At 41.0% G+C, this 115,343-nt stretch carries 104 protein-coding genes and 2 pseudogenes (2 of these 106 cut by a window edge); 27 read left to right on the plus strand and 79 right to left on the minus strand.

Translation table 11 applies throughout. From position 1 onward, the window contains the following. From RZO55_RS18955 to RZO55_RS18995, 9 genes are all read right to left on the minus strand, one after another. Positions 1–527, minus strand: partial view of a sensor histidine kinase gene (locus RZO55_RS18955; protein WP_318065823.1) — the 5' end (the start) only. Its footprint begins 1,330 nt before the window's first position; the window shows 527 of its 1,857 coding nt (coding positions 1–527); the start codon lies at positions 525–527; its stop codon lies beyond the left edge, outside the window. Positions 528–699: 172 nt separating this feature from the next. Then, entirely contained in the window at positions 700–4,023 is a 3,324-nt protein-coding gene (locus tag RZO55_RS18960) for a bacterial Ig-like domain-containing protein (RefSeq protein ID WP_318065824.1), read from the minus strand. Between the two features lie 88 nt (positions 4,024–4,111). After that, positions 4,112–5,128 (minus strand): cadherin-like beta sandwich domain-containing protein, encoded by a 1,017-nt coding sequence (locus RZO55_RS18965; protein WP_318065825.1) that lies wholly within the window; start codon positions 5,126–5,128, stop codon positions 4,112–4,114. Between the two features lie 63 nt (positions 5,129–5,191). Then, the gene (locus tag RZO55_RS18970) at positions 5,192–5,437 is read right to left on the minus strand and encodes a phage tail protein (protein ID WP_318065826.1); all 246 of its coding nucleotides are present in this window, start codon (positions 5,435–5,437) and stop codon (positions 5,192–5,194) included. A gap of 45 nt (positions 5,438–5,482) precedes the next feature. Continuing rightward, on the minus strand, positions 5,483–5,734 hold the full coding sequence (locus RZO55_RS18975; protein WP_318065827.1) for a phage tail protein: 252 nt from the start codon (positions 5,732–5,734) through the stop codon (positions 5,483–5,485). Between the two features lie 228 nt (positions 5,735–5,962). Further along, positions 5,963–7,249: a TIGR02679 domain-containing protein gene (locus RZO55_RS18980; protein WP_318065828.1), complete on the minus strand. Its 1,287-nt coding sequence runs from the start codon at positions 7,247–7,249 to the stop codon at positions 5,963–5,965. Next, a complete protein-coding gene (locus RZO55_RS18985; RefSeq protein WP_318065829.1) occupies positions 7,227–11,327 on the minus strand; it encodes a TIGR02680 family protein in 4,101 nt (1,366 codons plus the stop codon). The genes RZO55_RS18980 and RZO55_RS18985 overlap by 23 nt, the downstream gene beginning before the upstream one ends. Continuing rightward, positions 11,314–12,477, minus strand: a complete 1,164-nt coding sequence (locus RZO55_RS18990) for a TIGR02678 family protein (protein ID WP_318065830.1) — start codon at positions 12,475–12,477, stop codon at positions 11,314–11,316. The genes RZO55_RS18985 and RZO55_RS18990 overlap by 14 nt, the downstream gene beginning before the upstream one ends. Continuing rightward, positions 12,474–13,961 carry a TIGR02677 family protein gene (locus RZO55_RS18995; protein WP_318065831.1) on the minus strand — a complete coding sequence of 496 codons (1,488 nt, stop codon included), beginning with the start codon at positions 13,959–13,961 and terminating at the stop codon, positions 12,474–12,476. The genes RZO55_RS18990 and RZO55_RS18995 overlap by 4 nt, the downstream gene beginning before the upstream one ends. Before the next feature lie 314 nt (positions 13,962–14,275). On the opposite strand from RZO55_RS18995, the gene RZO55_RS25935 reads away from it, so the two are divergent. Beyond that, on the plus strand, positions 14,276–14,743 hold the full coding sequence (locus RZO55_RS25935; protein ID WP_369293235.1) for a DUF6431 domain-containing protein: 468 nt from the start codon (positions 14,276–14,278) through the stop codon (positions 14,741–14,743). On the opposite strand, the gene RZO55_RS19000 is transcribed toward RZO55_RS25935, so the two are convergent. After that, complete coding sequence (locus RZO55_RS19000; RefSeq protein WP_318065832.1) at positions 14,649–15,059, minus strand: hypothetical protein; 411 nt, start codon at positions 15,057–15,059, stop codon at positions 14,649–14,651. The genes RZO55_RS25935 and RZO55_RS19000 overlap by 95 nt on opposite strands. A 209-nt stretch (positions 15,060–15,268) precedes the next feature. Between RZO55_RS19000 and RZO55_RS19005 the strand changes: the two genes are divergently transcribed. The 13 genes from RZO55_RS19005 to RZO55_RS19065 all read left to right on the plus strand — a co-directional run bounded on the left by RZO55_RS19005 (position 15,269) and on the right by RZO55_RS19065 (position 26,108). Next, positions 15,269–16,015, plus strand: coding sequence for a Mu transposase domain-containing protein (locus RZO55_RS19005; protein ID WP_318065833.1), 747 nt, complete (start codon positions 15,269–15,271; stop codon positions 16,013–16,015). Further along, positions 16,012–16,320 carry an ATP-binding protein gene (locus tag RZO55_RS19010; RefSeq protein WP_318065834.1) on the plus strand — a complete coding sequence of 103 codons (309 nt, stop codon included), beginning with the start codon at positions 16,012–16,014 and terminating at the stop codon, positions 16,318–16,320. Before RZO55_RS19005 ends, RZO55_RS19010 begins: the two co-directional genes overlap by 4 nt. Before the next feature lie 808 nt (positions 16,321–17,128). Next, positions 17,129–17,572: a hypothetical protein gene (locus RZO55_RS19015; protein WP_500683314.1), complete on the plus strand. Its 444-nt coding sequence runs from the start codon at positions 17,129–17,131 to the stop codon at positions 17,570–17,572. Between the two features lie 446 nt (positions 17,573–18,018). Further along, on the plus strand, positions 18,019–18,222 hold the full coding sequence (locus tag RZO55_RS19020; protein WP_318065836.1) for an AAA family ATPase: 204 nt from the start codon (positions 18,019–18,021) through the stop codon (positions 18,220–18,222). A 307-nt stretch (positions 18,223–18,529) separates the two neighbouring features. Then, positions 18,530–19,051 (plus strand): DUF6431 domain-containing protein, encoded by a 522-nt coding sequence (locus RZO55_RS19025; RefSeq protein WP_318065837.1) that lies wholly within the window; start codon positions 18,530–18,532, stop codon positions 19,049–19,051. A 61-nt stretch (positions 19,052–19,112) separates the two neighbouring features. Then, entirely contained in the window at positions 19,113–20,360 is a 1,248-nt protein-coding gene (locus RZO55_RS19030; protein WP_318065838.1) for a DDE-type integrase/transposase/recombinase, read from the plus strand. Then, complete coding sequence (locus RZO55_RS19035) at positions 20,357–21,163, plus strand: ExeA family protein (RefSeq protein WP_318065839.1); 807 nt, start codon at positions 20,357–20,359, stop codon at positions 21,161–21,163. Before RZO55_RS19030 ends, RZO55_RS19035 begins: the two co-directional genes overlap by 4 nt. Before the next feature lie 13 nt (positions 21,164–21,176). Next, positions 21,177–21,398, plus strand: a complete 222-nt coding sequence (locus RZO55_RS19040) for a DUF6618 family protein (RefSeq protein WP_318065840.1) — start codon at positions 21,177–21,179, stop codon at positions 21,396–21,398. A gap of 596 nt (positions 21,399–21,994) precedes the next feature. Further along, positions 21,995–23,167, plus strand: coding sequence for a glycosyltransferase family 4 protein (locus RZO55_RS19045; protein WP_318065841.1), 1,173 nt, complete (start codon positions 21,995–21,997; stop codon positions 23,165–23,167). Positions 23,168–23,734: 567 nt separating this feature from the next. Further along, positions 23,735–24,061: an IS66 family insertion sequence element accessory protein TnpA gene (gene tnpA, locus RZO55_RS19050; RefSeq protein WP_318065842.1), complete on the plus strand. Its 327-nt coding sequence runs from the start codon at positions 23,735–23,737 to the stop codon at positions 24,059–24,061. Continuing rightward, positions 24,055–24,429 carry an IS66 family insertion sequence element accessory protein TnpB gene (gene tnpB, locus RZO55_RS19055; protein WP_318065843.1) on the plus strand — a complete coding sequence of 125 codons (375 nt, stop codon included), beginning with the start codon at positions 24,055–24,057 and terminating at the stop codon, positions 24,427–24,429. Before tnpA (RZO55_RS19050) ends, tnpB begins: the two co-directional genes overlap by 7 nt. Positions 24,430–24,567: 138 nt before the next feature. After that, positions 24,568–25,620 carry an IS66 family transposase gene (locus RZO55_RS19060; protein ID WP_318065844.1) on the plus strand — a complete coding sequence of 351 codons (1,053 nt, stop codon included), beginning with the start codon at positions 24,568–24,570 and terminating at the stop codon, positions 25,618–25,620. Beyond that, a complete protein-coding gene (locus RZO55_RS19065) occupies positions 25,563–26,108 on the plus strand; it encodes an IS66 family transposase (protein WP_318065845.1) in 546 nt (181 codons plus the stop codon). Before RZO55_RS19060 ends, RZO55_RS19065 begins: the two co-directional genes overlap by 58 nt. A 5-nt stretch (positions 26,109–26,113) precedes the next feature. Here RZO55_RS19065 and RZO55_RS19070 read toward each other — a convergent pair whose 3' ends face one another. The 5 genes from RZO55_RS19070 to RZO55_RS19090 form a co-directional block, all read right to left on the minus strand. Next, positions 26,114–26,386, minus strand: a complete 273-nt coding sequence (locus RZO55_RS19070; RefSeq protein ID WP_318065846.1) for an IS66 family transposase — start codon at positions 26,384–26,386, stop codon at positions 26,114–26,116. Between the two features lie 222 nt (positions 26,387–26,608). Then, positions 26,609–26,926 (minus strand): DUF6618 family protein, encoded by a 318-nt coding sequence (locus RZO55_RS19075; protein WP_318065847.1) that lies wholly within the window; start codon positions 26,924–26,926, stop codon positions 26,609–26,611. After that, a complete protein-coding gene (locus tag RZO55_RS19080; RefSeq protein ID WP_318065848.1) occupies positions 26,923–27,741 on the minus strand; it encodes an ExeA family protein in 819 nt (272 codons plus the stop codon). Before RZO55_RS19080 ends, RZO55_RS19075 begins: the two co-directional genes overlap by 4 nt. Further along, positions 27,734–29,149: a DDE-type integrase/transposase/recombinase gene (locus RZO55_RS19085; protein ID WP_318065849.1), complete on the minus strand. Its 1,416-nt coding sequence runs from the start codon at positions 29,147–29,149 to the stop codon at positions 27,734–27,736. Before RZO55_RS19085 ends, RZO55_RS19080 begins: the two co-directional genes overlap by 8 nt. A 69-nt stretch (positions 29,150–29,218) precedes the next feature. Continuing rightward, positions 29,219–29,821 (minus strand): DUF6431 domain-containing protein, encoded by a 603-nt coding sequence (locus tag RZO55_RS19090; RefSeq protein WP_318065850.1) that lies wholly within the window; start codon positions 29,819–29,821, stop codon positions 29,219–29,221. A gap of 161 nt (positions 29,822–29,982) precedes the next feature. Here RZO55_RS19090 and RZO55_RS25940 point away from each other — a divergent pair, with 161 nt between their 5' ends. Continuing rightward, positions 29,983–30,111 (plus strand): transposase family protein, encoded by a 129-nt coding sequence (locus tag RZO55_RS25940; RefSeq protein WP_369293238.1) that lies wholly within the window; start codon positions 29,983–29,985, stop codon positions 30,109–30,111. A gap of 87 nt (positions 30,112–30,198) precedes the next feature. Beyond that, a complete protein-coding gene (tnpA, locus tag RZO55_RS19095; RefSeq protein ID WP_318065851.1) occupies positions 30,199–30,624 on the plus strand; it encodes an IS66 family insertion sequence element accessory protein TnpA in 426 nt (141 codons plus the stop codon). A gap of 126 nt (positions 30,625–30,750) precedes the next feature. Here the strand turns inward: tnpA (RZO55_RS19095) and RZO55_RS19100 are convergent, their stop codons facing one another. The 16 genes from RZO55_RS19100 to RZO55_RS19175 form a co-directional block, all read right to left on the minus strand. Next, positions 30,751–31,773 (minus strand): tyrosine-type recombinase/integrase, encoded by a 1,023-nt coding sequence (locus tag RZO55_RS19100; RefSeq protein ID WP_318065852.1) that lies wholly within the window; start codon positions 31,771–31,773, stop codon positions 30,751–30,753. Further along, complete coding sequence (locus RZO55_RS19105) at positions 31,763–32,749, minus strand: tyrosine-type recombinase/integrase (RefSeq protein WP_318065853.1); 987 nt, start codon at positions 32,747–32,749, stop codon at positions 31,763–31,765. The genes RZO55_RS19100 and RZO55_RS19105 overlap by 11 nt, the downstream gene beginning before the upstream one ends. Further along, positions 32,749–34,662, minus strand: coding sequence for a tyrosine-type recombinase/integrase (locus RZO55_RS19110; protein ID WP_318065854.1), 1,914 nt, complete (start codon positions 34,660–34,662; stop codon positions 32,749–32,751). Before RZO55_RS19110 ends, RZO55_RS19105 begins: the two co-directional genes overlap by 1 nt. A gap of 377 nt (positions 34,663–35,039) precedes the next feature. Further along, positions 35,040–35,207 carry an IS66 family insertion sequence element accessory protein TnpA gene (gene tnpA, locus RZO55_RS19115; RefSeq protein ID WP_318065855.1) on the minus strand — a complete coding sequence of 56 codons (168 nt, stop codon included), beginning with the start codon at positions 35,205–35,207 and terminating at the stop codon, positions 35,040–35,042. Between the two features lie 295 nt (positions 35,208–35,502). After that, positions 35,503–36,486, minus strand: coding sequence for a GNAT family N-acetyltransferase (locus RZO55_RS19120; protein WP_318065856.1), 984 nt, complete (start codon positions 36,484–36,486; stop codon positions 35,503–35,505). Between the two features lies 1 nt (position 36,487). Continuing rightward, positions 36,488–36,706, minus strand: a complete 219-nt coding sequence (locus tag RZO55_RS19125; protein WP_318065857.1) for a hypothetical protein — start codon at positions 36,704–36,706, stop codon at positions 36,488–36,490. A gap of 12 nt (positions 36,707–36,718) precedes the next feature. Next, positions 36,719–38,344 carry an HAD-IIIC family phosphatase gene (locus tag RZO55_RS19130; RefSeq protein ID WP_318065858.1) on the minus strand — a complete coding sequence of 542 codons (1,626 nt, stop codon included), beginning with the start codon at positions 38,342–38,344 and terminating at the stop codon, positions 36,719–36,721. A 21-nt stretch (positions 38,345–38,365) separates the two neighbouring features. Then, entirely contained in the window at positions 38,366–38,773 is a 408-nt protein-coding gene (locus tag RZO55_RS19135) for a sugar 3,4-ketoisomerase (protein ID WP_318065859.1), read from the minus strand. Between the two features lie 122 nt (positions 38,774–38,895). Then, positions 38,896–40,026 carry an acyltransferase family protein gene (locus RZO55_RS19140; RefSeq protein ID WP_318065860.1) on the minus strand — a complete coding sequence of 377 codons (1,131 nt, stop codon included), beginning with the start codon at positions 40,024–40,026 and terminating at the stop codon, positions 38,896–38,898. Continuing rightward, positions 40,004–41,887 carry a glycosyltransferase gene (locus RZO55_RS19145; RefSeq protein WP_318065861.1) on the minus strand — a complete coding sequence of 628 codons (1,884 nt, stop codon included), beginning with the start codon at positions 41,885–41,887 and terminating at the stop codon, positions 40,004–40,006. Before RZO55_RS19145 ends, RZO55_RS19140 begins: the two co-directional genes overlap by 23 nt. A gap of 86 nt (positions 41,888–41,973) precedes the next feature. Next, on the minus strand, positions 41,974–43,119 hold the full coding sequence (locus RZO55_RS19150) for a glycosyltransferase (RefSeq protein ID WP_318065862.1): 1,146 nt from the start codon (positions 43,117–43,119) through the stop codon (positions 41,974–41,976). 11 nt (positions 43,120–43,130) lie between these two features. Beyond that, positions 43,131–44,225: a DegT/DnrJ/EryC1/StrS family aminotransferase gene (locus RZO55_RS19155; protein WP_318065863.1), complete on the minus strand. Its 1,095-nt coding sequence runs from the start codon at positions 44,223–44,225 to the stop codon at positions 43,131–43,133. A gap of 90 nt (positions 44,226–44,315) precedes the next feature. Beyond that, positions 44,316–45,050 carry an ABC transporter ATP-binding protein gene (locus RZO55_RS19160; RefSeq protein WP_318065864.1) on the minus strand — a complete coding sequence of 245 codons (735 nt, stop codon included), beginning with the start codon at positions 45,048–45,050 and terminating at the stop codon, positions 44,316–44,318. A gap of 10 nt (positions 45,051–45,060) precedes the next feature. Beyond that, positions 45,061–46,482, minus strand: coding sequence for an ABC transporter permease (locus RZO55_RS19165; RefSeq protein ID WP_318065865.1), 1,422 nt, complete (start codon positions 46,480–46,482; stop codon positions 45,061–45,063). A 49-nt stretch (positions 46,483–46,531) separates the two neighbouring features. After that, complete coding sequence (locus RZO55_RS19170) at positions 46,532–47,488, minus strand: glycosyltransferase (RefSeq protein ID WP_318065866.1); 957 nt, start codon at positions 47,486–47,488, stop codon at positions 46,532–46,534. 37 nt (positions 47,489–47,525) lie between these two features. Continuing rightward, the gene (locus RZO55_RS19175; RefSeq protein ID WP_318065867.1) at positions 47,526–48,881 is read right to left on the minus strand and encodes an exopolysaccharide biosynthesis polyprenyl glycosylphosphotransferase; all 1,356 of its coding nucleotides are present in this window, start codon (positions 48,879–48,881) and stop codon (positions 47,526–47,528) included. A gap of 499 nt (positions 48,882–49,380) precedes the next feature. Between RZO55_RS19175 and RZO55_RS25945 the strand changes: the two are divergent. After that, a pseudogene (locus RZO55_RS25945) lies at positions 49,381–49,752 on the plus strand (transposase); the annotation flags it as partial. 5 nt (positions 49,753–49,757) lie between these two features. On the opposite strand, the gene istB reads toward RZO55_RS25945, so the two are convergent. The 3 genes from istB to RZO55_RS19195 form a co-directional block, all read right to left on the minus strand. Continuing rightward, positions 49,758–50,492, minus strand: a complete 735-nt coding sequence (gene istB / locus RZO55_RS19185; protein ID WP_318065869.1) for an IS21-like element helper ATPase IstB — start codon at positions 50,490–50,492, stop codon at positions 49,758–49,760. Beyond that, the gene (locus RZO55_RS19190; protein WP_318065870.1) at positions 50,489–51,553 is read right to left on the minus strand and encodes a Mu transposase domain-containing protein; all 1,065 of its coding nucleotides are present in this window, start codon (positions 51,551–51,553) and stop codon (positions 50,489–50,491) included. Before RZO55_RS19190 ends, istB begins: the two co-directional genes overlap by 4 nt. 90 nt (positions 51,554–51,643) lie before the next feature. Further along, positions 51,644–51,892, minus strand: a complete 249-nt coding sequence (locus tag RZO55_RS19195; protein WP_318065871.1) for a hypothetical protein — start codon at positions 51,890–51,892, stop codon at positions 51,644–51,646. A gap of 256 nt (positions 51,893–52,148) precedes the next feature. On the opposite strand from RZO55_RS19195, the pseudogene RZO55_RS19200 reads away from it, so the two are divergent. Both RZO55_RS19200 and RZO55_RS25950 read left to right on the plus strand, forming a co-directional pair. Beyond that, positions 52,149–53,281, plus strand: a pseudogene (locus RZO55_RS19200) (IS3 family transposase). Positions 53,282–53,505: 224 nt separating this feature from the next. Continuing rightward, on the plus strand, positions 53,506–53,697 hold the full coding sequence (locus tag RZO55_RS25950) for a transposase (protein WP_318065985.1): 192 nt from the start codon (positions 53,506–53,508) through the stop codon (positions 53,695–53,697). A gap of 201 nt (positions 53,698–53,898) precedes the next feature. Here RZO55_RS25950 and RZO55_RS19210 read toward each other — a convergent pair whose 3' ends face one another. Continuing rightward, entirely contained in the window at positions 53,899–55,443 is a 1,545-nt protein-coding gene (locus tag RZO55_RS19210; protein ID WP_318065872.1) for an O-antigen ligase family protein, read from the minus strand. A gap of 371 nt (positions 55,444–55,814) precedes the next feature. Between RZO55_RS19210 and RZO55_RS25955 the strand changes: the two genes are divergently transcribed. Next, on the plus strand, positions 55,815–55,907 hold the full coding sequence (locus tag RZO55_RS25955) for a transposase (RefSeq protein ID WP_318065873.1): 93 nt from the start codon (positions 55,815–55,817) through the stop codon (positions 55,905–55,907). Positions 55,908–56,136: 229 nt separating this feature from the next. Here RZO55_RS25955 and RZO55_RS19220 read toward each other — a convergent pair whose 3' ends face one another. Further along, positions 56,137–57,768, minus strand: coding sequence for a PspC-like choline-binding domain-containing protein (locus tag RZO55_RS19220; RefSeq protein ID WP_318065874.1), 1,632 nt, complete (start codon positions 57,766–57,768; stop codon positions 56,137–56,139). Between the two features lie 468 nt (positions 57,769–58,236). On the opposite strand from RZO55_RS19220, the gene RZO55_RS19225 reads away from it, so the two are divergent. The 3 genes from RZO55_RS19225 to RZO55_RS19235 all read left to right on the plus strand — a co-directional run bounded on the left by RZO55_RS19225 (position 58,237) and on the right by RZO55_RS19235 (position 63,231). Then, positions 58,237–60,063: a phosphotransferase gene (locus RZO55_RS19225; protein ID WP_318065875.1), complete on the plus strand. Its 1,827-nt coding sequence runs from the start codon at positions 58,237–58,239 to the stop codon at positions 60,061–60,063. Between the two features lie 119 nt (positions 60,064–60,182). Then, positions 60,183–61,280, plus strand: coding sequence for a PspC-like choline-binding domain-containing protein (locus RZO55_RS19230; protein WP_318065876.1), 1,098 nt, complete (start codon positions 60,183–60,185; stop codon positions 61,278–61,280). A 118-nt stretch (positions 61,281–61,398) separates the two neighbouring features. Then, the gene (locus tag RZO55_RS19235) at positions 61,399–63,231 is read left to right on the plus strand and encodes a GH25 family lysozyme (RefSeq protein ID WP_318065877.1); all 1,833 of its coding nucleotides are present in this window, start codon (positions 61,399–61,401) and stop codon (positions 63,229–63,231) included. A gap of 115 nt (positions 63,232–63,346) precedes the next feature. Here RZO55_RS19235 and RZO55_RS19240 read toward each other — a convergent pair whose 3' ends face one another. From RZO55_RS19240 to RZO55_RS19335, 20 genes are all read right to left on the minus strand, one after another. Next, positions 63,347–64,279 (minus strand): glycosyltransferase family 2 protein, encoded by a 933-nt coding sequence (locus RZO55_RS19240; protein ID WP_318065878.1) that lies wholly within the window; start codon positions 64,277–64,279, stop codon positions 63,347–63,349. Positions 64,280–64,294: 15 nt separating this feature from the next. After that, the gene (locus tag RZO55_RS19245; RefSeq protein ID WP_318065879.1) at positions 64,295–65,671 is read right to left on the minus strand and encodes a hypothetical protein; all 1,377 of its coding nucleotides are present in this window, start codon (positions 65,669–65,671) and stop codon (positions 64,295–64,297) included. A gap of 17 nt (positions 65,672–65,688) precedes the next feature. Further along, complete coding sequence (locus tag RZO55_RS19250; RefSeq protein WP_318065880.1) at positions 65,689–67,521, minus strand: putative glycosyltransferase family protein; 1,833 nt, start codon at positions 67,519–67,521, stop codon at positions 65,689–65,691. 23 nt (positions 67,522–67,544) lie between these two features. Beyond that, a complete protein-coding gene (locus tag RZO55_RS19255; RefSeq protein WP_369293239.1) occupies positions 67,545–68,171 on the minus strand; it encodes a D-sedoheptulose-7-phosphate isomerase in 627 nt (208 codons plus the stop codon). 14 nt (positions 68,172–68,185) lie between these two features. Further along, a complete protein-coding gene (gmhB, locus tag RZO55_RS19260; protein WP_318065882.1) occupies positions 68,186–68,764 on the minus strand; it encodes a D-glycero-beta-D-manno-heptose 1,7-bisphosphate 7-phosphatase in 579 nt (192 codons plus the stop codon). Positions 68,765–68,782: 18 nt separating this feature from the next. Then, entirely contained in the window at positions 68,783–69,853 is a 1,071-nt protein-coding gene (locus RZO55_RS19265) for a GHMP family kinase ATP-binding protein (RefSeq protein ID WP_318065883.1), read from the minus strand. Further along, the gene (locus RZO55_RS19270; protein WP_318065884.1) at positions 69,850–70,557 is read right to left on the minus strand and encodes a nucleotidyltransferase family protein; all 708 of its coding nucleotides are present in this window, start codon (positions 70,555–70,557) and stop codon (positions 69,850–69,852) included. The genes RZO55_RS19265 and RZO55_RS19270 overlap by 4 nt, the downstream gene beginning before the upstream one ends. Positions 70,558–70,603: 46 nt before the next feature. Beyond that, positions 70,604–73,717, minus strand: coding sequence for a glycosyltransferase (locus RZO55_RS19275; RefSeq protein WP_318065885.1), 3,114 nt, complete (start codon positions 73,715–73,717; stop codon positions 70,604–70,606). Further along, positions 73,704–74,486 carry a class I SAM-dependent methyltransferase gene (locus RZO55_RS19280; RefSeq protein WP_318065886.1) on the minus strand — a complete coding sequence of 261 codons (783 nt, stop codon included), beginning with the start codon at positions 74,484–74,486 and terminating at the stop codon, positions 73,704–73,706. The genes RZO55_RS19275 and RZO55_RS19280 overlap by 14 nt, the downstream gene beginning before the upstream one ends. A gap of 13 nt (positions 74,487–74,499) precedes the next feature. Beyond that, complete coding sequence (locus RZO55_RS19285; RefSeq protein ID WP_318065887.1) at positions 74,500–75,840, minus strand: ABC transporter ATP-binding protein; 1,341 nt, start codon at positions 75,838–75,840, stop codon at positions 74,500–74,502. Between the two features lie 21 nt (positions 75,841–75,861). Continuing rightward, positions 75,862–76,674, minus strand: coding sequence for an ABC transporter permease (locus RZO55_RS19290; RefSeq protein ID WP_318065888.1), 813 nt, complete (start codon positions 76,672–76,674; stop codon positions 75,862–75,864). Between the two features lie 15 nt (positions 76,675–76,689). Beyond that, on the minus strand, positions 76,690–77,244 hold the full coding sequence (rfbC, locus tag RZO55_RS19295; RefSeq protein ID WP_318065889.1) for a dTDP-4-dehydrorhamnose 3,5-epimerase: 555 nt from the start codon (positions 77,242–77,244) through the stop codon (positions 76,690–76,692). 339 nt (positions 77,245–77,583) lie between these two features. Further along, the gene (locus RZO55_RS19300) at positions 77,584–77,763 is read right to left on the minus strand and encodes a putative holin-like toxin (protein WP_318065890.1); all 180 of its coding nucleotides are present in this window, start codon (positions 77,761–77,763) and stop codon (positions 77,584–77,586) included. 128 nt (positions 77,764–77,891) lie between these two features. Continuing rightward, on the minus strand, positions 77,892–79,067 hold the full coding sequence (gene mmsB, locus RZO55_RS19305; protein ID WP_318065891.1) for a multiple monosaccharide ABC transporter permease: 1,176 nt from the start codon (positions 79,065–79,067) through the stop codon (positions 77,892–77,894). Then, complete coding sequence (gene mmsA, locus RZO55_RS19310) at positions 79,057–80,661, minus strand: multiple monosaccharide ABC transporter ATP-binding protein (RefSeq protein ID WP_318065892.1); 1,605 nt, start codon at positions 80,659–80,661, stop codon at positions 79,057–79,059. The genes mmsB and mmsA overlap by 11 nt, the downstream gene beginning before the upstream one ends. Before the next feature lie 77 nt (positions 80,662–80,738). Next, the gene (chvE, locus tag RZO55_RS19315; protein ID WP_318065893.1) at positions 80,739–81,902 is read right to left on the minus strand and encodes a multiple monosaccharide ABC transporter substrate-binding protein; all 1,164 of its coding nucleotides are present in this window, start codon (positions 81,900–81,902) and stop codon (positions 80,739–80,741) included. A gap of 144 nt (positions 81,903–82,046) precedes the next feature. Next, entirely contained in the window at positions 82,047–83,099 is a 1,053-nt protein-coding gene (locus RZO55_RS19320) for a substrate-binding domain-containing protein (protein ID WP_318065894.1), read from the minus strand. A 5-nt stretch (positions 83,100–83,104) separates the two neighbouring features. Continuing rightward, a complete protein-coding gene (locus RZO55_RS19325) occupies positions 83,105–84,691 on the minus strand; it encodes a response regulator transcription factor (protein WP_318065895.1) in 1,587 nt (528 codons plus the stop codon). Beyond that, entirely contained in the window at positions 84,666–86,180 is a 1,515-nt protein-coding gene (locus RZO55_RS19330) for a sensor histidine kinase (protein ID WP_318065896.1), read from the minus strand. Before RZO55_RS19330 ends, RZO55_RS19325 begins: the two co-directional genes overlap by 26 nt. Next, positions 86,170–87,210 carry a substrate-binding domain-containing protein gene (locus RZO55_RS19335; protein ID WP_318065897.1) on the minus strand — a complete coding sequence of 347 codons (1,041 nt, stop codon included), beginning with the start codon at positions 87,208–87,210 and terminating at the stop codon, positions 86,170–86,172. Before RZO55_RS19335 ends, RZO55_RS19330 begins: the two co-directional genes overlap by 11 nt. Before the next feature lie 204 nt (positions 87,211–87,414). Here RZO55_RS19335 and RZO55_RS19340 point away from each other — a divergent pair, with 204 nt between their 5' ends. Beyond that, positions 87,415–88,473, plus strand: coding sequence for an AraC family transcriptional regulator (locus RZO55_RS19340; protein WP_318065898.1), 1,059 nt, complete (start codon positions 87,415–87,417; stop codon positions 88,471–88,473). A 79-nt stretch (positions 88,474–88,552) separates the two neighbouring features. On the opposite strand, the gene RZO55_RS19345 is transcribed toward RZO55_RS19340, so the two are convergent. From RZO55_RS19345 to RZO55_RS19390, 10 genes are all read right to left on the minus strand, one after another. After that, a complete protein-coding gene (locus RZO55_RS19345) occupies positions 88,553–90,142 on the minus strand; it encodes a DUF3502 domain-containing protein (RefSeq protein WP_318065899.1) in 1,590 nt (529 codons plus the stop codon). A gap of 43 nt (positions 90,143–90,185) precedes the next feature. Next, positions 90,186–91,085, minus strand: coding sequence for a carbohydrate ABC transporter permease (locus RZO55_RS19350; protein WP_318065900.1), 900 nt, complete (start codon positions 91,083–91,085; stop codon positions 90,186–90,188). Between the two features lie 10 nt (positions 91,086–91,095). Then, entirely contained in the window at positions 91,096–92,058 is a 963-nt protein-coding gene (locus RZO55_RS19355) for an ABC transporter permease (RefSeq protein ID WP_318065901.1), read from the minus strand. 67 nt (positions 92,059–92,125) lie between these two features. Further along, positions 92,126–93,175, minus strand: coding sequence for a LacI family DNA-binding transcriptional regulator (locus RZO55_RS19360; RefSeq protein WP_318065902.1), 1,050 nt, complete (start codon positions 93,173–93,175; stop codon positions 92,126–92,128). Between the two features lie 309 nt (positions 93,176–93,484). Continuing rightward, positions 93,485–94,822, minus strand: coding sequence for an MATE family efflux transporter (locus RZO55_RS19365; RefSeq protein WP_318065903.1), 1,338 nt, complete (start codon positions 94,820–94,822; stop codon positions 93,485–93,487). Between the two features lie 16 nt (positions 94,823–94,838). Continuing rightward, on the minus strand, positions 94,839–95,690 hold the full coding sequence (locus tag RZO55_RS19370) for an ABC transporter permease (RefSeq protein ID WP_318065904.1): 852 nt from the start codon (positions 95,688–95,690) through the stop codon (positions 94,839–94,841). A gap of 17 nt (positions 95,691–95,707) precedes the next feature. After that, positions 95,708–96,877, minus strand: coding sequence for an extracellular solute-binding protein (locus tag RZO55_RS19375; protein WP_318065905.1), 1,170 nt, complete (start codon positions 96,875–96,877; stop codon positions 95,708–95,710). Positions 96,878–96,908: 31 nt separating this feature from the next. Beyond that, entirely contained in the window at positions 96,909–97,883 is a 975-nt protein-coding gene (locus RZO55_RS19380) for an ABC transporter ATP-binding protein (RefSeq protein WP_318065906.1), read from the minus strand. 12 nt (positions 97,884–97,895) lie between these two features. Continuing rightward, the gene (locus RZO55_RS19385) at positions 97,896–98,735 is read right to left on the minus strand and encodes an ABC transporter permease (RefSeq protein ID WP_318065907.1); all 840 of its coding nucleotides are present in this window, start codon (positions 98,733–98,735) and stop codon (positions 97,896–97,898) included. Continuing rightward, positions 98,732–99,400 carry a glycerophosphodiester phosphodiesterase gene (locus RZO55_RS19390; protein WP_318065908.1) on the minus strand — a complete coding sequence of 223 codons (669 nt, stop codon included), beginning with the start codon at positions 99,398–99,400 and terminating at the stop codon, positions 98,732–98,734. Before RZO55_RS19390 ends, RZO55_RS19385 begins: the two co-directional genes overlap by 4 nt. Before the next feature lie 250 nt (positions 99,401–99,650). On the opposite strand from RZO55_RS19390, the gene RZO55_RS19395 reads away from it, so the two are divergent. Both RZO55_RS19395 and RZO55_RS19400 read left to right on the plus strand, forming a co-directional pair. Then, a complete protein-coding gene (locus tag RZO55_RS19395; RefSeq protein ID WP_318065909.1) occupies positions 99,651–100,115 on the plus strand; it encodes a DUF6669 family protein in 465 nt (154 codons plus the stop codon). Next, positions 100,099–101,016: a CehA/McbA family metallohydrolase gene (locus tag RZO55_RS19400; protein WP_318065910.1), complete on the plus strand. Its 918-nt coding sequence runs from the start codon at positions 100,099–100,101 to the stop codon at positions 101,014–101,016. The genes RZO55_RS19395 and RZO55_RS19400 overlap by 17 nt, the downstream gene beginning before the upstream one ends. Positions 101,017–101,103: 87 nt before the next feature. Here the strand turns inward: RZO55_RS19400 and RZO55_RS19405 are convergent, their stop codons facing one another. The 7 genes from RZO55_RS19405 to RZO55_RS19435 form a co-directional block, all read right to left on the minus strand. Further along, complete coding sequence (locus tag RZO55_RS19405; RefSeq protein ID WP_336624337.1) at positions 101,104–101,355, minus strand: hypothetical protein; 252 nt, start codon at positions 101,353–101,355, stop codon at positions 101,104–101,106. A gap of 172 nt (positions 101,356–101,527) precedes the next feature. Then, positions 101,528–102,493 (minus strand): glycosyltransferase family A protein, encoded by a 966-nt coding sequence (locus RZO55_RS19410; RefSeq protein WP_318065911.1) that lies wholly within the window; start codon positions 102,491–102,493, stop codon positions 101,528–101,530. A gap of 20 nt (positions 102,494–102,513) precedes the next feature. Continuing rightward, a complete protein-coding gene (locus tag RZO55_RS19415) occupies positions 102,514–104,118 on the minus strand; it encodes a DUF2142 domain-containing protein (protein ID WP_318065912.1) in 1,605 nt (534 codons plus the stop codon). Beyond that, a complete protein-coding gene (locus RZO55_RS19420) occupies positions 104,115–104,471 on the minus strand; it encodes a DUF2304 domain-containing protein (protein ID WP_318065913.1) in 357 nt (118 codons plus the stop codon). The genes RZO55_RS19415 and RZO55_RS19420 overlap by 4 nt, the downstream gene beginning before the upstream one ends. A 17-nt stretch (positions 104,472–104,488) precedes the next feature. After that, the gene (locus RZO55_RS19425) at positions 104,489–105,187 is read right to left on the minus strand and encodes a glycosyltransferase family 2 protein (protein ID WP_318065914.1); all 699 of its coding nucleotides are present in this window, start codon (positions 105,185–105,187) and stop codon (positions 104,489–104,491) included. After that, positions 105,184–106,440 carry a lipopolysaccharide biosynthesis protein gene (locus RZO55_RS19430; protein ID WP_318065915.1) on the minus strand — a complete coding sequence of 419 codons (1,257 nt, stop codon included), beginning with the start codon at positions 106,438–106,440 and terminating at the stop codon, positions 105,184–105,186. The genes RZO55_RS19425 and RZO55_RS19430 overlap by 4 nt, the downstream gene beginning before the upstream one ends. Before the next feature lie 80 nt (positions 106,441–106,520). After that, positions 106,521–107,963, minus strand: a complete 1,443-nt coding sequence (locus RZO55_RS19435; protein ID WP_318065916.1) for a lipopolysaccharide biosynthesis protein — start codon at positions 107,961–107,963, stop codon at positions 106,521–106,523. A 154-nt stretch (positions 107,964–108,117) separates the two neighbouring features. Here RZO55_RS19435 and RZO55_RS19440 point away from each other — a divergent pair, with 154 nt between their 5' ends. Continuing rightward, positions 108,118–109,557 carry a L,D-transpeptidase gene (locus tag RZO55_RS19440; RefSeq protein WP_318065917.1) on the plus strand — a complete coding sequence of 480 codons (1,440 nt, stop codon included), beginning with the start codon at positions 108,118–108,120 and terminating at the stop codon, positions 109,555–109,557. A gap of 14 nt (positions 109,558–109,571) precedes the next feature. Here the strand turns inward: RZO55_RS19440 and RZO55_RS19445 are convergent, their stop codons facing one another. The 6 genes in view from RZO55_RS19445 to RZO55_RS19470 are tightly spaced (at most 38 nt apart) and all read right to left on the minus strand, a layout consistent with a single transcriptional unit that may run on beyond the window. Next, on the minus strand, positions 109,572–110,555 hold the full coding sequence (locus RZO55_RS19445; RefSeq protein WP_318065918.1) for a glycosyltransferase: 984 nt from the start codon (positions 110,553–110,555) through the stop codon (positions 109,572–109,574). Further along, positions 110,552–111,538 carry an ATP-grasp domain-containing protein gene (locus RZO55_RS19450; RefSeq protein ID WP_318065919.1) on the minus strand — a complete coding sequence of 329 codons (987 nt, stop codon included), beginning with the start codon at positions 111,536–111,538 and terminating at the stop codon, positions 110,552–110,554. Before RZO55_RS19450 ends, RZO55_RS19445 begins: the two co-directional genes overlap by 4 nt. Next, on the minus strand, positions 111,535–112,665 hold the full coding sequence (locus tag RZO55_RS19455) for a DegT/DnrJ/EryC1/StrS family aminotransferase (RefSeq protein ID WP_318065920.1): 1,131 nt from the start codon (positions 112,663–112,665) through the stop codon (positions 111,535–111,537). Before RZO55_RS19455 ends, RZO55_RS19450 begins: the two co-directional genes overlap by 4 nt. 38 nt (positions 112,666–112,703) lie before the next feature. Continuing rightward, the gene (locus RZO55_RS19460) at positions 112,704–113,624 is read right to left on the minus strand and encodes a glycosyltransferase family 2 protein (RefSeq protein WP_318065921.1); all 921 of its coding nucleotides are present in this window, start codon (positions 113,622–113,624) and stop codon (positions 112,704–112,706) included. Positions 113,625–113,648: 24 nt separating this feature from the next. Then, positions 113,649–114,545 (minus strand): glycosyltransferase family 2 protein, encoded by an 897-nt coding sequence (locus RZO55_RS19465; protein WP_318065922.1) that lies wholly within the window; start codon positions 114,543–114,545, stop codon positions 113,649–113,651. 11 nt (positions 114,546–114,556) lie between these two features. After that, positions 114,557–115,343 carry the 3' portion of a glycosyltransferase family 8 protein gene (locus tag RZO55_RS19470; protein WP_336624338.1) on the minus strand. 194 nt of this gene lie beyond the right edge of the window, so the window shows 787 of its 981 coding nt (coding positions 195–981); its start codon lies beyond the right edge, outside the window — the gene reads right to left on this strand; its stop codon occupies positions 114,557–114,559.

Here is a 115,343-nt window from a genome sequence, read left to right on the forward strand (position 1 = left end):
CAGTGAAAATTAGATACCTTCAGACGGATCACCAGATCCTTTCTATCTGTATGAAAGTAGACAAACTGAGAGGTCCAGCTTGGAATTTCGGAATTCTTATCCACCCCAACCGTTCCATTCTCCAAAATCTTTTTGTTATCAACGGAAAGTTCATATGCGCTGGACACATAATTAAGCTTCATGCAGTAATCTCCCGGAGAAGGAACTCTTAAACGGAGTTCGTACACGCCGATGCCGTGTTTTTCAAGCTTTTTCCCGTTAATTACCGTCCCGCGCCAGCTTTCGGGTACATTTAATGATCCGGCTTGGCGGGCGCCGTCTGTATCGAATGTCCCTTCATAAAATTTCCAGGTGCCATTTAACCGAATTGCCTTATCTTCTATGTTCTCATTTGACAGGTTTAAGAATCCATCTGATATGGGATATGTAATATATTGATTCCTGATACTGACCAGCCCTGATATAATGCATACTGACAGAATTAAAAATAACAGGGCATTTCTACTTTTTTTGCGTTTATCATTCATTATTTTTATCTTCCCTCAGACCAGTTGCATTTTTGTTTCATTTTACTATTTGTGGAAACATATGGCAAGATAAAAATTTTACTTATATTGTGACATAAGAAAAAGAGCAAGCGGTTATTGATGCTGCTTACCGCTTACCCTCTCTCATATTTTGTTTCTGAAAAAAGACATTTTAAGAAATACGAGCCCCATCCGGTCCCACCCGATGTCCATCGGAAGTTCCTGTATTTCTCAGCATGGAACCTTTCGTTCCATCTGCTGCCTCGCTGAAATAATACCACTTACCATCAATCATATTCCATCCGGTATACATGGAGCCCTTTTTACCGTCACTGACCGGATTTAAATAATAGACATTTCCTTTGTAATCAAACCAGCCAGTTACCAAGTAACCTTTTTCATCAAAGAAATACCAGTCCTTTGATCCTGACCAGTCCGTGTACACCCACCGGTTTGCCACTCTGCTTCCATCTTTTCCGGAAAGTCTCCAGCCAGTATCGTCCTGCTTCCAGGTTCCTGGATAGTAATGATCTTCGTCTCCGCCTGTTGATTTCCATCCAGGCTCTATAATCTCCCTGTCATCATCGTCATCATCGCTGTTGTGATCCCGCGGTGGTTCTTTTACCCTGACAGTGAATTCATCTTTAAACTCTTTCTCATTACCATTCCTGTCTGTACCGTAATAAATAACCTTAACGTGCCGTGTTCCTGTTCTGGCAAGATTATATTCCAGATCATACTGATCCTCTGATAAAGCTATTTTTCTGACTGCATTTGAGGGACTGGCTTTCTGATATTCTGTTACCTCAAGCCCCTGGGTATCCAAATCCTCTCCAAGTGTATAGCTTACCTTATCCGGCCTTTTTGCCACCCTGATCCGAAGAGTATAGTATTCCTGCTCTGCCTCTTCTTCAAGGACCGTTACCTCAACGGTTACTTCCAGAGGAATACCCGCCGGGTTAATTACGTTATCCGGCAGCTCTACGGTTCCATCTATGGTAAATATCTGCTCTTCACTTAAGCCCGGATCATAGGAACTGGAGTCCAGATCCCAGTCCACATCCGCCTGAACGTTTCCGTCGTCGGTTCCCAGCAGAACTTTAGCTGGAATCCCCAATGCAGTCAATGTTTTGGCAGTCCCGTTTGTAATTCCTTTTACAGGAGAGATAGAATAAATCCGTTTCAGCGTTTTATCAGTCAATGATTCTGCATCAACAGTTACCTCTGCAGTGACAGAAAGGGATACTCCATCCGGGTTAACCACTTTGGCAGGCAGATTAATGGTACCCTCCACCTCGAAGGTCTGAGCTGCTTTCTGGTCGGGATCATAGGAGCAGGCTGCCACATTCCAGGTGACACCTGTTGATACAGTTCCCTGATCAGTTTCAAGAATGACATTGTCAGGCAGTTGCAGTGATGAGACCGTTTTCACTGAGCCATTGGGAATGCCGGTAATGGGAGTTACCGGTACAATGCTCACCAGAGTCATATCCGCCGGCAATTTAGATTTAACCGTAACACGGACAGTTACATCTAAGGAAATACCATCCGGATTACTGATATAGTCAGGAAGACTGACTGTTCCTTCCACATCGAAAGTCTGCTCTGGCTCCTGATCCGGATCATAGGTGCAGGCTGCCACATTCCAGGTGACATCTGCGTCTTTAAGTCCTGAAGAAGTAACAAGACTTACTGTTTCAGGCAGACCGAGTGCAGCAGCTGTTTTTGCTGAACCATTGGGGATTCCGGTTACTGCGTCAGGCTGTGTGACTGATCTTAGCGGGACTTTTGTTGCTGTAATTAATATAGCATAGGTTTCGGTTGATTCCAGCATTCCGTCATAGGCTTTAAACACCAGGGTGTGGGATCCTGCCGAAGTAACTGTATAGTTAAAGTGATCATCGGCTGATACTTCAGGGTTATCGTCAATCTTTACCATAAAGGTCAATGGATCATCGTCCGGATCCACAAATACATTTTCCAGGCCTATATAAAATTGGGAATTTACCGGAGTTGTAATTGACATTGATTCTTCTAATCCACTTTTCCTCACCGGTGCACGGTTTGGCTGTTTCACATTCAGGGTTACTGTGTATGTGTCCGTGGATTCATCATTTCCGTCATAGGCTTTAAACACCAGGGTATATGATCCTGTGGCGGTTGGGGTAAATGTATAGTCTTTATTGATGATCTCCTCCGCATTGTCATTTACCTTTACTTTATAGTTTAGGGGATCCGTGTCAGGATCCTCAAATATTGTACCTAAGTCCAGGTTATATGGTGTTTTTACCGGAATGCTGTTGGTTGAAGATGCTCCTATACCGCTTCTTCTGACTGGAGCATCATTTACACGTTGTACCTGCACCGTAGTATAGACTGGTTCTGATGCATTGAAGTTATCTGAAACCGATACCATTACGGTTCTGGGATTAATATTGGGATTTGCTGCGTTTGTATTTTTGTATACAATCGCCTTTAACAGAGCAGCGACACTGGTATCACTGGCATTGGCATTCAACGAGACGGTTAGATTCATTCCTGTTCCCCCTGCCAAATACGTGCCAATTGGTGTTCCGTTATAGGAAACATTGTCTCCAGACAGTGTAATACCTCCTGTTTGAGTAAGCTCCAGCACATCTTCTGAGGCAACGACATTACTGGTAATGGAAGCGGTAACCGAACCGGTCTCGTAGGTTCTGCCGAAACTGTCATCTACCTTTACTGTAACATTTTGATCCTGATCCAGAGGTACCGGCATTTCATCTTCGGTATAGGTTACAAGATCACTATTTAAATTTGAAATAATTGGGGGAGCTGGCGCTTGCGTAAGGATTACGCTCAGCCCATCAAAATCAACAAAATCACTTGCATCATCTGGATAAGTGACTGATGCTTCCAGTATGACACGGATCATTTTAACTTTTGATTTCACATACAAAACTGGAGCTGTAACTGTTTCCCAGGCTGGATTACCGGTATTGATCCCAGCTGAACTCTTACTCACCTCATAACTGCTCCCAACGGGTACGCCGCTTCCTTCTGTATTATCATACAGTTCAATCCGGATCGCTCCTTTATCTGCATTCATATAGGGGAATACCTGAACAGACGCATTTAGATTGTAATATCCTGGAGTGCTTAAAATATAATCTTTATAAATTTTTCCCACATCTGTAGTTTTAGAATCATAAGCTGCACTATATTCAATAATTTCATTCTTTTCATCGTTATCATTTCTATCTTTTGGTGAAGGTTCTGCTACAAGATTTAAATCATTGTACTGATACCAGTCAGCATTCGGGAATATAGAAGTAAAATCGAAATTGCTTTCGGTATCAATGCTTTTTCCAATCCAGTCTGCGATTGAAGATGCATCATGATCATTTGAACTCAATAATTCTCCTGTCTCACCATACACATATACTGGTACTGCTGTTATAAGCAGTGCAGCAATGAGTACCCCGCTTAAAAAGCGGGATTTTTTGTTTAAAACCATCTCATCCCTCTCTCCATTATAATTCTCAAAGGCATAAAGAGAAATAATCTTTCTGCTCTATGCCGCTGAGATCATTTAATTGGTTCTGTCATGTTGTTTTATTTATATTAAAAATATAGGTTCTGCTGTCAACTCCGATTTTGGAAGTAACTACAATATTAATTGAATTTAATCCGTCACAGAGTGGTATTGCCTGGCCGCTGTTATATGAAACACCATTTAATGTAATGACAACCGCTGACTCTGGATCTTCTGCTGAAGGAGTGACTTTTGTACTGGCAAGATTTCGGGCAGTCAGATTATAACTGTACGTGGTTTTTGAAAAACCAGGTATACGAAAACCAGTCATTATAACTGAATCAAGATACGGACTACTCGCCCTTGTAACGGCTACCTGGTAAGTCATAGTATATCCGCCTTCCGAAGTCACCTTAATTTCAACACTATTTGATCCGGTATTCAACTCAACGGATGCTTTTCCATCGATCAGTTCCTGCCCGTTTACTGTAATAACTGCGGTTGATACAGAAGCAATCGGGAGCACTGTGATACAATCAGAATCATATCCGACATTGGCGGTATAGGTAAGCCCATCCGGGGCAAACGCCGGACTCAGCGCTGCTTCATGCCCTTCCTTATCTTTTATTTCCAGCGATGCCAGAACGACCATTTCTGTTTCAATCAGTTCCAGCTCCATAACGGACGCAGCGGATCTATTGGCCTGTAATCCGCCGTCACCAGGTACATAGAGTCTGAAATATCTGGCGCATACCGGACTTTGCAGCGCACGAGTGCATATATTGTCGTTGTTACCGGCTACAGAATCCACTACGGTCCAATTGGTGCCGTCTGAACTGCTTTCCAGCCGGAATGACGTCATACAATAATCGGCGGGCCACCCTGCCTGTTTTCCCATACTTTTTAAGGTCCACTGCCCCACCCAGCAGGATCTTTTTAAATCGAGGCACAGCCACCCCGGGAGAGCCGCACACAGCCATCTGGAGGTGGGGTCGTCGACTATACCGTTTACCGCTCTGCCTGGTTCATAGGGATCGACATAACTGCTTGCTGTTATATCTGCATTGAAAGCCAAATTAATACCCATATTTATCTCATCAATCCTTTCCGGTAAATTAAAATACAGTTGCTTATCGATACCCACATCTATCTAGTACCGATCAGGAAACATACCATCTGTTACTATGACATAATGAACGTTGGGGTTAGGTTCAAACCCTTTTAGATTGGGAACGCGAAACGTAGAAGAACCGTTACCTCCAAACGTAAATCCAATTAAAGCAAACAGCAGCTGAAACAGCTGAACCGGATATTCCTGCCCATCACAGTACAGCGTGCCTTCAGGGGCAAACATATAAGGTACTGGAATGATTTCACCTACTAAAAATTCATCCATGCATTTTATCTCCTTTCCTGTCCTTGAATCAGGGGTGCAGCAAAATCATGATCTTTGGGGGTACAGACCCTGAACTGCTATGTAATACTTCATTTGGTTGGTATTAGCGAGAGGATTGGCATTTCTTAAGTCTGGAATGTTAAAATTTGCAGATCCATTTCCGCCAAAATTAGTTCCTATGAGAGAATATAACGCCTGATTTTGCATGATTGGCAGTGACCTTCCGTCGCAGAGCATCCAGCCTCTGGGTTCAAAGTTGTAGGGAAAAAGCTGTATCTGACCAATATATGGGTCCATAAAAAATTCCTCCTTCATCTCATTCTTATAGGCAGCGTGGCGTAAAACCCGGACATCCGCAGATGTGCGGGGCTTTAGCGTTATACCATGCTGTGGATACCTTAGCATACTACATATGAAGGAAGTGAAACACGAAATAAATTTTGACTTTTGGGATTTTTTGATAAGAATATAAAGATAATAATCAGATTATAATTTTAATTCATGGAGGACAGCTCCCCGGATATCTTAAACAAACTGTTCCATAATGTTTTCCTGATATCCGGGATGTCTGTATTCTTTTAAAAGTGCTGCCATTGCTTTCAGTGTCTCATCAGTAAGACTGTCAAGCATCTTAAGCCGTGTGTCACTGATGTCCCCCGAAGACATGGATTTGAGATATAATTCTTCCTCATAGTGCCAAAGCTTAAGCTGATTTCCATAGCGGGAAACCAGTTTCTGGGCGATACTAAGCCCTTCCGGATCAAAATCCCCGGCATAATAAATCTCTTTTCCGTTCTCTGCCAGCAGATCCAGCAATACAACCACGGAAAGGCGGAGCTGGCCGCCAGAACAGACGCAGGTATAATCCTTCTTACTGCGTTCTGTAAGACTGGAAAAAACAGAAGGATTTTCTACTACATAAATCTCATGTCCAACTGGCGTTACAGATTCTAAATAACTTATATTCTTCAGTGTTAAAATCTGGGATTCCTTTCTTTTTACGTACACTTCCATTCCTTCATGAAGAACTCCGCCCGATATAAATCCCCTGATTCCATGACAGAGAACCCAGTTATTTAAATCATCTTTCATAATCCCTGCACGGTAAAGCATTCCGGTTCTGCCTTCCACGGCGGTCTTATAAGGGATGCTTTCTCCCAGAATTGTGCGGATTCCAAGTAAAAGGTAGGTCAGACTTCTTTTTCCTTCATCGAAGTAATGGGGATTTCCGGAAACAGAGGCGGCAAATACGGGAAGCCTTTCATAAATGCCTGAAAATACCGGGAGCTGATTGATTCCTCTGCATATGACAGGAAGCTGATCCTCCAGCCAATCAGTATTGGAATGGTAATCTCTTACCATCATAGTGTTTAAAGCGCTCCCTTTTACCAGAGCGTCTTTTAACCACGTTCCTGCATAAGTTCCCTGAAAGAGGCTTTCATACTGCCGGAAATGCTTCTCCATTTGGGCTTCTTCCTTTGTTTTTCTGTCTTTATTTGAAACCAGTGTGTCATTTAGGACCGCAGATACAAGCGTTTCTAAGCTGCAGCCTGCAAAACGCGTCTGATCCATGGATTTTTTTATGCGCTGGACCGTAACGGACAGCGTTTTTCCCGGTTTTACCTCCATCTGAAGAAAGCCCTCCAGTAACTCAGCCTCTTCCTCAGTCAGTTCCGGAATAACAATACTTCCGCCCAGTCTGGAAAGGGACTGGTATTTCTCCCTCAGTCCCTTCATTAAGCGCCGGAATCCCGGACATCTGAAATACTCCACTGCCTCCTTAAGGAGCTCATCCCCGTTCCATTTCTCCATCCTTTGCAGGCCTCCGTACCTTTCCATTCCAGATATAGGGCAGCACTGAGACAAATTTAGCATTTTCCTTCCGCAAAAGCTGATAAATTGCAAGCTCCGGAACGGTCTCGCAGTCTCCCCACAAAATCTGTGAATTAATAATAAACTCAAAATCCATATCAACCATAAGCCGGAACATATCACTGATATTCTGCTCATCCACACCGGCAAATGCCTCATCTAAGGACACCAGCCTGGGCGCGTCGTCTCTGGCACCGTCATATTTGGCCACTACAGATGAAAACAACGGAACATACATGGACATGGCCTTTTCTCCGCCGCTGAAGGTGAAGAATGCATTATTGGTAAGCTCTTTTCTGTTTTCTCCCGTTTTCTGAAAGAAGAGCTGAAATTCAAACCACTTTCTGTAATCCAGTACCTCTTTCATGACTGCATGGAAGCTCCGGACACTTCCTGTATCCTCCATGATTCGTCGCGCTTCCTGGACCTTGGTCTGAAAATGAAGGGACAGCTGTTCTAACTCCTCTTCCCTCATCAGTCCTGCATCCTTTTTCAGCAGCTCTACCAGTTCCCTGGTATCCAGCTGTCCTTCCTCCTCCGCTTTTTTCTTCTTCCACACCAGACTCAGCTTCAATCCGCTGGAAGTATTCATACTGCCCATGAGCCGGTTCATCTTTTCTACCCAGCTCTCACTTTTATAGATTTTATAACGGATTTTCTTGCTTACTGTATTGGCCAGTACGTCTTCAAACAAGGTTCTGTCGCTTTCTTTTACGAGACTTTTCTGAATCTCTACATCTCCCGCCAGGCCACTAAGAAGAGTATCATAGGATACCTCTCTGCCTTTATATTTGGCAAGTATGACAAGACGTTTAAATTCCGGCTCTATCGTCCCTCTCGGCAGATCATCGTAATCTTCTTTTCCGAACACCGGCTGAATGGTCAGATTATAGTCCACCAGTTCACTTAAATTCTCGTAAAATCTCTGCTGGAGCAAGCTGCTTAATTCTCCGCTGCTTTTTAAACTTTCTGATTTCAGCTGACGCAGAACGCTGCCCGCCGCTTCAGAAGGATTCTCCCATGATAATCCTTCCAGTCCGCTTACGAAAGACAGATTTTTCTCATCAATAAGAGCCTTTTTAAGAAGTTCCAAATCCAGTTGTCTTTTTTCCTTCTGCTCCCGAATGGCAATCAGTCTGTCCTTACCGAAATTATAATCCTTTTCATAACCGCTCTGTTTTAAATAACAGTCCTTTAACTCATCCGGAATGGCAGCAAGACGTTTGATGCAGTACTCCAGCTGTTCTCTCACAGCTTCATAATCCTTTGCTTTTAACTGTTCGTCACACGCCAAAATTGTACTGTTCAGGCTTCCTATTTCCCGATTCCTTCTGCCGATCTCATAGCGGATCTCATCAAGAAGAATAAAAATCTCTTCCATACGGTCTTTCAGAACCCTGACATTTTCAAGCGTATGAAGATATGACTGGTGCAGCAGCTCCAGGGTTCCGATGGAATCATAATAAGACAGAGCCTCTTCTTTTGCTTCTCTGTATATAGAGAGCTCGGCCTTTAAATAAAGCTTTTTACTGTTTTCGGCTACAGCCAGTCCTGCTTCCGTCAGTTCCTTTTGAAGCAGGGAAACTTTCTTTTCCTTCTCCTCTAAATCTGCTTCCAGTTTCTCTATGTGCTCCAACGTCTCATGCAGCTCCCTGACCGCCTCCCTCACATCAAGCTCTGAGGGATATCTGGAATATTCTTCCTCAAGACATGTAATCCTGTCTCTGTTTTCTGACAGCTGTCTTTTTGTTTCCTCCAGCTTCCCGGAGTATTCAGAAAGCTCTTTCTCTAAATCCTGTATCTTTGCCAGGCGGTACTGTTCTCTGGCTCTGACACCAATAAATTTTGCTTCATAGGAATGGGTAATCGTACCTTTTAATATTCCCAGACCAAATCTTCCCTCTTCATCAATCCAGGTCTGACCGCCTGCTGCCGTAGCAACCGCTCCCAAAACATCAGAAAGCTCCTGATAAAACACAATGTCGTCCACATCAGAGGAGACCTCCAATAGTCTGGCAATATTCTCCTTCACCTTGCCGATATCACCAAAAATATAGGTATCTCTCATCCCCTCCCGGGCTGCCAGCACCTGTTCCTGATAATTTGCAGGCACGACCACTGCATCCAGCATACCCATGCAGGAGAGCGCCTCCTCCAGCCGGTTTCTTTTACCTGCATCAAGAGCTTCTGTAAAATCCACAACCTTATAAAAAGGATAGTAAGGGATGTGTTTTTCCTTCATCCACAAACGGTTTGCAAGTACAGGTTCCTGCTTTTCAGGCTCAGGGTCCTTCCGGTTCCTCCAATCCTCAAGCTCCTGTCGCTTTTTCTCACAATCTGCTTCTTCCAGCTCTCTCCGGTGCTCCAGCTCCACACCTGCTTTTTGAAGTGATGCCAGAATTCTGTCTTTATGGTCCCGAAGCATCTCCCTGGCTTCAAGGGGATCTGTAAGTGTATCGTAGGAACGGATTCTTGAGGTATAGTAACGTTCTTCCTCCTCGGAAAGTATCAGCTGCTGATTGCTTCTGGCCCACTGGTAAAATGCCTCTTCCCACTCACTTTTCACTTCTCTGCACTGCTCTTCCTGATCCTTTATAAGGAGAAGAAGGCGTTGCTTTTCCTGTCTGGCTTTTTCCAGTCCGACCAGTTCCTCCTCCTGTTTTTCAGCAATCCGCTGTCTTTTTTCCAGAAGAACGACTCCTAGATCAATATCCCGCCGGATCGACGCCATCTGGTCTCTTAAGGTATGAAATGGATATGGCACAGCAATCTCTTTCTTTAAATCTCCGGACATAAACATATGCTCATCAAAGCTGAGTACCTGAAGTCCTGCTTCCATCTCATCAAGGGCTTCTTCTATCTCTTTTTCCTGCTGCTCCAGTTTATCCGTCTGCTCTTTTAAGGCATAGGAAAGCTCGGTTTCCTTCCTGGTCCTCTCCTCCAGACTTTTTTCCTTTTCCTCCAGCTCCTTCTTTGTCTGAAGAAGCTTATTTTCTGCCTCCAGCTTTTGTTCCATCAATTTAGAGAGATCACTGCTGTCCAGACGTTCCTTTTTTTCCTGAAGTGTGGTTTGTTCTATATGGAGAGCTTCTTCTCGCTGTATTTCCTGCTGACGGTTCTGGCTGCTTTCTTCTATCTCCTGCTGTACCCCTGTATATTCCTTTTCATATTGCCTGTATTCCTGATCCGCTTTCCTGTACTGATCTGCTTTTTCGTACAATACTGCACGGTTGTACTGCTGATAGACTTCATTGATTCTGTCCGCTGCCTTTTTGCCGGTTTCCAGCTCCGTAAGCCTTGTCTTTAAATTATCCATGTTCTCTATCGCCTCTGACATGGGGCGAAGGTCTTCATCGGACAGGGGTGATAAGGAGCCGCTTAATATCTCATTCAGTACGGTGGGCTTAAAGTCCTTAGAAAGCTTCGGCGTACGAAGCTGTATGAGCAGATCAACCAGTTCCTTGTACTCTTCCACATTTTCATAACCGAATAGAGTATCGTTGACCAGCTTCATGTAGTCGTTCTGACCATCGATTACCTGACCTCCCTCTCCCAGACGGTTGGTAAGCTCCACTCTGCTTAAGGTAATCTTATTTTTCAGTTCTTTGTAAAGGAAAAAATCCCTTCCTATGCGCCGTCCATCCCGGATAATAAAATGCCAGGAATCCAGCTTTTTATTTCTCTTTGCACAAAGTCCGATTCCAATCGTAATGTAGGAATCGCTGTCCTTTCGCTTAAATTCCATATATAAATAGCCGGTCCGCTCTTCCCGTCCGTCATTTTCCTCAAGAAGGTAGTTCTCCAGCTTTCTGGCTCTGGTCCCGAAGGGATCCAGACGCTCCGCTGCCTTGTTGCCGTCTAAAAGCAGTGGAATAAAGCTCTGCATGGTAACAGACTTTCCCGATCCATTGGCACCGCGAAGCAGCAGACGCCCATCCCGGAAATGAAATTCTTCCTCATCGTAATACCAGAAATCAATCAGCCCGATCCGGTTAATCACCCATTTACTGGTTTTCATTGGAATTCTCCTCCTCGCTTAATTGTCCCAGATAACGCTCCGGATATCTTCCTGAAAGCTTACCCGCCACAGGCATAATTTCTGCTTCTTCTGTCACCGGATCAATTCTTAAAAAATCCAGATCTTCCATCTCTTCTAAAAGAGTCTTTATAAACTCATGGTCCGGCATCTCACGAAACGCCTTTGAAAATCCGCTTCCATATTTCGTTCTTGTGGTCCGTATGATATCCTCAAGCTTTATCAGCGGAAGGGCAATCCTTTCGTTGACACCTGTCTTTAGCTCCCCTGCTTCAACCAGGCACCTGATCTCTCCATGGAGAAGCAAAACAGCGTCAGATAAGCTGTTTCTGGCCGGAAATATTTTTCCAAGATCTCCTGTTTCCCCAAGGATTAAATAAGCACTGGATTTATAAACCTGAAGAGAAGCATCGATTAACTGTTCCAAATCATTCTCAATTACACTCCGGTAATTCTTTACATAGTTAAAATCCTCATCCTGCCCGTTCTCCCGGTACAGACCAAGGGAAAGCAGCAGCTTGCGGTATACCCTCTGCCGCCTGATCACACCTCTGTCTTCATTCATGTCCAGCCATTCACTCTGAAAAAAGTCGGATACCGTTTTATTCGTACTGATATCCCTGGTAAATATTCTTGTAAAATATCTGGAAAGGCCTGTATTTTCATATAAGGCTTCTGTCTCTAAATCTGCGGCAAACTGATCCCCATTCCCGTCATCCATAACAAACAGATCATTCTTCATACAAAACTTCATCACGCGTACCAGTCTCTGACGATTGGAAAAGACGGTCCACGGCATCTCCCCTTCCGGATAGTTCCCTGTAATATATTCCGACAGCTGGGAAAGAACAAACTGTTCCTCCGCTTCCTTGTCTTCCAGAAACATAAGAATCACGCAAAAAAGAGCATAATCAGAGATATCCTTAAATTCTCTGATTCCCATCCAGGGAAGTGCTTCTCCCGGCAGCTTCTCCAGCTTTACCAGGCTGCTGTTGCTGATAATCCGGTATCCCAGCTTTTCCACAAGAAAGGGACGAATCTCACTAATTTCATCCTTAATCCGGTAATACTTATCCCTTTCCCGGTATTTGGATATCCACCGTTCATTCATCAGTTCTTCCAGTATATTCACAGTTCCTTTTCCTCCTCAAATCGAAGCACAAATGCGGGCATCTCAAAGCTGCCATCCTGGCAGTTTACGATGCAGCGTTCTTTGGTCTGCGGGTTTTCCACATGATAAACACGACCGTCACCGGTTTTCCCCAATCCGTCGCCTTCCAAAGCCCTGGCAAGCCAGCGAAGGAGGATATTCCTGGCGCTTTTTTCAAGAACAGGAAGTTTATCAAAATGGATTTCTCCGTTTTTTAAGAAGCTGTCCATCATAAACTGCTCCCTCTCCTGCTTTTCCATCTCCTCTTTTCTGGCCTGCTCCTTCTCTGCAGAATAATCTCTGATGAAGCTTCGCTCTGCCCTCTCTTTGTATTCCCGAATCCTGGGGGCTATCTCCAGGATACAGGGAGGTTCTTCATAGATCCCTGCATTGATGCTGTCAGTGGTCTTTTCAAAGTTCCCCTTTAAATGCATGGGTCTTTCCACACCAAATACAACCGCAGACAGGCAGTGCGCCTCCTTAAGATCACTGCAGGCTAAAAATGTCTCACACAGCTTTCTGTACTCCTCCTTGCGGTTTGCGCCGCTTGTGAACTGCTCGCTGATCTGTGTGGCATAGCGGGTAATTCTTCGGATGCTTTCATTGGTCATGTCAAACAGCCGTGAGGCCTCACTGGGTACCCCGGCTGTCTCCATAAACCATTCCTCCATGCTTGTAAAACGCCCTTTGGTGCGCTCATACAGTTCTTCTCTGTCAGGTTCCATATCCAGACGGGGGATAGATAGCTCGTATTCCACCGTTTTTTGAAATATCAGTTCAAGAACCGGGGGAGTAATGCGTTTCATGATTTCCTCGATTACGCCTACATTCATCTGGAGACCTTTTACGAAGGAGCGGAGGTATTCAATGAGCTTGTCCTTATACATGAGAAACTGAGCGGTCTTCATTAATTCCTCCGCTCTTGCGCTGTTTAAATCTCTCATATAGTCCTGATAGTTCTGGTTGAGGCGGATGAAATCGTTGTTTAAGCTATTCCACCAGCCATAAACTTCTAAGGGGGATTTTTCTGATATTTCAAAGATTTTTGATAGTTCGATACGGATCTTTTCAAGGAGTGTAGGCTCGAGGGAGGCGCCTTCCACGAAGAGCTTTTCCAGCCGAATGGTCATTCGCTCGATCTCTACAGAATATTCTGCAAGCTGATAACGGTACTGCCTGTTTTTAAAGGCTTCGATGGAGGTCACCCGCTTTGTATCCTGCATGGTGAGAAGGTTTCCCCAATGGACCAGGGCATCTAAATCCTGGCGGCACTGATCGATGGTATAGTCGGAGAATTCCGGGTGGGATGAGAGTTCGCGGTGGATTTCATCTTGCTCCATCCAGTACTTGATCTTCTCATACTGCAAATAGAAATAGCGGAGAATGACACGGTAACGTCTGGCATTCTCCGCCGTTAAATAGGCTGTTTCACGGATTGGTTTTAATAGTTTATCGGTTAATTCCATGGCTTTGCTCCCTGACTGCGTTTTATGTTGTTATGATAGCAGATGGGGGGAGGGAATTCAATGGTTTTGGAGAAATATGTAAAATTTTCAGATTTATCCTATTGCTAAGATTCGGAAATGCAAGCGTTTTACTCCTTTTTGTTCATGCAAAGTTTTTGGACGGTTTCAGCTCAAGGTCCAAGTTTTGACATTTTATACTATCATTAAAGTATAAAAAGAAAGAGTTTCCAGTGACACCCTCCTGCAAGATCGTGATCACTGGAACCATTGGTATAAAACCATAGTCATTATATCAGATTACACGGTCTCCTACAATGAGGAAGTCGATATTTTTTGTCGAGAGCAGTGAGACTTCAATCTGTCCAATATGTGGTCATCCTTTAGTCCTGCGGGATCATGTAAAGCGTATTGTAAAGGGAAAAGGCGACGAGATTCGCTGGCTCCTTATCCGCAGACTTTCCTGCACCAATGATAAATGCAATGCTATCCATCGGGAACTTCCGGATCTGCTTGCTCTATTCAAACACTTTGAAACAGATATCATTGCAGGTGTCCTGGATTGTCTGATCCCTCCGGACACACAGGGCTATCAGGTATCATCTTTGCGTGTGCCGGCCGGACACACGCAAAGATGGAGCAGGATTCATGCGAATCCCACCCCAACTATTGATAAAGTGCCTAAATATCTTAATTGCCACTATAATTTATACAATGTTTATGAAGACCAGTGCTATCCGCATTGTAATATAAATAACCTATATCTCTTTCATCTGTTTGTATAATTATATGTATTTTACTAGGACTATAACGTTTAACCATATAAGAATATTTACTTGCATTATCTCCTACAAAAGTAAGATCCTTAACTGAAACTTGATATTTCTTTGTCTGTGTATCATATATAAGTTCTATATGTCCTGAAATTCTCGCACTTACCTCTCTACCATTTGTATGAAGTGCTAAATAATCATGATGTCCATTAGTGAGTATTTTAAAACGAATGTCCCTATTATATGTTTTAGTTGATGCGAAAGCAGTAGTTGTCATTGCGATCATTAAACAAACTGCAATAAAAATACGAATTACTTTTTTATTCATGTTTTTTTCTCCTTTTTGATAATTTCCTGGATATCTCCCCCCTAACGAAAATATCCATAGTAATTATTATAGGGATTAATTACAAGACAATTTTCCCACTTTCCACTCAAATGGTCAACATATATTCCAATTTTGTACACTCTATTCATCGCATTATTCGACACTCGGTCATTATAATAACCGACAACTTTGTTTTCGAACGCAGAAACATGTTCGTACCAGTTCCAACAATCTTTGATTTTTTTCAGTTTAATCAGGGGCTTTTCGAAATATGCAGCAAAGATGCAAAGCGTAATCACTATGTTAAAAATGTTCCAATCGAATCCCTGTTTCAAGAAGATCAGGCGCAGATGCTTTCACTGAATGAAGTTCCGTATAAAGCCTTCCTGATCGAACCATGTAAAGCTGATAATTATGCAATGGTAACCTTTGACAATAATCTTTACTCTTCGTCACCTAAGTATGCACAGGAAAATGTATATGTAAAAGCTTCCAGTGACAAAGTGTGGATTTTAAACCAGTCCTATGAAATTATCATGGAACATAAAAGGCTTTATGGAAACGGGCTTCAATCAATGAAGTGGCCTCCGTACATAGATTTAATGTCCAAACGCCCCTGTGCCATGAAATATACTACCTTCTATCAGGAGCTACCAGACAACTGGCAGAAATATCTGGGAAAACAGAATGCCGAGGGCAAGCGGAAAGGCCTGACCTCTTTATATACAATGCTGCAGAAGCACGATATGCATACTGCAGAGAGTGCACTTGCATTTGCAATCAGCAATGGAGTAAATGATACAGACAGTATCCTTGCTGCATACAGGTCTCTTACGTCGCAAGTGCAGCAATTGCAACCAATGCAATTAAATGCAAATGTCATATCCATGCCTAGTTTTGCAACAAATAACGCAAGATATAATGACCTCTTCCGACAGGAGGTATGTCCCTTATGAAAGATCAGATTTATGAATGCTGTAAGGAACTGCGTCTGAGCATAACCTTCGCTGAAAACGCATTATCCATGTCTGGCGACACCTATCAGGATTATCTCCTCAAAGTTTTGAGGGCTGAACTTGATTACCGTAACAACAAGCGAAAAAAACTGCATCTGAAACAGGCAGGATTTGATAATATAAAAACATTTGAAGGATATGATTTTCGTAACATCATCATTCCAAACACAACAAGTATTGATGGAATCAGAACACTTGATTTTATGGACCGAAATGAAAATCTGATTCTTTATGGCAGGAATTGAGCCGGTAAAAGCCATATGGCAACTGCCGTAGGCGTAGAACAGCACTGAAAGGTAAATTTTAATATAATCCCTTAATTTTATCAAATTCAGCAATTGTGGAAATCTTTCTGCTGATTTGCTGTTTTCAGGCAAGCTATCCACATCACATATTTACACTTGTTCTGCGTCCTCTATTTTTGTGGATTTCTATTTTTCTGTTTTTAATTTACTCTTTTCAGTTATCACTGTCAACCAGCAAATTATAATTCCAACCGGCTGTAACTTTACTGCAAATTAATTTCTGCAACTACATATATTACCTATCGGTACGTGCTGTATTTTACTGCACGTTTTTTTCTGTCTTTCTATTGACCATTCCTTCTCATTCCCATATAAGTTTTTAATATAACCATAACAACAAAAATAGAGAAAGAACAGCCCCTCCTACAGTTCGTTCTTTCTCTTCACCAAACTAAGCGCCGCATGCAGGTCCAGGTTCAGGATCTATGTCCTATTTATGGTTGCCTGGCAAAAAGCAGTCTGCTTAAGTCCATCTCTATGATAAGAAAAAACTCTCTGTTTTGCAAGATTATTCGTATAAAAACTTCATCAAAAACTTTATTTCTTGATTTCATGCGCTCTTTTTAGCCTGATACTGTGGAATGTCCCATCTGTCATTCTAAAGGCAACTGTAAGATTCACGCTTTCTACTCCCGCTCTATCATCATCGATGACCATTCCAGACTGTTAACAGGGGGGGCAACTCTTCTATAACGATAATGCAGCTAACTTTCAGAAGGTATTAAAAGATGCCATTGCTACTTACGGAATCCCTGATAAACTTTACGTCGACAATGGTTCCCCCTATTCTAACAAACAGCTTTCCATGATTTGTGGCGCCGTTGGTACTGTGCTTTTGCACACCAGAGTCCGCGACGGCGCTTCCAAAGCAAAAGTGGAACGCCATTTTCGAACATTGAAAGAACGCTGGCTTTATACGCTTGATACGGAGCGCATTTCTTCACTGGCTGAATTTAACAGCCTTTTAAAAGACTACATGCGCTCTTACAACACCACCTTCCACACAGGTATTGACAGTACTCCTTTTACCCGCTATCAGGATACAAAATCTCATGTAAGGTGTCCCGCATCCAAAGACTGGCTGAATGAGTGTTTCCTTAATCGCATTACCAGGAAAGTGAATAAAGATTCCACTGTTTCCATAAACAAGAACAGCTTTGATGTGCCTATGCAGTTTATTTCTATAAAGTAGATATTCGTTATCAGCCAGATGACATGGATTCTGCCTTCATCCTCTATGACGGTAAGCACTTTCCTCTCCTTCGAACGGATAAAAATGCCAACTGTCATACCAAGAGAAACAACACTCCATCGATTGACTACTCAAAGATGGGAGGTTCTTCTAATGTATAATGACTTTTACGCACTTTCCTTCAATCCATTTGATAAATCCATTTCTGAGAAGGACTCCTTTGCTTCCAGAGATTTTAAAGAGATGTCGCACCGATTGGATTACTTAAAAGATATCTACTGCAAGACCCGGCACGGGAAAGTCCTACTGCCTCAGATGCTTCTCCAAAGGTCTGAACCCCAATCTTTACCATGTGGCTTATTTATGCCTGTCTACCATCTCTGTTGCAGAATTCTATAAGCAGTTCTGTTCTGTACTTGGTGTTTGATAAAGGAGGTAAGACCGGCATGTTCAAAGCAATTCAGGAGCAGATCTACTACCAGTACAAGGAAAAACGGCAGCCACTTTTGTTGGTCATTGATGAGGCACAGTATCTGAGCACCGGAATTCTCAATGACATCAAAATGCTGATGAACTATAGTTACGATTCCATGAATTGTTTTACCCTGATTCTTTGCGGAGAATCCCACTTGAATGACATTCTCCCATGAATCTCTTCGCCAAAGAATTACTGTCCACTATAATTACGCTGGACTTGATGACAAAGAAGTTGCTGCTTATATCCTGCACAAGTTGTTATTCGTTACTTTACCCACTCCAGATTTTTCTTGTTTCATGCAAATTAAAAGAAGGTACTGGATAAATCATTCTGATGCATTCTGCGACAGATTGTTTTATCCAGTACCTTCTTATGTTATCATAGCTTTGTTACTATATTAATGTAGCAGGAACCTCCCCTACCAAAGTTTGATTCCTGCCACAAGCATCACCCATGGTCTAAACCACAAATGTATACTTATGATAACTGTATTTACTGATTTTTGCAATCCTATTTCGCAAGATTTCTATGATAAAACAATCGCAAAAGTTCAATTCCATCAATTGACCTGCACCTGTGGTCATTCTGGTGGTCTTACAATTCACGGCTACTACTACCGCAGTATTAAGTCGGAGGAATCGGTTATCCGTCTGCATATTTGCCGGGTTAAATGCAGTTATTGTGGCACTACCCACGCTCTCCTATTATCTTCAATTGTTCCTTATTCCCAGACCTCCTTGTTTGATCAGGTCCGCATTATTTCCTGTTATGAAGATTCCGGTGATTTCTCTGCCATCATGAACCAGACACCTTCCATTGATGAAAACATCATCCGCTCCGTCATCCGCAGATACTTCCAGCACTGGATGCAGCGGCTTCTTTCCGCGGGCATTTCCTTCGATCCGGCTTTTTTCTTTATCCGCCGGTGTTTTTCATTCTTCAAGCGTCAATTTATGCAGATTAAAATAACACCAAATATCCTGTTCCTAAGACCCACATAACCTTACACGACTAAACGGCAGGAACCCTCTATATTTAAGAAAAACAAAGGAGGATTCCATTATGATACAGGAAAAAACACATGATATTGCTTTGATGCGCTATTCCATCATTGCTCCACTTATTTCAGGACTTCAGGATAACTATTCTTCCCATGAAGCTTTCTTTCGTGATGCCTCTGCCAGAGGCGTAACTGCTCCGGATGGCTCAACAAAACACTTTGCCCCAACCACGATCAAGAAATGGTATAACAACTACAACCGGGGCGGTTTTGATGCATTAGTCCCATCTTCACGCGCAGATCTTGGTAAACCCAGAAAACTGGATGACGATCTTAAAGATCAGATCCGATTTCTCAAGACCAACTATCCACGAATGTCTGCAGCTGCGATCTTCCGTCAGCTCTATGATAATGGAAGTATCAGACCTGGAGAATTATCGGAGTCTACTGTGAACCGTTATCTCAATCTTCTTGCTGTAGAAATGAAGACCACCACCAATCAGGATATGCGCCGTTATGAGCGTCCACACATCAATGAAGTCTGGTGCGGTGACAGCAGTGTCGGTCCTTATTTTAAAACTGCGGACGGAAAGAAACACAAAGTCTACATCATTGCCTTGATTGACGATGCAAGCCGTTTCATTGTTGGAATTGATATCTTTTTCAATGATAACTTCGTCAACCTCATGTCTGTCATGAAATCAGCTGTCGCAAAGTATGGGCGGCCACAGTTGTTCAATTTCGATAATGGTTCCTCCTATAAAAATAAACAGATGGAACTTCTTGCGGCTCGGATCGGTTCTGTGATCCACTATGACCAGCCCTATACTCCGACGCAGAAAGCGAAGATTGAACGCTGGTTCCGTACCATGAAAGATCAGTGGATGGCTGCTCTTGACATCCGGGACTTTCAAAGCCTTGAACAACTCAAAGGAAACCTTATGGCTTATGTGCAGCACTATAATCAGTCTGTCCATTCTTCCCTAAAGGGGCAGACTCCTCAAGACCGCTTCTTCTCCGAACCGGAACGCATCCGGCGTCTCACAGATGAGGAGATCGCGCAAGACTTCCTCCTGGAAATTGAACGACGTGTATCCTCCGACAGTGTCATCGTCATCAATCAGATCGAATACGAGGTGGACTGCAGATTCGCCAGACAGCGTATCCACCTCCGTTATTCCCCTGATATGAAAGAGATCTTCATTCTGGAAGCAGATGGAACTCTTACACCCATACGTCTGCTGAACAAACAGGAGAATGCGTTTGCCAAACGTGAAAAACTGCATTTATGCAGAGGAGAAGAACAATGATGGATTACATAGCCCGGTATGGTCTGGAATTCAATCCATTTCTAAAAAATTCCAAAGAGATACTTGTAGACAAGAAGGAATACAAAGAAACTCTTTTCCGGCTGGATTATCTGGCAAAGACCAAAGGTTTTGGAATTCTTACCGGAAGTCCCGGGCGCGGAAAGACCACTGCAATACGCGCATGGGCTGCCAGCCTGAATCCCTCTTTATATAAGGTTGTCTATTCCAGTTTTTCCACACTGACAGCCAATGATTTTTATCGGAACCTGGCTAAAGAACTGGGTGCTCTGCCCGCATTCCGTAAACCAGATAACTTCCGTCTCATTCAGGAAGAGATTTCCCGACTTGCCCTTGAGAAACGCAAGACCCCTGTTATCATCATTGATGAAGCGAATTACGTTAATAATGCCATTCTAAATGACCTCAAAATCCTGTTCAACTTTGAAATGGATTCCAAAGATCGTGCAGCCATTCTTCTTGCAGGGCTTCCACAGCTCAACTCAACACTCCGACTTGGTATTCATGAACCTTTCCGCCAGAGAATTATCATGAATTATAACGTAGAAGGTCTGTCCAAAGAAGAGGGCAGGCTGTATATCGCTGAAAAACTAAAAGGTGCAGGCTGCAACCAGATTATTTTTGAGGAAAATGCTGTTGAATCGATTCTCAACGCAGCGGCTGGAACACCACGAATCATCAACAAGCTCTGTAATGCAGGCCTTTTGATTGGAGACAGTAACAAAGTGGACCTGATCCATGTAGATATCGTTATGCAGGCAGTAAATGACTGCGAACTGGGATAGGAGGCGAACCTAAATGGAACTGGATTACTTATGCACAGGACTGTCCGATATGAAACCGGACAGTTGGAGTGGTCACATCCGCTTTCTTAATAAGACCAATCCCTGCGAGCTGGAAGTATCCGCCAGATCCAGCACGTTTCACATCATCTGCGGACATCATCAGTATGGAAACTATATCTGTGTGCCAGACTGGGGCATCGGAACTGAACTTGCAGGATTAGATGACAGCTTCTAGAACCTTGAACGGCTAGCGAATACTTATCCAGAACTTTCTCTTGTAGATGCCATCAGTATCGTTGATGCACTGGCTGCAATAAGTGAATATGTATCGTTTTAGAAAAAAAGCAGGGAGACCTGCTTTTTTAGTTCAGCTAATTTGCATCAGTTCAAATAATGTGCAGAAACTGCATCAGTTAATATGACGAATTAAATCAGCATCACTAGGATTCAGGTCAATTTAAAGTGAAAAATGAAGGAGTTTTTAATTTGCTAAACAACACATATATGCCCTTAAAATTTCTGTCTAGTTAATTGTAGCCGTTCCAAAGGAGACTCTATGCTGCTGAAGGCCATTCATGCTCAAGAATGCAAAACCTTAGCAAAAGAAAGGGCTATGTAGCTAAAAAGTTTGAAGAAGGACGAGTTGAGTTAGTGGAAATGGAAATGTAAGTGTAATGTAATATAATACCTACGTCAAACCGTTTACTTTTATCTTTAGCTCTAGTATAATACAATTATATTATTCTAAGTGTTTAATTTATAGTTGAACACTGCTTTTAAGAATACATGATATTAATAATTATCGGAGGAATTTGAAATTTAAGGAAAAATATGAAATCACAGAAAAAAGCTCTATTAGTTACAACAGTAAGTGGATTTGTACCGCAATTTGAAATGTCAAATGTTTATATTCTACGAAACATGGGATATGAAATTCATTATGCTACCAATTATAATACACCTTCCTACGGAAACGATAACAGGCGTCTTAAAGGTACCGGAATCATTCAGCACCAGATCGATTTCGTACGCAGCCCATTTAAAATTCAGAATATAAAAGTATATTTTCAGCTCAAACAATTAATGATTGATGAACACTTTGATCTTGTTCATTGTCATACTCCTATGGGTAGTGTAATTGCCAGAATCGCAGCTCACGCAACCAAAACCTACCCTGTTATATATACCGCTCACGGCTTTCACTTTTTTAAGGGTGCTCCTTATATTAATTGGTTTTTATACTATCCCGTGGAGAAACTACTCTCTTATTTTACAGACCAACTTATATGTATTAATCAGGAAGATTATGAAAGATCAAAAAAACATTTTCATGCAAAGCATTTGAACTACATTCCGGGAGTAGGTCTGGATATCAATAAAGAGCAAAAAGCAGTTGATATTAATCGAAAGAAACAGGAACTTGGACTTCATTCAGATAAATTCATTCTACTATCTTCAGGAGAATTAATAAAACGCAAAAATCACGAAACAATTATTAGAGCGATTCGAGATTATAAAGACAATTACGCTTCAGTTCCTTTTCATTACATTATTTGTGGTCAAGGAGTACTGGAGGGTTATTTGAAAGATTTAGCTGATAGTCTCAAAGTTTCCAATTATATTTCCTTTTTAGGGTACCGAAATGACATGATGGAGATTTTACAAATCGCAGACTTATTCATATTTCCGTCATATCAGGAGGGGCTACCAATGGCTTTATTAGAGGCAATGGCTTACGGTCTGCCAGTTATTTGTTCGGATATTCGCGGAAGTAGAGATCTGATGGGTAAATGTGAGAAGGATACAATGAATGTGTGTGATGGAGGCATTTTAATCAAACATGCGGATGATGTTAAATCTTTTAGCAAAGCTATTTATTTAATATTGCAAAATAAAGAATTATTGAATGAAATGAGTAGCAAGAATAAAATAAAGGTTAAAAATTTTAGTCAAATAAATGTTAATGAAGCTATGATTAATATTTATAATAATCTACTTTCTTAGATTAATCGTACCACTTACTTCTTAAGCGCACTCTTTTAGCTAATCGCAATTTTAATGTGTCAACTATAAATCAAAAATGGGTTACTGATATAATATATATATATGTTCTCAGAGAATGTTGGACTTATCTTGTCTCCGTTATGGATCTATATGGCAGAAAATCAGGCTCTTAGTCAATACTTAGGTGGGATTCTGATATTTAACCTGTCAAGTAGACAGGTTAAATATTTGCATATGACTGCCAGACAATTTTGCGTGGCAGTCATATTCACTTCAATTCTTTTTATATTTTTGAATTCTTTTATTATCCAGGTGGAAAAAGAAAGTGCGATATTATTAGAATGAAAAAATTAACCGTTCTATCAAAGATGACAAGCTGAATTCCCCCTAGCCCCTCTGTTGGTCCGTTGTCTATACAATTACCTACTCTGGAATAGATTTTCTATTTTATATGTATTTAGTTTTTGTTGAAAAACCTTACGTAACCGCTTCAAAAAAAGGCGTCATTCCATCTGAGCTTTAAAAATGGTATTCTTCCATCAATAAGATTACTGGAGGAAAATCATAATGAAAACTAACAATGTCATCCTGTGGAAGGAGCGCTTTGCTGACAGAGCAGCCAGTGGCTTAAAGGTTGAGGACTGGTGTAAAAGGAATGGAGTTACGAAACATGCTTATTATTACTGGCACCGTAAAATCCAAGGTGATCAGCTGGTGTCACTGGAAGATACATTTGTTGAAGTCCTGGTCAATGATCCGTCAAAAGAAAAGAAAGCTGGTGCAGCCAGCGGCGAAATAATCGTCAATTGGAAGGACTTTTCAATTTTTGTAAATGACGCACAACACGTTCCACTCTTGGCAGAACTGATGCAAAAGCTGGTGAGAGAATGCTGAATCGTTTTACTGCTGATGCCAGGCATATCTATCTTGCGATTGGGGCTACCGACTTTCGTAAACAGATCAGCAGCCTTGTATCCATGGTGCAGCTCCAGTTCGGAATGGATCCATTTGCAGAAGCCTGTATATTTGTCTTCTGCAATAAGAAAAAAGATTCTGTTAAAATCCTGAGATATGATAGAAATGGGTTCATACTGGCACATAAGAAGCTAATGGAAAAGATGAAATTTCAATGGCCAAAAGATTCTCAAATGGTCAGAGAGATTTCCGCAAAGCAGGTGGAATGGCTTCTGGAAGGGTTGGAAATTAAACAGAAAAAAGCTCATCATGATATAAAAATAAGCAAAGAAAATATCTGCTTTTAAACAAATAAAAATGACGGTAAAAGTGCCGGAAACCGCCACGTTTTCAGCACTTTTCAGTCTCTTATATATGCTTTAATTATAGAAAAAATATGAGAAAAATGGTATACTTATCTTAACAAAAATCAAAGGAAAGATACCATGACTGAACAGGAAGAACTTTTAAAACTGCGTGCACTTTTGGCTGAAAAAGAACAATTGATAGCTGATCAGAACAAGCTGATTGAAAAGCAGCGTATTCAAATCGAAAACATGATACAGGCACTGCTTCATGCACGGAAAAAAATCTTTGGCACATCTTCTGAAAAATCTCAGACGGATGGTCAGATGAGTCTTTTTGAATCCGTTCAGGAACTGGCCCAGGAACTTCTAAAAGACCAGCGGAAAATCACGGTCAAGAGCCATGAAAAAACTCCACGTAAGTCAGGGGTCAGAAAAGAAATGCTTTCCGGATTAAAGAAAGAACTTGTAGAATACGTGATCAATGAAGGGGAAGAATGCCCAAAGTGTGGTGGCAGGCTTAAAGTGATTGGGAAACAGATTGTTCGTACTGAGGTTGAATTTATACAGGCAAAACTAATTGTAAAGCAGATCGTGCGCCAGGTTGCCAAGTGCGAGAACTGTGGAAAGAAGGATAGTGAAAATAAAACTCCTGTATTTGTGAAAGCAGGTGTTCCCGCTCCTATTCTTCCGCATTCATTTTCAACACCATCATTGGCGGCACAGATCATGTATCTGAAATTCATGCTGGGAGTTCCTTTTAACAGACAGGAAAAAGAGTGGTTCCGTATGGGACTGGTGCTTACCAGAGCAGACATGGCTTACTGGACAATTAGGTGCAGTGAAGAATGGTTCCTGCCTATCTATCAGAAGATACATGGACAGCTTTTGAAAAGTGAAGTACTTCACATGGACGAAACCAGAATCCAGTGCAATAAGGAAGATGGAAGAAAAGCCAGTACCGATTCTTTCATGTGGGTAATGCGTAGTGCTGCATGCGAAGAAGTGCAGGCAGCATACTTCTACTATTCCCAAACCAGAAGCACGGGAGTTGCTAAAAGCCTGTTGGGAGAATATCCTGGATATCTGATCACAGATGCATACGCCGGATATAATAAGGCTGGAAATTATAAAAGATGCCTGTGGAAGGCCGTGAATACATCAATCTTCTGTTTAAGGTTGAAGAAGAAATAGAATCTCTCTCATTTGAAGAAAAGAAAATGAAGCGTCAGGAGGCCTCAAAGCCGATCCTTGATGCGTTTTGGTCGTGGATTGAAAAGACTGCAGCCATGCATACAACAAATGAGAATCTGACCAAGGCTCTTACCTATGCGGTAAATCAAAAGAAAGATCTGGAAACTTTTCTTGAAGATGGGAGAATTCCACTTTCTAATAATCTTTGTGAGGCAAACATTAAACCATTTGCAACTGCAAGACGTGCGTGGCTGTTTGCAGATACTCCAAAGGGAGCCAGGGCTAACGCTATCTTGTATACGCTGGTGGAAAGTGCCAGAGCCAATCATCTGGATGTGTATGAATATTTGAAGTATCTTCTTGAAGAGATGCCAAACAACAATCATCTCCAACACCCAGAGCTTCTAGATCAGTATCTTCCATGGTCAAAAGAACTGCCGGACAGATGCCGGCTTACAATAAAACATAAAAAATGCCTCAAAAAATGATGCCTTCAGTTTAGCATGAATAATGTAAACTGAATAGGACGCCATCTTTTGAAGCACTTACGGTAATTCTCCATATATGATCTTTGGTTTTGGGCATAGTTAATTGCCTTGGCAAGCTTTGATCCGCCAAGGGCATTTATCCCATTCGTCCACTTCCAGAATGCATCCAGTACAGGTCGCTCCAGTTCAAGACGCTTTTTCTGTCGCTCTTCTGGTTCTAAGTCTTTCAGTTCTTTCTCTATCTGAAAGAGTTGGTTGCAGTAAGAATGTAAGCGCATAATTGGTTCTTTCCAGTCTTGGTTGATTTTATAATAGTATAGTCTTATAATCAGATTATAGGATGGTGATTGTATGGAACAGCAACTTATAAAATTATTAGATAACAGTTGTTACTGATTTTATGAGCTGTCATTGAACTGATTTGTCACGCCGTCATGGATTTGATCAACTTTCTGTCAATGTTGACGCTCCTTGGGCGGCTGAACCGCCCGAAGGATTTATCATAAATTTATGTACTTTGATAATTCAAGAAGCGCATACGCCACACTGCATGCATCTGTTTTTTTGAGTTTGGTGCTGCGTAATCGTTCCTGGTTCCAAAAGAAATCGGAAAGCTGGGCTAGCTCTGTTCCTACATCCCAGTTGGGAATGCAGATATAGTTCCCATATGCGTGGCTTCCTATAAGCAGATGAAAATAGCTTCCTCTGGCGGATACTTCAACTTCGAAAGGTTCATGATCTATCTGGAGAGTTCTAATTTCTCCAGTCCAGCTGCTTCGGGAATTCTCTGATGTTTTCGCTTGAAAGAGGATACTCATGCATTACCACCACCTTTCAGCATTTCGTGGTCTACAACATATCGGACCATGTGTTCATCAATCAAACGTTTATTCTGCTGAAATGCATACATAAGGCATTTTTCTGCGATTCGATTGATGCTCCTTAGAATTCCGCTGGATTCCTGATAGATGTCATCCAATGCTTTGTCGGTAATAAGATCCTGACGCCCTTTGGCATACACCAGATGGGACTGGATATATTGTTCTGTTTCAGAACGATCCAGATGCGGCAATACGCAATTAATGTCAATTCGCTGACGAACTGCAGCATAACGCTGTAGTTTCAGTTTGTCCCAAAGTTCTGTCTGACCTACAAGAACAAGTGCCATTGGACTCATGGAGTCAAATCTGTAGTTGAGCAAAAATCGAAATTCTTCTATGGTTTCTTTTTCAAGAAGATGTGCTTCATCAAGAATACAGATTACCTTTTTATTCTGGACTCCACGGATGATTTCAATCTGATTCTGAAGCTGACGTTTGGCATCTCCACGGTAAAATTTCGATTCAATACCAAGCTGGTCAAGCATTCCTTTGTAGAACCATCTTGGTGTAAGTTTTGAATCTGACAGATACAAGACAATGTAACTGTCTTTGGGAAGAGACGTAACAAACTTACGAATCAGGGTGGATTTTCCACAGCCGGCATCTGCCGTGACCACCGCAAAAAGCTGACGGTCGGCGGCATAGGTCAGACGTCCAATGGCATCTGCAACATACGGCGATTCATAAAGCAGTTCCGGAGGATTGTCTCTTGTAAACGGCGTATGCATCATTTCAAAAAAGTTTTCATACATGATCCTCACCCTCCTTTCCATAGCTGCTGAAAGAAAGGGCATTTGCCTGTATTTGTAACGTCCGCTCCCGCTGGCGTTTGAGCCCTTCAAGTAATCTTGAAGATTCTGGTTCTGCTGGAAGCATACTTGCCGGTATTTCCGGTTTTGGATCACAGTACTCGCTGATCTGAAGTGGTCTTGCAGGAAATGGTTTTATTCCGCTGTAAGATACAGTAATGATTTTAGGTTTTAGTGGATCGTATGAAATTTCTACTTTTGCACCGATGAGAGCTGTGCTGGTCTCGTACATCTGACCTCCAACACGGATGCAGCCGCCTTTATCAACTTCGCGTGTTTCATGGTGCTGGAAAGCTTTCCCCACCACTGTAGCATCCAGAAAAACCAATGGCTGTGAATCCCGGTTCCATTCCTGAAGAGGGCTAATGCCTCCTGCGGGTACTGGGGAATGAAGACTTTTATAGTATTCTTCAATTCCTTCATGAGGTTTGTTGTGGTAATACTCCTCCAGCCAGATATCCCAGAACTGATTCAGTTCTTCCAGTGTTTTTATTTTCTGTACAGATGCTTCTGCCAGAAATGCATTTACAAACCGGTTGAATACTTCCACACCTCCTTTGGATTGTGGTGAGTAAGGCTTTGCTTTTAACACACGGATTCCGAGCTTTGAAAGTGACTGGATCAGCTGGCGGGAAACGAATTGTTTTCCATTATCGTGGTAGCAAGTCCGAATGCGTCCGTGCTTCAAAACGGCTCTGTGATAGCAGTCTTCAACGATGCTTTCTCTCTGATGGTCATACCATTTCGCTTCCAGAACATATCTGGAATGATTATCAATAATGACTACCAGATAAGTCTGTACCATAGAAGCATTTGGACCAATTGGGAGCTTTAATCCATACTTGATATCGGATTCGACCAGCATCATGCGGTGTGGCTTGCAGAATCGTTTGGAAGAGCTCTTTCGTGCTTCCGTATATTTCTTCATCTGCTTTTTGCCAAAACCGTTTTTATAAAGGTAGCGCTGCATGGTAGACCGTTTTAGGACACCAGGAGCTACACGTCCTTCCAGTTCCAATATCAGAATGATTTGGGCGACTGATCTGGAGGGCACCTCCCTCTTTAACTGGATGGCTTCGCCGACAAGTTCGTCAAAGTTTTCAGGAAGAGACTGGGATCTTTGGGCTACGCGGTTCATTGGTCTTAGACCTGAAAATCCATTCTCATGGTAGAAGCTCTCATACCGGTAAAGGCTTCTTGTCGAGACATTATACTGCTTGGAAAGTTGCTCCCTTAGTCCGACACGCTTTGCAATGTCCAGCGATTCGTCAAGAAGTGGAGAAATCATCTGGAATCGTTCCAGTGCCTGATCATCCTGCCAGTGTTTTGTTGTTCGTTCTTCGTTTTGCAATTTGATTACCTCCTATGAGGCAATCGTACACGGAAAAGGATTGACAGTACATTTAAAGTCGGTGCATAGCTATTGGTCCCAGGTGGAACGCAAAAACACACCGGAGTTATATATGAAGCGGAGGATAATGCGGAGCCAGTCGCAAGTATCTTCCCGAAGCTGATTGAGCAGTGAAACACTGGTGGTAAGAAGTTCCTCAGTAAAGCCAAGGAACTGGTATCCTTTTGATTTTAAAGTTCCTTCCATCGTATTCCAGTTAATCATCAGCCAGTAATGCCATTGCTGCATGGTGGATTCACTTGGATGATCTTCATATCCTTTCGTATTCGGTGTGATTAGTTCATCCAGAACTCCAGCTATGATATCTGATTCGAAGTGCTTAAAGGGAGCCAGTATATCTGGGAGTTCGCGGTGTAAAGAATGGCAGGAAGCATTGGTACAGAGCAGTCTGCGTATGTAAAGCCAGCGTTCTTCATTATTGATACTTTTCACAATACGTTTTACGTGGTCACGAACCTTTAAAGAATGACCACATATCGGGCAGATGGAATTTTCACTACTCTCAATTAAAAATATTTTCTTCCTCATTGTAGGTGACCGTGTAATCTGATATAATGACCATGGTTTTATACCAATGGTTCCAGTGATCACGATCTTGCAGGAGGGTGTCACTGGGACCTCTTTCTTTTTATACTTTAATGACAGTATAAAGGTCTAATCAGTGACAGGCAAGGAATTTATAAACATGTCAATTTAGGTTGGCAATAACAAACAGTTTAGAATGTACCAGTTGTAAAATAAAGAACAACCAAATTATTTTAGCAATTCAATCTGTGAAAGATAAACTTAGTTGTCCATATTGTGGATGCCCTTCAGCAAGAGTACATTCCGTTTATGAACGTGAAATTCAGGATATTCCATTTCAGGATAAGCAGACTATTCTTTTATTAGTAAGCGCCTAAATTTTGGGTGAATAGTAAATTAGTTCATATTCCTTCATAATGGTAGACAAGTAGTTTTTTTCTACACTTTCATATTGGAGGACTGCTATGGCTAAATATAACTCACGTCGTTCCCAAGAAGAATGGCTGAAACTCATTACCGAATGCCGTCAAAGCGGTCTGGCAGACAATGCATGGTGTGAGCAGAACAACGTCCCACCGAGCAGTTTTTACAATGCCGTCACCAGGCTGAGAAAAAAAGCCTGTGCCATCCCGGAGACCGCTGTGCCATCTGATAACACATATGCACTTGACTTTACTTCCCGACAGGAAGTGGTCCGGGTTGACCTATGTCCGGATCCTTGCCCGCAACCAGTTTCCCCGTGCATAGATGTGCCAAAGCCTACAATGCACCTTGACAATTCACATACAATCAAACTTATGGTGGACAACTTCAGGGTGAAAATCAGCAATGCCGCAGACCCGAAGCTGTTGGTAGAGATCCTGCGGATCCTGAAAGGGCAATCATGCTAGCCGATATCTCCGGAGTGGACGCGGTCTACATCGTTTGCGGATTCTCCACAGCTTATTTTTATCCTCATCTTTTCATGAAAGAACTTTAAATATTAGAATCTCGCTGAAAAGATGAGGATAACATATTTATCGGAGTCCACACAGACGCGCCATTTCTTCATCAGCCTCCGGCCATAGTGGGGCTTCTGAAACAGCCAGATTTCCTTTTTCCATCGCTTCCCTCATCATTTCTATTGAAGGAACTGCATAGATCCGAGTGGTTTCCGTTGATGAATGACCAAGAATCCTGGAAACCAGTTCAAGTTCCACACCATTCTGATATAGATTAGTTGCACGAGATCTCCGTACCATATGCGGATAAACATGTTTTGGCAAATTCGGATGGTCTGGTCGGATTATGTCTGCATATTTTTTTAGTATGCGTTCCACATTTCCCGTTGACATCATCCCTGCTTGTCCATGGATCAGTGTATAAAAGAGAAAACTGTTTCCTTCTTTTTTCGGATGATATTTTTCCACGTATACATTCAGATGGGTAACCGTTTTATCTGTGATAGAAACAGTACGCTCTTTATCACCTTTTCCATGAATCCGGATATACGGGATACAAGACTGAGTGTTCACCGACGACATTTTTAACGCTAGAAGTTCTGATACCCGTATGGCAGAATCGTATAAAAGAATCATTATCATCCGGTCACGTAATCCTATCTTTGTGTTAGGTGGTGCAGCAAGCAGTGCAGCAAGATCCTCCTCACTAATTGTTTCACGGGTGCGTTTAGGAACTCGCAGAAACGGGACTTTTGATGCGGTAAGAGCTATGGACTGTAAAGAAATATCACTATCCGCTGCGTACCACAGATAAGCCCTTAATGCAGCCAGCCGGTTATTACATGTCCTTTCCGCACATCCAGAGTCCTTAAGAAAGGCGACATAATCAAGAAGAAAGTCATGTGTACAGTCATCAAATCGGAACTTACGGAGTGATATCTGCTTTTGGTTTGTCACATAGCGCCGTAATACTGTCAGGGCATCCCGATATGTTTCGATTGTGTGATTGCTTTTTAGTACCTGATTTGGGAGATAGTGGTTTAAATAATCGCTTGTTCTTGAAAAAAACAGTTCCTGTATGTTGTTTTTACTCTTCATAAGTACGCACCTCCGGAATGATTTTTAACGATGAGGTATCCTTATCACGTACAATCCGGAAAGATTCCTGAATCTGATGATAGTAATAGAACGTATCATCCGGACTGCAATGCCCAAGATACTTACTCAGGTACGGCATCATAACGCCAAGAGGAATGCCTCGCTCCATCCACAGGTTCATTCTTTTAACTACAAAGCTGTGTCGGAGGCTGTGAACAGTCGGGGTACGGTCGCAAACTGTAGCAAAAGGAGTGTTTGTCCAGAATTGCCTGAACTTTAAATCAATCGTGCTCACACTGAGGATGCATTCCGGATTACGCGCAGGAAAGAACCAGATCGATGTTACATGGTAAACAAAATCCATAAGCGTTTTATACTGTTGGCAAAGCTCCATGAGATCTGGAGGTAGATAAACAAGCCGGTCTTTTCGTCCTTTTGCCTGTTTAATCCGGATAGCCCCTTCTTTTAGGTCGATATCACCATTTTTCAGTTTCCGTGCTTCAGAGATACGGAGACCACAGCAATAAATAACTCTGAACAGTACCCGGTATTCCATTGAAAGCCGCATGAATACAGTAGCATTAAGTTCAGGATGATAATTGTCTGCTTCTTTAAAAAATGCAATTATCTCTTCGTCTGAAAGTACATGTGCTACGACATTACTCTTTTTATGGAACCGTGTCGGAATATATGCATCCATCCCTTGCGACTGCATATATAAAGACAGTTGGCGGAGTATGGATATCCTGTGGGAACATGTCGTTTTTGCTTCTGAATTACGGGGTGTACCCCATGCCAGGGAAAGTTCCCTGGTGATTACCGGCAGGGTAACACTGTGTTCTATGCAAAAAGCATCAAAGTGCTTCAGATTGTACTCTTCTGTAACGTATAGAAATCCTGCCTGCCTTTTCTGCAGGATCAATGCTTCGATATAAGGGGCAAAGCAGCTTTGATACGGATAGTCTTTTATTACCATTACAGCAACCCTCCAATCTCCAATGCAAGACTGGTTTCAGTGAGTGAAAGTCCACAGGATCGTATTGTCTCTTCATCCAGAGACAAGTACTTCATCACGGAAGTATTGTCCCGATGTCCAAGGGAGTCAATCACAGTAGCAATGCCTGCCTGATTGCGTAGAAGACGTGTCGCAAATGTCCTTCTTGTTACATGAAAACCGCCGCCTTTTACTTCTTTCCGTTCAGGAAGGATACTGTGGAGCGCCTTAGTACAATTCTTTGTTGTAATCTTTCCATAAGGAGCCTTATGCCGGATAAATACATGGTTGTCAGTTGATTTTGGACGACCGTTTCTGATATATAAGTAGATAGAGTTGCCAGCATCAACTGGAAGAGGCAATGTAAGCTGTGTCTGTGTTTTTTGCTGGATGATTGAAATCTGTCTTTGTTTCCACTTTATATCGCAGAGTTTCAGGTTTACAACATCCGAAGCGCGTAATCCCATTTTCAAGCCAAGCATTACAATTGCGATATTTCGAAGTTCCATTGGACTATCATGCTTCTGCCGGTATTTCATGATCTGGTTGATTTGCAGTTCCGTCAGGACATCAACAAACTTTTCAACCGGCGCTGACCCCGTCATAAGACATTTGTGAAGAGACTTATTTTTTATGCTCCCTGCTTCTTCCAGATATTCAAGGAACTGTCGTATTATTGTAAAATAGGAAGAACGCCCTTTAAAAGTATCATGTGGATCCGAAAGGCTAAACTTATTGATAATCTCCGGCGTAAGTTCATGAAAAGCAGATATGTCATGTCCGACCAGAAACCGGCAGAACCTGATGCACGGATACTGGCTTTTTTCTATTGTAGCGATGCTGCGGAATTCTCTTTTCTTTCTTTTCAGGAATGCAGAGATGGGATTTCTACACCATGAAGGAAGGGATGTGAGCAAATCCGGTTCGTAACGGTATTTCTTATCAGAAAGGATATCTCCGTTAATGGTGTACTCTTCATAGCATTTCAGTATTCTCCGCCATTGTTTCCATGAGTTTCCCATAGTGCACCGGATTTCAGCGAACCATATCCAGGCGATTTTCGGAAGGTAGCCCAGTTCATGGATTTCAAGGAACAGGTACAGGGAAGTTAAGATGTGGCGAGACATATATAAAGTTGTTCCAATATATCCATGCATCTGCAGCATTTCAATAAAACTTTCAATAGAATCATACAGTTCATCTGCTGGAAAATCGAGGCTTTGCTCGCGATAACATTCGATTGAGTCCTGATTTTTCTTTGAGAAACGTTCCTTAACTCCAACATGTGGGTGGATTTTGCTGTCAAGCAGTATAGGAAAGCCTCTGGGGCACCATCCTTGTGCTGAAAAAAAGCCCATCATTCTGGATGCATGCCCAAGAATCAGGGATTTCGTTTTTGGTGTACAGGATAAATCCGTAAGATAAAGCAGACAGATATCCTGATAGGTAAATTCACAGATAGTTGTTGCTCCATGGTCATGAAAAAAGAGCATAACTTCTGAGCAATAGATCCTTGCTAATTGCCATGAACGTTTTGTATAATCTTCGATACATGATTGGAGATATGCGTCAAGAGACAATTTTAAAGAATCGGGCACCTTGTCATAAGACGACTGGACCAGATACAGATACCTGTCTGATATCGTACCTGTGGAGATCATCTCCTTCATCTGTATCATGTACTGGCTCCAGTAATAACATTTTTGCCTGGAATAATCTTCTTTGATTGATGCGAGCCAATCGTTTACTGTTTTGTCTGAATAATCGACTCTATTAATGATCAGATATTCAGCGAATACTTTGTAACACTCACCATGAGAAGCACAGCTGCTTGAGCAGACATGCTTTTCTTTGAGAAAACCCATTACCTTTGTTACGTTGCGATAATAGTCCATAAAACCACCTCCATTTTTAGATGGTTTCATTATCTCATTTAGAAGGATGTTATCCTCATCTTTTCAGCGGGATTTTTAGATTTTAAAGGCTTTCATGAAAAGATGAGGATAAAAATAAGCTGTGGAGAAGCCGGCCACAAGAAATATCTTTGCCACACCGGAGAAGATCACCTAGCACAGTTGTCGCAACGCATTTAATGTTGCTGCAATAATGGCGGCGTCTGCATCGTTACTGATAGCCAAAACGAAGCCATTGTATTCAAGATGGATTGCAATAGAATCCGTTTGTTTTTTTAGGAAGAACTACTTTTGTTTCTTGCAGTTCGTTGTAGTGTATTGGTACAACTTCTGTTTTCTCTAGAACTCTTGTAACAGAGTCAGGAATCATAGAAGCTTTCTTCCTCAGTCTCTTTATGTTGTAATAAAAAGAGCTTGGTAGGTATACCATTCTGGCTGCACCAGGCGTAATCAGATAAGCCGCTTACGCGGCACTGCTGAATACAATCCATCCAGTATTCATCTTTTTGAGCTTTTGTCAAAGCCAAAGTTTGAGGTTCCTATTTGATTACTCGATTACAAGCCCTGTCATAATCCAGGCAAATTGTTACTAGGTAATGTTTATTGTCTCATTGCTATTACGTATCCATCGTTACTTTCCTTTAACAACATCAAACCGTTTATAGAGAAGACACATTCCGTCAGGCTCTTGGAGTAAAACCTTGATTAACTACATCGTCTGTCACAAAATAGATAAATGAAGCTAATTAAAACCCAACCTTAATACCTGCTAAATCAAATTTCATCTAACAACTAAATTAAATATGCATAAAATGTTATCTTTTACTCTTCTATTAATTCAATCATCAATTTGTTTGTAAGAATTAAAAAACATATTCTCTTTTTAAAATAGTTTGAAACTTTAGAACTTGATAAAACCTTTGCCCTACACTTCTGTAATGCATAAATAGTTTGGTCAAGATTTTTTACATAGTATGCAATATGATACATTTTTTGATTGTTTTCTTGAAAACGACTAAGGGTATCACTTTCCGGGAGGTTCTCCAACAACTCAATCCTTGGACCATTTTTCATCTCCAAAAAGCAGCCTTTAATACCTTGAATTTCATCTATAAATATTTCAGAACACAATTTATATCCAATCATGTAGAATACAGGTAATTCTTTCTTAATTTCTACTGTAGCTACTCCGATATGATGAAAAATTAATTTTTCACCTATTTGTGCTTCCATATTGCGTTTGAATACTTGAAGACTTTTCATTTGCAACAAAGAGTCCACTGTATCAAAAAAATATTCTTTATTTATAAAATGTTCTACTGCATTACAGTTCTCTCCACTTAGCTGTACATAGTTTTTCAAAATTCTACGATGCTTTTGACCTATCGAATCATGAAAAGCGACAACTGAAGTATTTTTCTCTATAGTTCTGGAATAAGCTTCTTTAAGTCCTAATTTTTCAAAAGCCACTTTGAGTATTAGATATACACTTTCAACGGAGGCCATTGATCCTTTTTTTAATACCCAACGCCCCCATTCCGCTTTATCGTTATTGATATCGTAAATGGATATTAATCCTTCAGTTTTTTCCGTAAAGATATTTTCTATAATGAAATAATAATCATTATCACGTTCCATATATTCCTTAATCCACTTAGTTTGCTCTAATAAGTCACTACTTATTTTATGTATATACCTATTTCTTTCAATATCTTGTAATCTAATATCAATTATAGTTTGAGCATCATCTATTGTTACTGGCCTAAGTCGATAAGAATATCCGCTAATCTTAATATTTATTTTCATTTTAAACCATCCGTTCAACAATTTCACATATAGCATCAACGGAATTTAATTCTGCCATTTCTTCTTCACTAAATGTAATTTCATATTCTTCCTCTAACAACAACAAAACTTCAATATGATTCATTGAATCCCATTGGCGTGGCTTATCACTTTCCATCATGAGCATCTCTGGGCTTAATTTTGTAACCTTTGCAATTATTTTAACAATGTCTTCTTTCATCTCTTCTCCTTTTTAACTATTCATTTCTTTAAAAATACCATTCTTAAAATGGCAAGTAATTAAATTATCAGGTATATCATAACGAAATTGCCCTGAACTATTATTAAATTTTTTAAAGTATTGTTCATAAAACGTTCTTGCTGGTAAGTTTCTTTCACCTATCATAATGTAGGTCTCCAGTTTATCAATCCTTAGTGCATCTAAAGTATATTGAACAGCACCAAGTACTATTATTTCATCAAGGCCTCTCCCCAACGCTCGGCAACTAACAAAAACTTCTTCTAAATGACCACAATTTCCATCACTTTTTATTACACAAACGCCAACAATACCACTATCCGAAAGTTTATCTTCCAGAGATACAGTACATATTGCGTAATTACCAGAATGGATTTTTTCTTTTAGATTAGTTGAAGAGTAACGTTTATAATTAAATATGAACTGATTAGTTTTATTTGACAATTCACTAACTCTTTCTATCTCTCCTACATCATTGATATTAAAAGTAATTACAACTCTTAATGCCCTTAAATAATCCTCAGTTGAATAATTTGTCTGAAGTTTTTTACGTTCGTCATTTGCCTGGATATCTTTTTTACGTATAGTATCTTCATGTTTAATATTTGTTTTCATAAGACCTGGATAGAAGTCCAGTACCTTAGCAGTAATCTCTGCATCAAAATTTGCATATATTTGATGTATATCAGGATATACTTCTTTAACGTGCGCGAGTTCTCCCATATTGTCGTCTATAAATAAAATACTCTCTATTCCAATGTTTAAAGACTGACTAATTTCATTTATGGAATCCGCTTTAGCCTTCCACGTAGCGCATACTTTAGTTAAATTCTCCAGCTTTAATGAAAAATCTGTACGTTCTTTAAATAACGAATATACATCTTCAGCTTCATTTTTAGATGCCACACATACATAAAAACCTTCTTTTGCAAGTCTGACCAAATTATTCTGTAATTTAACATGACCATCAGTAATGCTCACACCGGCAATACCATCTTCCCCTAAAACTCCGTGATAAAGAGTATTATCTAAGTCCACAACAATTGCTTTCAAATTAGGCCTAACCAATATCGGAATATAGTGTAAGCCAATTTTTTTTGCAATCAGCATGCATGCCTTTGAACTAAGGCGAGTGCCCGAATACTTTTCTAAACGCTCATCATAAAATTCAATACCAAGTTCAGTTTCAATGTCGCTCAATTCAACTTGTAAAAACTGAGAATTTAATTCTATAGTCTCATTGCTGCCACTAATAACAATTAATACAGGTTTTTTATAAATCTCTTTTAAATAATTTAACCGTTCTTTCAAGAAATCCATAAATAAGTTAGCTTTGTATCGGCAACTATCCAACCATATAATTAGGAAATCAGAGTCTTGATTAATATTTATGAACGATAAGCTATCATCATAATCACTATAATCAAATACTACCGTTAACCCTGCATAGTCCAAATATGGTTTAATTGTATTCTCAATTAACTCAAATGAATGGTTGCGATAGACAGTGGCTTTAAATTTCTGCCCTCCGACAGGTGTATAATCTAACAAGTCCTTCCTTCGAAGTTGTTTTTCAAACAGCAATTTCTGCAAATCAATCATATGCATACTGTTAATCATACGCTACCTCCTATTTTTATTTCACTTGTTTTTATTTTTTGCTGTTTCTAAAAAATCATCATAGTTTCTTATATAATCACTTTCGTTATAATAATCTGATGCTAAAACCATCAAAACAGCATCGCTGGAAAAATCATACATCTCTCTCCAAATATCATTCGAGACATACAAACCTTCATATGGTTTCTCTAAAAATACTACTTTCTTCTCCTTACCATTATCTAATAATATTTTACAACTTCCATGTATGCAAATTAAAATCTGTTCCAGATTTCGGTGAGCGTGGAAACCACGTCGTACTCCTTCGCTTGTATCATACATATAATATACCCGTTTTATTTCAAATGGAATATCTTTAAATTCCTCCAACGCTACTAATTGCCCCCGATCATCACCATGTTGTTGGAACGCATACTTTATTACCTGCATTTTATCATCTCCTATCAGCACATGCTAATTGTATGTCAGATCTTATTTTAGTGGTTACATTATACATTTCCCTTTAAGTGATGTCAATGTTAATACTATCATATCATTTATGAAAACAACTTTTAAACTTTAATAAAAAATTTTTTTCTATTAGAGTATCGCTCAATAAGTTTTGAAAATAACAACTTATAAATTAACGAAATTAAATAACAAAGTAGATACATACTAATTGTAGTTGCCATAGAAAAACCTACCATTTTAACGAAGGTAAGTAAAGCATAATTTTCTGCAATTTTAAACTTCTCCCAAAAATATACTAAGAAAAGCGTATTGGTATGTATTAGGAAAATGTCAAATGCAGCTCCCCCAAAAGAATTAATAATTTTATTATAAGGTATATTAAATGACTCAAACGCTTTAAAAAGAGCAACTGCTTCAATTATAACCAATACATTGCTATAGTCAAACATAACAGATGTAAAATGACTAAAAATTAAAATGAACAGAGCAGATACATGATAAATTAATGTCCATTGATATGATTTTACTTTGGCAAAAATCCCCTTTCGTTTAATATAAATGCCTATCATAAATACCATTAAAAAATTAATTATATTATAACCTGCAAAATCACCTTCCATTGCAACCGTATTAACACCTACTAACTTAATTCCAACAATATTTTGCCATATGTTTACAATAGTTGGCTCAACTGAAAATATTGTGAATAACATTATAATTAGCAAGTCCATTTTACTTTCAGATAAATTATCAAATACGAAAGTTATAAATGGAGTAAATACATAAACTACCGAGTATAGTAAAACAAAATAATTGGTAGGGATAGTACGATAAAAAGCTACCATATAATCAAAATTTTCCAACTTAAGATATACTATGATATAATAAAAAATCAAATTATAAAAAACAACTTTATTAAAAAGTGAAAACACTTGATTGATACATATTTCTCTTTTCTCTGCCATGTAATAACCAGATATCAGTATAAATACATTAACTGCACAGCAACTAAGTGCTTCTGTCAATTGAACAACATAATACCTTATGCTTCCAGCCGAAATTAATGCAGAAGCCCCGCCTCCTCCAGGCATACTTGCGCTGTTGAAATGTAAAACTATTACAAAGAAAGCCAATAGAGCTCTTAACAATTCTATGTTTGAATCACGTAATTTCTCCTTTGGAAACATTTTAACTACATTCCCCCCCTTCTTATCCGATGAATAATTTACCATAAATTTTTTTACATAACTTTAAACATTTTAATGCAGCTTTTTCCATTTTGAACTTACATAAAATTTTCCATATTTTATTATACCATCTGTAAAATGTTGAATTAATTAAATTATTATATGATCCTACTAATTCATAATACTGTGCCAAAATATCAGATACATTGAAACTTGTAAATTGATTAGAACGAGTAGAATTACTAAAATACGATATTGGTTTATAGTTCAAAACTAATCCCTCTACTGAATTAGTAACATCATGACATGTATATAGTTTATTATTTATTAAAATTCTCATTCTAATGTCAAACTTCATTTCACTTTTCAAAATTAGCTCTTCATTAATTATATGATTATTTTCAAATAGATTCTCTGTACCATTTTCATTAGCAATAACTAAAAGCTCTTCTCCGGTTATGTAAGTAACATTTTGTGGTAAATATTCAATATATTCAATTCTCCTTACTGTCTCTTCATTTAACTGAATCTTAGCAATATTGGTCTTTAAATCTGGAACATGATATGCTGTAATCATATCAAAAAAACCATTTCTATAAATATGTGTATTATCTTCCATATATGAGAAAATAGTTTTAACAATGCGATCTTCATCGGTTTTTTCATCAAGAAATAATGTAGAAAATTTATCTTTGGCTTCATGCAAAGACTCCTTATTACCTACAATAATAACTTGATTATTAACAAGATTTCTAAAAAAGTTTTCATTATTAATTAAAAACTCCATACTATCAATTTGAGCAATACACATACTATAATGTTTTATTTTTTCAACACCAACTTCATAATAAATATTTGATGATTTTTCTAAACACTTAACAATTCGTTTTTCCTTTATTTCACCACATTGAACAATTGATATTTTAGATGGTAAATCTCTACCCTCTTTTAAGCATTTCATAATTACACCACAATCCATATAGAGGAAATAATATGTATCCTTAATTAAGTTATCTTCATACCCTCTGTTTAATAAGTTACTGCATAAATTAAATAATAACAGTTTACACGGATTAGAGTATGCTAAATTTATCTTTAAATTATCTATCACTTTATCAATAAAATAATATTTATCATTACAATCTTTTAAAAATCCCCAAAATCCTTCTGAAAAAAATACTCTCTGTAGTGTTGCATAATATTCCAACTTACTGATCAGAATATTTTTAGATTCATCACTTAAGTTACTTTCATGAATTCGGTAAGAGATACTAGTTTTATTATTATAGATAAATTTACCTTTCAAGCTCAGATTTAACCACATTTCATAATCTTGTAGTGTGTCATTATTATATCCCCAGAATTCTATTAATTCTTCTGGATCACATAAATTCAAATTCACAACTGAGGATGGTGCACATAAAAAATTTCGGGATATCAGCTGTTGAAATAACTGTTGTTGAGTCATTTTATCTAATTTTTTATGAAAAAAAAGATTATCATTATTAATCGCCTTACCTGCTCCATTTATATAATTAACTTCCGAAAAGGAAACAATAGCATTGTCATTATTTAAGGCTAAGATTTGTGAAGAGAGAAAACCAGGCTCCCATACATCATCATGTCCGATCATAGCAAAGTATCCTGCATTGCTATAATATTTCTTATAACTATTGTATAATGTACTTCCAACACCTAAGTTATGTTCATTTTTAATTAAAGTAATTTTTCCAGGGTATTGAGACACATATTTTTCTAAAATTGTTATTGATTTATCCGTTGATTTATCATCGGTAATGACTAGTTCTAAATTTTTATAATCTTGATTAATTACCGAATCAATAGTTTCTTTAATATATCTGCTCCCATTATAAACTGGTAGAAAAACTATACATTTTTGCTTCATTATAAAATATCTCCCTAATTTTCGAATGCATAAAATCTGTAACAATACAAATTTTATATCACTAGTACATAACTACCACTATATCATCACTTTCTAATTATTGCATATACAAAATCTTTTTTCTCAGAATTATCTAAATTAATCCACATTCCACCAATATGTTGACTATTAATCTCACTTATCGCTATTTTTACCATAAATGGAACTCCAGGTGGATATAGTTTGAAATTTTTTGGAGACACTAATTTACGTTTATCAAAATCAGGAACAAAAAAGTGTATACAGTTCTGTTTTATCAAATATTGGGCTGGAATCTTAAATAACATTCTGTAAAAATATTTCCATTCTGTAATGGAATAGTCGTTGTGTTCAAAACGTATGCTTTTATTTTTCGTATTTATTTTTTTAAACTTTTTAAAATAATCAACAAAGTCTTCAAATTTTAAAGGGTATCTAACCAAATCATACACTGACATAAAATCCGCTTCGACTATATATCCTATATTTCTATGAATATTCAGCATTGGATATTCACCTATTACTCTAAAAAATTCTTCAGTTTTACGTAACCTTTCAAAATATCCAGATAACTTTTGTTCCAGATTACCTGCCGTACTATTTTTATGAATTCTCCAACCATAATCTGCATTGTTTAAATGAATTACATTAAAATCTTTCCCAATATAACGACTTATATATTCTAAGGTTATATGTATATCAAATAATGATGTGTAATTTCCTGAATTACTTTTTTCTCGTAAAATATCCTTTACAGTTTCAGTTTTCATCACAGTCACGTGATGGGTATAAAAATAGAAACAAGTACTCAAAAAATCAAAGTCAGGTTTTATAAATTTATTAGACTTCCCTTTTTTATTAAATTTATATTCATTAGTATAAATTAAATCTGGTTTTTCATTTATTGCCCTTAAAACATTTTTTGCATCATATACATCATCATGGTCCAATATACAACAATATTCAGCGGTTGCATTTAAAAAACCAGTTGTATATGCTGAAAAAATGCCAAGATTTTTCTCATGCGTAAATACTTTTATATAACTAGAATCAAAGGCTGCAATCATTTCTTTTAATGCAATATTATCTGGGCTATCATTCACCAGAATCCATTCAACATCCTTTTGATACGGCTTTATACACTTTATCAAATCATTAAGATATTTTCTCTCAGTATTGTATAAAGGGGTAACAAGAGATAGTTTCTTTTTCATTTCCAATACCCCTATTTCCAATTATTTAAAACATTACAGATATATTGAAGTTCTTCAGTTTTCATAAATGGATATATTGGTAGAGATACAACCTGGTGAGATAATAATGAAGCAATCTGATAATCTTCAGGATTTAATTCATCTGCATATGCTTTCTGTTCGGCTATTGCAATTGGATAGTGAATTAACGAGGTAATACCATTATTCTCTAAATAGTTCATAAAATCATCTCGTTTATCTAAGTCTACGCGTACTGGAAAAATATGCCACACTGCCCCCTCTTTATTTATCGGCATACGAATTTTTTCGTTATGTACATGAGAAAAATAAAAATTCACATTCTTTTTTCTTTGTTCATTCCAATCCAAAAGGTATTTAATTTTAACATTTAATACGGCCGCTTGAATTTCATCCATGCGTGCATTAAACCCTTTATATTCATGATGATATTTCTCACCAGAGCCATAATTGATTAACATTCTTATCTTCATCGCCAATTCATCATTATCAGTGGTAATTGCACCTGCATCACCATATGCTCCAATATTTTTTCCCGGATAAAAACTAGTTGCAGATGCAATACCAAAGCTTCCAGTCATTTTCCCTTTATACACACACCCATGAGCCTGAGCATTATCTTCTATTACATATAAATGATATTTTTCAGAAATTTCCATTATATCATCCATTTCACATGATGTTCCGTATAAATGAACAGGCATAATTACTCTTGTTTTATCAGTAATCTTTTCTTCAATGCGATTAGGGTTAATCAACATGCTTTCCTCATCTGGTTCAACGAGTACAAGCTTTAATCCAGCATAGCTTACTGCTAGTGCAGTAGCGATAAATGTATTTGATGGTACTATAACTTCAGAATCTTTAGGTAAATCCAATGCTTCTAAGATAATGTGCAATGCGTCAAGTCCATTATCTACACCTATACAGTGTTTAACTCCTGTAAATTTAGCAAATTCTTCTTCAAATTCTTTTACCTGCTTACCCAAGATAAAATCGCAATCCTCAATCACTTGTTTAATTCTTTTTTCAACCTCGTCATTAACTGTATCATTAATTCTTTTTAAATTGTAATATGGTATATTCATAATTATACTTATTCCTTTCCTTCATACCAAACTCATAATAATAAATGATTTTTTGATATATTTTGTATTTAAACAATTATAATATATAATTTAATGATCCCAATATAATTTATATTTTTCACAGACTTCTCTTGTTGCTCCAGCCATCTTAACTTTATGTTCATCCAACCAAATCACACGATCACACATTTCTTGAATTTGTTTAATGTCATGAGATACAAATAAAACAGTAGTTCCTCCGCTCATTAGGTCCATCATTCTCTGTCTGCTTTTATTTTGGAACCCCTCATCTCCAACTGATAATATTTCATCTACAATCAATATTTCTGGCTGCACTACAGTAGCAATTGAGAAAGCAAGGCGCATAAGCATACCTGAGGAATAATTTCTTATTGGCATATTAATAAATTCACCCAACTCAGAGAATTCTAAAATCTCTTGATACTTTGATTTTAGAAACTCTTCACTATAACCTAAGATAGATCCATTTAAAAATACGTTCTCCCTTCCGCTTAATTCCGGATCAAAACCAGATCCAAGTTCAAGCATTGGTACTACGTTTCCATTAATTTTAACACTTCCGCTAGTTGGTTTCATTACACCGGCTATAATTTTCAACAATGTACTTTTACCGGCTCCATTAGAGCCTATAATACCAACAACTTCTCCTTTTTGAATAGAAAAAGTAATATTTACCAATGCTAAGAACTCTTTATATACTAATCTTCTTTGTAAAACAGCAATCAAATATTCTTTTAAACTTAACACTTTATCATTAACCATTCGAAACTTCATTGATACATTATTAACTTCAATTATTCCCATAACATTCCCCTTAAATATATAAGATAAATTTGTCTTGAGTTTTCTTAAATACTATTGTTCCTATACATAACACAACAATTGCAGAAAAAGAGCACAAAACATACTGATACAATCCAGGGGATCTCCCTGCAATAAGTAACTCTCTCAAAAAACTAATATAATAATACATGGGATTAATTTTTAATATAAAAGCATATTGTGGTGGAATAATTTTAGCAGGATAGAACAATGGTGTCGCATATGTCCAAATAAGGCTAAATATTCCCCACAAATATTGTGTGTCTCTAAAGAACACCATTGCTGCACTCAAAATCAGCGCTAATCCAATACTAAAAATCAGCACCCAAGCAAGCGGAAATACAATAAGTACCAATGCCTTAGTGAAGTTTTCTCCCGTAATAATCATTACAACAAGCAACGGTATTATTGATATAAATAAATTAATTGAACAAGATAGTACCTTTGTGACCGGATAAATGTATTTGGGCACGTACACTTTTGTAATCAGACTTGCATTACAAAGAATAGCGTTGAGCCCCTGCCCAACGGCATCAACAAAAAAATTAAACATAACAATACCTGAAAGTAGATAAACGGGAAAGTTATCTATATCTTGTCTAAATATTGTCGAAAACACAATATATTGCACAACCATTGATAAGAGAGGATTTAAAAGGCTCCAAAGATACCCTAATATAGAGCGTTTATACTTAGTTTTAAAATCCCTTGACACTAATTGCTTAATTAAAAATTCATATCTTTTCCATATTTTACTAATTCTAGTTGTCATAGACAGCCTTCCCTGACTTTCCTGAAATGCTGCAGTTAAATAATATAAAATTATATATCCTAATAATGCTATGATTATATGCCAATAATGCACTCCAAACCAATAGGAAGATCTACCTTCCAAGCTAAACGAAAGAACACCATTGATAGGTTCTCCATTTAAATAGAGTTGATTCTCTCTCTGCAAATTATCTTGCAGGAAGTATAGTGATAAACCACTACCACTTTCACTGTTAGATGTTGCTCTTAATATTACCTTTTTATTTTTCATATCCAGAATCGATTTACTTAAGTTCCATGTAAAAGTCTGGTCAGCTTTAAAATTAGAAACGTCTACTTTTATATCAGCTAAAACCTGTCTATTTTTTCCATCTATTAATTCCAGTGTTAATAAGCCTTTATTTGTTATTCGGCCATAATTTGAAATTGTCAAAATAATTCTATCAAGTGAATCACAGTTAATAGTCAATTCCTGATCTATTGTTGTACCTTGTATTATTTCTGGCAAAACGTTATTTAACTCTATCATAGGAGTCTTTTCAGCTCTATACTTTAATTCATCTCCTCCTGCCCATTGAAAAACAATTGCAATAATTAGGCAAAAAATTAAGGCATGAAATATTTTTCTCACATAATAATTCATAATATTTTCCTCATCATTTCATATTCTATTTTATATCTCTAGTTTCACTTTACCACTTTTTTATTATTTTGATAATAATGTTACAGACAAAGTTTGGAAGTATATTTAATAAAATCTCCAAATAAGATATTAGTATATTACAAGAGCGATTTTTCCATATTTGCCCCACCTTTTTATCTGTCCGAGCTTGAATATATGCATAAATTGTTTCTTCTTGTTGAAAATGAATCTCTTTATTTTGTAATTCAATCATTCTTCTGTATAGAGGTTTTAATCTATTTTCATAATAATCATTTTTAGTTTTAATATTATAAAATCGCCCTGTTTGATTTGTTCCATGGATTCGATATTTCATTAATTTTTGAGGAATATATATTATATCGCCTTGTGTGGAAGCTATAATATTAAGCCAATGGTCCCAGTATGTTCCATTAGGTATTTCATTAAAAAATTCTATTATATCTTTTTTAATTAATACACTACAACCGGGAATTGGATTACGGATTAACAATTCACCCGTCTCATACTTGCCACTAATATTTCCAAATATACTATTTTTCTTTTGAAAACTTTCACTTATTTGTTTACCTTCTGAATTTATAACAGTCATATCTGCATATGCTAATACCGCATTTTGCTTAACTATTTCATAATATAAACAAGATAGTTTGTTATGTTTCCACACATCATCCTGATCACAAAAAGCTATATATTTTCCATTTGCTAAACTCATTAACTTTCGGTAAGTTTCATTACTTCCAATATTTTCTTTATTCCTCAAAATTTTATAAGATATATTTTTACTTAAAGACGAAGCATAATATTTAACCAACCTTGTAACTTCCATAAATAAAATTTCATCTGAAGCATCATCCATTATCAACCACTCAATATTTATAAAATCTTGTTTCGCTAAAGATTTCAATAACTCATTAAACCATACTAAATTAGGATTATATATTGCCATTACAACCGTTATACCTACTGATTCATCTGTTTTTCTCATTATTTTCCTATTTTGCATAATATTATCCAGATATATTTTACTTAATGTTACTTTCATTATCTAATTGAATACCTTCTGTAGACTCCTTCATCAACATAATCTTAGGCGTCATTATAATCAATTTAATATCAAGAAGTAATGAATAATTTCGTATATAAGTTAAATCTAATTTTAACTTATCATAAGAAGTCGTATTATACTTACCATAGATTTGCGCATATCCAGTTAAACCCGCTTTAATTTTAGTCCTAAATGAAAATTCAGGTATGCTATTTATAATTTCTGCTGCTAATTCAGGTCGTTCAGGTCTGGGACCTACTAACGACATATCTCCCAAAAGTATATTAAATAGCTGTGGAAGCTCATCTAGCCTAGTTCTTCTAAGAAAACGTCCGATAGGCAATATTCTAGGATCACCGTCAGTGGCCAGCCGAGCTTTTCCATCTTTTTCAGCTTCTTGTATCATGGTTCGAAATTTATAAATTTCAAATACCTTATTATTTTTTGTCAATCTAGATTGCTTAAAAAAAATAGGACCATTATCTGTCACTTTTATGCAAAGAGCAATAGCAAAAAAAAGAGGACTTAATAATACTATCCCCACTAATGAACCTGAAATATCAACAAGCCTTTTCAAAAATTCTTGCTCAATTGTTAGCCCTTCATTTCTAGATAATAAAAGCGGCGAATCAAATAAATTCAATTCCACTGAACTTTTAAGTAAAATATCTGAAATTTTAGGTACATTATAAGTTCGAATCGAATTAGCAAAACAGTATTTCAAGATGATATTACGCTCATGAGATTCAATATCCCCTATAATTACACCATCATATCTCATGATCTCACGCTTTAATAAAAGAATTCCTTTTTCTATATTTATAATTTTACATATTTCATATTTATCTTCTCGAGAATTTATTTTTTCTATAAGATGATAATCTGATCGCTTTCCTGATACTAATAACATTCTCCTAGGTGGAAAAATTTTTGTATAAATCCATTGATAAACCAAAGTCCAAATTACAATAGCAAATAAGTCGTAACCCGTCATTTTTATTAATTGAACAGGATTTACAAAATGTTTATCCAAGACAGCAATCTGTAAGTATGTAAATATGTTAGTAAAAAGAATTGCCAATATTTGTGAATATATTAAATTCCCCCTTTTTAAATATCCAACTTTATATCCACCATAAGTATTCATAAATAAAACTAAGATTACACCATAAAGAAATGTCATCATCCAATTCCCTCTCCTAAAAAACGGAAATTCTATGACTTTATTATAATATTCAATCCATGTCCAACTATAAAATACAATTAACATTGTCGTAATTCCAAATGTAAATATTAATTTAACTAACCTTTTATATTTCTGATCGATCTTCATCCATATACACCTATTATACTATTTTCAAATTACCTTCTAAGGCCATACTAGTATAACATATAACTCTATGTTAATACAACTTTATGGCAATTAAAAAGCACTGTTATTATTTAAGATTTTATGAATTTTTCTCCTTTTATGTATTAAGTTACCAAAACAAGGTATATGACCAAGCTCTCAACGTTGGAACTAGTACAACACTCGGACAAATAACATCTTAATGATGCAGTTAATCAGTTTGAGTACAATAGTTATTTAACACCATACAGAAAGAGATATGGTGCTTGAGTAATTTGAAAATGCTTGGCTAATACACGACCATGGATATTAATATAATGAATATACAAGTTCACTTGATCAATAAATATTGCTAAAGCTTTAAAAAGCATAAAATCTCTATAGCTTGTAAATTTGATCCATTTTCTACTTTTTACTAATCATTTAAACTTTTTGCAGATCCAATAGCTAGTAAAACCCAGTTGATCCTAAAAAACACCGGACTCTGGATATTCTTCCAGACCGTACTCAGAGCCATCTGGCTGATTACTGGAGAAACATTGCGAGAAAGGAAAGACTGAAAGTAAAGTTCTTTGTTTGTGATATGTGGCTTCCCTATGTGGAGCTGGCCAGAACTTTCTTCCCAAACGCAAAGATTATCGTGGACAAGTATCATTTTATTCGTCAGGTCACATAGACTATCGAAAATGTTCGTAAACGGCTCCAGAAATCCATGCCGGCTTCTCTTCGAAAATACTATAAACGAAGCCGGAAACTGATTTTGACCCGATATAGAAAGCTGAAAGATGAGAACAAACTGTTTTTTGCAACCCAAAAGTGTAACAAAGTGCAAAGAAAAAATGTAACACCCTAGAGAGTTTATTTAGTTGCTGAATCTTTCATCAGTGAATGTTCAAATTTCCATCTGTCTCTGTCAAAAACGATGAGGTGGCTGTGATGAACCAGACGGTCGATAAGTGCCGCTGTCAGCTGATCATCATAGAAGATTCCATTCCATTTACTGAATTCTATATTTGTTGTAATAATCAGGCTGCGTTTCTCGTAACAGTCTGCAATTACCTGAAATAATAACTGGGAACCTTCCGCGTCAAACGGAAGATATCCCCACTCGTCACAGATTAGCAGATCAAGCTTACTGAGACGTTTTAGAAGTTTGGTAAGTGAACCGTCCGCTTTTGCATCTGTCAATTCATTTACCAGCGTGGCAGTTTTGTAAAACCGTGCTTTTTTTCCCTGCATGCAGGCTTCTACGCCTATGGCAGTTGCCATATGGCTTTTACCTGCTCCATTCCTGCCATAGAGAATCAGGTTTTCATTTCGGTCCATAAATTCAAGTGTTCTGATTCCATCAATACTTGTTGTGTTTGGAATGATGATGTTACGAAAATCATATCCTTCAAATGTTTTTATATTATCAAATCCTGCCTGCTTTAGATGCAGTTTTTTTCGCTTGTTGTTACGGTAATCAAGTTCAGCCCTCAAAACTTTAAGGAGATAATCCTGATAGGTATCGCCAGACATGGATAATGCGTTTTCAGCGAAGGTTATGCTCAGACGCAGTTCCTTGCAGCATTCATATATCTGATCTTTCATAAGGAACATACCTCCTGTCTGAAGAGGTCATCATATCTTGCGTTATTCGTTGCAAAACTAGGCATGGATATGACTGCATTTAATTGCATTGGTTGCAATTGCTGCACTTGCGACGTGAGAGACCTGTATGCAGCAAGGACACTGTCTGCATCACTTACTCCATTGCTGATTGCAAATGCAAGTGCACTCTCTGCAGTACGTATATCGTGTTTCTGCAGCATTGTATATAAAGAGGTCAGGCCTTTTCGTTTGCCCTCGGTATTCTGTTTTCCAAGATATTTCTGCCAGTTGTCTGGTAGCTCCTGATAGAAGGTTGTATATTTTAAGGCACCAGGGCATTTGGACATTAAGTCTATGTACGGAAGCCACTTCATTGATTGAAGACCGTTTCCATAAAGCCTTTTATGTTCCATGATAATTTCATAGGACTGGTTTAAAATCCACACTTTGTAACTGGAAGCTTTTACGTATACATTTTCCTGTGCATACTTAGGTGATGAAGAGTAAAGATTATTGTCAAAGGTTACCTTTGCATAATTATCAGCTTTACGTGGTTCAATCAGGAAGACTTCATACGGGACTTCATTCAGTGGAAGTATCTGCGCCTGTTCTTCTTGAAACAGGGATTCGATTGGAACATTTTTAACATAGTGATTACGCTTTGCATCTTTGTTACATACTTCGAAAAGCCCCTGATTAAACTGAAAAAAATCAAGGATTGTTGGAACTGGTACGAACATGTTTCTGCGTTCGTAACCAACTTTGTTTTCGACATTACCTTTTTCCCATCCAGCAGCACCGTTACAAAATGCTGCTTCAAACTTATAGTGTGCCATAAAACACTTGAAACCTTCTGTCAGCACTCGGTTGTGTCCCTTCCCCATATGTGCTACTGCACTGGAGAGATTATCAAAAACAATCCTGTAAGGAACTTTGCCCATGTATTCAAAGATATTTCTCATTCCCTGGAGCAGGCATTGCTGGTTCTCGCCACCAAATATCTGACAGTAGGAATGATTGCTGAGGGGAAATGACATCGTCAGTTTCAATGCATCCGTCATTTCTCCAGAATTATTGATATAAGAGAAATGTCCAAAGTCTATCTGTGCCTCACCTGGCGGATGATACAGCGGAAGATATGCTTTCTGCTGTCAATGAAAAAATTCCTTTTTCTTTTGTGATACATAATACTGAACGGTGCGGAGTTTTACCTCAAGCATTTGAGGGTATTCATCCTGCAACTTTTCAAACACACGCTTTGCAGTATGACGTTGTTTACGTGGTGCTTTTAAATCATCAAGGAGCCATTGATCTATGACAGGCTTCAGTGGATGAATCCTTTGGTGGATGAAGAGGCTCATTGAAGTCCTCCATATCCAGGTATTTTTTGACAGTTTCATAGTGATAGCCTGTTCGGCGCATGATTTTCCGGATAGAAATCCCTTCACTTTCGTAGAGACGTTTGATATACTTGATATCATCCATTGATAACATTCCTTTCTTCCTCCTTAGGTTCTCGTCAAACATAAGGATAATGGATTTGGAAGGGTGTTACAATGGATTTTTTGATACAGGGAGTGTGGATCGGCTACAATTAACTAGACAGAAATTTTAAGGGCATATATGATAGTATTAATAAGGAAAGGATGATGCCCTATGTCTAAAAACAAAGAACCAAGACCCCGTCGTACATTTACACCCGAATTAAAACAACAAATCGTTGATCTCTATCGAGGTGGCAAAAGAAAATGCGATATTATCAGAGAATATGATATTGCAAGCTCACTCCTTGATAAATGGATCGCTCAGGCTAATAACAGTGGTTCCTTTAAAGAAAAAGATAACCGTTCTACAAAAGATACCGAGCTGCTTAGGCTTCGCAAGGAAAACCAGCAGCTTAAGATGGAGAACGATATTTTAAAGCAAGCAGTGCTGATCTTAGGACGAAAGTAAATGTGATCAAGGCAAATGCCCACAAATACTCTGTTTCAGCAATGTGTAGAGTCCTACAAATTCCAAGAAGTACTTATTACTATGAAGCAAAAGCAAAGCAAGACGAAACTGAACTGACAGCAAACATAATTGATATATTTAAGGCGAGCCGCCGCAATTACGGGACTCGGAAAATAAAATCCGATTTAAAGGATAGGAATCTGATTGCTTCCCGCCGCCGCATCGGAAGGATCATGAAACAGGAAGGACTTGTTTCAAGTTATACGACTGCTCAGTTCCGTCCGCATAAAGATACCTGCAACGAATCAAAAATCGAAAATATCGTTGATCGTCAGTTTAATCAATTACCATATAGAAATATTGTTGTAAGTGACCTAACATATGTAAGAGTCGGCATGAGCTGGAGCTATATATGTGTGCTTGTTGACCTCTTTAATAGAGAAATAATTGGTTACAGTGCCGGTCGCAACAAAACAGCAGACCTTGTAAAACAGGCATTTCAATCCGTAAAAGGGAATCTGAATGATATCCAGATATTTCATACAGATCGCGGTAACGAATTCAAGAATCAGACGATTGATGAAACTCTGAAAGCATTTGAAATACAGCACTCTCTCAGCCATAAGGGGTGTCCATATGATAATGCAGTTGCAGAAGCAATATTTAAAATAATTAAAACAGAGTTTGTCAGGAACTAGACATTTAGCAGTTTGTATCATCTTCAGATTGAATTGGCTGATTATGTAAACTGGTTCAATAACCACAGGATTCATTCTTCACTGGGATACTTAACACCTGTGAAGTATCGAATGATTACCCTTAAAAAAATTGTCTAGAAAACTGTTGACAATCCAGTGTTACACTTTGGGATTGCATTCCGTTACAGTTTTATTTTACACTAAACAACAAACAAGCCTGTGATCTGATGCTCCAGTATAGTGATGACCTACGATTGGCGCATATGATGAAAGAATGGTTCTATGACATCAGCCAGCTAAAATCCTATCGTAAGCAACAGCAGGAATTCGATGATTAGATTTCTAATGCAAAAGGATGCGGTATTAAAGAATTCAAAAAATGCGCAAAAACGTTCCAGTCTTGGAGAAAAGAAATCTTAAATGCCTTTAAATATGGCATTACAAACGGTGTCACAGAAGGATTTAATAATAAGATTAAAGTATTAAAACGAAGTTCTTATGGAATTCGGAACTTTAACCGGTTCCGGACCCAGATACTTCATTGTACATCATAGAAAAAAAGGTCGGGATATGGAGGTTTATTTGGCATGCTCAAAAACAGTATACAGTAGAAAGAACCATTGAAACAGCTCTAAACGTAAGTAGGGAGTGGGATTCATAGGAATACCACCCCAACTATTGACAAAGAGCCAAAATAATTCAATGTATTCTAATCAGGCCGTTATTATATTGGTGTAAATTTTTTAATTATTTTCTTATTTATCTTTGTAATACGAAGCACTAATTCCTGCCAGAAGCCAAAAAATCGGTGTCACTATGGGAAGATTTAAATTAACGATTGCTTGTATACTATAACATAGAATCCCATATAACGCTGCCATAACATAAGCATTCTTTCTCCCAATGTTAATCCCTCTTTTAATCACATTAACTATAAAACCTAAATAACATATTAATCCAGCTATTCCTACCGTTGTTAATAAATGAAGATACTCATTATGAGCACTATCAAATAACTCCTGATATGGATTATTAGCCGTTTTCTGTAAAATTAAAATGCCAAATGTTTCAGGACCATATCCAACCAACTTCTTCCATGGAGATAAGTGCCAGTAACATTCTATAGCATTCCTCCATATATATCCTCTATGTGTGCCCCAATCATCATTAAACACAAAAAATGATGCCATCGAACCATAGCGTCCAGCATTTCCTTTAAAATTACAATCAAAGATAATATATACAATTATTAAAAAGCAGAGTAATAAAAATAATGCCCATAGTCTCTGCGGTACCTTTCCAAAATCAATAGTTCCTATATTTTTATATTTCTCGATAATATGCCAAAATACTACAATCAACCATAAGCCTATTGTAATTCCAACGCCCCCCTTTAGTCCTATCAGTAGTTGAAAAAAGCTATCTATAGAAAGGACATACTCTCCAAAATATCTATTTAACAACCCAATAATTTGAATTACAGTAAAAAAGGTTGCCAAAATAGCAATATATCTCTTTATGCCGACATTATTGTTAAATAAGTATAATGGTAAAAAGGCAAATAAAGCTCCTAGAGAAAGATAAGCATTATCACTAGTACCCATAATAAGTGCAAAAAAGGTTATCACCATACCCAAATAATAAAATATCAGCTTTTTCTTTTGTTGAACTGATGAGAATAAAACAGTGGTAATGGCAGCAATCATTCCTACATAAGCCGTATAGGTATTTATGTTCCCGATCGTCGAAGTGAAAATATCTTTTTGACTATCTACCATCGGTGCTTTAAATCCAAAGATATCTAATTTAAAGTAATCAGTTATTCCAAAAATAGAAACAATAATACCAGATATTATAATAATATCTATATACCACTTATTAAAACGAGAAAGTTTGCTAATGAGAAAAAAAGATACAACATACCAAAGCATTAAGAAAAAACCTGTAAGTCTTCCTTCATTACCCCAGAATGATTCAAAAACATAATCCGATGTAACGGTTGATAATCCTGCAATAATTAAAAACGCAAATAAAAAGTAATCAGTTTTCGTTAATCGTTGGAATACTTTAACGTATGTTTTTTCTTTTATATGCACAATGAAATAGCCAAGTAATAGTACACTTAAAGTTATAGTTAAAAAACAATAATAGTAATATTTATCAACAAGTATATCAAAATATTTATTTCTAACAACCAAAGGAAGGCCTGCACCTATCAGTACCATATATGCACTTAAAAGAATATGAATAAATGTACTCTTCTCCTCAACATTATGGATCTCATCATTTAATTCTTTCATCTTCTAAATTTCCTCTCTTTAAATTTTTCCGCTACTATCTTAAAATAACATATTTTAAAATGTTTCGAATAATAGTATAACATTTAATTTACTTTATATCAACTTTTCCTATAAGATCCATGTTTACTATTGGAAAACTAATGCAGAGATCTATATCTACATTACTAAGGTAGAAACAAGCTACGTCCTGTCCTTGTTGTGGTTGCAAAACAATCTCTGTTCCTCCTGCGGAAAAAGATTTTTAGATCACTATTCTTTTTTTCTTCCTATTACCACAGAACAAGGAAACTGGATTTTTATGTTATATTTCTTCTTCGACAGACTTTTTCTCTCGAGCAGGTTTCAATCCTTACTGATTCTTTGTATGCGACATGTGGCTTCCCTATGTGGATCTATCCAGAACCTTCTTCCCAAACGCAAAAATCATTATGAACAAGTATCATTTCATTCGTCAGGTCACATAAGCTATCTACTTCATTGTATTTCATAAAAAACGGTCGGGATATGGAGGCTATTCGCCATGCCCAAAAACAGCTTACAGTAGAATGAACCATTGAAACAGCTCTAAACGTAAGTAGAGAGTGGGATTCATGAGAATCCCACCCCCAACTATTGACAAATAACCGTTAAGGTGAGGTTCATATGAACCTCACCTTAACTAATGGATTTTATAAAACTAAATTATATCATGAATTATTTTTTAGTATAAATTCTTTCAATTTTTTCAGATTTTACCTTGAAGTAGTTGTCTTCACCATCTTTTGCAGCTGACTTGCTAGACTGAACTGAACCAGCAGTGTTGATTAACTTAAAGTCTGCACCATCTGTTTTACTTTCATCAATAACATATGCTGAGTCTTCATTTCCTGTTGCTTCATCAGACTTAGTATAATCACGAATGAATGTCTCTGAATCTAAAAGTGAGTAGTAATCTTTACCGTCTACAGTATCGATCTTAACTACTGCATACTTTTCATCCTTGTCAGCCTTTAACAGCATACCACCCATGTAAACCTTATCGTTATCAATTTCGTTTTTACCAGCTCCTCTGGAAGAACCAGATTTACCTAAGTTAAATGTAAAGCTCTCGCCATCAAGAGAAAGAGTCTGTTTTCCGGTCTTCATAGCTCCATCATCGCCACTACCGAAATTATACAGTCTATATTCTGCCTTTAACCATTCATTGATATGAGCATAGAAATCATCCTTAGTATCAACTACTGTCTTATCAGCATCATCGTCAATCTTGCCATCAAGTCCGCGGATTTCTGCAACATCAGTAGAGCTATCGCCTAATTTGATCAGTCTAAAGCCGTCCTTCATTCTGCCTTTATCATCAAACACATATCTCTTTCCGTTGATTTCCTTGATCTTGTTAGCGTAAATAGAACCTTTACCATCTGCATAGAACCAAGCATCTGAATCATCATCATAGTCATCTGCATCAAGAAGTTTATCAGGCACTACCTTAAACCAACCCTTAGTTACTCTAGCTCCATCTTCAGGAGAATTGAAATATCTCCACTCACTAGTGGATGCTGAACCAGGAGTTGCATCTTTCTTAGTAACCCATTCAGCATTCATTCTACCATACATATCGAAGCTGTATTTCTTACCGTTAATGCCTTCTCCATCTTTATCATATACCTTTTTACCGTTAGATTTGAAGTAGAACCAACGAGTCTGATCTTCATCATCAAATACGTTTCCACTGGAGAAGTTAGGTTCAACATTATCTACATCAAAATCTTCATCAGTGATTGCAAGGTATTTCCAACCTATAGCCTGTGAACCATCGTTCTCGTCTCCACAGTAGTAATCAGCATTTTTCCATGCATCATCAGCTGTGTTTCTCTTACCGTTCTCATCAAGCCAGCCATACTGCATTTTGCCATCTTCATCAAAAGTGTACTTCTTGCCATTGATAGTCTTGAAGGACGCTTTCTCGCTGCTGCCAGTATAAGCTTTACCATTGGTTCCGAAATAATACCAATAATTAGCTGGCTCATCTTCGCCGTCATAATCTTCATTCTCTACAGAAACCCATTTATTAGTTACCATAGCGCCGTTATCGTCTACATAATAGAAGTTATCTTTGTACTCAACGAGCATATCGGTAGACATTTCACCGTCATCGTTTAAGTAGAACCAGTTATCACCTGATTTTTCCCACTTCTCTGTCTCTAAGTCTCCGCTTCTGTCATAGTACACCCATGTACCGTTTTCTTCCTGCCAGCCAGTAGCTGCGAAAGAGGTCATGGAAGCGCCTACTGCCAGCAGTGCTGCTGTAGATAAAACAGCAACTAATTTAGTCTGCTTTCTCATAATTAATGCACTCTCCTTTTTTCTTTTTGAAATACTTTCTGAAATTCCTAATAGCATTACGAGGTAATTATACTTCCTATAATGGAAATTATCAATACTTTTTTTACTTTTTTTGCATAATTTGCATATTCAAAAAAATATTAACAATTCCGGAAGAAGCTATCAATTCCTCCATCACATGGAACAGTATAATACATTTTTTGTAAAAATGCTATAACATTTCTCTGTTCATTTTCTTACATAAATATTACGAAATGGTTTTTTTTAGGATAAATTGTATTTTAAAAATACATAAGCAACATTTTTTCATAAAAAACACTATTTCAACCACATTTCCAGCCCCTTCTATACTGTCATTCCTCTCTTGATTTTTACCAGTTCAATGGTATAATGTTCATATTGAGTACATGCTATTATATTTTTGAACAGCCTATTAAACACAATTTCTTATATGGAGGATATACATCTATGAATCGTAACGTTATTATATGCCGCCTTATTCTGGAGAACCCGGCAGTCACTCAAAGAGAGATCTCTCAGGAGCTTATGGTATCCCTTGGCACAGCAAACAGTCTGGTAAAGGACTGCATCGAAAAGGAACTGATTGCACCTGGCAAAGAAAACGAATCCTATGAACTGCTTCCTGCGGGACAGGCTCTTCTAAACAATCACAAGGTGGATGGTGCCGTGATTATTGCCGCCGGCTTTGGTTCCCGCTTCGTTCCGCTGACCTTTGAGACCCCCAAAGGACTTTTAGAAGTATTTGGGGAACGCATGATTGAACGTCAGATCAGGCAGCTACACGAAGCAGGTATCTTTGATATCACAATCGCAGTTGGCTATCTGAAGGAGAAATTTGAATACCTTATTGATAAATATCAGGTTAAGCTTCTTTATAATCCGGAATATTCCAAAAAGAATACGCTGGCTACCATCTATCACGCCATGGATTTATTTAAAAACCGAAATATGTATCTCCTTTCCTCCGATAACTGGATGCGCCATAACATGTATCACGCCTGCGAAGGGGGCGCCTGGTACTCTTCCTCTTATATGGAAGGAGAAACTTCTGAATGGTGTTTTGACTTTAATAAGAAGGGACGCATTTTAAATGTAACGGTCGGCGGTGAGGACAAATGGGTCATGTACGGACCTGTATATTTATCGAAATCATTCTCAGAGCAGTTTCTGCCTGTTTTAGAAGCCTATTATCAGCTTCCTGGAACCGAGCAGTTCTACTGGGAAAATGTTTTAATCGAAATGCTCTCAGGGGAGGCTGGAAAACGGCTTCCTGATCTTTCTGAAGCTGGGCGCGAGATTGAAATATATATTAACCGGAGACCAGCTGATGAAGTTTATGAATTTGAGAACCTGGAGGAACTGCGGTTATTTGATATTAAGTATCAGCACCGTTCTGACAACGAAGCTCTTGAACTGATATCTAAAGTTTTCTCAGTTAAGGAGTCTGAAATCACGGAAATCCGCTGCTTAAAAGCGGGTATGACAAACAAATCCTTTTTATTTAGGATTAAAGGACGGCATTATATCTGCCGGATTCCAGGCCCGGGTACAGAGATGCTGATTAACAGACAGCAGGAAAAAACGGTCTATGATGCACTTGCTTCCTATGATATAACGGAAAAGGTAATTTACTTTGACGGAAAAACAGGATACAAGATTGCGGAATTTTATGAAGGTGCCCACAATGCCAACCCGGACAGTTTTGAGGAGATCGGACGCTGTATGGATCTTGTAAGGGAATTTCATAAATCGGGGATTAAAGTTTCCCATAGCTTTGATTTTCAGGAACGAATTGAGTTTTATGAAAATCTCTGCAAACAACATGGCACCATTCCCTTTGAGGATTATCCTGAAGTCCGCGCCCATATGTCTGAGCTGTTTAAAAAATTAGATAGCCTGGATCATCAGAAGGTTCTATCTCATTTAGACACGGTTGTGGACAATTTTTTAATTCTTGCTGACGGCAGAGTCCGTCTGATTGACTGGGAATATGCCGGCATGTGCGATCCTCTTGTTGACATTTCAATGTGTGCAATCTATTCCTATTATAACGAAGAGGAGACAGACCGGCTCATTGAACGGTATCTGGAACGGACGCCTTCCATAGAAGAGCGTTATACGGTTTACGCCTACATGGCTCTGGGTGGCTTTTTGTGGAGCCTTTGGGCAATCTATAAAGCCTTTCTGGGAGAGGAATTTGGCGAATATACCATAATCATGTACCGATACGCGAAAAACTATTATAAAAAGTGCAGGGAGCTTCCAAAATTTTGACATTTTTGGAAATTTGTCTGCAAATCGTAATAAAATGTTTAGGTATTATGAATAGCACTATGATATAATGTCCCTATGTGTGATAAAGATATGGCAAGAACAGGAGGAAGAGAAACGGTATGCGATACGGAAAGAAAATGGCGGTTTTTCTGCTTGCAGGACTTGTAGGGACCGCAGCTCTGATACCGGCCAATACAGCCTGGGCCGCTAACGGCTGGGTGAAGGAAGGTTCCCAGTGGAAATTTTTAGATGGGGACGGATCTGTCCATAAAGGCTGGGTGAAGACATCTGACGGTACCTATTATTATCTGGATTTGACTACCGGCATTATGGCTACCGGCTGGAAGCAGATCAATGGGAACTGGTATTATTTCCATTCTAATGGCGCCATGGCTACCAAGTGGATCAAGGACGGCGGTAAATACTACTATCTCATGGACGATACGGGAGTTCTTGTAAAAGGCTGGTTAAAGATTGGCAGCAATTATTATTATATGAAGGGTGACGGAGCTATGGCTACCGGCTGGAGAGAGATGGACAACGGCTGGTTCTATTTTAAAGAAGACGGCACCTGCACCATCGGATGGGGTCAGGTCGGCAATGACTGGTTCTATTTCGGAACTGACGGTAAGATGGTAACTGGCTGGAAGCAGATTGACAATGCCTATTATTATCTCAATGCGGATTCTAAATCTGTATTAGGAAAGATGATGACCGGATGGCTCAGCGATGGTACCAACAAGTACTATATGGATACCAGCAATGGAAAGATGGCTCATGGCTGGAAACAGATTGACGGAGCCTACTATTATTTCAGTGATTCAGGACATATGACTACTGGCTGGATTCAGCTCTCAGGGGTTTATTACTACCTTGACCCATCTTCCGGCAAGATGGCAGCAAATACCACGCTCACCATAGATGGTAAGAGCTACAGCTTTGGTTCCAATGGAGCATATCAGAATGGCTCTTCCGGTACTCCCGGGGGAACAACGGGCGGTAATAGCAATGCACCGGGTAGTACTGAAAGCAACAGCTCTGCCCCTGGAGGCGGCTCTTCCACCAATTCTGCAGGACCGGGCGGTTCCTCATCAGGAGCGGACAATTTAAGCAGCCCACCCACCAGTCAGTCCAATGATACCCCTGGCGGGACCTCCAATCCTTCCGGAGGCAATACTTATCAGCTATCACCAGGATTGACCAGCGGACCTGGCTGATATCTAAATGGTAATTCTGTGTGGGTATCTGCACGTTTGGCAGATGCCTGCACTTATTTTTCGTCTTTTTTGTACATAGGAATTTTTAAATACTTCAGATATAAAGGAGGATAATACTTTGAGATTTACAAAAATCGGTATGCGTTTTACCGCTGCTGCACTCAGTGCCCTGATCGGAATGGGCTTCTGTCCTGCCATGAATACCCAGGCAGCGCTTTATGAACGAGTGAACGGATGCTATCAGTTAAAAGACGGCACCAACATCAATGAAGCAATTGCAAGAGGCATTGACGTCTCCAGATGGCAGGGTGTTGTGGACTGGACAGCGGTTGCCGCCAATGACGTCAGTTTTGTTATGCTCGGAACCCGTTCCAAGGGTGTGATTGATCCTAATTTCCATACAAATGTTCAGGGTGCCTCAGCTGCAGGTCTGAAGGTAGGTGCCTATATCTATTCTCTTGCTACCACTCCGGATATGGCAAGGGCAGAGGCGGATTTTGTGCTGGATCTTGTTAAGGACTACCCCATTTCCTTTCCCATCGCCTTTGATGCGGAGGATAGCTCCACACTGGGAACTCTCCCACCTTATCAGGTAAGCCAGGTGATCAATGCATTCTGTGACCGCATCAAAGAGGCCGGTTACCATCCGCTTGTTTATGCCAATGATTACTGGCTGGCAAATAAGATTGACTTATCCCAGATGAATTATGATATATGGGTTGCCCGCTATGAGGCAAAGCATACGTTCCAGAATCCGGTTATGTGGCAGGTTACAAGTACCGGACAGATTCAGGGAATTAACGGCAATGTGGACATTGATTTTCTATATCAGGATCTGACGCCAAAGCTGCCAGGCAATTTATGGAGAACCATCGGCGGAAAGACCTATTATTATCAAAATTACTCCATGCAGAAGGACACCTGGATCAACGACGGAACAGGCTGGTTCTATATGAATAATGAGGGACAGCCTTCTACCGGCTGGTTTGACAAGGACGGACAGCGTTATTACCTGGATGATTCCAGCGGACGGATGTTTACAGGCTGGAAAGATCTTTCTGATAAATGGTATTATTTTAATGCAGGCGGCTCCATGAATACCGGATGGCTGATGGATAACGGCGCGAAATATTATTTAAATTCGGACGGTACCATGGCGACTGGCTGGGTGGATTTAAACGACCAGCATTATTATATGAATGAAACCAACGGACATATGAAGACAGGATGGCTGGATTATAGCGGAAAACGCTATTTTTTACAGGACAGCGGTGTGATGGCAACCGGGTGGATTGATTTAAATAACAAACGTTATTATTTAAATAATGACGGATCAATGGCAACGGGCTGGCATACAGATGGAATGGTCAAATATTTCATGACAGAAGACGGCAGTGCAGCGACTGGCTGGAAGCAGCTGGATAACAGATGGTATTATTTCAATACCAATGGTAATATGAGCACCGGTTGGGTCAATCCTGATGGAAACTGGTATTACCTGGCTGGAGATGGTAAGATGCAGTCAGGATGGCTTGATGATAAGGGCGCAAAGTATTATTTAAGCAACTCATCAGGCAAGATGACCGTTGCCTGGAGACAGGTAGACGGCAGCTGGTATTATTTCGCAGAAAGCGGAGCTATGTCTTCAGGCATGATAACGGTAGATGGCAAACAGTATTATCTGAATCCATCTGACGGCAGGATGAAGGCATCAGAAACATTTACAGTAGGTGACGTCTCCTATACGGCAGATGCAAGCGGTGTCTGCTCACTCACTCCTGTAGAAACACCTCAGGAGACTACAGGAGATACACAGCCTGTCACAACGCCTGATGCCCCAGCGGAAAGCACTCCTGCACAAACAGAAAGTGCAGATACAGGTAATTCAGGAACTGTAAGCGAAACTGCTCCGGGCGGCGAGATCGGACCGGGAATAGGAATGCATAAATAATTCATTAGAAAAGGTCTGGGAGGTAATACCGCCCAGACCTTTTTAAGTCATCAAGTTTCCCTCTCTCGGGAACATAAACTATCCTATGTGTATTATAGCATTCGGAAAAAAGGAATCAATGAATGTTTTTCGTCTCTTCCACAATATAAATCGGCCTGTCTTTTAATTCTGCAAACAGGATCGCAATATAGTTTCCAATAATTCCGACAATCAGAAACAGAACTGCAAACATAAAGCATATCAGCACGATAATTGTGGCATACCCGCTTGGTGTTCCCACTCTCGCCCAGCTCCATATGGTATAGATCATCATTACAATTCCAAGTATCCCGGCTCCACAGCCGGCATAAATCCCAAGCTTTAAAGGCAGATTGGAAAAACACATGATGGTGTTTACAGAAAATGCAATTAATTTTTTAATACTGTATTTGCTTTCTCCTGCAACCCGGGTTCTGGCTTCATATTCGATGGTTGTTCTGGTAAATCCGATGTTTTGTACATATCCTCTCAGAAAGCGGACCTTTTCCCTGTAATTATCTTTCAGAACCTTTGACGCTTTTCCAGATATGGCAAAGAAATCGGAAGCATTGGGCTCGAATTTTACATCTGAAAGAACATTGATCAGGCGGTAAAAGGCGGCAGATGCAAAGTTCTTAAACCAGCCGGCTGATTCATTCCTGGTACGGACCATATTGATCACATCACAGCCCTCTTCCAGTTTTTTTACAATCTCAGGAAGGTATTGGGGCGGGTGCTGTAAATCTGCATCCATGCACACTATTCCGTCGCCCTGACTGTAATCCAGGCCTGCTATCATGGCTGCTTCATGTCCAAAATTACGGGAAAAGCTGATCACCTTTACCTGCTCATCCAACTGGGAGAGACGGTTAAGTACAGAAAGCGTCTGATCCTGACTGCCATCATTTACAAAGATAAGCTCATAGTCCCAGCTCAGTTTTTTCAAAATAGTGGCCGTTTCCTCATAGAACTGGTTAAGCGCCAGCTCTTCATTGTAACATGATACAACGACCGATAATGTCTTTTTCATTAATCTGCTCCTTCGTTACTGGTTATCCTCTCGAAATACACTGTAACCATTTTCTTTTAATATAGTCAGTGCACTTCTTACTTTCTGACCACTGTCTGATCTGCTGGGACGGTACTCGAAGTTTTCACGTAGTTCATCGTCTATCAGCTGCTCAAACTTTAAGGCGATTTCCACCCTTTTTTCATAAATTTCCAGCCGGTGAGGCGCTTTTTTAATCTCAGTATAAGTGGTATAACAATTTCCTGTTACAAATACAAGACAGGCGATTCCCGCCGCCAGTTTCACACTTGTACCGATCCGGTATTTTCTCTTTCTGAAAAGTAACGCAAAAGTAAGGAGGATCCCCAGTATGCCAGTCTGAAACTGCAGTGCATACCTGGAGCTCAGCCCGTAATTTTCCTGAAGAAAGATCCATCTGGAAAGTACAATCAGCACATGATTGCAGCCTCCGGATATGATTAAGAGAAACGGAAGAATCGTTTCCTCATAAAGGCGGTAATACCAGTTGTACCACAGTGCCAGCAGATAGAACGCAATCACAAGGAATCCCAGAAACAGAAAAGGGCCGTTGGTACGAAAGATCTGTTCTGCCCTCTCCCCTTCTATAATCATAGATGAAAAGGATTTTATAAAAAACCGGACAAAGAATCCGGGAGTGTCCATAAGCTGGGTCAGCAGCGGAACCGTTGCCGGTGCTGCATGATCTTCCACCGCATAGGCATTGCTCCATAAATATAAAAGAAACGGAACAAGGGCAGAACCTCCATAAATGAGCGGCTGCAGTCCCAGTTTCCGTCTTTTAAGCAGATACATCATAAGACAGGAAAGAAGCACTGTCACGGTATAGATGGCGCAATACGGTCCTGCCACCAGAAGAGTGATGGGAAACGGAATAAAGATCAGAAGAATGCGGTCATAATAACGGTCACTGCCGTTCCATACCCGATCCATCACCTCATAATGCCAGTAGAAAAGTGCAAATGACAAAAAGTGCGCAAATCCGCTCCCATTGTTTAACATCTCCCATTTATTCAGGCTGAACAAGACTGCCATCACCACCAGAAACCAGCCATAGGAAAGTTTCTTCCGGATGCAATAGGCAGTTATGAACGCACCGGAAAGTCCCAGAGCCAGTACGCCCAGAATGCGGTCAAACATAATGTTGTATCCAAAGAAGGTGACATTGAGAATTCTTGCCAGATAATTGATGGGGATTCTTGTGAGAATATCCGGCACGAAAAACAGCTTCGGGTTAAAAACATCCGGAAGATAGCTGTTTACAAGGCGGACATAGTCTGAGTAGATCCCATCGCAGGTTGCCGCAAAGATGTACCAGAGGCAGAATATGGTTCCCAGAACCGGGACTGTATAGTATACGTATTTTTGTTTCATCCTCTCACCTCTGTCACTTAATCTGCTGTAATTTCAGCGACTACAGCCAGATGCTTCTCACTGCGCTGCTCTGATGCATCCTTGTAATAAAAGTTACTGTTAAACGTCAGTTCCGATACTTTATAGGGAGGAACATCAATTTCTGCAATTGCTGTGCTGGAATTAATGGTTACTACTGTTTTTTCCTGTCCTTCCACCATTACCGTAATGTGTTCCAGTCCGGTTATTTCACCAGGATAGTAGAACTTCATCTTGATCTTTCCCTCTTTGCCGGCCATGATTCTGATCTTTGCATCTTCATCCAGCCAGCCGTCTTCATAACTGCCATAAACCCGCTGGAATTTAAGATCCTTTACAAATGATGTGACATCCTGAAATGCGTTATGTGCCGGATCCTCACGCAGTATCAGCATATTGGGAGTTACCAGACCGATGTCTCTGATGGAATCAATAAACGTTACTTCTGTACCCTCTGCAAGACGTTTGCGGTCAAAGGTCTTAAAAAAGGTCCGGGCCGTAAAATCACTCATTTCATAGGTATTGCCGATAATATAGATCTTCTTCCCGAATATGTCATTTCCATACTTCCCATAGGTCTCCTCGGCAAGGGAGTTATAGCGAAGCTGAGAGGACCAGTAGTAAAGATTATCGTACGTTCCACGGTAAAAACTTTCAACAGGAAACATGAGAAGTCCGTATACCAGAAACAGACCGCAAAATATCAGAGGTCTTCCGGATATTGTCTGTCCTTCTCCCGGCGGTACGGCTTCCCCGCATAAATACGCGGCAAACAACCATGCGGCAGTCATGGAAACGTAGATCCATCTGGTCTCCACCCGTATGGTCACACTGGATGAGCCGATACACAGGGCGATAAAAATCAGGAACAGACCAATCACAGGTAGACGTTTTTTTAATTTTTTTCTGTCTTGAAACAAAAGAAACAAAAAACCGACGGTCATAACCAGAAGAGAAAAGTTGGCAAGCATAACAAGAACCCGGACCCAGGAGGGTGACTGGCTCCAGCTTAATCCGCTTAAATAGTCCGGTCCTGTGTTGATTCCGAATATATAAAGAACCTGGCTTAGTGCATAATGGAAGCTTTGGGATATATTAAATGTATCCGCTACGTCAGTTCCTCCAGTTCCAGCAGGTGAGATGCTTCCAATCGTAAAAAATCGGATAGCCTGAACTGCCAGAAAAGCTCCGGTTATTCCAATCCAGCAAAAAGGCCGCTTCTCTTTTTTCACCCAGAATGCGAAGAAGAACAAGGGAAGAAGAACCATATAGCGCTCATGGACAAAACAAACGGAAAAATATAGCCCGGCTGCTGCCTGAATATAACGGTCCGTATGCTCCTTTTCGGTCAGATAGCGATACAGAAAGTAAAGGATCCCAATCGCCATCCAAAGGGCCATGCTTTCCATGAGTCCATAGACCTGACTGATCTGATAGTAGGACATTCTGGAAAGCAGATACAGAATTCCGCAGCCAAATCCCACAAGCCACCGGTGGGAAAGCCGTTTCCCGAACCGGTATATGGTAAATGCGATACAGCTGTTTAAGAGTATATTAAAGGGCACGAACCATTCGGTATGGCTTCCAAGAGCCATCATTTCAAGCCAGGCCGCCAGGTAATAAACGAAACGGAACCGGGTGCTTCCCAGAGGAAATACAAACTGGCGAAAGGTTTGTTCGCCGTAACAGGACCAGAGATAAAGATCATCCATGTAAAGTCCGTTTATTTTTATTCCCCTGTTTATGAAAAAAGCAAAGGAAATCAAAAGCAGAGCCGCAATGACTTCGTTTTTCCACAACGCTTCCTTACCCATCCATTGTCTCTCTTCCATTTTTTCCTCCTGTTCTCGTAACATTAAAAAAACCGTTCCTCTAACATCAGACAAAGTGCATGGTAGACCGGCAGGTGAAGTTCCTGAATCTTAAAGGTTTCCTTCTCCGGAACAACAATGGCTGTATCTGCTGTCTCTTTCAGCTGTCCGCCGTCTCTTCCGGTAAGACCGATGGTTTTCATTCCGATCGCCCTGGCCGCAGCCATAGCATACATAATATTCTGTGAATTTCCGGAAGTGGAAATGCCAAGAAGAACATCTCCTTTTTTCCCATAGCCGTATGTCTGCTGTGCATAGATGAGATTTCCGTCTACATCATTTAAAAACGCCGTGGAAAGTCCCGGATGCCCGGTTAAAGCGATGGCTGGAAGCCCTCCCTGGAGTTTATCCGCCAGTTCTTTACCACGGACCGGATCTGCCTCTAAAAGCTTTTGTGCAAATTCTTGGGAAACAGATCTGCGTTTTACAAAGCCCTTCATCAGTTCTCCGACGATGTGCTCTGCATCCGCACAGCTTCCTCCGTTACCGGCAATTAGAAGCTTTCCTCCGTTTTCATAACAGTTCTCAAGAATCTCATAAGCTTCCTTTATCTCAGCCTTCACGCTGGCTAATACGGGATAACGGATAACAAGCTCTTCCAAATACTTCATGGGTTCCATTAAGCTCACACTCCTTCTCTATTTATGATCCATTCTGCTGCTGCCGTCAGATCTTTTGCATAAGCGTCAAAGGCCTCCTGCTTTTCCTCTTCTGTCAGACCAGAATATAATTCCTTTCCATATCCGGTGCCCACAAGAACAGAGCTTACGCCATATCTGTGCCCCGCTTCCGTATCCAGAAGCTTATCTCCTATCATATAGGAATGGCACTTATCTACCTGATAACAGCTCTCTGCCATCTCAAACATTCCTATATCCGGTTTCCGGCAATGACAGGACTGTTTATACGCTCCCAATCCATGAACCGGGTGATGAGGACAGTAAAAAAAATGGTCTATCTCTGCTCCGGACTGGGAAAGAAGCTGGTTCATATATTCATGAAGCCGTACTACATCGGCCTCACTATAATATCCTCTCGCAACTCCTGCCTGATTGGTAACCACTACAAGCCGAAAGCCCTGCTCCTTCAGGCGTTTTAAAGCATCGGGGACACCGGGAAGGATCACTAAGTCAGAAGGCTTGTGTAAATATTCTACTTCTTGATTGATTGTTCCATCCCGGTCTAAAAAAACAATTTTATCCATGTTTGTCTATTCTCCTGCTTACAGCGGAAAACGATACTGTCCGTCTGGAATGGATACCTTGATATCCTGATAATCCCAACGGTTTTCATCGGTAATCCAGCTTTGGGCACCTCTTAACTCAAAGTTCCAGTCTGTCAGCTGGCCTCCTGCAGCTTCCATTCTTGCCGCCACCTTATGGCGCACATTATAGGGACAGTAAACCAGTAAAAATCCGCCGCCGCCGGCTCCAAGAAGCTTGCCTCCAAGTGCACCGGCTTTTAATGCCTCTTCATAGAGCTCATCAATCTGTGGAGTGGTAATCTTGCTGCTCATTCTCTTTTTGCTCTTCCAGCCATAGTCTAAGAGCTTGCCAAAGCTGTATAAGTTGCCCTTCAGCAGCTCGTCCTTCATGGCATAGGCAAGTGCCTTCACTTCGCACATAGCTTCAAAGGGATCCTTTTTCTCGTAATTTGAGACCTGGTCCTTAATAATGTTGGCAGATACGTGAACATTTCCCGTATAACAAAGCAGCAGATTGTACTGAAGCTCATGTATGATTTCCTTTTTGATCCGAAGAGGGTTAACTACAACGTTATTGCGGCCGTGGAATTCGATAAAATTAAAACCTCCGAAGGTTGCGGCATACTGATCCTGATAACCGCCGTCGATTTTTAAATCCTCTCGCTCCACCTGATATGCCAGATCAGCCATGGCATAGCTGTCTAGCTCCACGCCCTTCCATCTGGCCATGGCAGTTAAAAGCGCTACCATAACTGTGGAAGAAGTACCAAGACCGGATCCGGGAGGTGCGTCGCACTGTAAATAAACTTCGCAGCCCTGCTTGATATCCATTGCTTTCAGAGCAGCAGTGACAAGATCCAGACGTCCGTCGTATACATAGTTTTCTTTTGTATTATACTTGACTGTCATATCAAAATCCAGGGAATGGACGATGATCTGGTTATCCTGCCTGGGAACAATGGAGCAGTAAGCATATTTGTTAATGGTGCTGCCGATGATGGCGCCTCCCTGTTCGATGCAGAAGGGGGCAACATCTGTACCGCCTCCGCCAAAACTGACACGTAAAGGCGCCCGTCCTCTGATTATCATATGTTCACCCGTCCTTCCTTTACATCTTCTATAAAACGGTAATAATCTTCCGGAATCCCAATATCGATGAAATAACCGTCGTTTACCAGGCCGCCAAGTTTTCTTCCCTGAGAAAGCCACAATGGAATCATGTCATGCTCAAGGGATACTTTTCCTTCTGGTATGGTATCTAAAAGAGCGCGTTTTATAAAATAAAATCCACCGTTGATCGTCCCTTCCCTGGACTCTTCCACCTTTTCATCAAAGGCTGTTAAACGGCCGTTCTCCAAAACTGCCTGTCCGTAGCGGGAGACATCAGAAACCCTCCTGAGTACAAGAGCCATATCCAGGTTCTTTTCCTCCATCAGTTGTGTAAAGCTGCTGCAGTCGATCTGATAGAAGGTGTCAGCATTTAAAACAAGAAACGCATCATCTGTCACTTGTTTTCCTGCATTTTTAATCGCTCCGGCTGTTCCTAAAAGTTCTTCCTCATAAGCATAAGACACCCGGATTCCCCATTTGGTCCCGTCTCCAAAATAATCTTCCACCATAGAGCCTTTATATCCTACGGCAAAGATGATCTCTGTCACGCCATAACGGATCAGCTGCCTCACCACATATTCCATAAAAGGCTTATCTTCAATCAGCGCCATAGGCTTTGGCCGGTCGCTTACTACGGAACGCAGTCTGGTACCCAGCCCGCCTGCCAGCAATACTGCCTGCATCTTCATGTCCTCCCTTTTTTATTATCATCGGTCTGCTGTATCGTTATTAAAAATCCTCTCCCACAACGCTCCATGCCGCATCAATGCTGTGATACGTCCGGATGTAATTCTGGGAATTCTGACTCATCTGTCTTAAGCTTTCCGGGTCATTGTAACGAGCGATAACTTCCCCCGCAAATGTTTCCGGCTCATCTCTTACCACCATCACCTCTTCTGCCTCAGGAATCCCCTCAGCTCCAATGGAGGTCGTTACTACAGGAGCGCCATAATAAAGCGCTTCTATTACCTTACCTTTCACACCTGCTCCGTAGCGCAGCGGAACCACCACAATCCGGCAGGTGGCATAAAGGTCTGCCAGTTCTTCCTCGGTGACAAAGCCTTTCACGATTATTCCGTTATCCGGATGTTCCAGAGCCTTGATCTCATCCGTAACCTTAGATCCGACAATGTAAAAATTAACCGGTATCTGTTCTCTTATTAATGGGAATATCTCTCTGGCAAACCACAATACCGCGTCTGCATTAGGGGGATGGGCAAAGCCGCCTACAAACAGCAGACCTTCCCTCTTCTCAAAGTCATTGGGAATTTGGTTTAAAAACTTATCAAAAACGTATGCTACGATTGCTTTTACCGGTACAGAAGGCTCAATCTCATGAATGGCTTCCCGCTCCACATAGGAAGGATAATAAGATACTGCCGCCTTTTTCATCAGACGCAGCTCCATAGATCTCCAGTATTCAGACGCTTCCCGCTTTTTCGGATCTCCCGTAAGCTCATATTCCCTGCCTTCCCGCAGGAAATGAAGATCATGTCCGTAATAGATCAGCTTCATGCTGGTATTTTCACGGAGAAAATCAATATATTTCTGAGCGATATGCGGCCGGTTTAAATAAGCTGCCTTAATATCGTCTCCATGTGTCTTTAACCAGTCCCAGATACCTGCCTGGTACTCCCTGCCGTAAAGAATCTCGATTCCCATCTGCTGCAAAGCAGTGGAATATGGCTCTTCATGAAGGAAGTTGTCTCCCAGGAACTTGACTACATATCCCTTATCAATAAACATCTTTAAATACTGGTATGTTGTTTTGGAACCGGCATCCCGGTCATAGGTAGGTACATAGTGATCCACCACAAGGATGATATCTTTTCCCTGACTTCTTTCTCTGGCACGGAACGGATCAGGATTTCCGTTGTTTTCACTTTGAAGACTAAACTGTGCCGCCCATTTCTCTTTCAGCTTTTTGCTGTTTTCAACCTGATAGCGTTTTAAACCGGAGCCGTTGACATCAGTTCCGTTTGAGATTCCTTCAAAATGAATCACCTTGGAAAGAGGCTGATAAATGACACGGTAACCGGCTTTTCTCACCTCAAAAGCGAGATCGGAGTCTTCGCAATAAGCCGGTGCAAAGCGTTCATCAAAGCCGCCGATCCGTTTCCACAAATCATTGGAAAGAAGGATTGCTGCGCCGGATATATAATCTACATCTTTTACGTAATTGTATTCTGGCTTCTCCGGGTCATCAAGACGTCCGTAATTCCAGCCGGAGCCGTCGCTCCAGAGGATTCCGCCCGCTTCCTGAAGCCGTCCGTCGGGATAAACCAGCTTAGAACCCACCATTCCGATTGTCGGATCTGATTCAATTAAATTCACCAGACTATCCAGCCAGCCGTCAGTTACCTGAGTGTCATTGTTCAGGAACATGATGTATTTTCCTCTTGCCGACTTTGCTGCCTGGTTACAGTTTTTTAAAAAGCCCTGATTGGTCTCATTGCGGCAGATGACCACATTCTCTGTGAACTTCGAAAGTTCTGCTGTGGCATCAATGGATACGTCATCGGCAATGATTACCTCATAATCCACATTCCTGGTATGCTCCAGTATGGAAAGCAGGCAGGCATACGTATAATGGATCTGATTGTAAACTGGAATGACGATGGAAACCATGGGATGTCCTTCTTTCACGAAACGCAGCTTTCCGTGAATCCGGTAATCTTCCCCGATTTTCATATCCCCTTCCATGAGATTTCTTCCCTCCTGCGTTGTATAGAGGGCGATGGATTTGATGGGGTGAAGAATGGTTTCCTTCATATAAAACAGAATTTTCCGCTTTTTCGTGCCTTTAGGGAATTTTTCATTAAAAATCCTTCCCAGCCTGCGCCATACCTTATAGAAGAAGGATTCATGCCTTCTTAATTGCTCGATAATCCCCTGCATGGTTTCGCAGTCCTTGCGGAGGGAGGTGATGATCATGTCCTGGTTGGCTACATGGTTATCTGTTAAGCGTTTTTCTTCCTGCTGTTTTGTTATGGTTAAATCCTTTTCCTTTAGCTCTGCCTCCATCTGTGCGATCTGGTCTTTGGTATCGTCAATGATCCGGGAAAGCTCAAACATGCTTTCCGGCAGGTTAATGGTCTCATGCATATAGTTTAAGAGATAGATCTGCTGGTTTTCACCATGGACATATTCCTGAAAATGGCGTTCCATCTCCTCATAGATCCCGATAAGCTCCCTGTCCACTCCCTGCTCTTCCATAAATGATTCCATAGAATCATAGTCCAGGAGGCTTTTATACTGCTCATAAAAATAATAAAGCACCCGGAATTTAATGAAGTTAACCGGTACAGGAAATGAGAACACCCATTCATAGTCCAGACAATAAGGTCCGTTTTCTGTCATCATGATATTCTCAAACAGGCAGTCAATGTTGGAATATTTAAATGCCCAGTCCCTCTTAATCGGCTCTCCGTTATCAGGCAGCACACCGAATACCTCTTCAAATTCCGCAGTGATATGGAAAGGCGTCATATAATCATCATGAACCTTCAGGATCATGGAGATTCCTTCTTCCAGACTGGCTTCCGGAACCTTTCCATTCTCAATCTCTCTGCCCAGAAGCTCTGCGTAGGTTTCCCCTTTTAAGAACTCAAACCGGGCGGTGGTTCCATCTGGACTGACGGTTACATCTGCCACATTTAACCTCTGATTCTGCTCCTTTAAATTCCTGTATTTTTCTTCAAAGGAACGGATATGAGGAACTCCCTCTGCCGTCAGGGCAGTCTTTTCCACATACGGCAGTCCGTTCTCTTCCACCAGACTGGTACGTATCTGAAAAGCTTCTCTTCTTGTTTTATTATATTTTACAAAATTAATTTTCTTCATGACGGCTCCAAATGGTTAAAAATGAATTGGCAAATGTCTCAAACTGTTTTCCTTCACATACTTCATCAAACATCTTCCCTAGATCAAACCGTAAATATTTGGGATAATCATAAGCAAGAATGGCATGGGTCAAATCGCCCTTGCCCGGTAGATATCCATCAGAATAAAGAGTTACGGGAAGGCGGTAATCAGGCATGGGATAGTAAAACTTCACAGTTCCCTCATCTCCCCTGCTGCCGCATAAAAGTTCCATAAGCTCCGCTCTGGAAAGAGAGTACTGCTCTTTCTTTGCTCCGGCCTGATATTTTAATCCCAGCCGGTTTGCAATTGCGGCAATCATGGACCCTTCCGGCTTTAAAAGTTCTCTGGCTTTCTCAGCAGCTGCTTTATAAGGGTCACAAAGAGAACCTGCAAAAACGATATAATCAAACCTCTGATCACTGGTAAATGAATGGATATCTCCATTGACATAACGGATATTGTTCCGTTTCTCATGGCGAAGGCGGTTAAAAGACAAATTGTTCTGATTGGGATCTAAAACCGTAACCTCTTTTACCCGTCTGCTGTATAAGCCTGTAAGTGCGCCGTAGTCGGACCCCACCTGCAAAAGAGTTCCCTCCGGTTTAAATTCAAACCAGTCCAGCAGATTCTCTCTGATCTCTGATAGGGCATATAAATAATCAAGCCGCGGATTCTCCTGTAACAGCTTTTTGATGTCACCACTATAATTCTGATACAGCTTCTTAAGTTCAGGGCTGATATCATTCATGCATTATTCCTCCTTACTTTTCTGCACGGAGAAGTGTCAGGCTTACATCCGACTCCATATCGTAAACACCCACAGTATTCTTGTTGGATATAACGGTAATGTTTACAATGTCATACAGACGGTGGTAAACCACATGTTCCCCGTTCTCAAAACCGGTACAGCTCATGGACAGCAGATACTCTCCGCCTTGAAGAGTCATCTTCTGGTTAAACTCCACCACGTATTCGTCGCCTTTTTTCACAGCCTTTACATCAGAGGACTCGAACATGGTATTGGTTCCGGTTAAATCGGCCCCCCGCTTGTCCTTGATTGTATAAGTGAAAATCGGTGCTTCAATTCCTCCATGAAAATGAATCCGTTCCTTTATGGTAAAACGCTCTCCCTTCAGCAGGAGATTGGTAATGTTTCCTCTCTCGTCAAGCAGACCAAAATCAACGATTTCCGCCCTTTTATCTCCGTACTCTGTACGGTTGGGGTTGATGGTCAGCTTTTCTTTCATGAAAGCGCCTTCTGAAATACTGCTTCGTTCAGAAAGTGCCCGGTCTCCGGAGAAATCATTGTAGAACTCGTTGTCTTCTTGAACCAGTGCTTCTTGTAAGTCATCCATCTGGTTCGCAAGAATTTTCTTATAGAGATCCACCATTTTCCCTGGCTCACCCTCTGCGATGAAATTGCCTTTGTTTAGTACAACGACACGGTCACAATACTTGATAATGGCACCCATATCATGGGTAACCATGAGAATGGTAGTGCCATTTTTACGGATTTCTTCCATACGGCGGTAACATTTGGCCTGAAAAAATACGTCTCCTACGGACAGCGCCTCATCGACGATCAGAATCTCCGGCTCTACATTAATGGCAAGAGCAAATGCAAGGCGGACAAACATACCGCTGGAATAGGTCTTCACCGGCTGATAGACGAAATCACCGATATCGGCAAAATCCAGGATGTCATTTAGCTTCTCGTCCATCTCTTTTCTGGAAAAACCCATCATGGTACCATTCATATAGATATTTTCAATCCCGGTATAATCCATGTTAAATCCAGCTCCAAGCTCTAAAAGAGCGGAAATCACCCCATTTACCTCCACAGTTCCTGTAGTAGGGGTCAAAACGCCGGTGATAATCTTTAAAATGGTGGATTTTCCAGATCCGTTGGTGCCGATGATACCTACAGTCTTTCCTTTTTCCACATCAAAGGATATTCCGTTTAAGGCGTAAAAATCCCGGTGGTAATTCTTATGAGTCACACTCATGGCCTCTTTTAACCGGTCAATTGGCTTTTCATATAATTTATATATTTTGGTTACATTATTAACCGTCAATGCTATGTTATTCGATTCTACGGACATTGAATCCTCCATGGTAACTGCTTACAGCACATCAGAAAAATGCGGGCGCAGTTTTTTAAATGCTTTCAGTCCTATTAAAAATAAGACAATGGTAACAAACCAGAAATAAAGACCAAGAGTTGGCCGTTCAAAAAACCAGTTTCCATATATCATGCTGTCACGGTATCCTGCCACAATATAATAAACCGGATTTATTTTCAGCAGACCGGGAAGCCACTCGGGTGCTGAGGGAAACATCTCCGGAGACCACATGATCGGCACCATCCACATGCCAAATTGCAGACAGATACCAACAATTTGTGCCATATCCTTGAAAAATACATTGATGGCACTGGTAAAATAGGTAATAGCCAGAGACAGCATGGAGGCAGCAAAGGTATAGTATATGATCTGAATCCAGCTTGCCTTTGGCAAAAAACCATAGCATAAAAATACTACAAACATAATTATAGCAAATATACCATGTACCATCAGACAGGATAACAACTTAATAAATGGAAGTATCTCCACACGGAAAACAACCTTTTTTACCAGATAATTATATTCCTGCAGGCAGTTGGTCCCCGTGATTAAAACCTCGCTGATATAAAACCATGGTACAATGCCTGGGATCAGCCACAGTACATAGGGATAAACCTCAATTGGCGGCACACTTTTAAATCCCATCTGGAAAACAAAAAAATAAACAAGGACGGTAGCAATGGGCTGCAAAAACATCCATGCGATACCGAAATAGGAGCCTACAAACCGCTTCTTAAAATCCGCCTTTGACAAATCCAGAATCAGTTTTCTCTTTATATAGATTTCTTTTAATAAGGAAACCAGATAGTTCATGGTTTTCTCCTCTCGCTAAAATTTAAACGTATCCCGGATGCCGCTCCACTTCTGATCTTTGTCGGAAATAGTAAGCTCCATTCCCTCTGAGATTGGCCATTCAATTCCGATCTCGGGATCACTCCAGAGAATTCCGCCTTCATCACCCGGATGATAGAAATCTGTGCATTTATACGCAAATTCAGCCTCATCGGACAGAACTAAAAAACCATGGGCAAAGCCTTCTGGAATATAAAATTGTTTTTTGTTTTCTGCGGACAGCTCCACACCGAACCACTTTCCATACGTTTTAGAATCAGCTCTTAAATCTACTGCAACATCAAAAACCGTACCTCTTACTGCACGGACCAGCTTTCCCTGAGGAAACTGTTTCTGGAAATGAAGTCCTCTTAATACTCCTTTTACAGACATGGACTGGTTATCCTGCACAAAATTCATAGTCAGGCCTGCCTCTTTGAAATCGTTCTGATTGTAGGTTTCCATAAAATATCCCCTGGAATCCGGAAATACTGTTGGTTCTATAACATAAAGTCCTTCTATCTCACATGATGTTACTTTTATCTTTCCCATATTTTCATGCTCCTTTACATTTTAAAACATTCTTTTACTTGTAGCATTCTACCACAACTCAGCCAAGATTTCTATATATAGGAAAATTTTTATTGGTTTCGGTCCGTTTGGAGGAGCATATCTGATACAAAATAGCAAAATTGCCGCCGACTGAAGATTTTCAGTCAGACGGCGGCTTTCTTCTATCGATCACAGATAACTTTTCTCTTTACAACCATATTTACTATGTGGTATATTTAAATTACAAAAGAGCAACCGCCACACAAGGTGGAAGCTCCCAAGGTTGGTTAAATGCTCATATTGTAATGAGCGTGCCTATCCTGTTCGCAGCAGGGTAGGCTATTTTTTTCCTATGTAAGTTAGCAATGCGATTAGAAACGTACCGCCTAAAAACAATATGCTTAAAGATTGGTATATATCCATCTGCACACCTCCCATCTTGTTACGACATGTAAAAAAGTTGGAAGGTTCCACCCTGTATTCGGTTACTCCTGTATAGATCTTACCATATATTTCCATATGCCACAATAATTATCTGCCGAGCTCCCAGTCTGAATTTTAAACTGCAAAACTTAAAAACGTAGGAACAGGATTATCCATAAACAGATTATCCCATTCCCACGCCTTCCTACTATTTTCAATTCAACTTACTGTTTTACAATAAATGTTTTTCTCTTACTTACCACATCAAATATAACTGCCGCAACAAGAACACCACCCTTTACCACCTTCTGCAGGTTCTGGTCAACACCCATGATACTCATACCCAGGTTTAAGACGCCCATCAGTGTAGCACCTACAATAACACCAGGTACAGTACCGGTACCACCGTATGCGGAAGCTCCACCGATGAAGCAGGCGCCAATAGCATCCAATTCATAGTTATTTCCTGCTGTAGGATTGGCAGAGTTTAAACGGGCCACTGTTACCATGCCTGCCACTGCTGCCAGCAGACCCATATTCAGATAAGCGAGAAAATAAACCTTATTGGTGTCGATTCCGGATAGTCTTGTAGCTTTTTCATTTCCGCCCACAGCATAGAAGTAGCGTCCGGTGGTTGTTTTGGAAGCTATGTAACTATAAATTACAATGATTGCCACAACCCATATCAGGGCATTGGGAATTCCTTTGTACAAAGACAGCTTATACATAAAGAAGAGAACAACAGCACTGATCAATGTTAATTTTAAAATCATGCTGCTTAGCGGGTCTACCCGGTACCCTTTCTTCAGTTTTATTTTTCTGGTGGCTACTTCTGTCACGATGAAAATACAGCAGGCTGCAATTCCCACGAGAAAGCAGGTAAGGTTAAAACCCTCCATACCAAATACATCTGGAACATACGTATTAAACAAGTTTAAAAAGCTGTCCGGTACAGGGGATAAAGTCATACCCTGAAGTACCACGTTGGAGAGTCCGCGGAAGATCAGCATTCCGGCAAGGGTTACGATAAAGGGGGGGATACGGACGTATGCAATCCAGAAGCCCTGCCAGGCTCCGACCAGCCCGCCGACTATTATCATGGAAAAAAGAGACAGATAGGGGTTCATTCCCATCTTAATCATCATGCTTCCGCCTATGGCTCCTACGAAACAAACCACAGAACCAACCGACAAATCGATGTTGCCGCCGGTCAGAATACAGAAGAGCATTCCGGTTGCCAGAATAAACACATATGCATTCTGTGCGATTAAGTTGTTTACATTCTGGGGAAGAAGCATTTTCCCTCCTGTATTTACTGTAAACAAAACTACCACAACTGCCAGAACGATGACCATCGTATATTTTTTAAGTCCTTCCGACATTTTTAATTTATTCTCCATCTTCTACTCTCCCTTCTTCTTTCAAGCCCATATTATCCGGGGTTAAAGGTATACCCGAAGAATGCTTATCTGAATTTATAATACATGCCATGATTTTTTCCTGTGTAGCCTCTTTCGCGTTCATCTCACCCGCAATCTTTCCTTCATTCATAATATAAATACGGTCAGACATACCAAGTATCTCCGGCAGCTCAGAGGATATCATGACAACCGATTTCCCGGCAGCTGCCAGTTGGTTTATGATACAGTAGATTTCGTATTTTGCTCCCACATCGATTCCTCTGGTAGGCTCGTCGAGGATCAGAATGTCCGGCTCAGCAAACATCCATTTTGCCAGAAGAACCTTCTGCTGGTTTCCACCGCTTAAATTCCCTACTGCCTGTTCTACGGAAGGACATTTCGTCTTCAGCTTTTCAATGTATTCCTCCGCAGCCAGAATCTCCCGGTCCTTATCAATGACTCTTCTGCAGCTGACTGCCCGTAAATTTGCAAGCGTGGTGTTAATCCGTATGGGATTTCCTAAAATCAGGCCGTTTCCTTTCCGGTCTTCCGTTACATAGACCAGCTTATGCCGGATGGCATCCCGTACAGAGTGAAGATGCACTTCCTGCCCGTTAATCTTAAGAGTCCCTGAGATATTGGCTCCGTAGCTTTTTCCAAACAGGCTCATGGCAAGCTCGGTTCTCCCTGCTCCCATCAGACCGCAGATTCCCACTACTTCGCCCTTTCTCACATAGAAAGAGACGTCATCTACTACCTTGTGTTCTGAGTAAAGCGGATGGCTGGCATTCCAGTGTTCCACTTCCATGGATTTTTCTCCGATTGTAATGTCCGTACGCTTCGGGAAACGGTCCACCAGTTCCCTGCCTACCATTCCTTTTATAATCCGGTCTTCTGTTATCGTATCTGTCTTACTGTTTAGTGTTTCTATGGTTGAGCCATCGCGGATGATGGTGATTTTATCCGCTACATAGGCAATTTCATTCAGTTTGTGTGATATGATAATCGAGGTCATACCCTCTGATTTGAATTTTTTCAGAAGTTCCAAAAGTGCTTTGGAATCATCTTCATTTAATGATGCAGTCGGTTCATCGAGAATCAGCAGCTTCGCATTTTTGGCCAGTGCTTTCGCTATTTCTACCAGCTGCTGTTTTCCTACACCGATATCTTTAATCAGTGTATGGGAGGATTCCATAAGTCCTACTGTCTTTAAATATTTATCAGCCTCCCCAAAGGTTTCATTCCAGTTAATTGCGTATTTTCTTCCTTTTTCATTTCCAAGATACATGTTTTCGGCAATGGTCATATAGGGAACTAACGCCAGCTCCTGATGGATGATGACAATTCCCTTTTTTTCACTGTCACTGATATGACTGAATTTACAAATTTCTCCGTTATAGATGATGTCTCCCTCGTATGATCCGTAGGGATAGATACCGCTGAGTACATTCATCAGAGTGGACTTGCCCGCTCCGTTTTCGCCCACCAGAGCATGGATCTCTCCTTCTTCTACCTGAAGGTTTACGAGATCCAGGGCTTTCACACCCGGAAACGTCTTGGTGATGTTTTTCATTTCCAAAAGTATATTTGCCAAGAATATCCCTCCCTCTTTATAATTCCGGGGACGGCTTTCATTCATAAAAGTCGTCCCCGTTAAGGAAATCCGCCTGATTAATTTAACTGATCTTCTGTGTAGTAGCCGGAAGTGATCAGCATGTCTTTGTAATTGTCAACTGTAACAACCACCGGATCACAAAGATAGGTGGGGATGATTCCAGTTCCATTGTCATAGGATTTGGTATCATTGATCTCAGCTTTGCCTCCCTGCATAACGGAATCAACCATCTTTACTACCTGGGTAGCCAGAGTTCTGGTATCTTTGAAAACGCTCATAGCCTGTTTTCCCTGAATCATGTTCTTAACATTTGCAATATCACAGTCCTGACCTGTTATAATCGGGTATTTGCCTGTGTAAGAAGATGCAAGTGCATTTTCAACACCAAGAGCGGTGGAATCGTTGGAACAAAGAACTGCATCCAGAACAGTTCCGTCTGAATAGTTACCTGCGATGATGGTATCCATACGGTTCTGGGATTTCTCGGAATCCCATTTCTCGGTTGCAACCTGCTCAAATTCGACCTGACCTGATTTTACAACCAGCTGTCCGTTATCAATATATTTCTTTAAGACATCTATGGCTCCTCCGAAGAAGAACTTGCAGTTGTTATCAGCAGGATCACCGGTGAAGAATTCGATATTCTTCGGATCGCCGCCCTTGTCAAGTCCAAGAGATTCTACCAGATATTCTCCCTGCTTCTGGCCTACTTTGTAGTTATCAAAAGTAGCATAATATGTAACTGCATCGGAATTCATGATCAGACGGTCATAAGCGATAACCGGGATTCCCATGGACTTTGCCTGAGAGAGCGGCTCACCTAAGGAGCTTCCATCGATGGATGCGATAACCAGCATCTTACAGCCATTGGAGATCATGTTTTCAATCTGGGATACCTGTGTCTGAACATCATTGCTGGCATACTGAAGATCTACCTTATAGCCTGCACTCTCCAGTTCCTTTTTCATGTTGGCGCCATCCTGATTCCATCTCTGTAAATCCTTGGTGGGCATTGCAACGCCAATTGTTACATCTTCCTTATTCAATGTTTTAGTTTCTGCTGCAGTGGTTTCTTCCGCCTTGGTGGTATCAGCGGCAGCTGCCGTAGTAGTTTCTGGTGCCTTTGTTTCCGGTGCTTTGCTTCCCCCGCCGCTGCACCCGGCCAGTATTCCTGCCGTCATGGCAAGAGTCATCGCCACTGCTAAAAGTTTTCTTTTCATTGATAAATCCTCCTCCAATACTTGTTTTTGATATACTTATCTTAGCACGGAGGCATCAGGACTTGTTTGTCAATCGTTAGCACGTATTTATCCACATAAAAAAAGCCCTGAAAATACAGGACTTTTTTATCATGCAAAAAAATGCTACTGCTTTATGACATTTAAATATACATCTTCCCTGGGGTGAAATCCTCCCTTGATGATGACGGAATCCATATTTTCCTTTGTAACTGCAACCGGCTTCAGCTCCAGATAGGGTACATCATAGGTTCCGTCATGAATGGTCTGGTCAACTCCTTTAAGGGGTTCTCCCCTGCCAAGCTTTACCGCATACTCTGCTGCCAGTCTGGCCTCCTCTTCCACTGATTTAAAAGCAGTCATATTCTGAGTGCCCTCCACAATCCGCTGGCATGCCATTAAATCTCCGTCCTGACCTACCAGGCACACCTTTCCTGCCAGCCGGTCTTCGGAAAGTACCTTAAAAACCTGGGTGGCCAGATCATCATTTCCACACATGATTCCCTTCACATCCGGATATTTTTCCAGTGCTTCCTTTGCATAGTCATAAGCCTGTTCCCCAAGCCAGCCTTCGCAATTGTTCTGATAAACAACATCTAAATTCTTTCCTTCCAGCACCGAATAAAATCCCTCCCGGATCATTGCCACATTGTGATCAGTCTCCGGTCCCTGGATCATGACAATCTTGCCGCCCTCAGGAATGTTCTTAACCAGATTCTCTGCCATCAGGCTTCCCACTCCCCGGTTATCAAAGGAGATATACATATCACTGTCTGCATTTAAAACCAGCCGGTCATAGCTCATGGTTTTTATCCCCGCTGCCTTTGCCTTTTTCATTACATCGGACAATTCTTCGCAGTCACCTGCCACCACCACAATGACATCCATCTGTTTTTTAATAAAATACTGGATCTGCTCAATCTGCTCATTCACATCACCATTGGCGTTCTGTACGTTAACTTCTGCCCCCATCTCTTTTGCAGCAGAAACAAACACATCCCGGTCCCTGATCCATCGTTCAATGACAAAAGAGTCAATGCTCAGGCCGATCTGCACCGGCCGATCCCCTTCCTTTTCCGGAGTCTGCTCTGCAGTCTCAACTTTTGCCTGTCTGCATCCTGTCATCAGAATGCAGCAGGCGAATACCATTAGTAATAACCTCCCGCCCCACATTTTCATAACACTTACCTCTCCCTGTATTCGGTTGGTGTCATCCCTTCATACTTCTTAAAAATCCTGCTGAAATAATTGGGATCACTGTAGCCGGACATCACACAGATTTCCTTAATGCTGTATCTGGGATCCTCCAGCAGCCTTCTGGCGTTTTTAATTCTGGTTCTGGTTACATATTCAATAAAATTCTCCCCTACCTCCTGTTTAAACAGCTTACTGAAATAATAGGGACTGATATCTACCATGCGTGAAACATCATCAAGCGAGATCTCCCTGGCATAATTCTCATCAATATATGCCTTCACTCTGGATACCACATTTTCATATTCACGCTCCCTGGAAGTACTGATCTTATCGCATATATCCCTGGTTTTGTTTAAAAACCAGCGCCGCATCCCCTCCCCGTCTGCTGCTTTCTTCAGTTCATCCATATAATTTTCCCGGTAACGGAACCCATAGCGTACATTTCCAGCTTCGAATGCCCTGCGCTCCAGTCTCATCACCAGTTCCAGAATCTTGATTTCAATATTGGATCTCATATCTCCGTCATGCACCAGCATCCAGTCAAAAAATTCATTGGCACAGGATAATGCCCCCTCCCGGTCTGCTTTCACCCCTCTTTGAAGATACTGGTTTTCTAAGTCCAGGGGATACTCGCCGTCGTATTCTGCAACTGCCGGAATATCGGTGATATGAACCACATGGCTGTCACTCTCCCGCAGAGATCTTAAGGCCTCTTTGTAGGAATCCCTGATTGCCGCCAGCGTCTTTACAGCACCGATTCCGCCCCTGCATTTAATATCCATACTGGTCTCCAGCTTATGAATGACATTCCTGGTTCTGGTAATGATCTCCACTCGTTTCTCATACTGCATCCGTTCCTGGTCAAAGGAAAGAAATAAAACCAGGCGGTTTCCCATGGCAGGTCCGATAACACATTCAAAGTAATCCTTTAGTATCTCCCGGATCATGCTGTAATATTTATTTACCTTCACGCCCACACCAATGGCATTGGTCATGGTTCCCCCCTCCATGCTGTCCCCGAATTCCAGCACCACGATGAAACCATATGGCTTGCGGATATCCAGCATTTCCGGATACCCACTGTGAAGGGGGTCCGAATCCTCCTGAAGTATGGTATAGATAAAGCCGCTTTCAATCATTGGTACAACGATTTCCAGCCGTTCCCTTATTTTCAGGTCATCGCTTAACTTCTGTCTGGCCTCCTCAACCTGATGCATGGCTTTTACGCATACGTCAAGAATCTTTTTCTTATTAACCGGCTTCATAATAAATTCCATGACTCCAAGATTAACTGCTTCCTGGGCATAGGAAAACTTATCATAAGCAGTCATAATAATAAATACCATTGACTGATTGAATTTGCGTATTTCTCTGATTGCCTGGATTCCGCTTAATCCAGGCATCTGAATATCTACAAAAGCAATATCCGGACGAAAAAGTCCAGCCTGCTCAATCACTGCTCTTCCTGTCTTCACGCATACGATTTCGCAATCGCTGCCAAAGTTTGATTCAATAATACTCCGTATGGACTCCAGCATGATTCCTTCATCATCTGCAACCAGTATCCGAAACATGTACTTCATCCCCCTTTTTAGGAATCCTTAGAATTACTGAAGTTCCCTGATCTTCCCCTTCACTGATAATGGAAAACAGCTCTTTTTTATTGTAATAAAGTTCCAGACGGGAAATTACATTATAGATCCCGATTCCGGTAGAATCGGTGTCCTCCTTATCCCGCACTCCTTCCTGTATCCGCTTTAATTTTTCGCTGTCTATTCCCTTTCCATTATCATCAATCCTGATTTCAATGGCATCAGCCTGATTTTTAACGGAAAGACAGATATTCCCCTGCCAGCTGATATCCCGTATTCCGTGTGACACTGCATTTTCAACCAATGGCTGGAGCGTCATACTTGGCATGGAATAATCCATGGTATCCTCTTCCAGCATGGATTCGTAATGAATATCTCCGGCAAACCGGACATTTAAAATGTAAATATAGTTCTCAACTGTCTCCACCTCTTCCCGTATGGTGGCATCCTCTGAACTCTTTTTTACATTGTACCGAAAGAAATCAGCCATTTTTTCCATAAATACCGAGGTTTTTTCCGCATCCTCCATCATTGCCAGCTGTACACCTGCGTTTAAGGAATTAAAAAGAAAATGGGGATTGATCTGGGACTGTAAATATTTGAGCCGGGCCTCCTTTAAATGGTTTTCCATCAGAAGTTCCCGCTCCTTCATCTCCTGCTCTTTTTCCGCACTTTCTTTAATTTTATTCACATACTCGTCTAAACTGTCCACCATCTGGTTAAAAGTCCTGGTAACGATCCCCAATTCGTCCCCGGACCGGATATAAGGCACCTTCACATGGAAATTGCCCTGCCCAACCAGCTTGGCTGTATGCGCCAGACTGGTGAGCGGTGTAACGATATCCCTTGTCATCATCATCATGACCGACAGACTGATAATCATAACAATAATCAGTATGACGGAACTGATCACCTCCAGATATTGAAGAGCTGCCTGAAGGGTCTGATAGCTTGCGGAGTTGTTCTTAAACTGTCTGCTGTTAAGCACCGAAATATCGTGATTAATGAACTGATAAAGCTTTAAGGCAGATTCATAGGAGCTCTTGTACTTCTCTACATTCTGCCCCCGCTTTGCCTGAACCGTCTCATCTGTAACGGCTAAGTAACTGTCAGACATGTTCCGGATATTCTTCTCCAGAATCTGAATCGGGTTGTCCGTTACCAGAACATTAAGTCCATCCAGAAGTTTCCTGTAATCCTGCTCCGCGCGGTAGTAATCGTTTAAGGACTCCGAATCCTTAACCTGCAGGTATTTATACATAAAATTCTGTACACCTGTCAATGCGTCGGATAATTCGTTCAGATTCACGTTGCTCATATAAACAGAATTCATCCGCTCAACCATCTGATTGATCTGGGCATAAATAAACAGATTGCTGGCAAACAGGACCACTGCCGTTACCGCAATTTCCAGAAAAAGCTTTCTGGTAATGGGTAAATTCTCCCAGATTGGTTTTACCTTAATGTTCATGGGTCTTCCGCTCCTGTTTCAAGTATTCCGGCGCCTGATCTTTCGTCACAAACTGTAAATCCACACTGTAAAAGGAATTGGTCCGTCCGTCCTTTATGGATTCTGTCAGCGCCTGTACGCTATACTTTCCCATCTGACTGGTATCAATGCACAGAGTCATAGCCATGGTTCCCTTCTCAACTGCTTCCAGCGCTGCTTTGGACTTATAATAGCCGATCACCTGGGTTTTCCCCACCTGGTTATAGTCTATGACTGCCTGATAAACCGCTTCTGTATCCACCTCATCCATACATACAATAATGTCCGGTGGACCCTGGACGTTCTGAAAGAGATTGCGAACGACCTCTTCTGATTCAAAGGCTCTTCCAGAAGGAATCTTAATCTCTTCCACCTTGATATTGCCTCCGCCTTCCCTGGATGTAACCATTCGGTTATTAATCTGATTGAATATCTGAGACTGATTACTGTCTATGGAATTATCATGAAGAAGCATCATGACCCTTGTAAGCCCCTCATGGGAGGGCAGAATTTTTAAGATCTGATTGCCGTATTCCTGACCCAGCTGATAAGAATTGATGCCTACATAGCTTTTCCGCTCTGTATTGGGGGCATCATTTAGAATGGTGACCACTGGTATCCCGTTACTGGCTGCTTCATTGATACGGTCCTCCAGCATGTGTTCTCCTGTAAATTCCAGTAAAATCCCGTCAACTTTGGCTGCAATACTCATATCCATAAAATCCAGAGTTGTATATTCCGATGACTGATTTTTTCCTTTTAATTCAACAAAGGCATCATAGTGTGCTGCCTCTTCCTTCACACTCTGATATACATCGTTCCAGAACTTGGAATCCAGGTTGTCGATAATCATTACATAATGATACCGGTATGCAGCCGTGTTTTCCGCGTGCTCTACTCCTATCTTTTTTAACACATATCCATAAAAGGAGGAGGTTAAAAGTGTGAGAAATATAATCCCGGTCAGACCAGCAAGCATTAAAAACAGCAGACCCTTTTTCCCGTTTTCCATATATGCCCTCCTTGTCCCAAATGAAGATTGGGTTCCTGCTTCTTTCATTATACTAAATTACTAAGGAAAACAAAAGCAGGAGAAAATTGCTACCGGGTAGCACTTTTTTTATCATTATTATTTTCATAACAGCTTCTATGTTGTAATATTTCCTGAAATTATAGTATAATTATTGTAGTCTTAATGGAAAGGCGGTATTACCACATGTCTTCATTACTACAGCTATGCACACAGTTTACAACAGGAGCCACCTCACATCTGCCCTGTGAACACCCAATGGGAAAGAGACTGGTCTGCCCGGAATATTCAAAGTCAGGTCAGGAAGTAAAAACATATCCCTTTGTTAACAATGACAAGCTGTTTTTGGTCTGCTGGAATTTTACTAAAGGGGGAAGCCTGCTTTCCACAATGAAACCTTCCCCCATCTCTTTTTGTTATCACCGGCCTTTTAAACAGGGGGACAAAACCCAGCTCCACACCCATGATTATCTGGAACTGGCCTATATTGTTGAGGGAACATTCTGCCAGCGGATTCTTGGAAAGGACATTACCTTTTCAAAAGGTGATTTTTATCTGATTGATAAAAACTGCATGCATCAGGATTATCTCCTTGACCAGCCTGCAACCGTACTTTTCTTTGGTCTTTCCAATGACATCTTTGATGAAATCATGGTGGAAAATATCTCTGCTAAAAAAATGATTTCCTTCCTGCAGTCTGCGCTCCTGAAACAAAAAAGCTTAAAGCAGTATCTTCACTTTAAGCCAATCGGAGATGTCGTTTCTCAGACGGAAGCCTGTCTGCTCTCACTGCTGACAGAGCTTAACCTTAACGACGCTGGTTACCGTTTTATATGTAAGGGACTGCTGATCCGGATCTTCCGCCTTTTAAGCACCCGGTATGAATTCTCACTTTCCAGTGAACAGCGCCGGACCATGAACTGGGTGATGTTTGAAGAAATCTCGGATTATATAAAAGGCAATTATGCAACGGTAACAATAGGTGACCTTGTGAATACCTTTCATTTCCAGGGGGATTATTTCAACCGGCTGATCAAGGACAGAACCGGTCTTACTTATTCCGGGTATGTGCAGCAGATCCGCCTGGCGGCCGCAGAACATCTGCTGATTCACTCCCAGAAGAGTATTGATGAGATTATTGAAACTGTTGGTTATCGTAACAAGGGTTATTTTTACAAGATATTTGCAGAAAAGCACGGCACAACACCTTCCATGCTTCGAAGGAACCGTACCAGCAGACACTGATTTCAGGAATTCATTCAATAAAAGGACTGGAAAAGAAATACCTTCTTAGGTTTCTTTTCCAGCCCCTGCCTCATTCCTATTATTTTCCCAGCGCTGCTTTGTAATCATCCATATTCTTCTGAATTGATTCTTTCACTTTATCATATCCTGCAGCCTTCAGTTTCTCTCTCATATCGTTTACTGCCTGCTTAGGATCATCGTATTTTCCGTATGCCAGCTGAGGAATATATTCAGAGAGCACACTTGCCATTGCTGACATTTCCGCTTCGACAGAATTCTTATCCACAACCAGTCCGGTGTAGGGATTATCATAAGCAAAGGTGTTATAATTTTTAATCATATCACTGGTTCCATCCCACCACTGCACATCCTGCAGCTCTAAATCATCATTTCTTCCGCACCAGAAATTGGAATCCAAAGAATCCGTACTCTTATCCCAGCCTTCCGGGTGGTCCAGCTTTCCTTCAGAAGTAATGGTATAATCAACCCCTTCAATTCCATAATTGATCAGCCTGTAGCATGCCTCATCATTGCGAAGCAGATCATATACCATAAGTGCACGCTCCGGATGCTGGGAGTTGGCACTGATCGCTGCGGCACCATGCGTTTTTAAAGGTTTAGAAACATTATTATTCTCCTTCCCCCACCAGTACATTCTGGCATCAGAACCTGACTGCTTTAAGTCCATATTGGGTCTGACCTGGGAATAAAAGGTCTGAGAGTGGTGCTGGTCGGCTCCGGAGGTGCCGGCATACATTGCCTCTCTGGAATCACCGTCATAATTCAGTACATCCTCTCTCCAGTATCCCGCATCATTCCATTTCTTCATCAGCTCTGCCGCATCGTAGATTGCATCACTCTCCATATAGGGAGAGGTTACAGTAAACGGATCATCCTTAGAAACTCCCATCCAGAATTCATAGTTCCCTACATTGGCGCCGGGTATTACGATATTATCTGTTTTGGAATTCATATATCCGCTCAGTAAACCACCTGCGTTGTTCTTTCCTCCTACATCCCACGCAGTCACGTCCGGTTTATGATCCCTGATCCACTGGAAATAAGTTCCAAGCTGCTCAAACTCTTTTATATCACCGTTCTCCATCCCCGCTTCCTTCGCCCAGTCTGCCCGGTAAAACAAACCATGGTTTGTATACTGGGTGTAATAATCTTCCGGAATAAAATAAATCTGGTCCTGATATTTACAGTATTTCCAGTCATCCATGGAAGCCACCTGCTCATAGGTCTTCGGAGCATACGTTTTTAACAGATCCTCGGACAAAGGCATGAATGCACCCTTTTGGGCGTTTTCCCATGCATACAGCCAGTCTGTTGCTGTTGTGATAATATCCAGACTCTTATCTCCGCTTAAAAGCTGAACATTATACTGGGTCTGCCAGTCTGCCCATTCTATATATGTCAGTTTCAGTTCTGCATTTACTTTCTCGTTTAAAATACCATTCAGTTTTTCAAGCATTGCTTCGCATCTGCCATTGCTCGGCTTATCGCCTAACACCAGCATATTAATCACTTCATGCTTTGATGTGTCCGCCTTACCATCTGCGCCAGCTGCACTGCTTTCTTCCTTTCCTGTGCATCCGGCCAAACATGTGGCCATAACCCCTGCCAATAAAACTGCAGCCACTTTTTTAACAGATTGTTTTCTCATTTTTATTACCTCCCATAATGAAATTTAATTAAATACGGTGACATTACCCCTTTACCGCACCAATTGTGATACCAGAAATAAAATATTTTTGTACAAACGGATACAGGAAGATAATCGGCCCTGTAGCCACAACAGCTGTAGCCATCTTTAACGTATTACTGGGTAGATCTGTAATTGTAATTGCTGCTCCTGCCATGGAATTCTTAAGCTGGGCCGCAGTATTGATAATATTGTAAAGATAATACTGCAGCGGTTTATACGTCACAGCAGATCCCAGATACAGCATAGAGTTATACCACTCATTCCAATAACCCAGTGCCAGAAACAACCCGACTGTGGCAAGCGCCGGCTTTAACATGGGAAGAATCAGAGTCAGGAAGATCTTAAAATCATCAGCGCCGTCCATCTTTCCCGATTCTGTTATCTCATAAGGGACTGACCTGGCAAAATTCTTCATAAGAATGATCAGCCAGGGAGTCATCAGAAGCTGAAGGAATACTGCCATATAACTCCCCTTTAAATTCAGATAACGGGATACCCAGATATAAGTAGGAGCCATTCCTGCTGAAAACAGGGTTGTAAAATAAATGAAGAAGGAAAGAGCATTCCGAAAAGGGAAATCCTTTCGTTGTAATGCATATCCTGTCATGGCAATAAGGAAAAGCCCCAATACAGTTCCAAATACCGTCATGACAATTGTAACGCCGTAGGAACCTAAAATCATCTTCGGATACCGGAAAACCCAGCTGTATGCGGTGAGAGTAAAACCTTTCGGCAGCAGACCGAATCCCTCCCGGGTGATTACCCCTTCATTGCTGAATGATGCGGATATCATAAGCAAAAATGGTATGAAGCACATCAGAGAAAATAATGCAACACAAATATAAGATATTATTCTGACTGCAGCTGTACTGCCAGTCATCTTTACACCGTTCTTTTTCATAAGCCGCCTCCTAAAATAATGCATAATCAGGGTCAATCTTTTGGACCACCCAGTTGCTGAACATAACCAGGATAAAACCAAAAAGTGACTGGTACAGCCCGACTGCAGATGAGGTTGCAAAATTGTTCTGGTTCATCATTGTCCGGAATACAAAGGTTTCAATAATATCTGTGTTGAGAAAAAGCTGAGAGTTTGCCGGACCGATCAGATTGTAGAACAGTCCGAAATTCCCTTTCATAATACCGCCTAATGCAAACAGCATTAGTATGATAAACGTTGGCTTAAGACTTGGAATTATAATATACCGGATTCTCTGCCAGCTGGTGGCACCGTCTACCTGTGCTGCTTCTATGATCTGGGAATCAATTCCGCAGATGGATGCAAAATATACGATGGATCCATATCCAGTCTGCTGCCAGATATTGCACAGAATAATGATAAATGGCCAGATCCCTGCCATACTGTATATTTTTAAGGGATTTCCGCCTGCAGCCCGTACCAGTGTATTTAAGGCACCTGTATCATAATTAAGAATATTAAAGGCAAGGACTCCAATCAGGACTGCGGAAATAAAATATGGCAGGAACATGATGGTCTGAGATACTTTTTTAAACCAGCTGCACCGGATTTCATTTACCATAATGGCAAGTGTAATCTGAAGTAAATTTCCCAAAAGTATAAATGCCAGATTGTACAAAATTGTATTTCTTGTAAGAATCCATAACTGACCGGATTTTAAAAGAAATTCAAAATTTTTAAATCCAACAAAGGGACTACCAAAAATTCCGTCACGGAAATTATAATTGGTAAATGCTATGTAGATGCCTGGCATGGGACAATAAAAGAAAATAATAAAAAACAATACCGCCGGAAGACACATGAGCATTAATATTTTATTATCTCTTATTACTTTTCCCATTGATTTTCTGTACGGCGAAGCCGCCGTTACCTGCTTTTTTCCTTTTCCTTTCAATTCCTTCTCCTCCTTATGAGCTGCGATTCATTCTTATCTGAAACCGGTTTCATATAGAGCGTACAGATTAAGTATCTCCGTTTAACTTCCGGCAGGAGTCTCTGATTACCAGCTCCGTAGGAATAATCTGAATCTTCTTTGGATTTCTGTCCTCTAATACAGCAAGCGCAGTATTAATCAGGGTATCCCCATACTGCTGATAATTATAGTCCATGCTTGTCAGTCGTGGAACGCTGGTTTCGGCAAGCAGTGTATTATCAAAACTGACTACTGAAATGTCCTCCGGAATACGCAGTGAATGCTCTCTTAAGGACTTTATGATTCCCAGAGCAGTCAGATCATTAATTGCAATGACTGCACTGGGCAGCCACTTAGCATTTTCAAGCAGGTAATTCATCCCCCGGTAACCGGATTCCATGGAATAACCGCCGGTCTCCACAATATAGTCAGGACAGAATGTAATTCCATATTTTTTCAGAATACTGCGGTAGCGGATACTCTTTGTGTGAGTGGAATCCACATCCTTTCTTCCCCCGATGATGCAGATTTTTCGATGTCCATTGGAAATTAAATACTCCATCATCCGGTCCATTCCAGCGCTGTCATCTAAGTTAACCTGGTAACAGTCACTTCCCTCCAGCTTCCCGGTGGTAACTACCGGCATGAAATCACAAACACGATTTATCCGTTCTGCGTACACGCTGTCAGTAATCCGTTCGTCAACCCTGCCCCCCATAATGATTAAAGCATCAATCTGCTGGCTTACCAGTTTATAGAGGCGTTGTTCCTCCAGCCGCATATCATTCATATAATTACTGAGCATCAGACTGTAATTGCGTTCCCCCGCCGCCCTCTCGCATTCCACTGCAAGCCCTGCATAAAACGGATTGCGGATATCCGGTATTAACACTCCTATAATTCCTGACCGGCTGCTTGTTAAACCTCTGGCCATTGCATTGGGACTGAAATTATATTTGGATATCAGCTTTTCCACCTTTTTCTTCTTCTCTTCGCTGACATTTGCATTCTTGGTTAAAACCCTGGATACTGTAGCCGGGGATACTCCTGCTTCCTCCGCTATCCGATAGATACTCACCTTTTCCCGATCTTTTTCCATTTCAGTGCACCTCTGCCTTATTCCTGTCAATTGAACCGGTTTGAAACCGGTTTCAAAAATTATCTGCTTTTATTATATTTATTTTAGACAGTCATTATAATTACGTATTTCTGCAATTGGTATGATAAAGTTACCTAATCCGACGAGTTAAAATATCCGTTTTTCTCTTTCTGGATATGATGGATAAGGTTCCCCACTTCTCCACCACAAATTTTTTCTCATATCCTGACAGAGTGCTATAAATTAGAGAAGCGGCTCTAGGACTTGTTTCCTAGAGCCGCTTTGTCTTCAGTCTTAGCACCGTCTTAATTATTTCATAATCCGGGCAAAGCGGATCAGCAGAAGTATAAGAGCCAACCCCCATGCGAGAGGAGTGGATAGGCATGCTCCCGCGTATCCGGCATATGGAATGAAAATAATACATCCTGCCCATCTTGCTATCAGTTCAATTACCCCTCCAGCCAAAGGTACTAATGCTTCCTCCATTCCCTGCAGAGCGCTTCTTAATAACTGAAGCGAACACAGCAGCCAGAAAAAAACTGCAATAATTAAAAGATATTGGTATCCATATTCTACCACCCGGGCATCATAATGATCCAGAAAAAGTCCGATAAATTGTCTCCCCAGAAACACACTTATGAAGGCTGCGAAAACTGCCGTCCCCAGTCCCATAAAAATGCTGCTTCGTATTCCCTTCCGAAGCCTGGCTTTATTTCCTGCACCATAATTCTGCCCGCAATAGACCTCCATGGTTATGGCCAGAGTAGTAAACGGAAGCGTCACCAGATTCTCCACTTTGCTTGCCGCCACATATCCGGCAATCACAAGAGAACCAAAACGGTTTAAATAGGCCTGCAGAATCATAATTCCCACTGCTGTTACAGAAAACTGCAGTGCCATGGGAAGACCAATTCTGATATGTCTCCACGCTTCTGAAAAAAAAACGCTGAAATGCCGCTTCTCCAGCCTGATCTGCGGATATTTTCTATGGGCATAAAGATGACAGACTGCAGCCGAAAAAAATTGGGCAAAAACCGTACTCACCGCCACCCCGGTCACTCCGGCGTGAAGCCATATTACCGCAGCCAGATCCAGAATTATATTTAAAACAGAAGATAAAACTAAAAAATAAAGGGGAGTCCGGCTGTCACCGATCGCCCTTAGTATTCCGACGATCAAATTGTAATAAACAGCCGCTCCCAGACCTGAATAAACAATCAGCATATATCGTAACGCATATGGAAAAATATCATCCGGTGTGTTCATTTTCCCCAATAGAGGACTTGCAGTCACCACTCCGAAAAAGGTTAAAAGCAGAGTTATGATAGCACACAGGCAAAACGAAGCCGCAATCGAGGATTTTGTCCTTTCTGTATCTCCTGCTCCAACCCTTTGAGCTGTTATCACTGAAAATCCTCCTGTGATGCCGGTGGCAAATCCAATAATCAGAAAATTTATGGCTCCCGCAGCTCCGACTCCAGCCAGCTGCTTAATACCAACCAGACGGCCTATGATTACAGCATCCGTCATGCTGTAAAGCTGCTGAAACAGATTTCCCAAAAAAGAAGGAATAGAAAACAGCACAATCACTTTCCACGGTTCCTGTGCTGTCATTTGATCCATACTTTGTTCTCTGCTTCCATTCATATCATTATTTCCTCCATCAACCGTTTCCTTTTTCCCATTCACTTTTTTTCATATTTGTATATACATAGACAACAGCGGAGAGCAGGGAAAATAAAAACATAATCACGGAAAGAGCAGCCGCCCTCTCATAATGACCATTATTAAACTGGCTGTATAGAGAAATACCAAGCATCTGTGGATTGTTTCCTCCCATCAGATAAGGGGTGGTGAACGAGCCTAAATTGCTCATGAATACAAAGGTTGCAGTGATAAAAATATCCCTGTAGGTCAGCGGTAAAATCATGGTTTTCAAAATCTGAAGTTTTCCTGCACCTGAGTCCCTTGCGGCTTCTATGGCAGAATTCTGGATCCTGGACAAAGCAGCAGCTAAAAGCATGGTTGCAAAAGGAATGTTAAACCATAAATTCATCAGAACGATTCCCTTGCAGTTATACATAAGCCCCAGTTTTATCTCGAGACCAAATAAACGGGAAATGCGGTTGATCAGACCAGAATCACGGATTACCGTGATCATTCCGTTGACTGCCACCAGACCAGGAATAAACCGTGGCAGAAGATAAAGCCGTCCGATCAGCCTGCTGGTCCAGGAATTGGAAAATCTTAAAAATAAGGCTAAAAAATAGGAAATCCCAACAGCAAGCAGGACCGTAATCATAACCACCTGAAGCGTGTAGATTATGTTATGCCGCTGAATTGTATCTGTAAAAAAATACAGGTAATTATCCATACCCATACCGCCCTCTTCCAGCTTAAAGCTGCGAAGAAGGCTTGCTGCTATCGGATAAAATACAACTCCTGCCAGAATAATCAGAGACGGAAGTATCAGAAGATAAGGGAGGATTTTCCCAAACACTTTCTCTTTTATCATGTTCTTAATCTCCTGCCTTATTCTAATGTACCAATCTCTCTGTCCCACTGCTCATAAAGCTGGCTTCCTAAATCTCCCAGACTGCTGATACGGAATTCATCTATTTTTAAATCCGCAATGGATTTTGTCAGTTCCTGATCCAGAAGGCTGAAATCAATAACCGGTATGGCAGCCATAGTATCCAGTGCTGTATTCTGTGCCTGTGGACTTATCATGTAATTGATAAATGCATACGCTCCATCCTGATTTGTACCAATAGAAGGGATTCCAAGTGATACTGCGCTTCCTGTGAATGAAAGACTGAGCTGGGTAATCTTAATGGAGTCCGGTAACGTTCCATTTTTGATTTGTGTAATTGCCATGTCCGCCCATGCCGGAATCATGTCCACTTCCTTATTTGCCAGAAGGTCTAAGGTTCCCTGATTCTTGTTTGGATAAACGACTTTTCCAGAAGACTTGTACATATAGGGATGAAGCTCTTTTAAGAGATCGAAACCTTTATTCCACTTTTCCTTATTGGCAGGATCTGTGGAAGTGAGTGCAGACTCATCCATAAAATTGTACACACTGGTTGTCACAAAGGAACCGCCGGCTCCGCCTGATCCCGGAGTATTATAAGCAAAGCGGCCCGGATGGTCCTTAATCCATTTATAAAGGTCTTCTGTCGTCTTTGGAGGCTCTGGTACTGTATCTGAGTTATAAGCCAGTACAACCGTTGTTCCCCGGTAAGGAACCACAAGATCATTACGGAAAGAAGCTTCAACCTTCAGATTTTTAATATTCTCTATTTTAGATTTGTCAAGAGTTACAAAAAAGTCCTCTCCGCCTTCTTCCACATAACGGCTGATCTCATCTCCTCCCAATTCAATGACATCATAATCTGTATTTGACTGTCCTGCCTTCTTGGCTGCTACAACCCGGTCAAACAGGCCCTGTGCTCCTGTTCCTGAGGTAATGAACTGAAGCTCTGCCGTGTATTTATCCTGAGAAGCATTGAACTGATCAATCTGCTTTTCAAACTGTATTCTCACGTTATCAGAGCCGCCCGCCCATACGGTAACCTTCTTTTCTCCGTCCGCTTTTGCTGTTGTCTTTGAAGAACAACCTCCAAGCATCATAGTTCCAAGTGAAACAGACAGGACAATTGCTCCGGTTCTTATTACATTTCCAACTATTTTGTTCATCATTTTAAGTCTCCTCATATTCAGTGTTTTATTCTCAGGCACAATACTTACAGGTTTTTGTAAACAACAGAGATACCGCATCCCTTGGTTTGATTTCTTCAGCGGCAGCGCGGGTTACATAGGCTTTTATTACCTGATCTCCAACCTCCACGTTGATTTCAGCATAGTGCCCCAGCACCATCACAGTTCTCACTCTGCCGCAAATCTGTCCCTCGGTTACTCCTTTAGTAATCACAATGTCCTCCGGACGCACTGCCATAGCGCTGCCGTCATTTTCCATAAGGAAATTCATGTCTCCGATAAAAGAAGCCACAAATTGTGTTGCAGGACGGTCATAAATTTCTTCCGGAGTTCCGATCTGCTCAATAACCCCTTTGTTCATCACCACAATTCTGTGAGACAGGGCCATTGCTTCCTCCTGGTCATGAGTTACGAATACTACGGTAATGTTTAATTCTTCCTGAATCCTTTTTAATTCTTCTCTCATCTGGCTCCGGATCTTTGCATCAAGCGCAGAAAACGGCTCATCAAGTAGGAGAACAGAGGGCTTTAGCAAAAGTGCTCTTGCAATGGCTACCCTCTGCTGCTGTCCACCTGAGAGCTGACCAGGGTATTTCTTTTCAAACCCGCTCATATTTACAAGCGCAAGTCCCCTTTCAACTTCAGCCTTAATTTCATTTTTCGAAATCTTCTTTATTTCAAGTCCAAAAGCCAGGTTTTCAGAAACCGTCATATGAGGCCACAGATTATAACTTTGAAATACCATAGCAGTCGGCCTTTTTTCAGGAGGAAGATTTTTCACAGATACTCCATCTATAAGAATATCTCCGGAATCTACGGATAAAAAGCCTCCGAGAGTCCGTAAAATAGTTGATTTTCCACAGCCGGAGGGTCCTAACATTGTTACAAATTCTCCCTCATGAACATCGATATTGATTCCATCAACACCATCACCATTTTTATAGTGCTTTTTCATATCAGCAATTTTCAGCTTTATCTTTTTATCCATAATTTCTCCTTTCTACTTTACCCCATATCCGCCGGACAGGCTGTCCGCATTGATGTATTTGCGCATGAAGAACAGGACCAGCACCGTAGGAATGATAAGAATCAGAGACAGAACGGGACCTGCAGTCAGCGGATACTCCATAATCACACCGTAAAGCTCCACCGGCATTGTTTTAATCTGGGGAAATCCTACTAAAAGCGTCCCCTGGGCCTCCTCTAAGGAACTTAAAAATGTAAAAACACTTGCTACTGCAATTCCCGGTGTGGCTAAAGGCAGTGTGACTTTAAAAAATGTTCTTAAGGGACCTGCCCCTGCATCCCTTGCTGATTCCTCCTGCTGCCTGTAAACACTTCTGAATGCGCCGGAGGGAATCCAGGTCATAAACATCATGGAATTCAAAAAATGGATAATGACAACCCCTGCAAGAGTGCCCATTAAATTAAGCTTATAAAATAAAATACCTATTGATATGTAAAGCCCCATCCTGGGATATGCATTGCTGAGCAGAAAGGAAAGAAGGAAAATACGTTTTCCAAAAAACTCATACCTGGCAAGGGCATAGGCTGCGGGAATACAGACAGCCAATGAGACAAAAGTTACGATTATGGCCAGAATAAATGAGACTGAAACAGAGCTGACCAGACTTCTCTGCCCCAAAACAAACCCCCACCATTTAAAACCAAACTCCTGTGGAATAATCGCCGGGACTTCATATTTGTCCGCAAATGCCAGCATACATAAGTTCATAAGCGGAAGATAAAAAAAGATGAGGAACCCCGCAAACAGCAGATACTGAAAAAAACCTTTTTTCCCCAATATATAATAAAATGCTCTAGGCGATAAAAGTTTCATCCTTTCGCTTCTCCCTTCAGTTCCAGTGCAGTTGTTAAGTTCCTGGTTGTAATATTAAAAAGTCCTTTTTTTAACAGGCGACGAATATCATCCCGTTCGTTCACGGTCCATGCAGATCCCAATACCTGCATTTTAGCCAGCAGCTTAATAGTTTCATCTGTATATATATGGTATTCCATATTGATACAGGAAACAGGATAACCTTTCACATCTGCCAGAAGTTCTTCAAGTTTTTTTAAGGCTCCCTCCTCTGCCATCCACTCATAAAAATCCTGCTGCAGATTTTCCGGGTTTATATATACTTGTACTTCCGGATACCATTTCTCTTTTTCAGCCAGCAGATTTAAATCAATCTCTCCTGAATAAATAAGCTGATGCCTGACTCCGTTCTCTCCTGCAAGCTGGTAAACGGAAACTTCAAGCCCTTCTTCCTTTAAATCACAGTTCATCTGTTTTTCAGGAAACTGTTTTAAAATACGAAATGCCTCCTGAAGTGTCACACATTCTTCTTCCGTTTTATTATGAGATAAAATCAAAGCTCCTGCCTGATTTCTCCTTACATCTGCTTCCATACAATCCGCTTCTGAATTTAAGGCATATCTTATAAACTCAGTAGAATTGTCTTTGGTTCCATCGCAGCCGGAATGTGCTGTAATAACCGCCATGATGTTTTCTCCTTCCCATGATCGCGATTTGACCATGTTTTTGATTGTAGCAAACCAATGTAAATAAAAAACCATCATTTTGAAAATTTTCAGTAAAATTTTTATTTATTTTCATATTTTGTATTAATGACTAAGATATTACATTAATTTTACAATATTTATATTGACTTATTCCCCTCCTTTTTCTATCATATTCTGGTTAAGCTATCTTAAAATAGTACAATCCAATTTAACGGAAAGGATATTAATTATGAGAAAAATTCAAGCCTTTAACGGAACAGTAAACCGTGGTTTTCAGGGAAATGTGACTTACCGCTTTCAGATTCCATCAGGCTGCCGGGCACTTTCAATACAGCTGACCTATACAAAAGAATATCCTGTCACAATAACTGACCCTGACCATTTCAGGGCAGCCTATGAAGCTTACAAAGGCAGACCCGTCTCAGAAAATGAGTTAAAAAAGGTATTGGAATCTATGAAAACTGAAATTCAGCTCGCATTATTTATTGGCAGCAAATTTGCGGGAAACGTACATATTCCGGGGACGATAAAAGAGCTTTACATATCAGAACACACTTCTTCCAGAGGCTGCCTCCCATTTTATCCCCTGGAGGGCATGGGAAAGGTGATTGTTAATGTATTCCAATGCGTGGAAAATGAAACATTTTACCAGTTAGAAATAAAGGGGGATTATGAAGATGTGGAAAAGAATTGAATTACACAATCATACCATAGAATCAGATGGGGGCATGACGGCGGCGGAGCTTGTGGATTATCTGGAAGGACAGGGGATTGATGCCTTTTCATTAACGGATCACAATACGATATCCGGTTTTCCGAAAGTGGAAGAAAAACTTGCCTCCCATTCTTCACGAGTTGAATTCATAAAAGGGGTTGAGCTGACTTCTTATTACGGACATCTTCTCTGCCAGAACGTATCTAATTATATTCCCTGGGATGATATTGATGAAATGAATGGAGATCTGCTGTTTTTACGGGTTCATGAAGCAGGAGGACTGGCAGGACCTGCCCACCCGTTTTCCATTCCCTCTCCTTTTTCAAACGGAATGCGCTGGTCCATGAAGATACATGACTTAGAACTGATTGATTTTATTGAGGTAGTAAACAATGCCCATCCAATGGATCCGGATAACCAGGAAGCCATCCTGTGGTGGGAAGATTTAATTTTTTCCGGTTTCAATATCTGTCCGGTGTCAGGAATGGATCTTCATCGTCCGATTCCTATGGAAGGATTTTTCTCCACATATATCTGTGTAAAAGAGGAATATTCATCTCTTCCTCTTTCCATTAAGCTGGACCGGGCCATTCGGACCTGCTCTGCCTGTGTTACAAAAGGCCCTGTTCTTGACTGGGAGCTGACACAGGGTGGGCTTAAAATATTTATTGAAGGCAGTCCCGTCCATCTGGAAAGTTCTTACTTATGCCAGCTTCGCACCAGAGAGGATACCCTTACCTTTTCACTAAAAAAAGAGTACTTACTTAAAGACGTTCCGGAAAGTATTCTATCCTGCGGGGCTGCTACACTCATGCTTTTTGAGGATAAAACCGATATGTCTCATTTAACTGCCATAGCACGCCCGCTTTTATTTAAATAATCATCAATACCTTTTGCAGCCGTTTCAGACACCAGAAAACCAGTTTTTTGTATATAAAAATTCATAGGAAGAAATCAGTGACGAGAGTTACAGTTTTACATCTCTGTTGCAGTCTTTGGAATAGATATAGGTCAGATCTTCTTCACGTCCAACTGCATAACAGGCCTGGGGACAGTATGCATCCATAAATACATAATCACCCTTTTTAACCGGTACCCAGTCGTTATCCAGCCTGTACATCGCACTTCCTGTAAGGAAATACATGCCGTGCTCCTGAATATGAGTCTCTATGTACCCATGGGATCCTCCCAGATGGAATTTAAGAATATGCATATTCATATCAAATCCGAAGTGGCCAATAAGTCATCACGGTATCCTGTCTGCCCGTTTAAATAACTCATAATATAGCTCCTCACTTTCCATTAGGTTTGTATTCGCTTATTATGACAGGTATACTTTTCTGTTTCAATCAGAATATCAGATAATTACTTTATAAATCCTGCGAAAGCTCTTATTCTGTTTTGTGTTTCCCCCAGTAGGACCGGTTCATTGTAAAACTTAAAATCAGACGTCTGGGAAGGGTACGGTACCGCTTTCCCATAAGATATCCCATATATTTAAAACCGCTTTTTACGATGACGCCTGGAATCAGCCAGGGTTTCTTTTGTTTTGCCAGCCAGATGCAGGTATTCTTCACCAGCCGGATTCCTTCACTTTCTGAACGGATTCCTTCAAACACCTCCGGATGGTCCGCCTGGGATACGGCCAGATCGAAATTCCGTTTAAACTGGTCAATACAGCCATAATTATGGGAGTGAATTACTTTTGCATCTGCTGCGTATGCCACGGCCGCTCCCCGGTAGCGCACTGCATTCCCAGCATAAATCATATCTTCATTGAAGATTGTGGTTCTGGTGAATCCCCCAGCCTCTAAAAATATGCCTCTGTCATAGGCGCAGCATACATTGGATGCAAAAAACGTTTTAATACCCAGATCTTTTAGATCCGCCTCCGTCTTTACCCGGCTCTTTGCCGGATAATTAAAGGATCTTGTATACTGCTCTGCAAGGGCACAGTCCGGATTGGGGAGCTGTCTTGCATAAGCCATGACCACTGGTTCCCCTCCTTTGCCAGTTGTAAGAAACGCCTTTACCAGAGAACTGATCAGATTCTTATCAGCAGGAACCGCATCATCTGTCATAAACACCATAATATCTGCCCGGGAATAGCCGGCTCCCCGGTTTCTTGTACCACCATGGTCAAATTCTTCTCTTGTCACATGATGGACTTCTAAATTCTTTATGTGTTCATAATCCTTTTCCTTCCAGAAGGATTGATCCGTATTCATCACAATTATTTTTCGTATGGGATAAGACTGTTCCTCCAGCCTGTGAAAAAGCCGCATCAGTGTTTCATCTGGCTTATAAACCGGTATGATCACATCTACAGTTCTTTGCTCATCTATTAATTCTTCCATCTAAGATTCCTTCTTTCCTATCAGTAGCGCAGGCACGATGTGGAGCAGATCCGGATCAGCGCATAGATACTGACAAAGCATTCCAGATACCATGCACTTTTTCTTAAATCTGCGCCGATTACCAGGCGGCGGTCATATATGGTCAGTAAAAGCAGGGGCAGAAGGGGAATGAAATAACGTCCCTGGACTCCTGTAATATACGTTAAATCTCTGGGAGTATACCCCAGAAACATGGAAGTCAGAACCAGAACGGAGCTGGTAAATACCAGAAATAATATCCAAAGCTTCTGCCCGTCAGTGATAAGCACCTCTTCTCCCTTTCTCTTTATGACACTGATAAAGAGAGCGTACCAAAGCAGGGTTAAGCAAACAGGCGGAACCGTCAGGTTAGGATCCAGATTACCTAAAAATCCTCCCAGCATGGTCACCAGATAATAGTCGTACTGAGTGACAAGAGTTTCGTAGTAAACCGTAAATACCTGAAATGGTCTCTGCCATACGTCAGATAAGTTATAACCTGCCGCTTCGCTCCAGCCCACATAGCTTTCCGTGGCACCTGCCCATGCAGAAAGTATCAGGCGGTTCACCAGAAAAACGGAAAGCAGCATCACGGCAAGGACACAAAACAGTGAAATCCAGTAATGCCTCCGGGATTGAAACTTAGATTTTGGAATCAGCAGACAGATTCCGGCTGCTGGCAGATAAACAATTTTTCCAGGCTCTAAAAGCACCAGCAGGAGCGTCAGAATCAGAAGATCTCTTCCTCTTATCTTCTCCTTTTCATAAGCCAGATGTAAACACCAGGAAAGCAAAAGCATGGAAAGTCCGATAAATGCAGCATCATAGGAATAAGAGGCTGCCAGGTGAAGAGTCATGGGAAGACAGGAAACCGCCATCAGTACTTCTTTCTTAAAAGGCATCAGGCGGACAGAAACTGCTGCCATGGCTGCAAACGCCAGAAGGTTCATAAGACGTCCCAAATATACCAGCGGAATATATCCCAGATGCATCAGTCTGGCAAGGGTGATCCCTGCTGCCTGGGGCAGATAGACCACCGGCGTGGTGTTCACCGGCACCTCCTCCCGGACAGTTACCGACTGACTGTGATCAACGGTAAACAGTTCTGTCAAAACGCGGTTATATGTTCTCTGACCAGGTTCCTTATAGAGACCGGGAAGGTCATCACCGCTTCTTACCAGGACATTAGCCCCTTTTTTAATGCGTTCCTGTTCCTGAATTGAAGCATGCTTTAAAAACGCCTCGTCTGCCACCGCCGGCTTCCCCATGAGCTGACTGGAAAGACGGTAGGCGCTGACAAAGTGGGCAGCTTCATCAGGAGCAGAAAAAGGTGTTAAGGCAAATAAGTAGAATACACCCAGTCCAATTACCACAACTGGATATAACCAGGGGAAAACAGCTTCCCTGATCCACAAAAGAAAGGCAAACGCAGCAAGAAATCCACAACCGAAGACAATTAACCACCAATAAAAACGGCGGACCGGTTCAAACTCCGGTGAGGGAATCCCCACGATAGTTTTCATATAGGTTCTGACAAACAGGAACAGTAAAAGCAGAATGCTTCCGGCAGCAAGCCACAAGCCTTTCGTCCTAATCAAACGCTTCACAGTTTTTGCTCCTCCTTCTCTGACGCTTCTTCCTTATCTAAGGCCAGCATCTGGATCAGCTCCGTCACCCTTCGTTCTAACTGGGAAATCTTTATGGACTGGAAAAATACCTTGGTGAGCAAGATAAAAATCATCAGGGTAAAAATAAAATTCGCTGTGGAATAGGTTCCCACCATGCCTGATATGAAATCCGCCACTCTGGGAAAAACACTGAACACAACCAGCAGCATGGAAAACATAACCCAGAAAATCGAATCCTCTATCTTCATTTTTGAGTGGCGTATCCTTTTCAATACATAAAAGGTCAGCACCAGAGAAACGCATATCAGCACACAGCGCAATAATAACGTCATATCACGTACTCCCTCCTTTATCTTCTGTCCCGGACGCGGAAACTCTGTACCAGTAAAATGGAAAAGAGCATCTTCCCCATATACCGGGCCGCATTTAAGGGATTTAAGTAACTCTCTCCCAGAATCCGCTCATCCATCACCACGGGAATTTCCGCAACCCTGGCACCGTGACGGATCAGATAGGAGATGGTATCCGGTTCTGGTCCATAATTCAGCCCGTCTGCAAATTCCTTGATCATCTTACGGCTGAACATACGCATTCCGGATGTGGGATCGTTCACCTTCACCCCTGTGGTAAACCAGATGGCTCCACTTAGCATTCGGCTGCCCAGCATCCTGAGAGAGTGCGGTTTTTTGTCCGCTACAAACCGGGATCCTATGACGATGTCGTAACCTTCATCCATCTTTTCCTTCATTGGAAGGATGAATTCCGGCCGGTGCTGTCCGTCTCCGTCAAACTGTATGGCATAACCATAGCCCTTCCTGTGAGCATACTTAAGCCCGGTCTGAAACGCGCCTGCAAGTCCTAAATTCATGGGTAGATCGATGATCTTCCAGCCGTTCCTCCTGCAGATCCTGGCGGTGTTGTCAGTCGAACCGTCATTGATAATCACATAGTCATACATGGGATAATTCTCTATGACCTCTCCCACCACCCGCTCAATATTCAGGGCTTCATTGTATGCAGGTATTACTACCAGTACCCGGTCTGTCATATCCTTTGTTCTCTCCTTCCCTTCTCTTTCGTATGAATAATACGGATTGCCTGCCCCATAAAGCAGAGCATGAGAATCAGCATTTCAAGCATGTACGAATACGCACCGCCGTTAATTCCGCCTGTTTTTACAAACTGATAGGAAAGAATAAACGAAAGGATACAGACCGGAACATATCCCCAGAATATCAGTCTCTGTCTCTTCATGATCACCAGGACATAATAAAATAAATTCATGACTGCGAAAAATCCGCCTCCCAGAATAATGGCAAGAAGCCCTGATAAATAGGGAGCCAGTTCCACGTTAAACACAGCGGAAAGCACAGGAACTCCCATCGCCCACGCCCCTGCCAGGGCAATTACCGTAAGAAACAGTATGATTCCCGACAGTTTTTGAAGTACCACGCGAAATTCCGGGATCCTGTCTTCAGTCCAAAGAATGGAAAGTCTGGTCAGGAACGGCCGTATTACAAAATTGGCCGCAAGGTTAATCACGGATGTCGGCATGAAGATTGCAACAAAAACAGCATTGTCCGCAGAGGTCATCTGGGAATCAACGGCATACTTTGCCATGGCAAAGATAAGACCATCTAAAAATACAGATAAAAACAAAAGGAAGCTGTCCTGTAAAAGTTGTCTGTGTCTTCCCTTAGCATGTACATAAGTAATATCCGTTATCCGGTCTGCTGTTCGTTTATCAAACAGATAAATCCCCACTGCCTGGGATGCGGCTGCAACCGCTGATGAAACAATAAGATCCCTGGTAAATGCCAGAGTTCCTAAAAATAAACATACAGAAAACAGTGTCCGCCAGGTCATAGCCTGTCCGGTTAAATAAAGCTTTCCTTTTCTTTGAAATTCCGACTCGTAAACATCAGCAAAGCCATCTAAGACCTTATAAAGAACCATGAAAAACACTACCATGATCTTTTCATACGTATAGTCGGAAGAAGAAATGAAAACTTTCCACAGAATATAGCAGATGCCGGTAAACAGGGCAGCACCGCAGGTAACCAGACGGGCAAGCCGGTATTCACCAAAGGTATAGCTTTCTCTTACATCGGTGCTCTGAATCGGTCTCATTCCAAAATACGCCACAAGAAACATCTGCTGCCCGAATGTACTGAAAGCAAACCCAAAGATGCCTCCCTGATCCGTTCCCACCAGATGATTGACCAGAGCCGTCAGCAGCATGCTGGATCCTGCATAGACCAGGCTTCCAATCATATTCCATGCTACATTTTTTCGTTCCATTATTATTCCTCTATTTCATTTCGTTTCAGTTCCTTTTATTCTACATGATACACCTAAAAAAGTAAACTGCCGGAAGTTCCTTACCGTTTCATGTTTTTCACTGTCCTGCATAGATAAAAGAAGCTTTCAAACCGTAGCAGCCAGGAAAAACCAGCGTAAAAAAGAACTCCTGTAATGATTTGTAATGTCAATGTCAGAAGGGTCCCCTTTACCAGAAACTGTACACTATAAACCAGGGCACACATAGCTGCGGACAGAATCAGAGAGGGAAATACATCTCTCCACTGCTGAAAGAAGCTGTAATTCAAAAGCTTCTTATTGGGATATGCATTGATAAAGGTACAGATAAAATCAGTCAATGCCCGTAACGCCACCATGGTATAAATCCCAAATGGAATACTGATAAGCAAAGCGGCCACACTGACTGCTTTTTTAATAATTTCCAGCTTTAAAAAGATCTCACTTCTTCCAAGGGCATTGATCGCCTGTAAGTTTGCCACGTGAAGCGGCCAGGTGGCATAGGCAATGCAAAGCAGCCGGAGCATAGGGACACAGGGTAAATACTGATCTGTCAGCAGAAGTTTAACCATGGGTTCTGCTACGGCAATTAAACCTGCCATCATGGGAAAGACCAGATAGGAGCTTGTAACAATGGACCTTCTTACCATGCTTTTTACCCGCTCCCGGTCATCCTGGAAGGATGAAAAGGCTGGAAGCATCACAGACTGTATGGCAGCCCCCAGATTATTGGCAATGAGGGCAGGGAACTGGTTTCCTCTTGAGTATTGCCCCATCATGGCGGAATTATATAATTTTCCGATCACCAATCCATAAACATTGGTAAAAACCGTGTCAATGAGTCCGGACATCAGAATCTTCCAGCCATAAGAGAACAAATCCCCTGCTTTTTGAAGGGAAAACTTAAAACTGGGTTTCCATGTTTTTAAAACATGCAGCACAACCATAAGAAAAAAGCTGTAAAAAAACTGCTGCATGACAAGAGACCAGAGACCCAGACCCTTTAATGCCATCAAAACACCGATGATACCAGAACCTGCAGCTGCAAAAAGACTGGCCATACAAAGCTTTCTAAATTCCATGTTTCTGGAAACCGATGCGGACTGGACGGATATGACTGCACCAAAAAACAAAGTCAGGGATAAAATCCTAAGGACTGGAACAAACACTGGTTGTCCATAAAAATTCCCGATTGCAGGTGCACAAAAGAACAGAATTATATATAGAACAAAGGCAATCAGAAAGCTTACACAAAAAGCAGATGAATAATCCATTTTATCCACACTCTGCTTCTGGATCAGAGAAGTGTTAAAACCACTCTGGACAAATACATTGCCGATGGTAATAAATATCATGATCAGCATGACTTCCCCGGATTCGGACGGCGTTAAAAGTCTGGCCAGAAGGATGGATACAAGAAACTGAATTCCCTGTGTTCCCCCATTTTCCATGACTTTCCAAAACAGTCCGGAAAGCACTCTTTCTTTCATATTTTCCTGGTACATACTGGCTTTTCTCCTCAATTATCCAATTTACATTTCCGCCTTATTGTACTATATTGACCATTAAATGTAAATCGTATATAGCATTTTCCAATTAGTTATGTTAAAGTATTATGGAATCACCATAAATTAAAATGATTTACAGGAGGTTTTTAACATGCGTAAACTGACACGCGGCCTGACGGCATTCTTCCTGACAGCTGCTCTTGTGCTCGGACAGGCTGCCCTTACATGGGCGGGTGAGGCATATGGGCCTGGCTACAGGAATGGCGTCAGCATCAGTGATACCAGCCAGTCTGAAACTCAGAAACCGGCTGAAACTGAAAAAGGCGTTACAACAGAGGAAGCAGAAACCGCTTTGGCAAATGCAGGAATAGATATTGGACAGGAAGGAGAAGGCGGAGGTGAGGACGGCGTTGTGGATGAAGCCACGAAAGCTGCCCAGGAAGCATTAAAAGCAAACTTTCCCCGTCTTCAGACCACAGTTATGATCGGCGACGGCAACTGGACACAACCTTTTGTCAACGATGCCTGGATTACCAATGACGGACAGGGCTTCCATGGTTTATCTACATTTCTCACAAATATTGTAGGAAACGTGCTTTACCGGACCTACACATCAGGCACTGGCTGGTCCCCATGGGTTATGAATGGACAGCAGACGACCAATTATCCCAATGATGTGAATATCGAAGCCATACAGATGCGGTTCTCCGGTTATGTAAATAACCAGTTCAATCTCTATTATTCAGCAAAATTAGAGGACGGCACTACCACCGACTGGGCAAAGAACGGTACCAGTGCGGGAACCATGGGAACCGGACATTATATCACAGGCTTTCGAATGGCATTCTATGCAAAGAACTCTGACTTTCCTTATAAGACTGACAAGCCACTTATTTCCGCCGCAAAAGACGGTATGCAGATTATTGACGGCGGACTGCGTTACTTTAACGGAGACGGCACAGCCTTTACCGGCTGGGCATGGGAGGGTAATGACCGGTACTATTTTAAGGACTCTCTTCCAGTTGTAGGCTGGCAGTACATAGACGGGTTCAAATACTATTTTGATTTAAATTCAGGTAAAATGCTTACTGATTTAGAGCCTCTTATGGGTAACAAAGGCCCGTTCCTGATCAGCATCAACAAGCAAATGAACTGCATGACGGTCTTTGCAAAGGATGGTGCAAACGGATTTATTATTCCGGTAAAATCATTCCTTACCTCAACAGGCCCGGATACTCCTCTGGGAACATTTCAGACACCGGTGAAATACCGCTGGAGAGATATGAATCACGGAATCTTTACCCAATATGCAACCCGTATCTGGAAAGGCTTTTTAATTCACTCCATTCTTTACAGCCGTCCAGACAAGATGACTCTTGATCCCTCTACCTATAATTATTTAAGTATTGCCGAATCAGCCGGCTGTGTCCGCCTCCTCTCCGGCGATGCCAAATGGATCTTTGATCACTGCGCACTGGGTACTACGGTAAATATTTACGAATCCCCGGTTCCCGGACCATTTGAACGTCCTGCCATTGAGCAGATCATACCGGATACACAGACCTGGGATCCCACTGATCCCAACATGTAACAGAAGCGATTATTTTATCTGCTTCCGGTAAATGACCTTCGAAGCAAATTGTATAAGCCGGGAGTCCGGTATTCAAACTGAATAAAGAATCTGGTCAGAGGCGAAAGCTCTTTATAATACCTTCGGAATGCAGGATTTAATATTTCCTTAAAATCCCTGGTATTGACCTTCGTCTGGAAATAGGTTCTATTGGAAGCACTCATGGCGGCCGCCTTAAAACGGCCGCCTGTTGCTTTATCAAATTCCTCATAAACCACTTTCATCCGCTCATAATAGGCCTGCTGCTTCCCGGCATAATTCCCTTTTTTCCCCTCAGCTGTCCAGGATCCCACAACACCTACCCGGTATACGCTCATTGGTTCATCCATGTAATAACCGTACCCGTTGGCTGCTGCCATCAGCTGCAGGGGGGTATCTCCTACCGGACAGTCCGTATAATAGTCAGGAAGATCTGTTACAAGTCTGGCTGGAAATGCCATGGAAGACATGGCATACCCGGAGGCTTTGTCTATGATCTCTTCCGGCGTAAGAACTGCGGTCTTCCGGTAAGGCCTCATCTGGCGTTCTGCTACCGCTTTCCCCATCAGCTGTATTCTGGCACTGTGAATGCAAAGGTTACAGTCCGGATGGGACTCCATATAGTCCACCTGCTTTTGAAGCTTATCTGGTGAATCAAAGTAATCATCCCCATCACACATAAATATATATTTTCCTCTTGCACGGGGAAAATTAAATGCACCGCTGATATTATCAATTCCCTGGGAATACTGGTTCTCCGTCTGGATCAGAGGGCGTATCTTATCCGGATACTTAGCGGCATATTCCCGGATGATATCGCTGGTTTTGTCGGTAGAAGCGTCATCATGAACCAGAATCTCATACTCAAAGTCCGTTTTCTGCATCAGAAAGCTGTCAAGAGCCTGCCGGATAAACGCACCGTGGTTATAAGTAACGCAGTTAATGCTTGCCATGATATTCCTGTTTGATCCGTCTGTCATACTGAATTTCCTTCCTTTTCCAACACCTTAGTCACGTATTCCTCATATTTTCTGGCAATATACATTTCCGTGACAGCTTCCTGGGCATCGATCTCCTCTCCCGTAAAGCACCTCACATGGTTGGAGACAAAGTCATACCCTGCCATACAGGAAAATTCCACGCCGCCGGAAAACCGTGGATTACATTCCAGCATGGAATATGTCCCATCTTTCCCTTCAATGAATTCAAAATTAACACAACCGGTAATTCCAAGCTCCCTTGCTGTCTCTTTACACAACTCTTCCAGAACAGGACTTGAAAACACCACAACAGAGGTGCCTGCACCATTTGGCGTCCGCAGCAATTCCCTGCGGCAGACTGCTGCTGCCCCTTCGGGATCTGCCTGCCGCACCACATCCACTGTGATGACATTTCCCTTATAAAAGGGCTGTACTACATAATTAACCGCTTCACAACCAGCCAGGAACCGTTCCATCTGTTCCTGGCTGTGAAGATAGCAAAGTCCCTGGCTGCTTCTGCCGTTATACGGCTTTACAACTGCAGGATAAGGGATTGATTCAGAAGTCATGCGGTCCAGCCGTGCGGTAGGTATGAGATTTCCTATGCCTCTTTCAGAAAGGAACTCATAAAGCTTCATTTTATCTCTGCAGACCGTTATGGTTTCTTCCGGGGATAAGCATAATACCACTCCGGCTTCCTTCAGTTTTTTTCTGTTCCGGTTCCACACATCCACTTCCGCATCGGTCAGAACAATCAGTCCATCGGCAGCTTCCTCCCTGCATATAGTAAGAATCTCCTCAATGTACTTCTCCTCCTGTGTAGCCAGAGGTACCTGATAAAAAACAGAAACATTGGAAGAATCAGCAATCCACTCTGCAGGATAGATATCGCAGCCAATCACCTTCAGTCCCAGTTTTCTTAGATTCTTAATTACAATGTCAGCGGAGAATGATCCGATTGCTGTTACAACTGCAGCTTTCATACGCTTTGTGTTCCCTCCTGTGCAGCATTAATGATTATTTTACATATCCGGTCTATATCCTCAAGAGGCAGATCTGCATAAAGCGGTAAAGTCAGAACACTGTCCGCCGCCCGTTTTGCACTAGGAAGCTTCAGACCGGAAAAACGCTCCCTGTAACAATCAAAATCAGTAATCAGGGGGTAAAAATACTTCCTGGCAAAGATATGATGGGAGGCAAGAAGATCATATACCTGATCCCTGGTAAGCACAAAGCCTTCAAACGACACAGGAAAATAAGCATAATTATTCCGGATCCCCTGTTTTACCGGACTCAAACGAATTCCGGCAATGCCTTCTAAATGATCTCTGTACCGTTGTGATGCGATTCTTCGTTTTTCAATGTTTTCCTCCACATGGCGAAGGTTACAGATTCCCATTGCCGCCTGAAATTCATTCATCTTTGCATTGCCGCCAATGTATTCAACGGATTCTTTCCCAGTTATTCCAAAATTCTTTAAGTAATTGAGCAGGATCTCCAGCGCAGGCTCTTTAAACGTAACCGCCCCTCCCTCTATGGTGTTATACACCTTAGTAGCATGAAAGCTAAACATGGAGGCGTCTCCGAAGGTTCCGATTCCACGATGGTTCACCTCCACACCAAAGGCATGGGCTGCATCATAAATCACCTTTAAGTTATGCTTCTTTGCAATAGACTCTATTTTTTCCACATCACAGACATTTCCATACACATGTACGGGAAGGATGGCTGTGGTTTTATCTGTAATCAGGGCTTCAATCTGATCAGCATCAATGGTATAATCATCTTCTCTGATATCACAGAATACAGGAGTCAGATTATTTCTTACAATCGCATGGGTGGTGGAAGCAAAGGAAAAGGGCGTGGTTATTACCTCTCCGGTTAAGTTCATCGCCTGCAGCGCCATCTCAAGAGCCATATGTCCGTTCACAAACAGCAGAAGATTTTCCGCTTTCAGATAATCCTTCAGCTGATCCTTCAATCTGTCATGAAATTCTCCCATATTGGTCATCCAGGCAGTCTCCCAGATTGGTTTAATCTCTTCTATAAATTCTTCGTAAGAAGGCATGGAAGCCCTCGTTACCAGTATCTCTTTTTCATTCGGTATCATTGTGCCATTCTCCTCATTTTCCCATGCACTGTGTCCGGTCAGATGGAAAGCATCTGTCCAAGCGTTCTTATACGGGTACTTTTAAACAGTTTGTATTTTATAATGGTCTTAATCTTTCCCACTCTGCTTCTTCCGGGAAGTTTTATAAATTCTCTAAACAATTCCCTCTGACCGTCCGTCATGGATTGTCCGTAGATAGAAAGAAACGACTCTGCCTGTTCAAACAAACTGTGGTAATTTTCCCTGACTTTGTCCCTGCGGCTTATTCTCTGTGAAAGCTGTTTTACTCCGCTCCTTGCGCCTACCTGATTGCTGCCATGCTGCCGGTAGCGGACCAGCGGCTGGTCAATATAGGCGATTTTTCCAAAGCAGCTTGCAACAAGACCAAGCCACCAGTCATGCATGACACATTTTTTTGGAATCCGGACCACCAGATTTTTTAAGGACCGGTTAATCATCATGGTGTTGCCTGTAATATTATTTTCAACCAGGATGTGGCTGGGGCGGTTATCATTCACTCCGATTTTCTGGTACCTGACCATGGAAGGGGAAATCACCGTTCCTGACTGGTCCATGACCAAAAGGTCTGAATGGATCAAAAGCGGCATATCCCTGCCCCATCGTTTCTCCATCTTTTTCATTTCCCGCAATGTTACTTCCACCTTATCCGGCTGCCAGATATCATCCTGGTCACAAAACATCAGATATTCATCCGAGGCAGCTTCTAACAGGCGGAAAAAATTGTCTTTTGCGCTGCCTGCAGGCTTCCTGTTTTTTAAAGATACCACCCTGTCCGGAAACCTGTTTTCATATTCAGTAATAATCTGGGGCGTCCGGTCAGAGGAACCGTCATCAGATATTAAAATGGTAAACTGCTGATTGGTCTGCCCCAAAAGTGACTCCATCTGTTCTCTTAGATATGCTTCCCCATTCCAGGCAGCCAATAGTACTGTTATCATTCCATTCCCCTCTTTCAATGCCATTTACCATGACATTCTAAGAATCTTAGTTAAAAACCAGATCTCAAACATGAGAAAATTCAGGAATCCTTTTGCTGTCAATTCCTGAAACCGGTTAATTTTTAAATATTTTTTATAATAATGAAGCTTGCTTCTATGCAGCAGTGCCTGCTTCTTAAGTATTGAGCTTACTGATTTATTAATGGAGACCGAGTGAAGATGGACATAGGTCCTGTCAAGCAAAAGCAGTGTTCCATATCCCTTTTCTTTCAACTGATGGCCCAGGATCTTCTCTTCATAATAGAGAAAGACTTCCTCATCATAGAGTCCGCATGCAGTCAGTGCATCTGCATCTGCCAGCAAAAGAGATCCAGGAACTGCATCTGCCCAGGCACAGCGTTCCGTACCCCCGGGTACAGCCGCCAAAAACGCGTGTTTATGCGGATCATAGGTGAGCCACCTCTTCAACAGCCGGCGTGTAACCAGTCCCGTATCCAAAAGGTCCGCAAACAGACCTGTAAGCTTCCAGCCAGGCAGCCCTGCCTTACCGCTTTGGTCCTCGGGAACTGCAGCTGTCACTGCAATCGATTTATCAGCCGTAAATAAAGCCTTCATGGCAAGAAGCGTCTCCTGTGAAAACAGGACATCGGGATTTGCGATCAGTACATGGGTAGCACCTAATTCGCTGTAAGCATAGCGGATACCCAGATTATTCCCATAGCCATATCCGCCGTTCTTTAAGGAGCTGACCACATGTATCCTGCCGCCGCTTAATTCCTTTAATCTGTCGGCAGAATCATCTGTGGAATGGTTGTCAACGATAACAATGGAGTCCAAAAAGTAATACTCTTTGATCGATTGAACCAGTCTTATGGTGGTATCGGCATCGTTATAGTTCAAGATGATACAGCTTACGTTCATATCTGCTCCTTTTAAGATCCTTTTCTGGAATTCACAAGCTTCATTCCAAACCGGCGGCTTATAAAGTCACGAAACGGGGGGCACAAATATGTGCCATAATTCATGAGATGATACGCTGCCATATAGAATCGGTTTCCCGTCTCCTTAGGAGTCCCTGCCCAGGGAGTCTTCGCCAGATACTTCTCGTACGCTCTGCGGTAGTGGTTTAAATTCCCTTCCTTCCAGGGTCTTTCATCCCCCATGAAATGAAGAATCGCCGGGTGTCTGCCAGCCTCTTTAAAGCCGTTCTCCGTAATCATAGCATACACCGGTGACAGCCTGACCAGATGCCGGTAATGAAAATACCGGTAATTGGTAAAATAATTATAACGGGGAGATAAGGGTCTGATTCTGCCCTTTAAGCTTCCATTAATGGTGTCCTGGTCTCCTGCAAACAGCTTTCCTCCCTTGGAGCGGTAAAAATCAAGAAGCAGCTTCTGGGCGTTCTTCTCTCTCCACTGGTTTAGATCTATCAGAAGCACTCCGGAATTGAAATAAGGTTCCTCCGGGCTTAATCCGATCTCATTTTTAATACATGGATAAATGGTTGGCTCCATCACTGCACCAAGCAGAAACGGACCCAGATCTGCCTTCCAGAGTCTCTCTAAGGAAGACAGCACTACTGTATCGCAGTCCAGATAGAGTACCCGTTCCACATGTTCAGGCAGCACATCTCCTAAAAACAAACGGGCCATAATGCTTAAATCAAATCCCCCGGTATCAACTTTATAAGAAAACCGTTCCTTTATATTCCCCAGT

It is taken from the genome of Clostridium boliviensis, assembly GCF_033342255.1.
In the GTDB taxonomy this organism is placed as follows: Bacteria; Bacillota; Clostridia; order Lachnospirales; family Lachnospiraceae; genus Lacrimispora; species Lacrimispora boliviensis.

Coding starts and splice junctions, on each gene's coding strand:
- RZO55_RS19365 (WP_318065903.1), bottom strand. CDS start 94,822: ATGAATGGAAGCAGAGAACAAAGTATGGATCAAATGACAGCACAGGAA.
- RZO55_RS19375 (WP_318065905.1), bottom strand. CDS start 96,877: ATGATGAACAAAATAGTTGGAAATGTAATAAGAACCGGAGCAATTGTC.
- RZO55_RS19020 (WP_318065836.1), top strand. CDS start 18,019: ATGTTCAAAGCAATTCAGGAGCAGATCTACTACCAGTACAAGGAAAAA.
- RZO55_RS19460 (WP_318065921.1), bottom strand. CDS start 113,624: ATGATAACAGTACTATTGGCTGCCTGGAATGGGGAAGCATATCTAAGA.
- RZO55_RS19255 (WP_369293239.1), bottom strand. CDS start 68,171: ATGAAGTATTTGGAAGAGCTTGTTATCCGTTATCCCGTATTAGCCAGC.
- RZO55_RS19080 (WP_318065848.1), bottom strand. CDS start 27,741: ATGTATGAAAACTTTTTTGAAATGATGCATACGCCGTTTACAAGAGAC.
- RZO55_RS19165 (WP_318065865.1), bottom strand. CDS start 46,482: ATGAATTATTATGTGAGAAAAATATTTCATGCCTTAATTTTTTGCCTA.
- RZO55_RS19030 (WP_318065838.1), top strand. CDS start 19,113: ATGATACAGGAAAAAACACATGATATTGCTTTGATGCGCTATTCCATC.
- RZO55_RS19370 (WP_318065904.1), bottom strand. CDS start 95,690: ATGATAAAAGAGAAAGTGTTTGGGAAAATCCTCCCTTATCTTCTGATA.
- RZO55_RS19040 (WP_318065840.1), top strand. CDS start 21,177: ATGGAACTGGATTACTTATGCACAGGACTGTCCGATATGAAACCGGAC.
- RZO55_RS19155 (WP_318065863.1), bottom strand. CDS start 44,225: ATGAATATACCATATTACAATTTAAAAAGAATTAATGATACAGTTAAT.
- RZO55_RS19000 (WP_318065832.1), bottom strand. CDS start 15,059: ATGAATAAAAAAGTAATTCGTATTTTTATTGCAGTTTGTTTAATGATC.
- RZO55_RS19320 (WP_318065894.1), bottom strand. CDS start 83,099: ATGAAAATGTGGGGCGGGAGGTTATTACTAATGGTATTCGCCTGCTGC.
- RZO55_RS19230 (WP_318065876.1), top strand. CDS start 60,183: ATGCGATACGGAAAGAAAATGGCGGTTTTTCTGCTTGCAGGACTTGTA.
- RZO55_RS19420 (WP_318065913.1), bottom strand. CDS start 104,471: ATGACGTTATTATTGCGCTGTGTGCTGATATGCGTTTCTCTGGTGCTG.
- tnpA (WP_318065842.1), top strand. CDS start 23,735: ATGAAAACTAACAATGTCATCCTGTGGAAGGAGCGCTTTGCTGACAGA.
- RZO55_RS19285 (WP_318065887.1), bottom strand. CDS start 75,840: ATGTCCGTAGAATCGAATAACATAGCATTGACGGTTAATAATGTAACC.
- mmsB (WP_318065891.1), bottom strand. CDS start 79,067: ATGGAGAATAAATTAAAAATGTCGGAAGGACTTAAAAAATATACGATG.
- RZO55_RS19195 (WP_318065871.1), bottom strand. CDS start 51,892: ATGAAACTGTCAAAAAATACCTGGATATGGAGGACTTCAATGAGCCTC.
- RZO55_RS19060 (WP_318065844.1), top strand. CDS start 24,568: ATGACTGAACAGGAAGAACTTTTAAAACTGCGTGCACTTTTGGCTGAA.
- RZO55_RS19265 (WP_318065883.1), bottom strand. CDS start 69,853: ATGATAATCAGAGGACGGGCGCCTTTACGTGTCAGTTTTGGCGGAGGC.
- RZO55_RS19065 (WP_318065845.1), top strand. CDS start 25,563: ATGCCTGTGGAAGGCCGTGAATACATCAATCTTCTGTTTAAGGTTGAA.
- RZO55_RS19290 (WP_318065888.1), bottom strand. CDS start 76,674: ATGAACTATCTGGTTTCCTTATTAAAAGAAATCTATATAAAGAGAAAA.
- RZO55_RS19325 (WP_318065895.1), bottom strand. CDS start 84,691: ATGTTTCGGATACTGGTTGCAGATGATGAAGGAATCATGCTGGAGTCC.
- RZO55_RS19045 (WP_318065841.1), top strand. CDS start 21,995: ATGAAATCACAGAAAAAAGCTCTATTAGTTACAACAGTAAGTGGATTT.
- RZO55_RS18985 (WP_318065829.1), bottom strand. CDS start 11,327: ATGAAAACCAGTAAATGGGTGATTAACCGGATCGGGCTGATTGATTTC.
- tnpB (WP_318065843.1), top strand. CDS start 24,055: ATGCTGAATCGTTTTACTGCTGATGCCAGGCATATCTATCTTGCGATT.
- RZO55_RS19410 (WP_318065911.1), bottom strand. CDS start 102,493: ATGGAAGAATTAATAGATGAGCAAAGAACTGTAGATGTGATCATACCG.
- RZO55_RS19225 (WP_318065875.1), top strand. CDS start 58,237: ATGAATCGTAACGTTATTATATGCCGCCTTATTCTGGAGAACCCGGCA.
- RZO55_RS18975 (WP_318065827.1), bottom strand. CDS start 5,734: ATGGACCCATATATTGGTCAGATACAGCTTTTTCCCTACAACTTTGAA.
- RZO55_RS18995 (WP_318065831.1), bottom strand. CDS start 13,961: ATGGAATTAACCGATAAACTATTAAAACCAATCCGTGAAACAGCCTAT.
- RZO55_RS19275 (WP_318065885.1), bottom strand. CDS start 73,717: ATGAAGAAAATTAATTTTGTAAAATATAATAAAACAAGAAGAGAAGCT.
- RZO55_RS19280 (WP_318065886.1), bottom strand. CDS start 74,486: ATGAATGATATCAGCCCTGAACTTAAGAAGCTGTATCAGAATTATAGT.
- RZO55_RS19100 (WP_318065852.1), bottom strand. CDS start 31,773: ATGAAGAGTAAAAACAACATACAGGAACTGTTTTTTTCAAGAACAAGC.
- RZO55_RS19130 (WP_318065858.1), bottom strand. CDS start 38,344: ATGATTAACAGTATGCATATGATTGATTTGCAGAAATTGCTGTTTGAA.
- RZO55_RS19335 (WP_318065897.1), bottom strand. CDS start 87,210: ATGGAAAACGGGAAAAAGGGTCTGCTGTTTTTAATGCTTGCTGGTCTG.
- RZO55_RS19125 (WP_318065857.1), bottom strand. CDS start 36,706: ATGAAAGAAGACATTGTTAAAATAATTGCAAAGGTTACAAAATTAAGC.
- RZO55_RS18965 (WP_318065825.1), bottom strand. CDS start 5,128: ATGGGTATTAATTTGGCTTTCAATGCAGATATAACAGCAAGCAGTTAT.
- RZO55_RS18960 (WP_318065824.1), bottom strand. CDS start 4,023: ATGGTTTTAAACAAAAAATCCCGCTTTTTAAGCGGGGTACTCATTGCT.
- RZO55_RS19220 (WP_318065874.1), bottom strand. CDS start 57,768: ATGAGAAAGCAGACTAAATTAGTTGCTGTTTTATCTACAGCAGCACTG.
- RZO55_RS19025 (WP_318065837.1), top strand. CDS start 18,530: ATGATAACTGTATTTACTGATTTTTGCAATCCTATTTCGCAAGATTTC.
- RZO55_RS25955 (WP_318065873.1), top strand. CDS start 55,815: ATGTGGCTTCCCTATGTGGATCTATCCAGAACCTTCTTCCCAAACGCA.
- RZO55_RS19035 (WP_318065839.1), top strand. CDS start 20,357: ATGATGGATTACATAGCCCGGTATGGTCTGGAATTCAATCCATTTCTA.
- RZO55_RS19270 (WP_318065884.1), bottom strand. CDS start 70,557: ATGCAGGCAGTATTGCTGGCAGGCGGGCTGGGTACCAGACTGCGTTCC.
- chvE (WP_318065893.1), bottom strand. CDS start 81,902: ATGAAAAGAAAACTTTTAGCAGTGGCGATGACTCTTGCCATGACGGCA.
- RZO55_RS19430 (WP_318065915.1), bottom strand. CDS start 106,440: ATGGAACGAAAAAATGTAGCATGGAATATGATTGGAAGCCTGGTCTAT.
- RZO55_RS25935 (WP_369293235.1), top strand. CDS start 14,276: ATGAGGAAGTCGATATTTTTTGTCGAGAGCAGTGAGACTTCAATCTGT.
- RZO55_RS19405 (WP_336624337.1), bottom strand. CDS start 101,355: ATGAATATGCATATTCTTAAATTCCATCTGGGAGGATCCCATGGGTAC.
- RZO55_RS19105 (WP_318065853.1), bottom strand. CDS start 32,749: ATGGTAATAAAAGACTATCCGTATCAAAGCTGCTTTGCCCCTTATATC.
- RZO55_RS19445 (WP_318065918.1), bottom strand. CDS start 110,555: ATGACAGACGGATCAAACAGGAATATCATGGCAAGCATTAACTGCGTT.
- RZO55_RS19120 (WP_318065856.1), bottom strand. CDS start 36,486: ATGAAAATAAATATTAAGATTAGCGGATATTCTTATCGACTTAGGCCA.
- RZO55_RS18980 (WP_318065828.1), bottom strand. CDS start 7,249: ATGGAGAAATGGAACGGGGATGAGCTCCTTAAGGAGGCAGTGGAGTAT.
- RZO55_RS19360 (WP_318065902.1), bottom strand. CDS start 93,175: ATGGAAAAAGATCGGGAAAAGGTGAGTATCTATCGGATAGCGGAGGAA.
- RZO55_RS19240 (WP_318065878.1), bottom strand. CDS start 64,279: ATGAAAAAGACATTATCGGTCGTTGTATCATGTTACAATGAAGAGCTG.
- RZO55_RS19350 (WP_318065900.1), bottom strand. CDS start 91,085: ATGAAAAAGAACGGTGTAAAGATGACTGGCAGTACAGCTGCAGTCAGA.
- RZO55_RS19440 (WP_318065917.1), top strand. CDS start 108,118: ATGCGTAAACTGACACGCGGCCTGACGGCATTCTTCCTGACAGCTGCT.
- RZO55_RS19340 (WP_318065898.1), top strand. CDS start 87,415: ATGTCTTCATTACTACAGCTATGCACACAGTTTACAACAGGAGCCACC.
- RZO55_RS19395 (WP_318065909.1), top strand. CDS start 99,651: ATGAGAAAAATTCAAGCCTTTAACGGAACAGTAAACCGTGGTTTTCAG.
- RZO55_RS19190 (WP_318065870.1), bottom strand. CDS start 51,553: ATGACGGATGCATTGAAACTGACGATGTCATTTCCCCTCAGCAATCAT.
- RZO55_RS19210 (WP_318065872.1), bottom strand. CDS start 55,443: ATGAAAGAATTAAATGATGAGATCCATAATGTTGAGGAGAAGAGTACA.
- RZO55_RS19385 (WP_318065907.1), bottom strand. CDS start 98,735: ATGAAACTTTTATCGCCTAGAGCATTTTATTATATATTGGGGAAAAAA.
- RZO55_RS19465 (WP_318065922.1), bottom strand. CDS start 114,545: ATGAACGTAAGCTGTATCATCTTGAACTATAACGATGCCGATACCACC.
- RZO55_RS19075 (WP_318065847.1), bottom strand. CDS start 26,926: ATGAGTATCCTCTTTCAAGCGAAAACATCAGAGAATTCCCGAAGCAGC.
- RZO55_RS19390 (WP_318065908.1), bottom strand. CDS start 99,400: ATGGCGGTTATTACAGCACATTCCGGCTGCGATGGAACCAAAGACAAT.
- RZO55_RS19330 (WP_318065896.1), bottom strand. CDS start 86,180: ATGAACATTAAGGTAAAACCAATCTGGGAGAATTTACCCATTACCAGA.
- RZO55_RS19010 (WP_318065834.1), top strand. CDS start 16,012: ATGAAAGATCAGATTTATGAATGCTGTAAGGAACTGCGTCTGAGCATA.
- RZO55_RS19400 (WP_318065910.1), top strand. CDS start 100,099: ATGTGGAAAAGAATTGAATTACACAATCATACCATAGAATCAGATGGG.
- RZO55_RS19150 (WP_318065862.1), bottom strand. CDS start 43,119: ATGAAAAAGAAACTATCTCTTGTTACCCCTTTATACAATACTGAGAGA.
- RZO55_RS19110 (WP_318065854.1), bottom strand. CDS start 34,662: ATGGACTATTATCGCAACGTAACAAAGGTAATGGGTTTTCTCAAAGAA.
- RZO55_RS19435 (WP_318065916.1), bottom strand. CDS start 107,963: ATGTACCAGGAAAATATGAAAGAAAGAGTGCTTTCCGGACTGTTTTGG.
- RZO55_RS19450 (WP_318065919.1), bottom strand. CDS start 111,538: ATGAAAGCTGCAGTTGTAACAGCAATCGGATCATTCTCCGCTGACATT.
- RZO55_RS19005 (WP_318065833.1), top strand. CDS start 15,269: ATGTTCGTACCAGTTCCAACAATCTTTGATTTTTTTCAGTTTAATCAG.
- gmhB (WP_318065882.1), bottom strand. CDS start 68,764: ATGGATAAAATTGTTTTTTTAGACCGGGATGGAACAATCAATCAAGAA.
- RZO55_RS19455 (WP_318065920.1), bottom strand. CDS start 112,665: ATGATACCGAATGAAAAAGAGATACTGGTAACGAGGGCTTCCATGCCT.
- tnpA (WP_318065851.1), top strand. CDS start 30,199: ATGGCTAAATATAACTCACGTCGTTCCCAAGAAGAATGGCTGAAACTC.
- RZO55_RS19425 (WP_318065914.1), bottom strand. CDS start 105,187: ATGACAGACCGGGTACTGGTAGTAATACCTGCATACAATGAAGCCCTG.
- RZO55_RS19170 (WP_318065866.1), bottom strand. CDS start 47,488: ATGAGAAAAACAGATGAATCAGTAGGTATAACGGTTGTAATGGCAATA.
- RZO55_RS19160 (WP_318065864.1), bottom strand. CDS start 45,050: ATGGGAATAATTGAAGTTAATAATGTATCAATGAAGTTTCGAATGGTT.
- rfbC (WP_318065889.1), bottom strand. CDS start 77,244: ATGGGAAAGATAAAAGTAACATCATGTGAGATAGAAGGACTTTATGTT.
- RZO55_RS19070 (WP_318065846.1), bottom strand. CDS start 26,386: ATGCGCTTACATTCTTACTGCAACCAACTCTTTCAGATAGAGAAAGAA.
- RZO55_RS19135 (WP_318065859.1), bottom strand. CDS start 38,773: ATGCAGGTAATAAAGTATGCGTTCCAACAACATGGTGATGATCGGGGG.
- RZO55_RS19140 (WP_318065860.1), bottom strand. CDS start 40,026: ATGGTAAATTATTCATCGGATAAGAAGGGGGGGAATGTAGTTAAAATG.
- istB (WP_318065869.1), bottom strand. CDS start 50,492: ATGAAAGATCAGATATATGAATGCTGCAAGGAACTGCGTCTGAGCATA.
- RZO55_RS19380 (WP_318065906.1), bottom strand. CDS start 97,883: ATGGATAAAAAGATAAAGCTGAAAATTGCTGATATGAAAAAGCACTAT.
- RZO55_RS19250 (WP_318065880.1), bottom strand. CDS start 67,521: ATGGAAGAGAGACAATGGATGGGTAAGGAAGCGTTGTGGAAAAACGAA.
- RZO55_RS19175 (WP_318065867.1), bottom strand. CDS start 48,881: ATGAAGATCGATCAGAAATATAAAAGGTTAGTTAAATTAATATTTACA.
- RZO55_RS19145 (WP_318065861.1), bottom strand. CDS start 41,887: ATGAAGCAAAAATGTATAGTTTTTCTACCAGTTTATAATGGGAGCAGA.
- RZO55_RS18970 (WP_318065826.1), bottom strand. CDS start 5,437: ATGGATGAATTTTTAGTAGGTGAAATCATTCCAGTACCTTATATGTTT.
- RZO55_RS19300 (WP_318065890.1), bottom strand. CDS start 77,763: ATGGAAATATATGGTAAGATCTATACAGGAGTAACCGAATACAGGGTG.
- RZO55_RS19245 (WP_318065879.1), bottom strand. CDS start 65,671: ATGAAACAAAAATACGTATACTATACAGTCCCGGTTCTGGGAACCATA.
- RZO55_RS19345 (WP_318065899.1), bottom strand. CDS start 90,142: ATGAGAAAACAATCTGTTAAAAAAGTGGCTGCAGTTTTATTGGCAGGG.